This is a genomic window from Mycobacteriales bacterium (genome assembly GCA_035995165.1).
Taxonomy (GTDB): Bacteria; Actinomycetota; Actinomycetes; order Mycobacteriales; family CADCTP01; genus CADCTP01.
In genome coordinates this window covers 1-102,350 of the sequence record DASYKU010000027.1, presented here as the reverse complement: position 1 = coordinate 102,350, position 102,350 = coordinate 1, and the positions used below count along the sequence as shown (strand labels likewise).

Here is a 102,350-nt window from a genome sequence, read left to right as displayed (position 1 = left end):
GATCACCGGCGAGCACGGGGTCGGCCTGCTCAAGCGCGGCGGCATGCGCCTGGAACTCTCGCCGGAGGTGCTGGCCATGCAGCAGGCGGTGAAGCAGACCCTGGACCCGCTGAACCTGTTCAACCCCGGCAAGGTCGTCGGAATCCCCTGATCGTCGGCGGCCTGTTCCGTATCGGCAAGACTGGTATGTCGTGCCGTCGTCGAACGAGATCAGGTACCGCATCGTCCCAAGACCCCTTGCCGCACCGCCTGTCCGGACGAGTGGAATTCCCATCGTCAGGCAAGGACGGAGCATGTCACCATCGTCGCTGTCGCTCCGCTGGGGTCGGCGCACACGGGAGATGGGACGAGGCGCGGTGGAGGAATCAGGCGTCCAGCGAGCGGTGGCCGCGGCCGTGTCCACGGCCACCGCGCTCGACCTGAGGGTCGATGACGCGGTTGTCCTTCACAACTCGAATCGGATCGCCGTACGCCTGGTGCCCTGTGACGTTCTTGCGCGGGTCGCGCACGTCGCGCAACAGGAAGGGGCCGAGTTCGAAGTCGAGGTCGCTCAGCGACTCGCCGAGACCGACAGCCCGGTGGCCGAGCTGGAGCCTCGGGTCGAGCCCCGCGTGTACGCACGTGATGGCTTCGCGGTCACGCTGTGGAAGTACTACGAGCCGCTGCCAGCACCCGAGCTCGCGCCCGCTGAGTACGCGCGGGCGCTCGTGCGGCTGCATGCCGGCATGCGGCAGATCGACGTTCCCACGCCGCACTTCACCGATCGGGTCGCGCAGGCGCAGTCGCTGGTCGGCAACCGCGCGCGCACCCCGGAGCTCGGTGCGGCGGAGCGCGGACTGCTGCGCGACACGCTGACGGGCCTGAGCCGCGCGATCGGCGACCGCGGCGCCGATGAGCAGCTGCTGCACGGTGAGCCGCATCCGGGCAACGTGCTCACGACGAGGAAAGGGCGGCTGTTCATCGACCTGGAGACCTGCTGTCGCGGACCGGTCGAGTTCGACCTCGCCCATGCGCCGGAACAGGTCAGCGAGCACTATCCAGCGGCTGATCCGGACCTGCTCCGCCGGTGCCGGATCCTGACGCTCGCGATAGCCACGACGTGGCGCTGGGATCGAGACGACCAACTCCCCAACGGGCGCCAACTGCGCATCCAGTGGCTCGACCAGATCCAAGCAGCCCTCGGCCACAACGGCCCCGACATCCGGCGCTGATCACAGCCGAAGTCACGAGCTGCCCGCCACCGCGATGGCCGCCTGGACGCCATCGTCAGCCAAGGCGGGCGTGGATCCACAGCGTGCCACTACGCGACCCGGACGGTGCCCCCCGTCAGCTGGATGACGACTGTCCACGGCGGGTCCGGAGGGCGCGCAGTTGGGCCTCTATGGCGGAGGCGTGCGGGGAGCCCAGGCGCCGGTACTCCTCGGCGGCCCGGCGGAGGTAGTCCCGGGCCTGGCTGGTGCGTCCCTCCACCCGCGCCACCTGCCCCAGGCCGGCGTACGCCCGGGCCAGTTCGGGCATGTCCCGGGCGTCGGCGGCGGGGAGCAGAACCTGCTGGTGGGCCCGGGCGGCAGCGGCGAGGTCGTGCACGGTCAGCGCCCACTCGCCGCGCGCGTTCCACACCAGGTTGCGCAGGTGCGGGGTACCCGACTCCGCGCTGATCAGGGCCGCGGCGTCGAGGTACGCCTTCGCCGCCTCGACGTCCCCGCGCGCCCCGGCCACGTCCGCGAGCTTCGTGAGCACGACCGCCTCGCCCTCGAGGTTGCAGGCGCGCCGGGCGGCGTCCAGCGCTGCCCGCAGATGGGCGTGGGCGGCGGTCAGGTCGCCGCGCTCCCGTTCCAGGCTGCCGAGGTTGTTGTGGGCGGCACTCTCCACATCGGTGTCGGACGTGGCGACGGCCTCGTGCAGCGCCTCGTCCAGGACGGTGGAGGCGCGGTCGAGGTCGCCGATCTTGCGGTAGAGCATGCCCAGATTGTTGAGCAGGCTGGCCCGGCTGGCGGAGTCCGGAACCTGGTCGGTGAGCTCCAGGGTGCGGTGCAGCCAGGCGATCGCCGGGCCGTACTCGGCGAGGGCGGCGTGCATGGAGGCGAGCAGCCCGGTCGCCTCCGCCTCCTCCGCCGGCTCGCCGAGCTCGTGCGCCTCCCGCGCGGCCTCGTCGAACCGGTGCCGGGCGTCGTCGCCGCGCCCGGCGCGGGTGTCGAGCACACCCAGGTGCCGCAGCGCCCGGCACCGGGCGAGCCGGTCGCCCGCCGACTCCGCCGACACCAGCGCGATGCTGTGCAGGTCCCGCGCCTCGGCGTCGCGCATGTCCTTGTAGAGGTGGCGCCACCAGGCGTCGGACAGTCGCCGGACGGCGGCGTGCGCACCCCGGTCCTGGGCCTGCCGGGCGACCGCGGCGACGGACCCGCGGTGGTCGCGCAGCCAGCCCTGCACGTCCGGCGCGACCAGGCCGGTCAGCGCGTCCGGTACGGCGACGCGGTCCCGTTCGGCGAGGTCGGTCGCCATCCCCAGCCGGCGGGACGCCTCCAGCGCCGCGGCGAGGAACAGCGTCTCCACCCGGTCGCAGGCAGCTGCCCGCTCCGCGTCGAGGAGTCCGGCCGCGTCGGGGAGTCCGGCCGCGTCGGGGAGTCCGGCCGCGCGCTCCCGGGCGTACTCGCGGACGAGCTCGTGCATCCCGTACCGGCCGGGGCCGCGGTACTGGACCATGTTCACGTCGGCGAGCCGCTCGAAGACGTCGCGGGTGCGCGGGAGTTCCCAGCCGCACGCCGCGGCGGCCACGGTCACGTCCGGGTCGGCCACCGGAAGAAGCCCCAGCATGCACAGCAGCCGGTCCGCGTCCGGATCGAGGACCCGGGCCGACCACGACAGCAGCTCCCGTACGCCGGCGCGGGGGTCGTCGGCCGCGGTCAGCAGGTCGAGGGCGGGCCGGTGCCGCAGCGGCCGGGCCAGATGTACGGCGACCAGGCGCAGCGCCAGCGGCATCCCCCGCGCACAGCCGCAGCGCCAGCCGCCGGTCCGCGGAGTCGACCTCCGCCGTCCCGGTGAGCTCGTCGATCGGCGCGCCGGCGTTCCTCGCAGCCGCAGCCGCAGCCGCAGCCGCCGTCGCCGTCGCCGTCGCCGTACGCCGTCGGGTCGTCGCCGCCACCGTACGAGGATCGAGCATGACGCCGACCTTCGACGACGGCGACCGGGTGTACGCGGTCCGCCGCGCGCGCTACCGCGTCGGCGACGTCGTCGTGTTCGACGTCGGATCGCAGCGGCTCGCGGCCGACCCGGGCTGGCGCATCAAGCGCGTCACCGCCGTCGCCGGCGATCCGGCGCCGGACTGGGCGGCGACCGCCGGCCGCACGGTGCCGCCCGGCTCCCTCGTCGTCGAGGGCGACAACCCGGTCAGCCAGGGCTCCCGCCAACTCGGCTACGTCCCGACGGTACGGGTGCTGGGAGCCGTCCTGCGGCTGTCGCGTGTGGACGGTGCTCCGGCCGGACCAGCGGAAGCGCCGGCTACCGCTTCGACAGGCGGAGTTGCCGCCAGCTGCCGTCGGCGTGCCAGCCGCCGTCGACGCCGAGCTCCTGACCGTTGACGAACCCGCTCGCGGTGTCGTCGGCGAGGAACGCGACGGCCTGCGCGACGTCCTCGGGCCGGGCGAAGCGGCCCATCGGGACGTGCTCGACGATGTCGTCGTCGGTGTAGGCGCCGGCGCCCTGGTCGGCGACATCCATCTCGGTCTTGATCCAGCCCGGGCACACGGCGTTGACCCGGACGCCGCGGCCGCCCCATTCGACGGCGAGGGTCCGGGTGAGCCCGACCAGCCCGTGCTTGGAGGCGTTGTAGGCGGCCCGGTCGGCGATCCCGCGCAGGCCGGCGATCGAGGCGATGTTGACGATCGACCCGGTACGCCGGTCGAGCATGCCGCGGCCGAAGGCCTGGCAGAGCAGGAACGGCCCGGTCAGGTTGACCTCGAGCACCCGCCGCCACTGCTCGGCCGAGGTCGCCTCGGCCGGGGCGATGAGGCTGATCCCGGCGTTGTTCACCAGCACGTCGGCCGGGCCGAGGCGGTCGGTGACCCGGTCGGCGGCCGCCCGTACGCCGGCCTCGTCGGCCACGTCGACCTCGACCGAGAGAACGGGGACGCCCCGCACCGACTCCTCGGTCTCGGCCGGGGCGGCGATGTCGAGCAGGGCCAGCGCGTACCCCTGGCCGGCGAGGTGCTGCGCGACCACCCGGCCGAGGCCCTGCCGGGCGCCGGTCACGACCGCCACCCGGCCACGTCCTGATTCCATCGCCGTATCTCATCAGCCTCCCGGTGGGTCGGGTCAGCCGGTCTGGGTGGTGAGGGCGCGGCCGAGGATGCGGGCGGCGTCGGGGAAGCGGTCGGGGTTCGGGCCGCAGTAGTTGAGCCGGACGTACGGCCCGACCGGTTCGGCCGGGAACCATTCGGTCCCGGGCGCGATGAGCACGCCGTCGGCCTCGCAGTCGCGGGTGAGCCGGTCGACGTCGACGCCGTCGGGCAGCCGCGCCCACAGGTGCAGGCCGCCCGGTGGGACGTGCTCGAGGTGGGCCTGCGGGACGTGCTCGGCCAGGCTCCGGACGAGCAGGTCGCGCCGGGTCCGCAGGTGGTGCCGGAGGGTGCGCCGGTACGTGCGCCAGCCGGGCCGGGTGACGACGTCGAGGGCCGCGGCCTGGAGCACGCCGCTGACGTAGAGGGAGTCGGCCCCGTGGTCGGCGAGGATGCGGTCGCGGGCCGGCCCGCGCGCGACGACGGCGGCGACGCGCAGGGCCGGCGACACGCTCTTGGTCAGCGACCGCAGGTAGACGACGTGCCCGGCCTCGTCGCGGGCGGCGACGGGGCGGGCGGTGGAGTCGATGCCGAAGTCGTGGGCCCAGTCGTCCTCGACGAGGAAGGCGTCGTGGTCGCGGACGGTGCCGAGGATCCGCTCCGCCTGCGCCGGCGACCACTGGGCGCCGGTGGGGTTGGCGTAGGTGGGCTGGGCGTAGAAGGCGCGCGCCCCGGTCCGGGCGAACGCGTGCGCGAGGTCGTCCGGGTCCGGTCCGCCGGTTCCGCTGGGCACCGGGACGACCTGGACCCCGGCCTGGGCCGCGGCGAGGATGGCGCCCCAGTACGTCGGGGACTCCAGCAGCAGCGGCCGCCCGGCACCGACCAGGGCGCGGAAGATCGAGCTCAGGCCGCTCTGGCTGCCGGGCAGGACGATGACGTCCCGCGCCGCGGGCGGGTGGTCGCCGGCGAGCTCGTGCGCGAACCAGGCCCGCAGCTCGGGCAGCCCCGCGGCGGCGGACCGGGTTCCCACCGCGTCGGTCCGCGCGGCCCGGGCCAGTGCGGCCCGGACGAGCCCTTCCGGGAGGAGCTCGCGGTCCGGGTAACCCGAGTGCAGGCCGATCGTGTCGGGTGCGCCGTCGCGCAGCGGCGCCGACAGGGTCGGCAGCCGAGCCGGCGGCGAGCTCAGCGCGCCGGTCTGCCAGCTGTAGTCGACCGGGCCGGCGGTGCGGACGGCGCGAACGAACGTCCCCACCCCCGGCCGGCTCTCGATCAGGCCGGCCGACCCGAGTTCGCGCATGGCCTTCTGCACCGTGATCGGGCTGGCCCGGTACTCGGCCATGAGGGCGCGGTTCGACGGCACCCGGGCACCCGGCGCCGCCTGCGCGATCCAGGCGCGGAGGCCGGCGACGATGCGGCCGGTGCTATCGTCAGACATGTCAGGTGACAGTAGCGTTATCCACCGGACCGAGCCACTGCTATCGCCGTCCCGGGAGGGCCTGCAGTGGGGGTTGCTCGGGACGGCGGCGTTCTCGTTCACCGTCCCGCTGACCCGCGTCGCCGTCGGCGGCCTCTCGCCGCTGTTCATCGGCTCCGGTCGCGCGGTCGTCGCCGCCGTGCTGGCCGCCCTGGCGCTCGGGTTGACCGGTCAGCGCCGGCCGGCCGGCGCCCAGTGGGGACGGCTGGCCGTCATCGCCGGCGGTGTCGTCGCCGGGTTCCCGCTGCTGACCTCGTACGCGCTGAGCACCACCCCGGCCTCGCACGGCGCCGTCGTGATCGCGCTGCTGCCGGCCGCGACCGCGGCCATGGCCGTCCTGCGCGGCAGGGAACATCCGCCGCGGTCGTTCTGGGTGATGGCGGTGGTCGGCGCCGCCGTCGCCCTCGGGTTCGCGTCGTTGCAGGGTGGCGGGTTCGGGCGGCTGCACTGGGCCGACCTGCTGCTGTTCGGCGCGGTCGCCGCCGCGGCGGTCGGTTACGCCGAAGGAGGGCTGCTCTCCCGCGAGCTCGGCTCCTGGCAGACGGTGTCGTGGGCGCTGGTGCTCGCCGCACCGGTCATGATCACGCTGAGCGTCGTCTCGGCGATCCGGCAGCCGCCGGCCGCGACGCCGCCGGAGTGGGCGGCGTTCGCGTACCTGGCCGTGGTGAGCATGTTCCTGGGCTTCTTCGCCTGGTACCGCGGGCTGGCCATCGGGCCGATGGCCCAGGTCAGCCAGGTCCAGCTGATCCAGCCCGTGCTCAGCATCCTGTGGGCCGCGCTCCTCCTGCACGAGCGCGTCACCTGGCCCACCGTCCTCGGCGGCCTCGCCGTGATCCTCTGCGCCGCCACCGCCGTCCGCATCCGCCTCGACCGCGGTGCGGGCGGGTCGGGGCGCGACCGGGATCCGCGTGCTCGTGGGTGATGCTCGCGACTCCCACGCTGCGGCAGACTCTGGGCATGGCCACGTCGGGAGGACCTCGCGAGGTCGGGATCTCCGTCCGCGAGGCCGAGGTCCTGACCGCGCTGGGCGAGCACCTGACGAACGCCGAGATCGGCGCCCGGCTGTTCATCTCCGTCCGTACGGTCGAGAGCCACGTGTCCTCCTTGCTGCGCAAGCTCGAGGTGGCCGACCGGCGCGCGCTGGCCGCTGCCGCCGGAGCAGGAACCGGTCCGAGGACCGCCGCCGCCGTCCTGCCGTCGCCGCTGACCCCGTTCGTCGGGCGCGCGGCCGAGCGGGTGGCGCTGTCCGCGGCGCTGGGTGAGCACCGGCTGGTGACCGCAGTCGGGCCCGGCGGGGTCGGCAAGACCCGGCTCGCGCTCAGCGTCGCCGCGGATCTCGGCGACCGGTTCGCCGACGGGGTCTGGTATGTCGACCTCGTCCCGGTGACCGATCGGGCGATGATCGCTCCGGCACTCGCCGACGCGCTCGGTCTCGGCGAGCACGCGGGCAGCTCCCCGGCGGACGACGTCGCGAGCTGGCTGGCCGGCCGGGAGGCGCTGCTGGTGCTGGACAACTGCGAGCACCTGCTGGACGGCGTGGTCGTGCTGCTGGAGCGGCTGCTGGCCGCCGCGCCCCGGCTCGTCGTGCTCGCCACCAGCCGGGCCCGGCTGCTGGTCCCGTTCGAGCGGGTCTTCGCGGTGCCCGGGCTGTCGGTGGACGCGGCCGGCGGCGACGCGGTCGAGCTGTTCGCCGCCCGGGCCGCGGCCGGCGGCAGCCCGGTGCGGCCGGAGGACACCCGTCGCGTCGCCGCCATCTGCCGGGACCTGGACGGGATGGCGCTGGCGATCGAGCTGGCCGCCGCCCGGTGTCCGTCGCTCGGGCTGGACGGGCTGGAGAGCGGGCTGGCCGACCGGTTGCGGCTGCTGACCGGCGGGCGGCGCATCGACGACCGGCACCGGTCGCTGCGCTCGACGCTGGACTGGAGCCATGCCCTGCTGGCCGAGGCCGATCGGGCCGTGCTGCGCCGGGTCTCGGTGTTCGCGGACCCGTTCACGTCGACCGCGGCGGCGGCGGTGCTGGCCGACCTGCCGCCCGCCGGCCATCTCCCCACCGTCCTGGCCGGGCTCGCCGACCAGAGCCTGCTGGTCGCCACCGTCGGCGCCGGCGGCACCCGCTACCGGGCGCTGGAGACCATCCGCCAGTACGGCACGGATCGGCTCGACGAGGCCGGCGAGGCCGACGACGCCCGGTTCCGCCACCTGCGCTGGTGCCTGGACCGCAGCGGCGCCCTCGACCGGAGCGCGACGCTGGACCGGGCGACCTCGGCGGCCTGGCGGACCGCCTTCGACGACGTCGCCGGCGAGCTGCGGGCCGCGCTGGCCTGGGCGGCGGGGGAGCCGCGGCACCGCGCGGAGGCGTACGAGCTGGCGATCGGGCTGGCCGAGCTGACCTTCCTGCGCGGCCTGCCCGGCGAGTCGCAGCGCCGGTACGAGCAGGCGGCCGGGCTCGCCCCCGACGACCGGTCCGCGGCCGACGCCTGGCGCGGGGCCGCCGGCGCGGCCGAGTCGCGGCACGTCGGGATCGAGGCGCTGGCGCTGCGGCAACGTGCGGCCGACGCGGCGGTACGGGCCGGCGATCGCGCCGCGGCGGCCGGCGACCTGGCCCGCAACGCCGAGCTGATGAACCGCGGCCCCGGGCTGATGGCGACCCAGCCGCCGGCCGGGGCCGCGACCGCGCTGATCAAGCAGGGCTGGGCGCTGGCCGGCGGGGACCCGGTCGCGGAGGCGCGGCTGCTCGTCGCCGAGGCGTTCGACGCCGACGAGTCCGACCCGGACGCCCTGGAGATCATCGAGAGCGCGCTCACCCAGGTCCGCCGCGTCGGCGACCCCCTGATCGAGAGTGCGGCGCTCGACCAGCTGACCGCGGCCCAGCTGTCCCGCAGCGAGATCCGGGCCGCGGCGGCCAGCGCGCTGCGGCGTACGCAGCTGCTGGCGACGGTGCCGGTGACGGCCACGACCGCGCTCGAGCTCTTCGACGCGTTGCTCATGGCGTCGGACTGCGCGGTCGCCGCCGGCGACCTCCCGGTCGCCCGCAGCCTGGCCGAACGGCTGCGGGACCTGCCGTTCCACCGCGAGGAGGGCCACCTGGCCGTCGCCCGGCTGCTGGTCGTCACCGTGCTGGCCGGTGACTGGCCGGAGGCGGCCGGCCTGGCCGAGCGCTTCCGGGAGGGCTGGGAGCGGGCCGGCCGGCCCCGCGCGGGCAACCTGAGCCGGGCCGCGTACGCGGCGGCGACGATGCACGGGCTGCGCGGCGACGACGACGCCCGGGCCGACTGGCTGGCGGTCGTCGACGCGCTGCTCTCGCCCGGGCGCTCGCTGCCGGAGATGCACTTCGGCGAGATGTTCGACGCGATGCTGCTGCTGCACCGGGGCCGGCCCGAGCAGGCGTTCGAGCTGATGGTCACGCCGCCGGAGCAGTTCACGCACTGGTACGACGGCATGTGGCGGCAGTGGTACGCGGCACTGTGGGCCGAGGCCGCCGTGCTCAGCGGGGCCGCGGACGCGGCCGACCGGGTCCGGCGGGCGCGGGTGGCGACGGCCGGCAACCCGGTCGCCGCCCCCCTGGTCGACCGGGCGGCCGCGCTGCTGTCCACAAAGGACGGTGACCGGGCCGGGCTGACCGCCGCGGCCACCGCCCTGCAGGCCGCCGGCTGCCGCTACCAGTGGGCCCGGACGCTCGTCCGGCTCGGTGGCGCGGATCGGCAGCGGGGCGAGGCCGCACTGGCGGCGATGGGGGCCACGGCTACGGCCTGGCCTCCAGGATGAGGTTGAACGGGGTCTCGGTCGCCCGCCGTACGTGTGTGAAGCCGGCCTCCCGCAGCACGGCGGTCAGCCGCCGTTGCCCGGCCTGGGCGCCGAGTCCGAGCCCGACCTCCTGCGCCAGCGAGCCGGGCGTGCAGATGACGGTGGACAGGCCGTAGTACGCGCGGCCCACCGGGTTCGCGTTCTCCTCCAGGGTGTCCCCGGCGTACGGCTCGACCAGCAGCAGTGTGCCGTCGGGGGCCATCGCCTGCCGGATGCGGCGGGCGGCGCCGACCGGGTCACCCATGTCGTGCAGCGCGTCGAACAGGCAGACCAGGTCGTAGCCCTGGCCGGGAAGATCCTTCGCGGCGGCGACGTCGAACCTCGCCCGCTGCGCCACGCCCGCCTCCGCCGCGGCCGTCCGGGCGGCGTCGATCGACTCCTGGTGGACGTCGAAGCCCGCGAACGTCGACCGCTCGAAGGCCTGGGCCAGGATGATCGTGGAGGCGCCGAGCCCGCAGCCGACGTCGGCCACGCTCGCGCCCGCCCGCAGCTTCTCCACCACCCCGTCGAGGGCCGGCAGCCACTCCGGGACGAGGTGGGCGGCGTACCCGGGCCGGAACAGCCGCAGCACACCGGAGAACAGGCGGTGGTCGTGGTCGCGCCAGCTCACCCCGGCCCCGGTGCGGAACGCCTCCGCGAACACCTCGTGGTCGGAGTAGCAGGAGGCGATGGCCTCGAAGGCGCCGCCGAGGAAGACCGGGCTCTCCTCGTTCGCGACCACCATCGCCTGCTCGGCCGGCAGCTCGTACGTGTCCTCGGCCGGGTCGTGCACGACGTAGCCGCCGGCGGTCTGGTTGCCGAGCCACTCGCGGACGTACCGCTCGGTGGTGCCGGTGCGGGCCGCCAGGTCGGCGGAGGTGATCGGACCGGCGCCGGCCATCGCCTTGTACAGGCCGAGCCGGTCGCCGAGGTGCAGCAGCAGCCCGGAGATGGCGGCGCCCATGTCGACGACCGCCTGTCCGACGAACGCCTCCAGCTTCGCGTGGTCGATCGCCGGGATCTCGGTGGTGGTCACTCGTGTCTCCGCTCGTCGCTGCCGGTCCCCGTCGAACCGGCCCGGCCGAGCCTGCTGCGCGGCACCGGTCCCGGGCATCCGTGCCCAGCACGGAACCCCCACCTCCGTACCACCCACGGACCGCCCGATGCGGCCCACGCCGAACGGCCCACCGCGTCGTGCGGTGGGCCGTCCGGGACCGAGGTCAGGCGACGAGGACGGGCTCCCGGGACGCGGCGGCGACCGGCTTGAAGCCCTTCACGACCAGATAGATGCCGAGGGACAGCTCCCAGGCCGCGACCGGGAGGGCGAGCAGGCTGCCGACGGAGGAGAACTGGCCGACGTGCCCGAACAGCGTCCCGACGACGGAGGCCATCAGCAGGGGACCGCCGACGAGGCCCATCATCGGGATGATCCGCGGCACGAGCCGGGAGCGGTACATCAGCGAGCCCAGCAGCAGTGCGCTGAACGCCGGCATGAGGCCGGGGCCGAGCAGCAGCGTCCAGTCGCGGACGGCGACGAGCGAACGGCCGGTGGCCACCATCGTGTCCGGGTCCGCCCCGGCCCCGTTCTGCTTGAGCGTCACGATGCCGAGCAGGCTGACGACGCCGATCATGACGACCGCGGCCTCGATCGTCCGGGAGGTGACGAAGCCGAGCGCGGCGCTCTCGCCGTACTTCTTCATCACCGGGAACAGGGCGACCGCCGTGCCGATGCCGGCGAAGGCGTTGACCACGTCGAGCAGGCAGCCCCAGAGCACCCGGGTGTCGCTGCCGGCGCCGAGGATGTAGCCGGGGTCGTCGAGCACCGGCGTGAGGAGGTAGAGCGCGGCCGGGATCGAGCTGACGAAGGTGACGAGGTAGAGGGTGCCCGCCACGAAGGCGGTCGTCCGGGCGTGGTCAGTGCGCATGGTGATCTCCAGGGATGAGGGTGACCGACAGCAGCGGGACACCGATGTCGCGGACGGTCCGCAGCAGCCCGTGCAGCGCGGCCTGGTCGGCGACCGGCCCGTCGATACGGTGGTGCCGTCGGCGCGCCGGGTGAGGGTCATGCCGTCGAGGCGGGCGGCCCAGCGGGGGGCGAGGTGTCCCGCCACGCGGATCTCGTACCGGGCCGTGTCGCTCATGGGGCGGACGGTAGGAACGGATGTGGTGAGCGCACATCACCACGTGTGGTGATGTGCGGTCTGGTGCTCCGGCTGTCGCCCTCGTCGAGGGACAGCCAGGCCACCGGGCGACCGCTCACCCGCTCGGCCGGCAGCGTCGTCCGGCCGAAGCCGGCGGGTGCGGAGACCAGCGTCAGCCGCGACTCCGAACCCCGGCGGAGGTGCGTACCGAGGCGGGGCGGGCGACCAGACCGTGGCGGAGCGGGGGACGTAGAACGTCGTCTCGACCAGGGGGCTCGTCGTCGCGGCCCCCTCGTGCGCGCGGAGCGTTTCCGGGAGCCGGTGAAGTAGCCTCCGGCGAGTTCCCGACTCGGAGGGTCCGGCTGCCATGACGACGCACATCCTCGCGACCGACGAGGTCGATCTCGCCTACGACCTGCACGGACCGGCGGACGGGCGGCCGCTGTTGTTCATGGTCGGCCAGCCGATGGCGGCCGACGGGTTCAGCACGCTGGCCGGGCTCTTCCCGGACCGCACCGTGGTCACGTACGACCCCCGCGGGCTCGGGCGCAGCACCCGCAAGGACGGCCGGACCGACCACGACCCCGCGGTCCAGGCCGAGGACGTGCACGCGCTGATCGAGGCGCTGGACGCCGGCCCGGTCGAGATGTTCGCCAGCAGCGGCGGCGCGGTGACGGCGCTGGCGCTGGTGGCGGCGCACCCCGGCGACGTGACCACGCTGGTCGCGCACGAGCCGCCGCTGATCCCGGTGCTGCCGGACGCCGAGGCCGCGGCGCGGGCCCGGGCCGGCGTCCGCGACGTCTACGAGGCCAACGGGTCGCACGCCGGGATGGCCGCGTTCATCGTGATGTCCTCCTGGCCGGGGGAGTACACCGACGACTACTTCGCGCAGCCCGCGCCGGATCCGGCCGCCTTCGGGATGCCGTCGGACGATGACGGCTCCCGGGGCGACCCGCTGCTGTCGGACCGGTCGTGGGCGGTCAGCAGCTACCGGCCCGACTTCGACGCGCTCGCGGCGGCGCCGACGCGGGTCGTGATCGCGGTCGCCGAGGAGTCCGGGGACGCTTTCACCGGCCGTGCGACGGTGGCGACGGCGGAGCGGCTCGGGCAGACGGCGACGGTCTTCCCGAGCCACCACGGCGGCTTCGTGGGCGGCGGGTCCGGCTACGCCGGCAAGCCGGAGGAGTTCGCCCGGACCCTCCGCGCGGTCCTCGACGCCTAGTCGGTCGTGGCGGCGACCGCGGCGAGGATGGCGTCGATGGTGGTCTGGGGGTGGGACACCATCGAGACGTGCGAGCCGGCCACCTCGGTGATCGTGGCGCCCGCGCGCTCGGCCATCCGGCGCTGCAGGGCCGGCGGGATGACGCGGTCCTCGGTGCCGACGACTGCCCAGCTCGGCAGCGTCTTCCAGGCCGCGACCTTCGACGGGGTCGTGTTGGCACTCAGTGCGGGCGGCCGCTGCCCGGCCGCGATCAGCCAGCGGTCGGCCGCCGGCAGGTCCTGGGCGAAGGAGTTGTGCACCGTGTCGGGCTTGAGGAAGGCCTCGGCGTCGCCCTCGGCCGCCCCGGGGAAGCCCGCGATGTCGAAGACCGCCGTCGGGTCGGGGATGTCGAACGCGGACCCGGACCCGCCCAGCAGCTGGAAGACGGTCTCGCCCTCCTCCGGGATGAACGCGTCGACGTAGACGAGCGCCGTCACGTCGCCGCCGCCGGTGCCGGCGTTGGTGATGACGAACCCGCCGTACGAGTGGCCGACGAGCACGACCGGCCCGCTCGTCCGCTGGGCCAGGAACGAGGCGACGTACGCGGCGTCGCTCTCCACCCCGTGCAGCAGGTTCGTCGGCGCGAGGACGGTGAAGCCCCGGCCCTGCAGGTCGGACGCCACTGCGTTCCAGCTCGAGGCGTCGGCCCAGGCCCCGTGCACGAGAACGATCGTGGGCTGCGTCATGAGTCCTCCTGAAGGGGTGGATCAACGCGCCGAGCGTACGTGGGAGCGATCCCAACCGAGGAGGGCAGACCTGAACGCGGCGACGTCGACGGCCGCACGATCGCCGTCGCCGCCGGGATCCGGATCAGCGCAGCGGGACACCGGCGCGATGGTCCTGGGAGAGTCCGTGGAGGGAGCACGGGTGCCCGGGATCGCGCGGGCACAACACCCACAGCTCCGCCGCCGTCGCCCGGTACAGCCGGTACGGCGCCGCCCCGCTGACGTCCTCCCGGCTCACCCCGCTCGCGCCCCGGCCGTCGTCGCGCGGGTAGGCCGCCAGCCCGCGGTCGAGCTCGGCCCCGGACAGCTCCGTCGCCTCGCCCAGCGCGTACACGGCCCGCCCGTGGTACGGCGCCACGGTCGAGTCGAAGACGACCAGGCTCACCTGCGGCCGCGCGGCGAGCTGCCGGGAGTGCACGGCGTCGGTGGCCGAGACCCAGTAGAACTCGGTGATCCCGGCCGGGGCGAAGTAGACCGGCGCGGTCCACGGCCGCCCGTCCGCGTCGGCCGTACCCAGCGTCAGGTAGAGCGTCGCCGCCAGCAGGGACCGCGCATGAGCCGCAAGATCGGTCATGCCGGGATTCTCCCGGGTCCGCGCCGGGTCAGGCGCCCGCCTCGTTGAGCCGGGTCCATTCGGTCCGGGCCCGGACGGACCAGGAGGCGTGCCGGCGCCGGAACAGCGTCGCCGCGACCGTGCCGCTCCACTGCGCGGGCAGCAGCGCGTCCGGCAGCGACGGGTCCAGGGAGGGGAACCGGCGCCAGGCGTGCACCAGCTCGACCAGCCGGACGAGCGGGTCGGCCGCACCGGCCGCGGCGAAGTCGTCCAGGAACTGCCGGTAGCCGTCCTCGACCGCGCTCAGGTCCCAGGCCTGGGCGACCATCGCGGCGAGGTCGCCGTGGCCGGTGTGCTCGGCGACGAACACGTGCGCACCCTCCAGCACGCCGGCCTCGCCGAGCACCTTCTCCACCTCGCCGACCCGGTCGACCCGGGTGCTGACCCAGACGCCCGGCGCCGGGCTGCCGAGCCCGGCCCAGGTCAGCCGGGTCTTGAGCAGGTGCCGCAGCGGGCGGTCGGTCTCCGGGGCCCGGGCCAGCACCAGCAGCCAGCGGCCGTCCCAGTCGGCCAGCCCGGGGGTGAAGCCGTAGATGCGCTCGGTGCCCTCGGTGAGCAGCCGCTCGGCGGCCGGGGTGAGCCGCCAGCTGGTGCGCCGGCCGACGCGCTCGGAGGTGAGCCAGCCGGCGCCGGCGGTGCGCATGAGCGCCTGCCGGGTGGCCTTCTGCTCGACCCCGAGCCGGCCCAGCGCGTCGATGACCGCCGAGGTCCAGGCCGAGCCGCCGGACGGCAGGACGAACTCGCCCAGCAGCGTCAGCAGCAGGCCGCGGGCGCTCTCGGCCCCGGCCGCGTCCCGTCGCGACAGGATCGGGGCGGTCGACATGCTCCCAACGTACTACGAGCCCTTGACGATCTGGCGTTCACCTGTAGAACATGGTGGGGTCAGGACCCCGGGCAGGAGGACCACCTCATGACGACCGTGGCGACCGATCCCAGCACCGACGCTGCGCCGGGCGCCGGGCTCGTCGAGTTCCGGACGGAGCCGGCGGCCTACAGGCACTGGCGGCTGTCCTTCGACGGCCCGGTGGCGACGCTGACGATGGACGTGGACGAGGCCGGCGGCCTGGTCCCGGGCTACGAGCTCAAGCTCAACTCGTACGACCTGGGCGTCGACATCGAGCTCTACGACGCGGTCCAGCGGCTGCGCTTCGAGCACCCCGGGGTCCGGACCGTCGTGGTCACCAGCGCCAAGGACAAGATCTTCTGCGCCGGCGCCAACATCCGGATGCTGGCCGCCTCCTCGCACCCGTGGAAGGTGAACTTCTGCAAGTTCACCAACGAGACCCGCAACGGCATGGAGGACGCCACCGTCCACTCCGGACAGACGTACTTGGCCGCGCTGAACGGGACCGCCTCCGGCGGCGGCTACGAGCTGGCGCTGGCCTGCGACCACATCATGCTGATCGACGACCGGTCCTCGGCGGTGTCGCTGCCGGAGCTGCCGCTGCTCGGCGTGCTGCCCGGCACCGGCGGGCTGACCCGGGTGGTCGACAAGCGGCACGTCCGCCGCGACCTGGCCGACTGGTTCTCCACCCGGTCCGAGGGGCTCGGCGGCAAGAAGGCGGTGCAGTGGCGGCTGGTGGACGAGGCCGTGCCGCGGGCGAAGTGGGACGAGACCGTCGCGGCCCGGGCGGCCGAGCTGGCCGAGCGCTCCGACCGTCCACAGGGGACGGGGATCGAGCTGACCCCGCTGGCGAAGTCCCGCACGGACACCACGATCGAGTACGACCACGTCCGCGCCACCCTCGACCGGGACCGCTCGCTGGTCGAGATCACCGTCGCCGGGCCGGTCGAGGACCCGCCGGCGAGCCCGGCCGAGCAGGGCGCCGCCTTCTGGACGCTGGCGATGACCCGCGAGCTGGACGACCTGATCCTGGACCTGCGGACGAACGAGCTCGAGCTCGGCACCTGGGTGCTTCGCACCAGCGGCGACGCGAGCCGCGTGCTGGCGTACGACCAGCTGCTGGCGGACAACTCCGGGCCGTGGCCGGCCAACGAGATCACCCAGTACCTGAAGCGGACGCTGAAGCGGCTGGACGTGACCAGCCGCAGCCTGATCGCGCTGGCCGAGCCGGGCAGCTGCTTCGCCGGGTCGCTGCTGGAGCTGGCGCTGGCCGCGGACCGCTCGTTCCAGCTGTTCGGCGTGTTCGAGGACGTCGACCCGGACGCCGCGCCGGCCGCGATCACGGTCGGGCCGATGAACCTCGGCCCGCTGCCGATGGGCAACGGCCTGACCCGGCTGCAGACCCGGTTCCTCGGCGACGAGGCCGCGCTGGAGGCGGTGTCGAAGCGGGTCGGTGAGCCACTGGCCGCCGACGACGCGGCCGGGCTCGGGCTGGTCACCTTCGCCCCGGACGACATCGACTGGGACGAGGAGGTGCGGATAGCGCTGGAGGAGCGGACGGGCTTCAGCCCGGACGCGCTCACCGGCCTGGAGGCGAACTACCGCTTCGCCGGCCCGGAGACGCTGGAGACGAAGATCTTCGGCCGGCTCACGGCCTGGCAGAACTGGATCTTCAACCGACCCAACGCATCCGGCCCCGACGGGGCCCTCCGCAAGTTCGGCACCGGCCAGCGCGCCGACTTCGACCGGAAGCGAGTCTGAGCATGAGCGGTCCCGCCGACTACACCGAGAAGATCCCGAACAACGTCGACCTGCGCGACGACCGGCGGCTGCAGCGGGCGCTGGAGTCCTGGCAGCCGAACTTCCTGAACTGGTGGGAGTCGATGGGCCCGACGCTGCCCACCGAGGACGTCTACCTCCGTACGGCGATGCACGTCGGGCGCGACGGCTGGGCCCACTTCGGGCACGTGCCGATGCGGGACTACCGCTGGGGCATCTTCCTGGCCGAGCGGGACCGGGACCGGCAGGTCGGCTTCGGCCAGCACAAGGGCGACCCGGCCTGGCAGAAGGTGCCGGGGGAGTACCGCTCCGAGCTGCAGCGGCTGATCGTCATCCAGGGCGACACCGAGCCGGCGTCGGTCGAGCAGCAGCGCAACCTCGGCGCCACCGCCCCCTCCCTGTACGACCTGCGCAACCTCTTCCAGGTCAATGTGGAGGAGGGCCGGCACCTGTGGGCGATGGTCTACCTGCTGCACGCGTACTTCGGCCGGGAGGGCCGCGAGGAGGCCGAGGAGCTGCTGCACCGCAACTCCGGCAGCGAGGACGCGCCCCGCATCCTCGGCGCCTTCAACGAGGAGACGCCGGACTGGCTGTCGTTCTTCATGTTCACCTACTTCACCGACCGGGACGGCAAATATCAGCTCGGGACGCTGAAGGAGTCGGCCTTCGACCCGCTGTCGCGGACCTGTGAGTTCATGCTCAAGGAGGAGGCCCACCACATGATGGTCGGCACCACCGGGGTGGACCGGATCGTGGAGCGCACGGCCCAGGTGATGGTCGAGCAGGACACCGAGGACGTCGGCGGGGCCGGGGTGATCCCGCTGGACGTGATCCAGAAGTACCTGAACTTCCACTACTCGGTCTCGCTCGACCTCTTCGGCGGCGACACCTCGACCAACGTGGCGAACTACTACACCGCCGGGCTCAAGGGCCGCTGGATGGAGGACCGCCGCAAGGACGACCACAAGCTGGGCGACGACGCGATGACCGTCGACGCCCTGGTCGAGGGTGCTATCGGGCAGACCGAGGTGTCCGCGCTGGTCGGCCTCAACACCGACCTGCGGCGCGAGTACATCGCGGACTGCCAGGGCGGGGTCAAGCGGTGGAACCGGATCCTGGAGCAGGCCGGGCTGAAGCAGCGGCTGGCGCTGCCGGACGTCGCGTTCAACCGCAAGGTCGGCGCGTTCGCCGGGATCGAGGCGACCCCGGACGGCCGGATCCTGTCGGCCGACGAGTGGGCCCGCGAGCAGGGCCGCTTCCTGCCGACCGAGGTCGACAAGACGCACGTCCGCTCGCTCATGCACCCGGTGTACGAGCGCGGCCGGATCGCCTCCTGGATCGCGCCGCCGCGCAACGGGATCAACGGCCAGCCGTTCGACTACGACTACGTCCACCTGGTGTGATGAGGCATGTTCAACGCCAGCGAGTATCTCCTCGACCGGCGGATCGCCGCCGGTGACGGTGCCCGGCTCGCGCTGACCGGCGTCGCCGGCGACGTGACGTACGGGGAGCTGCACGAGCGCGTCCGCCGGACCGCGGCCGGGCTGCGGGCGATCGGCCTGCAGCCGGAGCAGCGGGTGCTGATGTTCATGGCCGACTCGCCGGAGTTCTTCGTGGTCTACCTGGCCGCGATGCGGATGGGCGCGGTGCCGGTGCCGGTCTCGACCATGTCGCATGTGGACGGTCTGGTCGAGCTGCTGCGGGACTCGCGGGCGCGGTTGCTGGCGACCTCGGCCGAGTTCGCCGAGCTGGCCGGGGCCGCGGCCGCGCAGGCGCCCGAGCTGGTCGGCATCCTCGCCGCCGCGCCGGTCCCGTCCGAGCTGCCCGTGCACCGGCTGGATTCGCTCTCCGGCGACGACGACTCGATCTACCCGACGGGCCCGGACTCGCCGGCGTTCTGGCTCTACACGTCCGGCACCACCGGCATGCCGAAGGCGGCCATGCACCGGCACGGCTCGATCCAGGTCGTCTGCGAGACGTACGGGTCGCAGGTCCTCGGGATCACCCGCGAGGACCGCTGCCTGTCCGCGGCCAAGGCCTTCTTCGCCTACGGCCTCGGCAACACCGTGCTGTTCCCGCTCTCGGTCGGCGCCGCCGCGGTGCTGGAGCCGGCGCCGTCCCGGCCCGACGTCATCACCGACCGGACCCAGAAGTACGGCGCGACGCTGTTCTTCGCCGGGCCGACGTTCTTCGCCAACATGCTGCGGGCCGAGCTGCCGGCGGATGGGCTGACCGGCGTCCGGACCGCGGTGAGCGCGGGCGAGGCGCTGCCGGCCGCGCTGCAGGAGCGCTGGAGCGCGTACTTCGGGGTCGACATCCTCGACGGCATCGGCATGACCGAGATGCTGCACATCTTCCTGTCCAACCGGCCCGGGCGGATCCGGCCGGGCACGACCGGCGAGGCCGTGCCGGGGTACGAGCTGCGGATCCTCGACCAGGACGGCCGGCCGGTCGAGACCGGGGTGCCGGGGACGCTGTTCGTCCGCGGCGACTCCACCGCCACCGGCTACTGGTCCCGGTACGGCGCCTCCCGCCAGGTCTTCCAGGGCGAGTGGCTGCGCACCGGGGACACGTACGTCCAGGACGCGGCGGGCTTCTACAGCTGCCTCGGCCGGACCGGGGACATGCTCAAGGCCAGCGGGATCTGGGTCTCGCCGGCCGAGGTCGAGACCCGGCTGCTGGCGCACGCGGCCGTGGGGCAGGCGATCGTGGTCGCCGCCCCGGACGTCGACGGGCTGGAGAAGCCGGTGGCGTACGTGGTCCTGCGGCCGGGGTCGGCGGCGACCGAGGCCGAGCTGGTCGCGTTCTGCCGGGAGGGACTGCCGTCGTTCAAGCGGCCGCGCAGGGTCGTGTTCGTCGACGCGTACCCGACCACGGCGACCGGCAAGATCCGCCGGGTCGACCTGCGGGCGATGGCCGCGACCGTGCTCGTCGAGCCGCTGCCGAAGGCCGAGGCCGCCGGCGCCGCGGACGTGTCCGGAGGGAGCTGATGCTCGACGGCCGGGCCCTGGTCGACGTGCACGTGCACGCGGCCCGGCTGCCGACGCTCACGCCGGCCTGGCGGACCTGGGCCCAGGACTTCGGCGACGGCGGCGTGCTCGGCGCCGTCTACGACGAGGCCGGGACGGTCGACCCGGCCCGGTTCGACGCGTACCTGGCCGCCGAGGGGGTCGACGTCGCCCTGCTGTTCTCCGAGTACAGCCCCAAGGTGACCGGGATCCAGCCGGTGGAGGACCTACTGCCGCTGACGTCGTACTCGCAGCGCACCCGGCTGGTCGCGAACGTCAACCCGCACCTGCACTTCCCGATCGAGGCGGAGCTGCGGCGGCAGCTCGACCTCGGCGCGGTCGCGCTGAAGATCCACCCGGTGCACGGGGGTTTCCCGGCCGACGACCGTGCCATGTACCCGGCGTACGCGGTGTGCCAGCAGGCCGGCATCCCGCTGGTCGTGCACTGCGGCACGTCGACCTTCCCGGGCTCGATGAACGCGTACGCGGACCCGATCCTGCTCGACGACGTGCTGCGGGACTTCCGGTCCCTGGACGTGGTGCTGGCCCACGGCGGCCGGGGCTGGTGGTACGACGCAGCCGCGTTCCTGGCCCTGTCGTACGAGCGGGTCTGGATCGAGCTGTCCGGACTGCCGCCGTCCCGGCTGCGCGACTACTACGCGCGCCACCACTGGGGCCGGCTGTCCCGCCGCATGATCTTCGGTACGGACTGGCCCGGCGTACCGGGTATCGCGAACAACGCCCGCGCGGTGGCGGAACTGTGCCCGGACGAGGAGACCGCGGGGCTCGTCCTGGCCGGCAACGCCGCCCGCGTCTACAACCTCACGCTGCCGGCCTGACCGGGTCCGCGCCGCTAGGGTCCTGGCGTCGGGACCGGCGGAAGGACGTTCATGGCGACGTGGTTCATCACGGGGTGCTCGACCGGCTTCGGCCGGGCGCTGGCGGACGCGGTGCTGGCCCGCGGCGACAACGCGGTCGTGACCGCGCGCGACGTCGCGGCGGTGGCCGAGTTCGGGTCGTCCCACCCGGACACGGCGCTGCCGCTCGCCCTCGACGTCACCGTGCCGGACCAGGTCGCCGACGCCGTCCGGCGGGCCGGGCGCCGCTTCGGCGGCGTGGACGTGCTCGTCAACAACGCCGGCTACGGCTACCGCGCGGCCGTCGAGGAGGGCGACGAGGACGACGTGCAGCGGCTGTTCGCGACGAACCTGTTCGGCCCGATCACGCTGACGAAGGCGGTCCTGCCGGGCATGCGCGCGCGGCGGCGCGGCACGATCGTCAACATCTCCTCGATCGGCGCCCGGATCTCGCCGGCCGGATCGGGCTACTACGCCGCGACCAAGGCCGCGCTGGAGGCCCTGTCCGCCTCGCTGCGCCAGGAGGTCGCCCCGCTCGGGATCGCGGTGATGGTGGTCGAGCCGGGGCAGTTCCGGACCGACTTCGCCGGGCGGTCGCTGGTGGGATCGAGCATCACGATCGACGACTACGACGGGACGGCCGGTCCGCGGCGCAAGCAGAACGACCGTGTGCACGGCACCCAGCCGGGCGACCCCGTCCGCGGCGCGGAGGCGATCCTCACGGCTGTCGACGCCGACGACCCGCCGTTCATGCTCGTACTCGGCCCGGACGCGCTGGCCGGCTTCCGCGGCGCCCTCGACCGCCTCCGCACCGACGTGGACACCTGGGAGCCCCTCACCCTCAGCACCGAATACCCCGCCTGACCCGCCCCGGCCGGTGTGGTGCGGCCGGCGGAGCAGACCGGGCCGGACGGGTGAGCGGTGGATGATCGCCCCTCCGATCGGGGCGGGCACCCTCAGATCCGCCGTGCCCGGTCGTCGAGATCGTGCTGCCCCGGCTCTGGGCCTCAGAGCAGGCCGCGGCGGGACTTCGTCCGGACCCGGACGTCGGCCTGGGGCTGGCTGCGGCCGCCGCGGGCCGCCCGGGCCCGGGCCGCCGCGACCGCCGCGGTCAGCCCGGCGGCGCTGAAGCTGCCGGTGTACCGCTGCCCGTTGATGAAGAACGTCGGCGTCCCCGACACCCCGCTCTCGTCGGCGGTCTCGACGTCCTGGGCGACCCGGGCCGCGTACACGTGCCGCATGATCTCGTCGTGGAACCGGGCCTCGTCCAGGCTCTGCTCGCGGGCGTACCGCATCAGGTCGATGCCGGCGAGCTTCTCCTGGTGGGTGAGCAGCACGTCGTGCATCGGCCAGAACACGCCCTGCGCGGCCGCGGCCTCGGCCGCCTCCGCCGCCAGCTGCGCCTGCGGGTGCACGTCGATCAGTGGCAGGTGCCGCCAGACGTACCGGACGTCGTGGTCGGTCTCGAACTCGGCCCGGATCGCGGTCTCGGCCTGCCCGCAGTACGGGCACTGGAAGTCGCCGTACTCGACCACGGTGACGGTCGCGTCGCCCGGCCCGCGGATGTGGTCGCGGTCCTCGTCGACCGGGTCGACCAGGTCCAGCAGCTGCTCGGCGTCGCCGAGCAGGGCCCGCTCCCGGCGGCCGGCCGGCAGCAGTGCGGTGGACCGGAACACCACCCAGGTCAGCCCCGTGGCCAGCACGGCCGCGCTCAGCACGCCCAGCTTGGCTTGGGCCAGCGCGGTGCCCTCCAGGGCCAGGTTGGCGATGAGGAAGGACACGGTGAAGCCGACCCCGCCGATGGTGCCGCTGCCGGCGACCGCGGCCCAGCCCACGGTCGGGCGCAGCCGGCCCTTCGACAGCCGGGTGACCAGCCAGGAGGAGCCGAGGATCGCGATCGGCTTGCCGGCGACGTACCCGAGGATGACGCCCCAGGTCACCGGCGACCGGTACGCGTCGGCCAGGAACCCGCCGTCCAGGGCGATGCCGGCGTTGGCCAGCCCGAACAGCGGCACGATCGCGTAGCTCGTCCAGGGGTGGTAGACCCGCTGCAGCCGGGCGTTCGGCGAGAGCGTCGAGGTGAGCCGGACGGCCGCGGTCCGGGCCAGCTCCGGCGTCGGCTGCTCCCGGAACAGCCGGAACAGGCCCGAGGCCTCCTCCAGGCTCTGCCGCGCGGGCGAGTACGCCGGGGCGGTCAGCCCGATCGCCAGCCCCGCCACCACCGGGTCGACCCCGCTGGTCAGCAGCGCCGACCACATCGCGATCCCGGCCAGCAGGTACGCCGGGGCCCAGTCGACGCCGATCGCCAGCATCCCGATCATCAGGCCCAGCAGCAGGACCGCCAGCAGGATCGGCATGATCTCGACCGACCCGCTGTACGCGACCCCGATCACCACCAGCGAGGCCAGGTCGTCGACCACGAACAGGGTGAGCAGGAAGACCCGGGTCCGGTCCGGCACCCGCTTGCCGAGCAGGGCCAGCCCGCCCAGCGCGAGCGCGGTGTCGGTGGACATCGCCACGCCCCAGCCGTGGGCGCTGCCGTGCCCGGCGTTGATCGCGAGGTAGATCAGCACCGGGACGGCCATCGCGAACAGGCCGCCGACGAACGGCAGCACCAGCCGGCGCCGGTCCCGCAGGTCGCCGAGGTCGATCTCGCGCCGGGCCTCCAGCCCGACCACGAGGAAGAAGAACGTCATCAGGCCGCTGTTGACCCAGGTCCGCAGGTCCCGGCTGACCCCGTGGTCGCCGACCCGCAGCGCGAACTGGGTCCGCCAGAAGCTCTCGTACGATCCGAGGTCGATGTTGGCCCAGACGAGCGCGGCCAGGATGGCCAGTACGAGCACGCCGGCGGAGCCGGACTCCGTGCTGAGGAAGGCGCGCAGGGGCGCGGCCACCTGCCGCCGCGTGTACGCGGCCGTCTGGCCGGGCTCGTCCGTCGCTGTCGTCACCACCGGAGCCAGCCTAGAGACCGGCCGGGTCATTCCCGGCCGCGCCGTGGATCGTACCAAACCGGGCAATAGTCGCCTACCGGGCATCCGTGTTATATCTTCTGGCTCGGCAGTGTCCATGATCGGCACAAACGGTCCGCAGATCGTGCAGGGGGTACGTCGATGACGACGCGGGAGTTTCCTGCGCTGGGGTTCGATCCGGCGCCGGGGGACGCGGCAGCGCTGAACTCCGCCGCCTCCGATGTGACCGGCGCGGGCAAGGTGTTCTCCAGCGCGTCCGCCAACGTCACCCGGCTGAACTCCTCGGGCTGGACCGGCGACGCGGCCGAGGCCTTCCGCGGCCAGCTCAAGGACCTGCCCCGCGACCTCGACCTGGCCGCGACCTCGCACCAGACCGCCGCCCAGGCGCTCACCGACTACCACTCCGGCCTGGCCGCCCGGCAGCGCCGCGCGAGCGAGCTGGAGTCCCGGGCGGCCGAGCTGCGCCGCCGGGAGCAGTCCGCGGTGGCCGAGGTCAACCGGCTCGCCGGGCAGACCGCGCCCTCCGGCAGCGCCCAGTACACCCAGCTGAAGAACCAGTACGACTCGGCCAGGTCCAGCGCGAACACGATCAGCTCCGACCTGCAGGACGTCATCGCCCAGGCCCGCCGGCTCCACTCCGAGCACCAGTCGGCCGCGTCCACCGCGGCCGGCACGATCAAGAACGTCGCGAACGCGCCGTACAAGGAGCCGGGCTGGCTGTCGCGGGCCTGGTCCTCGGTCAAGGGCTGGATCGCCGACCACGCCGACGTGCTGGCCAAGATCTCCAGCGTGCTCAAGGGCATCTCGGCCGTGCTGGGCGTGCTCTCGCTGGTGCCGGGGCTGCAGTTCCTGGCCCCGTTCGCGCTGATCACCGCGGGCGCCGCGCTGGCGATCGACGTCGCCATCAAGGTCGCCACCGGCAAGGGATCCTGGGCCGCGATCGGCATCGACGCCGCGTTGACGTTCCTGCCGGCGGGCAAGATCCTGTCCGGGCTCAAGGGGGTCAAGGCCGCGGTCGCCGGTGAGGAGGTCGTCGCGGCCGGGGAGAAGGCGCTGCTCGCCGGCGAGGACGCGAGCAAGCTGATCAAGGAGGGCGACGACCTCGGCAAGACCCTCGACGAGGTCTGGCCGCCGCCGAAGCTCGAGGGCGGCAACCCGCTGCCGACCAAGGACATGCAGACCGCCTTCGAGGGGGAGCACTTGCCGGGCAACTCGGTCTGGGGCACCGAGGTCAAGTACCTCGACGACGCGGGCCGGGAGTCGTACCGGGTGATCCCGAAGGACGGCAAGCTCGTCGACGTCAACGGCAACCCGTTCGACACCGCCGCCGGCGTCACGCACTGGAGCGGCGACGGGCGGGCGATCTACGTCATGGACGAGCAGGGCAACATCTACGCCTCGAACTACCAGGAGGTCGGGGCGTTCCACCACTCCAGCCTGCTCGGCGGTAAGCCGGTGTCCGCGGCGGGCGAGCTGGAGGTCAGCAACGGCCAGGTGGTCCGGCTCACCGACCAGAGCGGGCACTACCGTCCGACCCAGGCGATGACGCAGCAGATGGTCCAGCGGCTGCGCGACGCCGGCATCCCGATCAGGGATGATCAGGTCATGATGATCGCGCCCAACTGAGGTGCCGGACGGAAGGGCAGGCGTGGTGAACGAGCAGGAGTGGCGGCCGGCGGTCAACGCGGTGCTCTACCAGGCCCAGTTCGCACCGACGCTCGACGACGATCAGCTCGTCGCGCGCGGGGCGCGTGACCTGGTCGAGCGCCCGCTGCTGGGCCGGCCGCCGGAGGCCACGCTGGCCGCGCTGCGAGCGGCGCTGGCCAGCGGTGCGGCGCTGACCGGCGGCATCCCGCAGCCCCACGACGAGGCCTCGGTCCGGGCGTTCCTCGGCCGGCTGGCCGACGCGCTGGAGGCGTCCGCGCCGTGGACGCCGCCGCCGTTCCGGGTGCTGCGCTGGCAGGAGCGGCCGGACGTGCTGACCGCCCCGGCCGTGGCCCGGATCGGGTACGACTGGGGCCCGGCCGCGAACCGGCTGCGCACCAACGCCGAGCAGGCCGACGACCGGGCGGTCGTCGTGCTGGAGCTGGCCGCCACCGGCGACGTGCTGGCGGTCGTCGACGACTGGGACCTGCGGTCCGGCCTGCGGGACGGGCAGTCGATGCTGCTGTCGGCCAGCCCGCACCCGGCCGAGGTGGTCGAGGCGTTCCGTGCCGCCACCGGGTTCAGCCCCGACGAGGTCACCCCGGTCTGACGCCGGCGCCCGGACCGCGTCCGGGCCCCGCCGGCGGGTCAGTGGCCGCGGAAGGCCTCCTCGAGCCACCAGGAGCCGGTGTCGGCGGTGACCTTGGCGTCGATCACGATCGGCGCGGTCCGCGGCCCGGCCAGCCAGTCCGTCAGCGGCGCCAGGTCCGCCGGCCGCCGTACCGTCACCCCGGCGCAGCCGAAGCCGCGGGCGATCGACGCGATGTCGGCGTCCGGGAACCGTACGGTGCCGAGGTCGAAGCCGTCGGGCCCGAAGTGGTGCACCTCGGCGCCGTAGCCGCGGTCGTCGTAGACCACGATCACCAGCGGCAGGCCGATCCGGACCGCGGTCTCCAGCTCGGAGACGGCCATCAGGATGCCGCCGTCGCCGAGCGCGGCCACGGTCAGCCGGTCCGGCCGGGCCAGCGCGGCCCCGATCGCGGTGCCGAGCCCGAGCCCGATGGACTGGAACGCCTGGGTGAAGCAGAACCCGCCCTCGTCCGGTACGGACAGGTACATGCTCGGGTAGCCCATGAAGTTGCCGGAGTCGACGGCGACCAGCCGCTGCGCCGGCAGCAGGTCGTCCAGCGCGATCGTCAGCGTCCGCGGGTCGATCGTGTCCGCGCCGGAACCGTCCACGTAGGACACGTCCCGCCAGCGGCCCTCGGCCGCGATCCGGTCGGCCAGCGCGTCCGTGCGGTAGCCGGGGGAGGGGTTCAGGTCGAGCGCCGCCGCGGTCGCGCCGACGTCGCCGAGCACGGGCAGGTCGATCGTTCGGTGGGCGCCGAGCGCGTCCACGTCCAGGTCGACCTGCGCGACCGTCGCGTGTGGACCGATGAGCCGACCGTGCCGGGTCGTCCACATCGACATCGAGCAGCCCCAGGCGACCACGACGTCGGCCTCGCCGATCAGCTCGGCCGCCAGCGGGGTCGCGAAGCCGCCGGAGACGTCCAGCGCCCACGGGTGCCCGGCGAACAGTCCTTTCGCGACCGCCGAGGTGGCCAGCAGGGCGCCGCACCGCTCGGCCAGCGCGGCCAGCGCCGGGCCGGCGCCGCGAGCCCCGCGCCCGGCCAGGAACACCGGCCGGTGGGCTCCCGCGAGCAACGCCGCCAGCGCCTCGACCGACTCCGCCGCCGGCCGCGGTGCCGGCAGCGGGGTGACCGGGACCAGCCCGTCGAGCGCGTCGTCCGGCACCGTCCCGGCCTGCACGTCCAGCGGCAGGTTCAGCACCACGGTCCGGCGCTCCAGCACCGCGGTCCGGACCGCGCGGACGGTGTCGGCGACCGCGGAGCCGGGCGTGTGCACCCGCTCGGCCACCGCGCCGACCGCGGTCGCCAGCCCGCCCTGGTCGATCCGGAAGTTGGACCGGACCGCGGCGGCGCCGGTGTCGGCGGCCAGCACCACCAGCGGCGTCCGGCTCTTGGCCGCCTCGGTGATCCCGGTCGTCGCGTTGGTCAGGCCCGGTCCCTGGTGGACGGTCAGCACCCCGAGCCGGCCGCTGACCCGCGCGTACGCATCGGCCATGGTGGCCGCGCCGCCCTCGTGCCGGGCCGCCACGTAGTCGGCGCCGGCCGCGATCATGGCGTTGGTCGCGTGGAAGTTGCCGCTGCCGACCACGCCGAACACGCGGTCCGCGCCCAGCGCGACCAGGGCCCGGCCGACCGCCTGGGAGGCGAGCATCAGCGCTCGACCAGGGCCAGCACGCGGGTCGGGCTGCCCGAGCCGCCGACGATCGGCAGCGGCCCGGTCATCAGCACCGCGCCGGTCGGCGGCAGCTGCTGCAGGTTCCGCAGCTGGGTCAGGCCGTACTTGCCCGCCCCGAGCAGGTAGGTGTGGCAGGGGAACGGCGGGTCGAAGGAGTGCGCGGCCCCGGCGTCGGTGCCGACGGTCTCCACCCCGAGGCCCATGATCGGGGTCTCGGTGGCCAGCCACTTCGCGCACTCGACCGAGACGCCCGGCGTGTGCGGGCCGGTGTCGTCGGCGTTGAGGAACTCGGCCTGGGAGTGCGCCCGGATGTCCCAGCCGGTCCGGTAGAGCAGCCAGCCGCCCTCGGGCAGCGGCCCGTGCGCGTCCTCGAACGCCCGGACGTGCTCGATCTCCAGCAGGAAGTCGGGCTCGGCCCCGGACATGTCCAGCACCGCGGCCGGGGCGACCAGCCGCCCGGGCGCGAGCTCGGAGATGTCGCCGGCGTCCCTGCCGGTGATCCAGTGGATCGGGGCGTCGAGGTGGGTGCCGGTGTGCTCGCCGGTGTGGATGTCGTTCCAGTACCAGCCCGGGCCGCGCTCGTCGTACCGGCTCAGCTCCTCCAGCCGGAACGTGCTCGTGTTCGCGAACGGCTCCGGCAGCACCAGCACCGGCGTCGTCTCCACCAGCGGCGCGGTCAGGTCGATCACCTCGATCGAGCCGCTCCGCAACGCCGCCACCAGCTCGCCCAGCACCGCCATGGGTACCCCCTCGGTCCACACGTCGTCGTGATCGGGCCCAGGTTGCCGTACGGGCCGGGAGAGCACCATCACCCGCCCCTGACTTGCATGATGCAAGTCACCGGCCTAGCGTCGGTCCCGTGACGAGGACGATGCGGTACACGACGTTCGGGCGGCGGACCGGCCTGCGGGTCTCCGAGTACGTGCTGGGCGCGGCCAACTTCGGCACCGGCTGGGCCACCGGGGCCGACCGGGACACCGCCAAGGTGATCTTCGACCGGTTCGCCGAGGCCGGCGGGACCGCGATCGACACCTCGGACACGTACCAGTTCGGGGAGTCCGAGGAGCTGCTGGGCGAGTTCCTGGCCGCCGACCGGGACCACTTCGTGGTGGCCAGCAAGTTCACCCAGAGCGTGGGCCGGACCAAGGACATCTCGTCCACCGGCAACAGCCGCAAGGTGATCGTGCGCTCGCTGGAGGGGACGCTGCGGCGGCTCGGCACCGACCACCTCGACCTCTACTGGGCGCACTGGCCGGACCAGGTCACCCCGATCGAGGAGATCGTCGAGACCTTCGACGACCTGGTCCGGGCGGGCAAGATCCTGCACGGCGGGCTCTCGAACTTCCCGGCCTGGCGGGTCGCGACCGCGGCGGCGCTGTCGCGGTCGCTGGTCGGCGTGCAGTTCGAGTACAGCCTGGCCGAGCGGACCGCCGAGCGGGAGCTGGTGCCGATGGCCGAGGGCCTCGGGCTCGGCACGGTGCTCTGGTCGCCGCTCGGCGGCGGGCTGCTGACCGGGAAGTACCGGCGCAGCGACGAGGGCCGGCTGACCACGCTGAAGGCGGTGATCCAGCGCGAGGACACCGAGCAGAAGACCGCCGTGCTGGACGCGCTGCTCGCGGTCGCCGCGGAGGTCTCCGAGCCGCCGTCGCGGGTGGCGGTGTCCTGGCTGCGGCACCGGTTCGCCGGCTCGGCCACGGCCGTGCTGCCGATCATCGGCCCGCGGACGCCGGAGCAGCTGGAGGACTACCTGGCCGCGCTGTCGGTCTCGCTGACCCCGGACCAGTACGAGCGGCTGGACGCGGTCAGCGCGCCGGCCCTCGGGGTCCCGCACGACGCCGGGCGGGGCGTGCTCAACGGCGTGCTCGGCGGGCACTCGGAGTCCTTCGACCGGCTGACCCCGGTGGCCTGAGCGTGCGCCGGATCAGCTTCGCCGACAGCGAGTGCCCGGTCGCCCGCGGCGCCGACACGGTCGGGGACGTCTGGAGCCTGTTGATCCTGCGGGACCTCTTCGACGGCCTCACCCGCTTCGACGAGCTGCAGACCGACCTCGGCATCGCCCCGAACATGCTCACCCGGCGGCTCGGCACGCTCGGTGCGGCCGGGCTGGTCGAGCGGCGCCGCTACTCCGAGCGGCCGCCCCGGGACGAGTACGTGCTGACCGCGCGCGGGCGCGACTTCCACCCGGTCGTGCTGGCCCTGTACGCCGCGGAGCGGATCGCACCGGAACGGCGGACCATGGTCCTCACCGACCGGGCGACCGGCGCCGAGGTCGACCCGGTCCTGGTCGACCGGCGGACCGGCCGCCCGATCGACGAGCTCGACGTGCGGTTCCTCCCCGGCCCCGCCGCCGGCCCCCGCCTGCGCGGCCGCCTCACCGCCCTCGCCGGCCGCGCCGGCTAGGGGCGGGCGGGGGAGCCGCCGGGGACGGTGGGGAGGCCGGCGGCGACCCAGGCCCGGAAGCCGCCGGCCAGATCGGTGGCGCGCCGGACCCCGAGCCGGCGCAGCGAGTCGGCGGCGAGGCTGGACGCGTACCCCTCGTTGCAGACGACGACCACGACCGCGTCCGGGTCGGCCTCCGGCAGCCGCCAGGGGCTGTCCGGCGCGAACCGCCACTCCAGCACGTTCCGCTCGACCACGAGCGCGCCCGCGATCTCCCCCTCCGCCGCCCGGAACGCGTACGGCCGGGTATCCACGAGGACGGCGCCGTCGGCCTGGGCGCGGGCCGCCGCCACCGGGTCCAGCCGCGTCATCCCGACGCGGGCGTCGTTCAGCAGCGCGTCGACGCTCATCGGCCCGGCTCCGTGAGGACGCCCTCGCCCAGCGGCAGCAGCGGCGGCGAGTACGCGTGCACGCTGGTGGCGTCACGCAGCCCGCGGTTCGCGACCACGTGCACCCGTTCCGGCCCGAACGCCGACCCCGTCCCGTGTGGACGGACGGCCCGGTGGGACGGCCCGGAACCGTCCCGCCAGGTCTCGGTCAGCACCCCGTCCAGGACCGTGTACGAGCCGGCCGCACCGCCGTGGTCGTGCGGCCGGGTCCCCTGGCCCGGGGTCCAGGTCAGCAGCCAGACCTCGACGTACTGGGTGAGGGCGAGGCGCAGGTACCAGCGTTCGGCCGGGTCGTGCACGGCCTCGGACCGCAGCGCGCCGGCGAGATCGGCGGCCAGCAACCGGGTCAGCCGGGCCAGGTCGCCGACCGGCCAGTCCGGGCGGCCGGTCACGGCCGGGGCGAGCGGGAGCAGGGCAGGGTGGAGGTACAGCGTGGGTGTGGTCATGGGAACTCCGAGGGCCAGAGGTGGGCGGGGCGGGGTCAGGCCCCCGGACACGCGGCCGCCACGACCCGCAGGAGGTCGAGGGCGCGGTCCCGCCACAGTTCCGAACTCGGCACGCCAGAACTCTACCAAACCAGTAGGGATTAGCGACAGGGCTCATAACTGGTGCACAGGCGGCGGGCGGATCCTGGGTCCGCGGGCGCCCGTCCCACGAGCGTCCACGTGCCCGTCCGGGGGAGTTCCGTCATGCCCGCTGCCACCGCCACTCGTGCGTCCGCGCCGACCGTCGAGTCGCCGCCGCCGCGCCGGATCCTGCCCTGGGTCGGCACCGCGGCCCGGCTGCTGCTCGCGGCCGTCTGGGCCTACGCGGCGGTGTCGAAGACGGGTGACCCGGCGGCCTCCGTCCGGGCCGTGCGGGCGTACCAGATCCTGCCGGAGTGGCTGGCCCAGGGCGTCGGCTACGGCCTGCCGTTCCTGGAGATCGGGCTGGCCGTGCTGCTGCTGGCCGGGCTCGCGACCCGGGTGGCCGCGATCGTGTCCGCGGCGCTGTTCGTGGTGTTCCTGACCGGGATCATCTCCGCCGCCGTCCGCGGGCTGCAGATCGAGTGCGGCTGCTTCGGCGGCGGCGGGCAGCTCGGCGCGGGCCAGTCGACCGCGTACACCGGGGAGATCCTGCGGGACGCCGGCCTGCTGGTGGTCTCGGCGTTCCTGGTCTGGGCGTACCGGACCCGGTGGGCGGTCGACGGCGCGATCCGGACGGCCGGGCCGGAGCCGGCGATCACGGGTCCGCGGCGGACGGCCGAGGGCCGGCGCCGGCTGGCCGAGCTGGCCGAGAAGCGCCGCCGGGCCGGCGACCGCCGGGTCGCGCTGACCTCGGGGGTGGCCGGGATCGCGCTGGTCGCGCTCGTCGGGGCCGGCATCGGGGTCCAGGCCTCCCGGATCCCGCCGCCGACCGGGCCGACCCCGGCCGGCGCCTCGCTGGCCGACGGCGTGACCGTCGGACAGGCCACCGCCCCCGTCACCCTCGACCTGTACGAGGACCCGCAGTGCCCGGTCTGCGCCCAGTTCGAGTCCCAGGTCGGCTCGGCGATCTCGACCTGGATCGCGAACGGCACGGTCAAGGTCCACTACCACGTGATCTCGTTCCTGGACTCGTCCTCGACCACGAAGTACTCCAGCCGGGCCGCGAACGCGCTCTACGCCTCGGCCGGGGTCAGCGCCGACGTGTTCGCCAAGTACCACGCGCTGCTCTACCAGCAGCAGCCGGCGGAGGGCTCGGCCGGGCTGACCGAGGACACCCTGGTGCAGCTGGCCCAGCAGGCCGGGGCGGGCTCGGTCGAGGCCCAGATCCGCGCCGGGACGTACGCGGACTACGTGGCCAAGGCGACCGACCAGTCGTCCAAGGACGGCGTGACCGGCACCCCGACCGTCCTGGTGAACGGCAAGGCCGTCGCCCAGCCGACGCTGGCGAACGTCACCAGCGCGGTGAACGCAGCTCAGTAGCCGATGGGCAGCCCGGCGTAGTTCTCCGCCAGCCCGGTCGCGCCGGCCGCGCTGCCGGCGACCCAGCGCAGCTGGGACAGCTGCAGCTGCTGGTCGAACGGGTCCTCGCCGGTGTGCAGCATCGTCGTCATCCACCAGGAGAAGTGGGTGCAGCGCCAGACCCGGCGCAGTGCGGTGTCCGAATAGGACTCCGCCAGCCGGGGGTCCTTCTCCCGCAGCAGCGCGAGCAGGGCCGGGGCCAGCAGGGCCACGTCGGCGACGGCGAGGTTGAGGCCCTTGGCCCCGGTCGGCGGCACGATGTGGGCGGCGTCCCCGGCCAGGAACAGCTTCCCGTACGACATCGGCGCCTGCACCGCGCTGCGCATCGGCAGCACGCTCTTGTCGGTGATCGGGCCGGGCACCCGCTCCGGCCCGATCCGGGTGGCCAGCTCGGCCCAGATCCGGTCGTCGGACCAGTCGGCCACATCGGTGCCGTTGGGGACCTGGAGGTAGAGCCGGCTGACCGTGGCCGAGCGCATGGAGTGCAACGCGAAGCCGTTCGGGTGCCAGGCGTAGATCAGCTCGTCGGTGGAGGGGGCGGCGTCGGCCAGAATCCCCAGCCACGAGTACGGGTACGTCCGGGCCCAGCCCTGCACCTCGGCCGCCGGGATCGCGGCCCGGCTCGGACCGAACGACCCGTCGCAGCCGACCACCACCTCGGCGTCCAGCCGCTGCGGCCGTCCGTCCACGGTGAACGTCACGTGTGGACGGTCGGTGACATCGTGCACGGCGACATCCGCGGCCTCGTAGACGATCTGCTGGCCGGCCGCCTCCCGGGCCCGGCCGAGATCCTTCTGCACCTCGGTCTGCCCGTAGACCCAGACGCTGCGCCCGACCAGGTCGAGGAAGTCGAAGTGGTGCCGCTCGCCCGGCCACTGCAGGTAGATCCCGCGGTGCTGGACGCCCTCTGTTCTGAGCCGGTCGCCGAGGCCGGCCCGATCGAGCAACTGGACGGTCGAGTGCTCCAGGATGCCGGCCCGGATGCGGGCCTCGACGTACTCCCGGGAGCGGGCCTCGACCACGACCGACTCGACGCCGTCCTGGGCCAGCAGGTGGGACAGCAGCAGGCCGGCCGGCCCGGCTCCGACGATCGCGACCTCAGTCCGCATGCCCGCCATTGTCGGTCAACCCGGTGCTCCGCAGCGTGATGTTGATCCGTCCCGCCGGCAGTCCCGCGTCCGGGTCGGCCGTACCGGGCAGGATCCGCGGCACCCCGTGGTACGCGAACCGGCTCTCCCGGCCGAACACCACCGCGTCCCCGGACGCCAGCGTCACGTCCGTGTACGGCTTCCCGCGGGTCCCGGGATTCCCGAACCGGAAGACACAGCTCGCGCCGATCGACAGCGAGACCACCGGGGCGTCGGTGACCTCGTCCTTGTCCTGGTGCATGCCCATCCGCGCGCTCGGGTGGTACCAGTTGACCAGGGCGGTGTCCGGCCGGTACGCGGCCGCGGCGTCCTCGTCGTACGCGTCGGCGAGGACCCGGCGGCCGAGGTCGCCGAGCCAGTCGGGGAAGTCGAGCACGCGGGCGCCGTTCACGTCGTCGGCCGTGCGGGTGTACCGGTAGGGCGACCAGTGCCAGCCCAGGCACACCATCCGGACGGACATCGGGTGGCCACCGGGCAGCACGGCCGCGTGCGCCGGGACCGGGCCGGCCGTCCACTGCGCGTAGGCCTCGACCAGCCGGCGTCGCCCGGCGAGGTCCAGCCGGCCCGGCAGGTGCACGGCGCCCGGAGCGATCTCGGCCTTCGGCCGCTCGAACAACGTCATCCCTTCCACCTCCGGTACTCCGCCGGCAGGCAGTTCGCGCAGGGCCGGAAGCCGGTCGCGACCGCGGTGGCCTCGTCGGCGAAGAACACCCGGTGCTGCACGTAGTGCCCCTTGGCGATCCAGCGCAGCGCGCCGGGACAGTCGAGCCGACCGTAGAGCTTGTTGCGACGGTGCCCGCCGAGCGTGCCCGGCACGGCGCTCTCGTACGGCCCGGCCGGGCCGAGCAGGGTCCAGCTCATGCCGCGTCGTGGAAGACGAGGGCGAGGGTGAACCGCTGTCCGGACCGGATCACCGAGACGCCGTGCCGGACGGGGGCGGCCGACCAGCCCCGGGCGCCGCGGACCGGCCGGTCCCGGGTGGTGAAGACCAGCCCGTGCCCGTACGGGATGAGCGTCGCGGTGCCCCGCGACTGCGCCCGCGGCCGCTGCTCGTAGAGCAGGAACTCGCCGCCGGTGTGGTCGACGCCCGGGTCGTTGAGGTTGATCACCACCTGCAGCGGGAAGACGAGCTCGCCGTAGAGATCGCGGTGCAGCGCATTCCAGTCGCCCTGGCCGTAGCGCAGCAGGATCGGGGTGGACTTGGTCTGCCCGGCGGCGTGGCACCGCTCCAGCCACTCCTGGAGGCTGTCCGGCCAGGGCGTCTCCCGGCCGAGCCGGGTCCACCAGTCCCGGGCGATCGGCAGCAGCCGCGGGTAGAGCGCCTGCTTGAGCTCGACCACCGCGTCCGGGAACGGCTCGGCGAAGTAGCGGTACTGCCCGCGGCCGAACCGGTGCCGCTCCATGTCCACAGTGGACCGGAACCGGGACGGGTCGTCGTAGAGCGCGGCGATCTCCTTGGCCTGCGCCGGGTCCAGCAGCGGGCCGATCAGGCCGCTGCCGTGGTCGTCCAGCTCGGTGGCGACGCGGGACCAGTCCGCCGCGGCCACCCGGTCCGCGTAGCTCATGCCGCCTCCAGGTCGAGCAGGGTCCGCTTGGCCTCGGGGCCGCCGCGGTAGTTGCCCATGCCGCCGTCCGAGCGCACCACCCGGTGGCAGGGCACGACGACCGGGATCGGGTTGGTCGCGCAGGCGGTGCCGACCGCGCGGACCGCCTTCGGGTTGCCGGCCAGCGCGGCCAGCGCCTGGTACGACGCGGTCCGGCCGTAGCCGACGTCGGTCGCCAGGTGGTGCAGCACGGTGGCCCGGAAGCCGCTGGACAGCCGCCAGTCCAGCGGCAGGTCGAAGCCCTGCCGGCGGCCGGCGAAGTAGTCCTCCAGCTCCCGGGCGACCGGGTCGAGCCGGCCCGGGGCCCGCAGCAGCCGCGGGCTGATCCGGTCGGCCAGCGACTGCAGGACCGTGTCGTGGTCCTCGCCCGCGAACGCGACCCGGACCAGCCCCTGCTCGGTCGCCGCCAGCAGCAGCGACCCGACCGGGCTGTCCACGGTCCGGTACGCGACGTCGAGGACCCCGTCCGCCTGCGCGGCCGCGACCAGCCGGGCGTGCAGTCGGTCCACTTCGGACTCCCCGACCGGGAAGGCCGCTCCGATCTCGTTCATCGTGACTCTCCTACGGTGCGTCTCAGGGTCCGGATGCCGTCGGCGGCGGCGCGGCGGGCGGCGTCGGCGGTGCCGCCCAGCAGCCGCGCGATCTCCGCGTACGGCAGTCCGGTCAGGTAGTGGTACGCGACGGCCTGCCGCTGCTTGACCGGCAGGGCGGCCACCGCGGCGGCGAGGTCGAGATCAGCGGTCCCGTCCGGGGCCGGCGTCTCGGGCGGGTCCGGCACCGGGACGGCCCGCCGGGCGGTCGCCCGGGTCACGTCGATGGCCCTGCGGTGCGCGATCGTCACGAGCCAGGCCTCGACGTTCGCGTCCGCGGGCAGCTCCGGGTACGCCTTCAGCGCGGCCAGGAACGTCTCGGACCAGGCGTCGTCGGCGTCGGCCGGGCCGAGCACCGCGCGGCAGACCCGCAGGACCGTCGCGCCGTGCTCGGCGACCACGCGCTCGAAGGGGGGCTTCAGGACACCGCTCCCAGGACCTGCTGACCCGATTCGAGGTCGAGCAGGTGCCGCTTGCGGTCCAGCCCGCCGGCGTACCCGGTGAGCTTGCCGGTGCTGCCGACCACGCGGTGGCAGGGCACCAGGATCGACAGCGGGTTGCTGCCGACCGCGGCGCCGACCTCCTGCGCGGAACAGCCGAGCGTCCGGGCGAGGTGCCCGTACGTCACGGTCGAGCCGTACGGGATCGCGGCCAGCAGCGCCCAGACCTGGCGCTGGAGCGAGTCCCCGTCGGCGTGCAGGGGCAGGTCGAACGTGCGCCGGTCGCCGGCGAGGTACTCCGCCAGCTGGGTCGCGACGTCATCGAAGCCGGCGGTGACCGGCGGGCCGAACGCGGTCCGGTCCGGCCGGGTCCAGTGGTGCGGGAAGTAGAGCCCGGTCAGGCCGTCGTCGTCGCGCACGACCGTGAGGTCGCCGATCGGCGAGGCCAGGATCGTGTGCCGGGTGGACATCGGGTGCTCCTTCGTCTCGCGGGTCCGTCACCAGGTAGACGCCGCGGACGGCCGGAACGTGAGGTCTACTGCAGCGGAATGTCGACGCCGCGCTCGTCCTCCGGGCGCGGTCCGGTGATCCGGCGGTCCGACTCGGTGATCGCCAGGTCGTTGATGCTGGCCTCCCGCCGGCGCATCAGCCCGTTCGCCGCGAACTCCCACAGCTCGTTGCCGTAGCACCGCCACCACTGGCCGTTCGTGTCCCGGCACTCGTACTGGAAACGCACCGCGATCCGGTCGTCCGTGTACGCCCAGAGGGACTTGCGCAGCGCGTAGTCCAGCTCCCGCTCCCACTTGCCGGCGAGGAACTCGACGATCGCCGCCCGCCCGGTGACGAACTGGTCCCGGTTCCGCCAGACCGAGTCCTCGGTGTACGCCATGCTCACCCGCTGCGGATCGCGGGAGTTCCACGCGTCCTCGGCCGCCTGCACCTTCTGCGCGGCGGTCTGGGCGTCGAACGGCGGGAACGGCGGCCGGGACTCGGTCACGGGACTCTCCTCAGCTCAGGTCGAGCCCGAACGTAGCGCGCAGGCCGTCCCGCCCCCAGGGGTGATCCGGATCGCGCGCGTCGCGTCGGCGCGGGCGATCCAGCCGAGCTCCGGCAGCCGGTCGAGCAGGCCGCGGCCGAGCGCGCCGGAGAGGTGGTGGCGCTGCTGGCTCCAGTCCACGCCGCGGTCAGGTGGCTGCTCGCGGTCGCGGCGCTCACCCCGGCCTCGTCGGCCGGCCGCCCGGCCGGAAGCGCGCGACCGTAGCCGAGCGCGAGCAGGATCCGGCACCGCCGCTCGTCCGCGACCAGCGCACCCACCGCGGCGAGATCGACGTCTCCGCCGTCGTGGTCATCGTTTCGACGCTCCGCCTGGCACCCTTCGGCCCCGGTCGAAACGTCACCGGCCGCCGGCCCGGGAGGGGACGGCGGCCGGTGGGGGTCAGAACGCGGACGGCGGCGGCGGCGGCACCACCGGCGGCCGGTCGTCGCAGGTGATCGTGTTCGGCAGCTCGAACGGCGCCAGCCAGCCGCCGTCGTTCCCGCCGAGGTCGGTGACCGTGAATTCGGACCCGGCCGGGGTGAAGTGGAACGAGCCGCAGTTGTTGATGCCGACCGCGCCGACGTTGCGGGCGTCCACGTTCTCGAACGACGCCCCGCCGGCCACCCGGGCCGAAACCACCGACGTCCCGGTCCCGTCGACCTGCACGTCCCGGAAATGCACGTTCGTGATCGAGACGAGGTCCTTCACCGGGAAATCGCTCACCAGCATGATCGCGTTGTACGTGTTGTCGAGGAAATGGTCGCCGACGACCTCGATGTCGGCGTCGATGTTCTTCTCCAGCGCGAATATCCAGATCGCGCCCATGCCGATGTTCCAGTTCAGCTCGAACGGCCCGGCCCGGACGGTCGTGTTGTCGGTGACCCAGACGTGCCCGGTGAACGCCTCGGCACCGAACCGGGACCCGAGCTGGATGCCGCTGCCCTCCCGGATCGGGTCGGCGACGAGGTTGGCCGAGATCGTGTTGTCGGTGCCGCCGTAGAGCGCGATCGCGTTCGCCAGGACCGGCGTCTGCACGGTGTTGTGGTCGAACGTGTCCCGCGCGTCCTCGGTCCGGTCCGACCACATCGCCAGCCCGTCGTCGCCGGTGTTGCGGACGACATTGTTCGCGACGAGCGAGTCGGTCACGCCGGTGTGGAAGTTCAGCCCGTCCGCGATCTGGTCGGCGATGACGTTGTCCGTCACCCGCAGGTTCGTCATCGGCCCGTCCAGCCAGAGCCCGACCTTGGTGTGGTGCAGGTAGAGGCCGTCCACGGTGGAGTCGCTCAGCGCGCCGCCGACGCCGTTGACCTGGTCGGTGTCGATGCGCTCGCGGACGTCGCCCTCGATCGCGAAGCCGGACAGGTGTACGTCGGAGCTGCCGCCCTCGGCCGCGGACCGGCCGTAGAAGCCGACGCCGCTGTGCACCGAGCCGTCCGGGGCCGGCGTGCTCAGCGCGATCTCGTGGCCCTTGACGATCGTGTACCAGCTGCCGGCGCCCTCGACGGTCACGTGGTCGACGACGATGTGCCGGTTGACCTGGAACGTGCCCGGCGGGAGGTAGACGACCAGGTGGTGGGCCCGGGCGAACGCGATCGCCCGGTCGAACGCGGGCGCGGAGTCGCGCCGCCCGCTCGGGTCGGCGCCGAACAGCAGCACGTTGGCCGCGGCCAGCCGGACGTGCGGCAGCCCGACCAGCTGGGAGTCGAGCAGGTCGAGCACGGTCCAGGCGGCGCCGGCGCTCGCGGTCAGCCGGATCGTGTCCCCGGCCCGCAGCGTCCGCCCGAGCAGCAGCCGCTGCTCGTCGTAGAAGTGGTTGGGCCGGAACGGGACGCTGACCGTCGGGAACGGCACGGTGTCCTGCGGCACGCACTGGCACTCGGTGATGAACTGCTCCGGGTGCAGCAGCCCCGCGTTCGGGTCGTTGGAGAACGGGAACTGGTTGTAGAGCCAGGCGTACTGCGAGGTCAGCGTCATCGACGTCCGCAGGCCGTGGCTGCCGGTGACGGCCAGCGGGGCGGTGATCCCGCCGCCGGTGGGCGCGTCCGGGATGCTGTACCGGACCGTGATCGCGTTCGCGGCGCCGGGCAGCGTGAACTCGACGTACTGGCCCGGGGCGAGGCGGACGGCGGTCCGCCCGGAGGCCTCGGCCGGCAGCGTGTACGCGTCCCGCCCGGGGCCGATGCGGGTGCCGGTGGTGACCGCGTTCTCCGCCTCCTGCTCCGTGTACGGCACCGCAGCGCCGCGGCCGGCGACCAGGGCCGGGTCGAGCGCGGCCCTGGTCACCACCGGCGCGGGGGTCGTCTGGGCCGCCGCGGTGCCCGGCGCGAGCGCGAGCCCGCCGGCCGTCAGCGCGGCCGCGGCGCCCGCGACCCATCTCGTCCGTCGTCCGTCCGGTCCGGTGCTCCGTCGCATCGCGGGCTCGTTTCTCTCCACGGTCTCGGCAAAGTGACCATAGGGGTGGCGCAAGTCACTCCACAAGACATCGCGACGCCATATTCCGACGCACACACGGCAAGTTTCGTCGTGTCGTCCATTTCTTGCAGCCCGGACGCACGCCTCTCATCGGAGTCGCAGGGGCGGAGAAGGCAGGTCAGGCGGTGGTGCGGCCGTTCGGGCCGGCCGCGGTGCGCGGGATCGGCACGGCCAGCCTGACCGTGGTGCCGTGGCCGGGACGGGAGCGCAGGTCCAGCAGCCCGCCCACGCCCTCGGCGGCGTCGGTGAGCAGCGCCAGGCCGATGTGGCCGTCGACCGGGCCGAGCGCCGCGGTCGGGTCGAAGCCCGGGCCGTCGTCGGTGACCGTGACCACCGCGGACTCACCCTCGGTGCCGAGCTCCAGCGTCACGTTCGAGCCGGGGGCGTGCTTGGCCGCGTTGCGCAGGGCCTCGCGGCCGACCCGGATCAGCGCGGCCCGGTGCGCGGCCGGCAGGGTCGGCAGCTCGCCGACGATCATCTCGACCGGCGTGCCCTCCTCGCGGACGCCGTCGGCGATGACCCGAAGGGCGGCGGCGGGGTCGGCCGCGCCGCTGTCGGCCGCGTACTGCATGCCGGTCAGCTCGCGCAGCGCCAGGACGTCGTCGTGCACCAGCCGCTGGGCCGTGCGCAGGGTCGCCCGCAGCGCGCCGATCGGTGGGGGCGAGCCGCTCCCCGGCGTGGGCCCGCTGCCGAGTCCGGCGATCTGGGCGTCCAGCGCGGTCAGGGCATAGCCCACCCCCGCGAGGTCCTGGATCACCCCGTCGTGCAACTCCCCGGCGACCCGGCGCCGCTCGGCCGAGGACGCCTCGACCGCCAGCCGGATCATCGCCTGCCGCTCCCGCTCGTACCGGGCCACCCGGCGGGCCAGCGAGTACGCCAGCGGGACCAGGAGCAGCCCCAGCACCAGCAGCGCGGTCAGCACCACCGGGATGATCCGGCGGATCAGGGCGGCCTCGTCGGCGTGCAATCGGTCCGCGGTGAAGTACGTCTCGACCAGGATCGGCCGGCCCTCGGTGTCCCTCGTGCCGACGTAGACCTCGAGGCTCTCGCCGAAGCTCTGGTCCAGCACGTTCTCGGACTTGCTCAGGTCCGAGACGTCGGAGGCGACGCCGCCGGCGTCGAGGACCGCCTTGTCCTCGGGCTCCAGCGGGTAGCGCTGGCCGATCAACCGTGGGTCGTCGCAGTAGAGGATGACGCCCTCGGCCGACCAGACCTTGACCCGCTGGATCGTGCTGCCCGACTTGCGGATCCGGACCCGGTCGTCGAGCGCGGTCAGGTCGTCGGTGTCCCCGTCGTACACGCCCTGGTTGATCAGCGGCGCGACGACCCGGGTGGCCACGACCTCGCCGCCGCCCTCGGCCTGGCGCAGCGCCTGGCTCTGCACCACCCGGACGCAGATGATCGCCGCGGTCGCGCCGACCACCACCAGCGCCATGATGCTGACGACCGCGTGCTGCACGAGCGCGCGGGCGACGACGGACAGCCGGCGGTCGCGCGGCGACCAGAAAGTCAACGCCGCTCCACCGGTGGGGGCAGCAGCCCCAACCGGCCGGCCGCCACGACGGCCTCCAGCTGGGAGTGGCAGTCGAGCTTGGCCAGGACGCTCTTCACGTAGCCCCGGCAGGTGTGAAGGGAGATCGACAGCGTCCGCGCGATGGCCCGGGCGTCCATCCCGGCTCCGAGAAGGCCGAGCACCTCCTGCTCCCGTGGGGTGAGCAGCGGCGCGACCATCCGGTCGCTGTCATCCTCGGAGTTCCTGCGCTGGGACGGGACCAGCCGGGCGAGCACCGTGGGGTCGATGACCATGGACCCGGTCCGGGCCGTACGGATCGCGGACAGCACTTCTCCGAAGGCCCCCGTCTTCGCCACGAACCCGCACACGCCGGCCGCCGCGGCCCGGCTGATCAGCGACCCGTCATGGGTCGCCGTGAGCATCACGACACGGGTCGTCGGCTGCCGTACCAGCACCTCGGCCGCCGTGGTCACGCCGTCGGAATCGGGCAGCCCGAAGTCCATCAACACCAGGTCCGGCCTGGTGTCGTCGACAAGCCGCAACCCCTCCGACGCCGTGCCCGCGGTGCCGACGACGTCGATGTCGGTCTCCGCGCTCAACGCCAGTCGGAGCAGATCGACCAGCGTCTGATGATCATCGACGATGACGACCTTCGTAACCGGCTCCACGCTCTCCCCCCGACACCCCACTTGGGTGACCCGTCTTGCCACCGTTCACAGCCTTACATCCTGATGCGGATCTGTCGCGGTGGGATGGCGTTATTGGTCATGACTACGCGCTGGCCGTGCCGAACGGATCAGAAGGTACTACTCCACTGGCCCCCCTGGATTGGGGATCGTCAACCCCCACCCCTCGGCTTACCGGAACCGGCCGGTTTTTTCGAGTCTGATCAGGTCGTCGGCACTGGGCCGAAGGCATGCCTAGGGGGCATCACCGATGTCATTGAGAACCCGATCACGACTGCCGAGGCCCGTCGCGGCCTTGGCGGCGTTGGCGGTCGCACTGTCAGGAGCCGTGGGCCTCGCCTTCGCCGCTCCCGGCGTCGCCAGCGCGGCCGGCGCGGTCTCCAGCACCGTCGACCCGTCCACCGGATTTCCGAGCTGGTACCAGGACTCGGCAGGCAACCGCGTCGCGCCTTGTCTCGACCCCAACGATGCGAACTGCGTGCTGCCGGCAGCCGCGGACTTCGACCCCAATCTGCCGGTCAGCTTCCCGACCAACTTCCCGGACGAGTTCTTCTACGCCTCGGCCGACTCCGCGAACGTGCCCACCCCGGGTTGTGCCGGGACGGCTCCGGGCCGGGCGCTGGTGACCCTCGACTTGGAGGGCGCCTTCGTCAACGGCCCGGCGGTGGCCGGCGAGCAGATCACCTTCGGCCGGATCCGGGTCCGCGTGACCAGCGGCCTCTGCCCGGACACGACGTACCAGTTCCGGCACCCGTTCGGGACCGAGACGTTCACGACCGACGCGGCCGGCGCGGTGGTGCCGAACATCGGCACCCAGGACATCGGTTGCGTCTCGGTGGTCCCGCCGGCCCGGTGCGACTTCTCACTGGCCAACGCGAGCCGGATCATGGGCAACGCCCAGAACGGCTTCCTGCGCTGGGACACCGGCGCTCCGGCCGGCTACCTCGGTGACGGCGCCACGCCGCACGCGATCACCGGCGGCACCGTCGGCAACGACTTCGCCATCCTGGACAGCGCCGGCAACGACCTGGGCATGACCACCAACCAGTTCACCGTGTCCGGCAAGCTGGCCGGCTCGCTGGTCTCCAACCCCGCCTCCGTCGACTTCGGCGGCGTCGGTGTCGGCAGCACCAGCGCGACCAGGACCGTCACGGTCAGCAACCTGGACAAGAACGCGGTCACCGTCTCGCCGGCCGCGATCAGCGGCACCGACGCGGCCCAGTTCTCCGTCGTTCCCGGGGCCGACCTCTGCTCCGGCCAGGTCCTGACCCGGGACCAGACCTGTACGGTCGGCGTCCGGTTCAGTCCACTCGCACCAGCCGGGGCCCGAACAGCCTCGCTGGACCTGGCGTCCACGGGCGGGGTGCACTCGCCGCTGCGGGTCGCCCTCACCGGCACCGGCACGAACGTGGGTGCCGCGCCGATCCTGACCAAGACCACCGCGTCGGTCGCCTTCGGTGACGTGCGGGTCCGGACCCAGAGCCCGGAGAAGGTCGTCACGATCACCAACACCGGCACCGCCCCGCTGGGCGTCACCAGCGCGGTGCTGGACCCGAACACCACCGAGAGCTCCAACTACGTGATCCTGGCGAACACCTGCGCGACCGGGGCCACGGTGCCGGTCGGTGGCACCTGCACGTTGCGGGTGGTGTTCGTCCCGTTGACGACCGGTCAGCACCCGACGTCGATCATCCTGGCGTCGAACTCGGCCAGCTCGCCCGACTCGATCCCGGTGACCGGCAACGGCACCGGCGGCGTCGCGGCGGTCGGCCCGGTCGACGCGGCCGACGGCTTCCCGCAGTGGTATCGCGACGAGAACGGGGTCACCCTCGCGCAGTGCAATGACTTCAAGGACGCCAACTGCGCGATCGCGCCGGACGAGTTCTTCGACGGCGTGAACCCGGAGGTCTTCCCGACCAACTTCCCGGGTGAGTTCTTCTACCAGAGCGGCGTGTCGGACAACATCATCACGCCCGGCTGCAACGGCGGTCCGGCCGGCCGCGCCAAGATGATCCTCGGCCTGGAAGGCGCGTTCATCGCTGACGCGCCGACCCCGACCGAGCAGATCACCTTCGGCCGCGTCCGGATCAGTGTCCAAGGTGGACTGTGCCCGGACACGAGCTACGACTTCGTCGGCCCGTACGGCACCACCACGCTGGTCACGAACGACCAGGGCAGCATCGCCCGCAACCGCGGCACCGACGACGTCGGCTGCACCCCCGTGGTCCCGGACACCTGCGACTTCACGATCGCGCTGCAGAGCCGGATCGCGGCGAGCTTCCTGCGCTGGGACCCGGCGGTGGCCCCGGCCGCCCCGGCCGGCTACATCGGTGACGGCGTGACCTTGCACAAGGTCATCGGCGCTCCGTACTCGCCGGACGGCATCACGCCGGCGAACTACTTCCAGATCAACGACGCGTCCGGCACCCAGGTCGGCAAGACCAACGTGTTCAGCGTCATCGGCAAGCTGAAGGGCCCGCTCGAGGCCGACCCGGCCACGGGTGACCTCGGCGTCGTCGCGCTCGGCAACACCTCGCCGACCACGACGATGAACCTGAAGAACACGGGCATCGCGCCGCTCACGATCAACACGCTGGCCGTGACGGGCGTGGACGCGGCCGACTTCACCGCGACCACGACCGCCTGCGCCGGCACCACGCTGGCGCCGGGGGCGAGCTGTGCGATCCAGCTCAGCTTCACACCCACGGCGACCGGTGACCGAACAGCCAGCCTGGTCGTCAACCACACCGGCCTGAACAACCCGTTCTCGGTGCCGCTCGTGGGCACCGGCGGTGCGGCCGGTACCACCGCGGCGATCAGCTTCAACCCGCGGTCGGCCGCGTTCGTGCCGCAGCACCTGGGCACCACCAGCAAGATCTGGACGGTCAGCATCTCCAACGCCGGCGGCACCCTGCCGCTGGACGTGCAGGCGCTGTCGCTGACCGGGACCGGCGCCGCCCAGTTCGGAATCGTCGCCGACCGGTGCACCACGGCCAACGTGGCGCCCGGAGCGAGCTGCCAGGTCGACCTGGCGTTCAGCCCGACCTCGGCGGGGAACTTCTCCGCCGGACTCCAGGTGGTCGACAACGCACCGGGCGGCCGGCACACGCTGGCGCTGACCGGCATCGGGTCGAACGCGAACCCGGCCGTCTCGCCGACCGTCCGCGACAGCGACCACTTCCCGAAGTACTACCAGGACTCGACCGGCGCCCGGATCGAGCCCTGCCTGGACATCACCGACCCGAACTGCGTGGTGCTCGGTGACGAGTTCTACAACCCGGACGAGCCGCTCAGCTTCCCGGGCAACTACCCGGGCGAGTGGTTCTACCAGGTCGTCGACTCGCAGGCCGTGGGCACGCCGGGATGCGGCGGCACCGCGCCCGGCACGGCCGCCGTGCGGATGTCGCTCGAGGGCGCGTTCGCGAACGCCGGGCCGGTCGACGGGGACCAGATCACCTTCACCCGCATGCGGGTGTTCGTGACCAGCGGTCTCTGCCCGAACACGCCGTACACCTTCCAGACCCCGTACGGCACGCTCACCCGGACCACCAACGCCGCGGGTGCCATCACCCGCAACGCCGACGTGGTCTCGGGCGGCACCGTCGACACCGGCTGCGCCCCGGTCGCACCTGCCACGTGCGACTTCTCCCAGGCGCTGCTGCCGGACGCCACCACCAACGGCGTCAAGCCGAACGGTGACACCGACGCGCTGAGCTACCTGCGTTGGGATCCGGCGGAGAGCGCGGCGCCGGACAACTACCTGGGCGACGCCCGGGCGTTCCACAAGGTCGTCGGCGGCACGTACGTCGCCGCCGGCGAGAGCCAGCCGACCGACAAGTTCTCGGTGTTCGACACGGCCGGCAACCTCGTGGGTTCGACCGACACGTTCACTGTCTCCGGCAAGCTGGCCGGGCCGCTGCAGTCCGACGTCAGCTCCGTCGACTTCGGACACCAGCCGGCGGGTCAGACCAGCGGCAACCGGATCGTGACGTTCACCAACGTCGCGGCCGTGCCCACGACGATCGCCAGTGTTGCGCTGGCGGGCGTCAACAGTGGCGACTTCCGGGTCACCGGCGGCACCTGCGCCGGCGCCACGGTCGCCGTCGACGGCACCTGTACGGTGACCGTCGCCTTCGCCCCGGCAGCAGCCGGGACGAAGACCGCCTCGTTGCGGATCACCCCAACCGGTACCGGTCCCGCGACGTTGGTCGCGCTGACGGGTATCGCCGACCAGGCGGCGGCTCCGGCCGCCACCGTGACCCCGGGCGTGCTCGCGTACGGCAGCGTCGCGTCCGGACAGCCGGTGACGCTCTCGACGACGGTGAAGAACACCGGAACCGCTCCGCTGGTGGTCGGGAACCCGACCCTCACCGGGACGGGCGCGTCGGGTTACTCGATCACCGCCAACACCTGCACCGTCGCGATCGCACCGAACGCGACGTGCAGCATCTCGGTGAAGTACGCGCCGACGGCGCTGGGTTCCCAGACCGGGAGCCTGGTGATCCCGCACAACGCGGGCACCGGGAGCACGACCGTCTCGCTGACCGCGAACGGGCTGGGGTCGTCGTTCACGCTGACCCCGAGCCCGGTCGCCTTCAGCACGGTCAACCGGAACGCCACGAAGTCCCTGACCGTGTCGGTCAAGAACGTCGGCACGATCGTCGGACAGGTCTCCGCGGCCTCCATCACCGGGACGAACGCCGCGGCGTTCACCGTCACCGGTGCCGGGTGCCTCGGGACCTCGCTGGCGGCCAACCGCAGTTGCAACCTCACGGTCACGTTCCGGCCGACGCTGGTCCAGGCGTACTCCGCCAGCCTCGTCGTCACCGGTGACCTGACCACCGTCCCGACCACGGTGCAGGCCGCGTTGACCGGCACCGGGAAGTAGGTCCCCTCAGCAGTACCCCGCCCCCACAGGCCTTCCCGGGCCTGTGGGGGCGGGTTCCCACACTCGGGCTCCCCACGGGCCCGCCAACGGGATCCGGCCCTCACCCGGAACCCGCGTCCTGCCCACCTCCTACCCCACGCGGAGGAACACAGTGTTCGACACGACCCAGTACTCCCGGCGACGACTCCTCAAGATCGGAGCCGTCGGAGCCGTCGGGGTCGGGGCGCTCAGCGTCCCGCTCGGCCGCGCCGCGGCCGGCAAGCAGGCCAGCCGGCTGAAGTCGGCCAACTTCCCCAAGCCGTACCAGGCCACGTTCCAGCGGCCGCCGGTGCTGCAGCCGTCCTCGTCCACTGTGGACGGTGACGGCATCACCACGAACTTCTACACGGTGACCGAGAGCCAGAGCACCGCGCAGATCGTGCCGGGACTCACCACCCCGGTCTGGGGCTACAACGGCTCGGTGCCGGGCCCGACGATCAGCCTGGAGCAGGGCACCCGCGCGGTGCTCAAGGTGCGCAACCAGCTGCCGGCGCTGCACCCGGCGTTCGGGCACCCGTTCGACACCTCGACGCACCTGCACGGCTCGGCCTCGCTGCCCCAGTACGACGGGTACGCCAGCGACGTCACCGCGCCGGGATACGTCAAGGACTACCGGTACCCGAACTTCCAGCCGGCCCGGACGCTCTGGTACCACGACCACGGCGTGCACTTCACCGCGCAGAACGCGTACGGCGGCCTGGCCGCGCAGTACCACCTGCACGACCCGGTGGAGCGGGCGCTGCTGCCGCAGGGCGAGTTCGACGTGCCGATCACCATCACCGACGCGATGTTCGCCGAGAACGGCACGCTCTCCTACGACGACCACACCGAGTCCGGGCTCTGGGGCGACATCGTCCTGGTCAACGGCCGGCCGTGGCCGGTGATGCAGGTGAAGCGGCGGGTCTACCGGTTCCGCGTCCTCAACGCCTCGATCTCCCGGTCGTACAAGCCGCAGCTGGGCTCGGGCGACCCGATGACGGTGGTGGCCACCGACGGCGGCCTGATGCCGGTGGCGAAGACGGTCACCTCCTACCGGCACGGCAACGCCGAGCGGTACGAGATCCTCATCGACTTCTCCCGCTACCCCGTCGGCAAGCGGGTGGAGCTGAAGAACCTGTCGAACAAGAACAACATCGACTACGACGACACCGGCAAGATCATGGCGTTCGACGTCGTGGACGGCCCGTTCGACTCCACCAACAACACGATCCCGACCACGCTGGCCTCGTCGCCGGTCATGTCGCTGACGGCCGCGAACGCCGTGCGCACCCGCAAGATGGCGGTCGAGCGGACGTCGGCCGGGGAGTGGTCGATCAGCGGCAAGACCTGGCACGACGTCATCGACAGCGGCTTCGACCTGGTGGTGGCCAACCCCGCGGTGGACGACGTGGAGATCTGGGAGATCGAGAATCGCAGCGGTGGCTGGTTCCACCCGGTCCACATCCACCTGGTCGACTTCCAGATCCTCAGCCGGAAGCTCGGCAGCAACAACCCCATCGCCCCGTACGACTACGAGAAGGGGCCGAAGGACGTCGTCTACATCGGCGAGAACGAGACCGTGAAGGTGCTCATGCGCTTCGAGCACCAGCGCGGGAAGTACATGATGCACTGCCACAACCTGCCCCACGAGGACCACGACATGATGCAGCAGTTCTCGGTCGGGTTGCAGAGCCCCGACCCGAACGACCCGATCAACGCCGACCCGGCCCGACCGGACACCCCTTGACCGTCGCTCCGGCGCGGGGGCGCAGGGCGGTCCGGACCCGGGCCGCTCTGCTCGCCGTGGCCGTCCTCGTCCTCGTGCTGGTAAGGCTCTTCGTCGCCGAGCCGCTGCGGGTGGACGGCGACAGCATGGCGCCGACGCTGCGGTCCGGGGACGTCGTGCTGATACAGCGGCACGTCTCGCCCGCGGCCGGGCAGCTGCTGGTCCTGCACGACCCGCAGGACGACAGCCTGGTGGTGAAGCGGGTCGTCGCCACCGGCGGACAGAAGGTCGAGATCCGGGACGCCTACCTCTATGTGGACGGCGTCGAGGCGGACGAGCCGTACGTCGACCACACCCGGATCGACGGTGTCTACTTCGGACCGGTCACCGTGCCGGCCGGGGACGTCTTCGTGCTCGGCGACTCCCGGGACGGGTCGATCGACTCGCGGATCTTCGGCTCGGTGCCGGTGTCGGCGGTCAGCGGGCGGGTGATCCTGCGGCTCTGGCCGCTGGTGCGCTGAGGCGCGCCTCGCTCACGTCCGGCGGTGGGCCGTCCCCCGTGGCCCGCCGCCGGACCTCACCGTTCCGGCGGCGGGCCTCCCCTGGGGCCCGCCGCCGGAGCTCCACCGTTCCGGCGGCGGGTCTCCCCTGGGCCCGCCGCCGGGACCCCTTCCGGCGGCGGGCCACGTCTTGGGCTCGCCGCCGGAGGCGTGTCCTAGATCGCCTGGGTGACGGTGATGGTGACGTTCGTGCAGCCGGCGGCGAAGCCGGTGAGCGCGGACTTCTCGGCGCTGTCCACGGTGAGCCGCCAGCGGATCTTCACCGCGACCCACTCCGCGACGTACCGGCAGGTCGCCGACGTGGCCGACGGCATCCACTCGGCCGGGTCCCGGTCGCCCTTGGACTGGTTGACGTTGTCGGTCACCGCGACGAGGTCCCGGGCGTCGCCGAGGTCGTTCGCGTACGTCTCCCGCTGGGTCGCGGTCCAGTTGCGGGCACCGGAGTCCCAGGCCTCGGCCAGCGGTACGAGGTGGTCGATGTCCAGATCCGAGCTGAGCGTCCAGTCGACGTTGTCGTAGTAGGAGTGCCAGCGGCCGCCGGTGAGCTTGCAGCCGGCGCCGATCGCCGGCTGGGTCGTCGCCTCGGCGATGAGCACCTCGTTGCGGGTATCGCAGCCGTCGCCGTCGGCGTCGATCCAGAGGTGGAACATCGCCCGGGTGTAGCCGGTGCGGACCTCGGTCGCGACCGGCAGCCCGGAGGCCCCGGCCCGGAGCGTCGTGCTGACGGTGGCGGCTTGCGCCGACGGCGCCATCAGCACGGCCATTCCGAGCACGGCGGCGAGCAGAGCGAGAAGTGCACGGATTTTCGACATGGCCTTACTCCGTTCGTCGGTACGACCCGAAGCATTTGGGCCTGAGAATTCGGAGCGTACGGCGGAAACGGCCATCCGGACAGAGACGGCACGTAAACGTCCCGGGAACGAGACCGGATCGGCCACCGTCGAGACTGGAGCCCGTGTCCGACGTGCTCTGGCTGTACGCGGCGGGGGTCCTCGCGGGGGTCGTGAGCGTGGTCGCCAGCCTGGCCTCGCTCGTCTCGTACCCGGCCCTGCTGGCGCTCGGACTGGGTCCGCTGGCCGCGAACGTCACCAACACGACCGCGCTGGTGTTCGTCGGCTTCGGCGCCGCGGCCGGCTCCCGGCCGGAGCTGTCCGGACAGCGGGCCCGGCTGGTGCGGTTCGGGCTGCTCAACGCGGCCGGCGGCGCGATCGGCGCGGTGCTGCTGCTGCTCACGCCGGAGTCGGCGTTCGAGGCGGCCGTGCCCTGGCTGATCGCCGGCGCCTCGCTGGTGCTGCTGCGCCGGCCCCGGCCGCAGCCGGAGGCCGGCCGGGAGCACAGCCGGCTGCTGCGCTTCGGCCTCCTCGCGGTGGCCGTCTACACCGGCTACTTCGGCGCGGCCGGGGGAGTGCTGGTGCTGGCCGTGCTGACCGCGCTGCTGGACCAGCCGCTGGCCCGGTCGATCGCGATGAAGAACGTGATCTCCTCGGCCGCCAACGCGGTCGCGGCGCTGACGTTCGCGCTGTTCGGGCCGGTGCACTGGACCGCGGTGGTGCCGCTGGCGCTGGGCTTCTTCACCGGCGGCTGGATCGGCCCGGCCGTGGTCCGCCGGCTGCCGGACGGTCCGCTGCGGGTCTTCATCGCCGTCTGCGGGCTGGGCGTCGCGGTGAAGCTCGGGCTCGACGCCTACGGCTGAGCGGCCGGCCGGATCGTGCCGTCCCGGTCGGTCAGCCGGCCGGTGCGCAGGCCCAGCTCGACCGCGGTGTCCAGCCGCTCGGCCAGGCCCGGGGTGAGCCGGCGGCCGCCGAAGCCGGCCAGCGTCGCGCGGTGCAGCTCGGTCCGGGACATGCCGGCGGCCGCGGCGGTCTGCGCGGCCATCGCGTTGAGGATCTCGCGCAGCGGGACGTGGGCGAGCGGGCGCTCGACGCCGGCGGGCGTACGGCGGAAGCCGGTCCAGGCCGCGGGGTCCAGGTCCGCCGGCCAGACCACCGGCTCGAGGTCGTCGAACCGGGCGCTGGCCGGGAGACAACGCAGGATGGCGTCCCGGCGGGCCTCGTAGACCCGGTCGAGACCGAGGGCGTTCGCGGCGAGGCGGGCCAGCCGGTCGGCGTGCACGGGTCCTTCGGCGGTGACGATGTCGGCCAGCAGGCCGGCCACCCGGGCCGTGGCGCGGCGTTGCGGCAGCGCGTCGAGGACGTCGACCGTCCCGGCCGGACGGACGGTCCACGGGACGAACTCCGTGCCGTCCGTACGCCCGTTGCGCGGTTCCGCCGTCCCGCGCAGCTCGTCCTCCGCTGACGCGGAATCCGAAGCTGGGTCCGGAGCCGGGTCCGGAGCTGGATCCGGAGCTGGGTCCGGAGCCGCGTCCGGAGCTGGGTCCGGAGCTGGGTCCGGAGCCGCGTCCGGAGCTGGGTCCGGAGCCGCGTCCGGAACTGGGTCCGGAGCCGCGTCCGGAGCTGGGTCCGGGGCCGCGGTCTCCGTGCTCGGCCCGGGAGCCGCCGCGCGGGCCGGCACCGGCGCCGGGTCGGGCGCCCGTACGGTCCCGGCCGCCTGGACCGCCTGCAGGCGGTCCAGGACCGCGTCGGGGTCAGCGAGCCAGTCCGGGAGCCAGACGCGCTCGACCGCCCGCCAGCCGAGCACCTCACCGAGCACCTCGCGCGGCAGCGTGTCCCGGTCCCGCGCGGTCAGCCGCCGCATCCAGGCCCGGCCGTCCAGCAGCACCGCCACGTCGCCGAGGACCGCATCGAGGGCGAAGTCCGACAGCCCGACGTCGGTCCGGACGTCCAGCCCGCGGCCGCGCAGCCGGGCCGCGAGCTCGTCGCGGTGCCGGTCCGGCTCCCGCGGCCGGCGCAGGTTCGCCGGCAGCACCACCGCGCCGCGCGAGGCCATCTCCAGGTACGTCCGCAGGTGCCGCAGCCCGACCGACGCGGTCTGCTCGGTCCGCAGCTGCCCCGGGTCGAAGCTGGAGAAGACGATCACCTGCCGCCGGGCCCGGGTCACCGCGACGTTCAGCCGCCGCTCGCCGCCGGCCCGGTTGAGCGGGCCGAAGTTCAACGGCAGCACGCCGTTCCCGGCCGCGCTGAAGGCGGTGGAGAACAGCACCACGTCCCGCTCGTCGCCCTGGACGTTCTCGAGGTTCTTCACGAACAGGCCGTCGGTGTCCTCCAGCGCCTCGACCAGCCGCGGATCGCCGGCGTCCCGCAGCAGGCCCTCGATGTACGCCCGCTGCTGGGCGTTGAACGTCACCACCCCGATCGACGGCGACCGGTCCGGCGACGCGGCGAACCGGCGGGCGATCTCGGCGACCACCGCCGCCGCCTCCACCGGGTTGGTCCGCAACGTCGTCCGCGACCCCGTACGGAGGAAGTGCCCGTCGACCCGGACCAGCGACACCCCGGTGCCCGGCCGGTGCGGGGCCGGGAACGTGGACAGCGCCCCGTCGTAGTAGTGGACGTTGCTGAACGCGATCAGCGCCTCGTCCTGGCTGCGGTAGTGCCAGAGCAGCCGGTGCCGCTCGACCCGTGCCTGGACGCACTCGGTGAGGATCGACTCCTCGTCGTCCACGACGTGCTCGTCGGCGTCCTCGTCCGCGAGCCCGCTCTCCGCGACCGAGGTCGGCGGCAGCTGCTTGCTGTCGCCGACGACGACCACCGACCGGGCCCGGCCCATCGCGCCGATCGCGTCCGCGACCCGGATCTGGGACGCCTCGTCGAACACGACGATGTCGAAGAGCCGGGTCGTGGCCGGGAAGAACCGGGCCAGCGACTCCGGGCTCACCAGCACGCACGGCAGCGCGGCCGTGATCACGTCGCCGTACTCGGACATCAGCGCGCGGACCTTGAGCCCGCCGCGCTGGCGGGCCAGCTGCCGGGTCAGCTCCCCGACCCGGCCGCCGGTGGCGCGCGGGTCGAAGCCGCGACCGGCCAGCACCCGCTGCGGCAGCAGCGAGACGAGCAGCTCCCGGACGGCCCGGGAGGCGTCGGTGAACCGGGCGATCGACCGCTCCTGCGCGGTCCGGTCGAAGCCGCTCAGCCCGGTGCTGTGCAGTCGCTCGGCCACGGCGGAGCGGGCCAGCCCGGCCTCGTACGCGGTCCGGGCGTCGTCCGGGTCGAGCGTGCCGTCCAGGACGGCCGTGCGGGCCTCGTCGAGGTGGTCGGCCCGCAGCGGCTCCAGGTGCCGCAGCAGCTCCAGCCGGCGCCGCAGCGAGCCGAGCTGCGGGTCGGCCAGGGCGCGGTCGGCGCCGGTGGCCCGCCAGGTCGCGGACAGCCCGGCCGGGCCGGCCCAGCCGGCCAGCGTGGTGGTTCCGGTGGCGGCGACCAGCTCGGCCGCGGCGGTCGCGGCCTCCCGTACCGGGGCGGCGTCGAGGCCGGCGAGCGAGCGGAACGCGGCCGCCCGCGGCCCGGCGGCCGGATCCACGGCGGCGCCGAGCCCGCGTACGGAGGCGATCCGGGCGCCGAGCGCGGTGCCGGTGAACGGGCTCCAGCCGGCCGGCAGCGTCAGCCCGGGGATCACGGTCACCGAGTCGGCCAGCTCCCGGACCGCGGCCCGCAGCGCGACGAGCTGTCCGGTCAGGTCCGGGAGCCGCTTCGGCTTGACCGTCGCGTTCGGACGGAGGACCGGGGCGAGGCGGTCACGGACGGCGGTCAGCCGCCTGCGCCGGCCGACGAACCCGCTCGCGGCGGCGGTCCGGGCCGCGGCGTCGATCTCCTCGACCGGCAGGTCCAGCACCGCGGGCGTGACGACGTCCAGTCCGGGATGCGCGCGGCCCGCGAACTCGGCCGCCCGCCGGACGGCGTCGTCGGTCGCGGCCGCCCAGCGCGGGGTCCGTGACTCGTCCAGGACGGTGAGCGGGAGCCCGGCCGCCAGCAGGCCGGCCAGCGCGGCCAGGTCGCGGTGGTCGGCGAGCGCCGGGGCGAGGTCGGCCGGGAGCCCGCCCAGCGCGGCGTCGAGCCGGCGGGCCGCCCGGGCGGTGGCCTCGACGTCGACGCCCGCGGGCCGGTCGAGGAAACCCCACGGGTGCCGCGGTCCCGGCCGGGCCGGGTACGCGACCTCGGACAGCGTGCTGAACAGCTGCCGCACGCGGTCGACCGTCCCGGGCGCGGACGCCGTCAGCAAGGACTCCGGCACCGGCATCGCCCGGACCTCGTCGCCGTACGCCAGCTCGGCCTCGTGGGCCTCGTAGAGGGAGAGACCGGCGGAGTTCCGGTCGTGCAGCTGGTACTGGTAGCGGGTCAACGCCTGCCGGGCCGACCGCAGCCTGGCCGTCGCCACCTCGTGTCCCTGGACGTCGGCGGCGACCACGTGGTCGAGGCCGCGGGCGATCTGCTCCCGGACCGCGGTCGGCTTGCTGCCCTTGTCGTGCAGGTCGAGCGAGAGGGGGCCCATGCCGACCGCGTCCAGGCGGCGCTGCACGACGTCCAGCGCGGCCCGCTTCTCCGCGACGAACAGCACCCGCCGGCCCTCGGCGACCGCCCGGACGAGCAGGTTGGTGATCGTCTGGGACTTGCCGGTCCCGGGCGGCCCCTCCAGCACGAAGGTCCGGCCGGCGACCGCGTCGGCGATCGCCCGCAGCTGCGAGCCGTCGGCCGGGATCGGGCAGGCCTCGCCGAGCCCGTCGAGGTCCGGCACCGGGTCCGAGCGGACCGGGTCGGCGAACGCGTCCATCGGCGTCCGGATCAGGTGGTCGACCAGCGGGTTCGCCGCGAACGCCGGCCAGTGCTCGTCCAGGTCCTTCCAGAGCCGGAACTTCGCGAACTGCAGCACGGCCAGGTCGGCCGTCGTCTCGATCCGGTACGGGATCCCGCGCTCGGCCAGCGTCCGCCGGACCGCGTCGAACGCCGCGTCGACGTCGATCCCGGCGCCGTCCAGAGCCGGGTCGGCCAGCTCCGGCAGGGCGAGGTCGTGCACCTGGCGCAGCTTCTCCAGCAGGCAGTAGTTCGGCGTCGACGAGCCGGTGTCGTCCAGGCTCAGCCGGTAGTGGCCGCCGCGCCCGGCCGCCTTCAGCCGGACCGGGACCAGGACCAGCGGCGACCGCAGCGGCCGCCCGTCCAGCTCCCAGACCAGCGTGCCCAGCGCGAGGTAGAGGTTGTTGGCCCCGGTCTCCTCCACGATCGTGCGGGCCTTGTACGCCAGCGCCCGCAACCGGGTCTGGTACGCGGCCGCCGGCACGTCCACGTGCACGGTCTGCCGGCCGGTGAGCAGCTCGACCAGCCGGTCCGCGGGCAGCTCCCGCCCGTGCCGTACGCCCCGCTCCCGGTCCACCTCGGACAGCTCGTCCGACGGCCGCAGGACCAGCGACCGTCCACTGTGGAGGAGGTCCTCCAGCGCGGCGATCCCGCCGTCCGGGACCGTGACCGAGAGGGCCGAGCGGGCGGTGAAGTTCAGCAGCCGGTTGCGCAGGCTCAGGTCCAGCAGGGCGTTCTTCCAGCGGGCGACCCGGGCCGGCTCGGCCGGGCGCGCCGGGGCGCCGGCGGCCGGCGTCGGGGGCGGCGCGGTCACGACCGACGCGGGCGCGGTGTAGACGCTGACCCGGACGGTGCCGTCCGCGTCGCGGGTCCGGGCCGGCAGCGGCACGATCCCGTTCAGCCGGGCCTCGTGCACGTCCACGACCGCGACCGCAGTGGCGGCCACCGGCGGCCGGGTCGCCTCCGATCCGGTCAGCGTGGTCGTCTCGACCAGCCCGATCCGGCCCAGGTCGACCTGGTTGACGGCGGCCATCGGGTCCAGCTCGGCGATCGTGCCGAGCGAGGACTCCTCCCGCCACCAGCCGAGGAACGCGTGGCCCGCGGCGATCCAGAGCAGCGGCCGGATCCCGGCCTGCTCCAGCACGGCCGCCATCGTCACCACGGTGTCCAGGCAGGTGCCGACGCCGTCGTCCAGGACCTCGGCCGGGGTGCGCACCTTCTGGCCGTCGTCGGCCCAGCTCGCCGGCGGCTCGGCGTACCGGATCCGGCGGGCCCGCATCGCGGCGAAGACGGCCCCGACGATCTCGTCCACCCGCTCCGGGCCGGCCTGGTAGCCCTGGATCGACGCGCTGCCGGTGGTGCGGTGCAGCCGGTCCGCGACCTCGGCCATGAACCCGTGCACGGCCGGGTGGTTCGGCATGACGTACGCGGCCAGCAGCTCCAGGGCCAGCGCCGGGGGAGAGGCCAGCCACTGCTGCGCCGCCAGCACCCGGGTGGGCGCCGTCGCCTCCGCGACCACGACCCCGCCGACCTCCAGCGCGGCCCGGACGGCGCCCGGCCGCTGCTCCTCGACCTGCAGCATCGCCGCCGGGTCGAGGAGCAGCCGGAGGTCGGTGAGGACGGCCGGCTCGCCCGCGACCAGGTCGAGCAGCACCTCCTGCGGCGCGCCCAGCGGGCCCGTCGCGTCCCGCACCGACAGCAGCAGCCGCGCCGCCCGTACGTCGGCCTCGACCCCGTCGATCGCCAGCCGGGACACCGCCGGGATGCCGACGTGCGCCATCGCGTAGCTGAGCACCGGCGTGGCGTCGATCGTGATCCCCGGCACCGGCCGAGCCTACGCAGCCCGCGTGCTCCCGGGCCCGCGGCGCCCCGGCGCCTCCGGTGGAGGGCTGCCGGGGTGGGGGCCGGGTGGTGGAGTCGCGGTCCGTCGGTTGACGGAGCACGGTGCCGGGATCGGCGTTTAGAGTCGGCGGCATGACGAGGGTCGTGGTGGTCGGAGGTGGGTTCGCCGGGTTCAACGCGGCGAAGGTGCTGTGCAAGCGGCTGGCCGGGGAGGCCGAGGTCGTCCTCGTGAACCCGACCGACTACTTCCTGTACGTACCGCTCCTGCCGGAGGTCGCGGCCGGGATCCTGGACCCGCGGCGGGTCGCGGTCTCGCTGCCGGGCGCGCTGCCCGGGGTGCGGCTCGCGGTCGGGACGGTGCACACCGTCGACCTGGCCGGCCGGTCGGTCACCTACCGCGACACCGACGGCGACGACCAGACGCTGACCTACGACCAGCTGCTGCTGACCAGCGGCAGCGTGAACAAGCTGCTGCCGGTGCCCGGCGTCGGCGAGCACGCGCACGGGTTCCGCAACCTGGCCGAGGCCGTCTACCTGCGCGACCACCTGGTCCGCCAGGTCGAGCTCGCGGACCAGGCCGAGGACACCGACGAGCGCTCGGCCCGGCTGACGTTCGTGGTGGTCGGGGCCGGCTACACCGGGACCGAGGTCGCGGCCCAGGGCGTGCTGGCGACGCGGGCGCTGCTGGCCAAGCACCCGCGGCTGGCGGGTGCGCGGGCCCGGTGGTTGCTGCTCGACACCGCGGACCGGGTGCTGCCGGGGCTGTCCGAGCGGCTGTCCGCGGTGGCGGCGCGGACGCTGGGGGAGCGCGGGGTCGAGGTCCGGATGAGGACCTCGGTCAAGGAGGCCACCGGCGACGGCGTGACGCTCTCGGACGGCAGCAGCGTGCCGACCCGGTCGCTGATCTGGTGCGTGGGGGTCCGGCCCGACCACCTGGTGGAGACGCTGGGGCTGCCGACCGAGAAGGGCCGGCTGGTCGTCGACGCCGACCTGTCCGTACCGGGGCAGCCGGGGTTGTGGGCCTGCGGGGACGCCGCCGCCGTGCCGGACCTGACCCGGCCCGGCGAGGTCACCGCGATGACCGCGCAGCACGCGCAGCGGCAGGGCGCCCGGGCCGGCAAGAACATCGCGGCGACGCTCGGCCACGGCCGGCGCCAGCAGTACCGGCACCGCAACCTCGGCTTCGTCATCGACCTCGGCGGCTTCGACGGCGCGGCCGACCCGCTCGGCGTCCCGCTGGGCGGGTTCCCGGCCAAGGTCGTGACCCGCGGTTACCACCTCAGCGTGATGCCCGGGAACCGGATCCGGACCGCGGTGGACTGGGCCGAGCACTTCGCGCTCGGCGCCCAGACGCAGCGGCTGGACCTCGTCCGCGGGGACGACGTACCGCTGCAGGACCAGCCCCCGGCCTGAGCCGTCGTGGACGCCAGGGCCGCCGTGGAGGACCTGATCGGCCGCTGGTCGCTGGCCCGCCGGGTCGCCGACAGGCGGACCGGCCGGCAGGGCACCGTCCGGGGCGAGCTGGTGATCGCACCGGACGGCGCCGGCCTGCGCTGGGCCGAGCGGGGCACGCTGCGGTGGGCCGGCACCGACCACCCGGTCACCCGCACGTACCTGCTGCGCGAGCACGCGGACGGCTGGTGGGCCGAGTTCGACGACGGCCGCCCGTTCCACCCGTGGCGGCCGGGTACGCCGGTGACGCACCCGTGCCGCGCGGATGTCTACAGTGGACTGGTCACAGTGGACGGTGACCGGATCCGTACGGTCTGGGACGTCCGCGGCCCGGCCAAGCACCAGCGCCTGGTGACCCGGCTAACCCGCGTGCGCAGCCAGGTCTGACCCGATCTGCTGGGGGGTCTCGTACGACTCGTAGCGGCGCACGACCTTGCCGTCGCCGTCGACGAGGAACTTGGTGAAGTTCCACTTGACCTCGTCGGTGCCGATCGTCTCGGGCTTCCGCTCCTTGAGGATCTCGTAGAGCATCCCGGCGGACGGGCCGAAGTCTCCCGGCGCCTGCGCCCGCAGGTAGGCCCAGAGCGGGTCGGTGGACGGCCCGTTCACGTCGATCTTGGTCGACATCGGGAACGTCACGTCGTACGTGGCCTTGCAGAAGTCCGCGATCTCGGCGTCCGAGCCCGGCTCCTGGTCGCCGAACTGGTTGCAGGGGAAGCCGATCAGCTGCACGTCGCCGCCGCGCTGCAGTGCCTCCAGCCCCTCGTACTGCGGGGTGAAGCCGCACTTGCTGGCCACGTTGATCAACAGCAGCGGCTGTCCGGCCCAGTCCGACAGCGGCTTGGTCGAGCCGTCGGGGAAGGTGACCGAGTAGTCGTACACGCTCACGAGAAAGCCTCTCTGGAAAGGAAAAAGGTTAGCGCGGAGCCATCCGGATCGCGCCGTCGAGCCGGATGACCTCGCCGTTGAGCATCGGGTTGGCCACGATGTGCTCGACCAGCGCGCCGTACTCGTCGGGCTCGCCCAGCCGCGAAGGGTGCGGCACCTGCCCGCCGAGGGAGTTGCGCGCCTCCTCCGGCAGCCCGGCCAGCAGCGGCGTGTTGAACAGCCCCGGCGCGATCGTGACGACCCGGATCCGGCGCTGGGCCAGGTCCCGCGCGATCGGCAGCGTCATGCCGACGATGCCGCCCTTGGACGCCGAGTACGCCGCCTGCCCGATCTGGCCCTCGTACGCGGCCACCGAGGCGGTGTTGACGATGACGCCGCGCTCCTCGCCGACCGGCTCGGCCCGGGCGATGCGCTCGGCCGCCAGCCGGATCATGTTGAACGTGCCGATGAGGTTGACCTGCAGGACCTTGACGAACGGCTCCAGCGCGTACGCCGAGCCGTCCCGGCCCAGCACCCGGCCGGGGGTGCCGATGCCGGCGCAGTTCACCAGCACCCGCAGGGTGCCGAGCTCGTCGGCCGCGTCCAGCGCGGAGGCGACCGCGTCCGGGTCGGTGACGTCCGCGGCCGCGAACACCGCGGCGCCGCCGAGGCTCGCCGCGACCTCGTCGCCCTTGGAGCTGGGCAGGTCGACCAGCACCGCCTTGGCGCCGGCCTTGACCAGCCGCCGCGCGGTGGCCAGCCCCAGTCCGCTCGCGCCGCCGGTCACGACCGCCACGCTGCCGTCGATGTTCACCCAGGCCTCCTTTACCGGCTCAGCTCTGCGAGCCGCTCGATGTCCCGTACCCGTTGCTCGTGCGTCGACGCCAGCGGGCTCGCGTTCAGGGTGGTCGCGCCCGCCTCCCGGAACGCCGCGACACGCTCCGCGACCGCCCCCGGAGGGCCGATCAGGGTCACCCCGCGGACCAGCTCGTCCGGCAGCGCCGCGGCGGCCTCGTCCTTGCGCCCGGCCAGGTAGAGGCCCTGCACGGTCGCGGCCGCGTCGGCGAACCCGTACCGGACCGCGAGGTCGTTGTAGAAGTTGCGGCCGCGGGCACCCATCCCGCCGACGTAGAGGGCGAGCTGGTCGCGGACCCGGGCCAGCGCCGCGGCCTCCTCCTCGGCGGAGGAGGTGATCGCGACCTGGGTGTCGACCACGATCTGCAGCGGCCCGAGCGCCGGGTCCCGCCTGGCCTTGCCGGCCGCGAGCGACTCTCCGAACGTCTCCTGCGCCCGCTCCGGGTAGAAGAAGACCGGCTCCCAGCCCTCGGCGATCTCCGCGGCCAGCGCGACGTTCTTCGGCCCGAGCGCGGCCAGCGTGATCGGGATCCGGTCCCGGACCGGGTGGTTGATGAGCTTCAGCGGCTTGCCCAGGCCGGTGCCGCCGTGCTCGGCGTCCAGCGGGACGGTGAAGTGCTTCCCCGCGTACGACACCCGCTCCCGGCGCCAGACCTGCCGGCAGATCTCGACCACCTCGCGGGTCCGCCCCACCGGGGCCGTGTACGGCACCCCGTGGAAGCCCTCGACGACCTGCGGCCCGGACGCGCCCAGCCCGAGGGTGAACCGCCCGCCGGAGACGTAGTCCAGCCCGGCCGCGGTCATCGCCAGCAGCGCCGGGGTCCGCGAGTAGACGTTGAGGATGTCCGCGCCGAGCTCCAGCGTGGTCGTCTTCGCGGCCACGTAGCCGAGCTGGCTGACCGAGTCGAACGAGTACGCCTCGGGCAGGAACACGATGTCCAGCCCGGCCTTCTCGTAGTCGCCGAGCTGCTCGACCGTCTCGGTGAACCCGCCGGCGTAGGCGATCGGCATCCCGACGCGCATGCTGTGACTCCCTAGGAACGAGCGGGTTTCTCGTACAGGTCCAGGACGCCGGCGGCGGCCTCCGCGCCGAAGAGCACCTTGCCGGCCACCTGCAGGTGGGTCCGCCAGTGTTTCTCCGCGCCGTCGCCGTCGCGGGCCTCGACCAGGTCGACCAGCTTCCCGTACGACCGGACCGCCTTGGTCATCGACGCCGGCAGCCCCGGCCGCTCGTACGTGCGGACGAAGGCGACCGCGACGTGGGTCGCCGCGACCTCACGCAGCACCCCGGCCGCCACCGCCAGCGCCTTGTTGCCGGCCAGCTCGACGACGAGGTCGTGGAAGCCGGAGGTGGCCCGGGCCCAGTCCTGCACCGGCGCGCCGTCGGTGGCCATCGTCTGCAGCATCCCGACATAGTCCCGCAGCCGGGTCACGGCCTCCCGGCGCCGCCGCAGCGCGAGCATCCGGGCCGCGGCCGGCTCGATCGCCAGCCGGGCCTCGTACACCTCGCCGATCGTGGTGCCGCTGATCTGCAGCAGGGTGCCGACGTGCCGGGCCGCGATCGAGAGGTCGGGGACGACGACCTGGGCCCCGCCGCGGGCACCGCGCCGGACCGAGAGCAGCGACTCCGCCTCCAGGATCCGGAACGCCTCCCGCAGCGTCGGCCGGGACACCCCGAACGACTCCTGCAGCTCGGCCTCCGGCGGCAGCCGACTGCCCGCCCGCAGCTCGCCGCGGACGATCTGGCCGCGCAGCCGGGCCGCGATCAGCTCGGCGGTCTTGGGCGCGCGGATCCCGGGCAGCACGGGGCTGAACAGCTCCGTGTACGGCGGCACGCCTCAGAGCCGCTCGAAGATGGTGGCGTTGGCGAGGCCGCCGCCCTCGCACATCGTCTGCAGGCCGTAGCGGATGCCGTCGTCGGTCATGTGGTGCAGCAGCGTGGTGGCGAGCCGGGCCCCGGACGCGCCCAGCGGGTGGCCGATCGCGATGGCGCCGCCGTGCACGTTGAGCTTGGCCGGGTCGGCGCCGGTCTCGGCCAGCCAGGCCAGCGGCACCGGCGCGAACGCCTCGTTGACCTCGAACGCGCCGATGTCCGAAATGGACAGTCCACTGCGGGACAGCGCCCTGAACGTCGCCGGGATCGGCGCGCCCAGCATCATCACCGGGTCGTCGCCGGCCAGCACCGCGGTGTGCACCCGGGCGATCGGCGTCAGCCCGAGCTCGGCCGCCTTCTCCGAAGTGGTCATCAGCAGCGCGGCCGCGCCGTCGCTGATCTGGGAGGCGTTGCCGGCGTGCACGGAGCCGTCCGGCTTGAACGAGGGCTTGAGGGCCGCCAGCGTCTCGGCCGAGGTGCCGCGGCGCAGCCCCTCGTCCACCGCGAACTCGCCCACCGGCGCGAGCTGCCCGGTCAGCGTGCCGGCGTCGATCGCGGCGGCCAGCTTCGCGTGCGAGGCGGCGGCGAACTCGTCCAGCTGGGCCCGGGACAGGCCCCACTTGTCGACCATGATCTCGGCGCCGACGCCCTGGTTGAACTGGACGCCGTCGTAGCGCTGGGACACCAGCGGACCGCCGGGAAAGCCGTAGTCGCCGCCGGCGAAGGAGGCGCCGAGCGGGACCGCGCTCATGATCTCGACGCCGCCGGCGACGGCCACGTCGTACTGACCGGAGATCAGGCCGGCGGCAGCGAAGTGGATGGACTGCTGGGAGGAGCCGCACTGGCGGTCGATCGTCACGGCCGGCACGGACTCGGGCCAGCCGGCCGCGAGCACGCCCATCCGGCCGACGTTGTAGCTCTGCTGCCCGACCTGCTGGACGCAGCCCCAGATCACGTCGTCGATCACGGCCGGGTCGAGGCCGGTGCGGGTGGCCAGCGCCCGCAGCACGTGCGCGGACAGGTCCGCCGAGTGCCACTGGGACAGCGAGCCCTTCTTCTTCCCCACCGGGGTCCTGACAGCGTCGACGATGACGGCATCGCGAGCGGGCATCGGGGCCTCCCGGGCGGCAGCGGCGCGAATAGTTACCTGTTTCAGACTAGCCGTCAGGCGGGTGAACACCATGTGACGGCGGCCACCGGACCCCGGAACAACGAGACCCCCGGGGCGTTGCCGACAGACATGACCTCCTTGCGCGAACAGCTGGGCCGGTACGGCGTGTGGCAGAGCTCGCGGGTGGCGACGCCCGAGCTCGCGGCCGGGGTGGAGGCCGCCGGGTACGGCGCGTTCTGGCTCGGCGGCGCGGCCGCCGACCTGGCCCTGGCCGAGCAGCTGCTCGACGCGACCGGCACGCTCGTCGTCGCGACCGGCATCGTCAACGTCTGGCAGGCCGACGCGGCGTCGGTGGCCGCGGCGTACCAGCGGGTGGCGGCCCGGCACGCGGACCGGTTCGTGCTCGGCATCGGCACCGGCCACCGCGAGATGTGGCAGCAGTACGAGAAGCCGTACGACACGATCTCCCGGTTCGTGGACGGGCTGCTGGCGGCCGGGGTGCCGGCGCAGCGGATGGTGCTGGCCGCGCTCGGCCCGAAGGTGCTGCGGCTCGGGGCCGAGCGGACCGCGGGCGTCCACCCGTACCTGGTGCCGCCGGAGCACAGCCGGCTGGCCCGGGCCGAGATCGGCCCGCAGCCGCTGCTCGCGCCGGAGCACAAGGTCGTGCTCGACGCCGACCCGGAGCGGGCCCGCGCGGCCGGCCGGGAGATCGTCGAGCGCTACCTCGGCCTGGTGAACTACACCAACAACCTGCGGCGGCTCGGCTTCACCAACGACGACCTGGTCGGCACCGGCAGCGACCGGCTGGTCGACGCGGTCGTCGCGCACGGCACGCCCGAGCAGGTCGCGGCCCAGCTGAACGCGCACCTCGAGGCCGGCGCCGACCACGTGACCATCCAGGCCCTCGGCGCCGACCCCCTGGCCGACCTGCAGCGACTGGCGCCCGCGCTCAGCGCGCCAGCTGGCGGCTGATCACCAGGCGCTGGATCTGGTTGGTGCCCTCGAAGATCTGCATGACCTTGGCCTCGCGCATGAACCGCTCGACCGGGAAGTCGCGGGTGTAGCCGTAGCCGCCGAGGACCTGGACGGCGTCGGTGGTCACCGTCATGGCCGCGTCGGTGGCGACCAGCTTGGCGATGCTGGCCTCCTTCCCGTACGGCCGGCCGAGGTCCTTGCGCCGGGCCGCGTCCAGGTAGCAGGCCCGGCCCGCCTGGACGCCGGCCTGCATGTCGGCGAGCAGGAAGCCGAGGCCCTGGTGGTCGATGATCGCCTTGCCGAAGGTCCTGCGCTCCTTCGCGTACGCCACCGCGTGGTCGAGTGCGGCCTGGGCCAGGCCGGTCGCGACCGCGGCGATGCCGAGCCGGCCGGCGTCCAGCGCGGCCAGCGCGATCGCGAGGCCCTGGCCCTCGGCGCCGATCAGCCGGTCGGCGTCGATCCGGACGCCGTCGAAGTTCATCGTCGCGGTGGCCGAGGCGGTCAGGCCCATCTTCTCCTCGGGCCGGGCCGCGGTCAGGCCGGGCGTCGAGGCCGGGACCAGGAAGCAGCTGATGCCGCGGGACCCCTCGGCCGTCCGCGCCAGCACCGTGTAGAAGTCCGCGTGACCGCCGTGGGTGACCCAGGCCTTGGTGCCGTCCAGGACCCAGTGGTCGCCATCCCGCACGGCCCGCATCCGCATCGCCCCCGGGTCGCTGCCGGCCTCCGGCTCCGAGAGGCAGTACGCGCCGAGCAGGTCGCCGCCGATCAGCTCCGGCAGCCACCGGTCGCGCTGCTCCCGGGTGCCGTAGTTCAGCAGCGGGAAGCAGGTCAGCGCCTGCACCGAGACGCCGACCCCGACCGACGCCCAGCGGGCCCCGATCTCCTCCAGCACCTGCAGGTAGACCTCGTACGGCTGGGCCGCGCCGCCGTACTGCTCGGGGAAGGGGAGGCTGAGCAGGCCGGCCTTGCCCAGGGTCGCGAACACGTCGCGCGGGAACCGCTCGGCCCGCTCGTCCGCGGCCACCCGGGGCAGCAGCTCGTGGTCGCCGATCTCCCGGACCAGCGCGATGAGCTCAGCCGCCTCCTCGGTCGGCAGCAGCCGGTCGACGGCCATCACACCGGCCCGAGCCGGGGGGTCGAGCCGAGCTCGGCCCGGGCGATGCTGCGGAGGTGGACCTCGTCGGGGCCGTCGAACAGGTGCATGGCCCGATGCCAGGCGTACATGGCCGCCAGCGGGGTGTCGTCGGACATGCCGGCGCCGCCGTGGACCTGGATGGCGCGGTCGATGGTGTTGGTCGCGGCCCGCGGGCAGGCGACCTTGGCCATCGCGACGAGGTTGCGGGCGGCCTTGTTGCCCTCGGTGTCGATCACCGCGCAGGCGGCGTGGCAGAGCAGCCGGGCCTGGTCGATCTCCAGCCGGGACTCCGCGACCTGCTGCTGCAGCATGCCCTGGTCGGCCAGCGGCCGGCCGAACGCGATCCGCGAGTTGGCCCGGGCCACCATCAGCGCCAGCGCCCGCTCGGCCGCGCCCAGCGCCCGCATGCAGTGGTGGATCCGGCCGGGGCCGAGCCGGGCCTGCGCGGCGGCGAACCCACCGCCCTCCTCCCCGAGCACGTTGCCCACCGGGACGCGCACGCCGTCGAAGCGGACCTCGGCGTGCCCGTGCTGGTCGTGCCGGCCCATCACCGGCAGGTCGCGCACGATCGTCACCCCAGGGGTGTCGATCGGGACCAGCACCATCGACTGCTGCCGGTACGACGCCGCCCCGGGATCGGTCTTGCCCATCGTGACCAGCACCTTGCAGCGGGGGTCGAGCGCGCCGCTGGTCCACCACTTCCGGCCGGTGATGACGTACTCGTCGCCGTCGCGCTCGATCCGGGTGGTGATGTTCCGCGCATCCGAGGACGCCACATCCGGTTCGGTCATCGCGAACGCGGAGCGGATCGTCCCGTCGAGCAGCGGTTCCAGCCACTCCTGCTTCTGCTGCGGGGTGCCCAGCAGGTGCAGCAGCTCCATGTTGCCGGTGTCGGGGGCGGCGCAGTTGATCGCCTCCGGGGCGATCTCCAGGCTCCAGCCGGTCAGCTCGGCGATCGACGCGTACTCCAGCTGGGTCAGGCCGGACTCCGCGGGCAGGAACAGGTTCCACAGCTCCCGGCGGCGGGCCTCGGCCTTGAGCTCCTCGACCACCGGCGGCACCGAGTGGTCCTCCGGTCCGACCTTCTGCCGGTACGCGTGGTAGTCGGCCTCGGCCGGGAGGACCTTCTCCCGCATGAACCCGAGCATCCGCTCGGTGAGGTCGGCGGCTCGGGCGGACGGGGGCGGCAGCGCCTGGCTCATAGGGCCAACGTAACCGGTCCGGCGTTGCTCAGGACCCCGGGATCTTCCGGAAATCCCAGCTGACGATCTTGTCCGGGTCGACCCGGAGCCAGGCGTGCCGGCCGTCCGGGACGTACTCGTCGACGCCGGCGTACTTGCGGGCGAACAGGCGCTCGGGCTCGGCCAGCTCCGGATGGCCGGCCGCGCCGCGCGGGACGTCGCCGACCGCGGTCGCGGTGCCGGTGAGCTCGACCCCGCGCAGCTCGCCGTACTCCTCGCCGGTGTCGACGACGACCGCGACCCGCGGATCGCGGGCCAGGTCGGTCCAGCGCTGGCTGCGCACGATCGAGTTCAGCCAGAGCGCCCGGCCGTCCCAGCCGAACCAGAGCGGGGCGACGTGCGGGCGGCCGTCGGCGCCGGTGGTGGCGACCCGGCAGGTCCGTTCGGTGATGAGGAACACATCGCGTTCCGCGTCGGTCATCGCGATCCGCCGGCTGCGCCGCTGCTCCCTCATGCCCGTGGCTCCCGCACCCGGATCAGCCCCTCCTGCATGACGGTCGCGACCAGCACGCCGGCCCGGTCGAACAGGCGGCCCTGGCACAGCGCCCGGGCGCCGCCGGCCCACGGCCCCTCCTGCTCGTAGCAGAGCCAGTCGTCGGCCCGGAACGGCGCATGGAACCAGACCGCGTGGTCCAGGCTGGCCATCTGCAGCCGCGGGTCGCCGAACAGCAGCCGGTGCGGCAGCAGCGCGGTCGAGAGCAGCATCAGGTCCGAGGAGTACGTCGCGGCGCAGGCGTGCAGCACCGGGTCGTCCGGCAGCGGCTCGGACGCGCGCATCCAGATCGTCTGGCGCGGCGGCGAGGTCTCGCCCCGGGCGGTGGCCATCGCCGGCGGCTCCGCCGGGAACCGCAGCTCGATCGGGAACCGCCGGCTGAACTCGGCGAAGTACGCCAGTGCCCGGCCGCTCTCGCCCAGCGTCTGCGCGGCCGGCGGCAGCCCGTCCGGGTCCGGCGTGGTCAGGCTCGGGACCTGGTGGTGCAGGCCCGCCTCGGCGACGTGGAACGAGGCCGACAGCGTGAAGATCGTCTCGCCGTGCTGGATGCCGACCACCCGCCGGGTGGTGAACGAGCGCCCGTCCCGGGTCGGGTCGACCTGGTAGACGATCGGCCGCCCGGGATCGCCGGGCCGCAGGAAGTACGCGTGCAGCGAGTGCACGGTCCGGTCGGTGCCGACGGTCCGGGCCGCGGCGACCAGGGCCTGGCCGGCCACCTCGCCGCCGAACACCCGGGTCTCGGTCACCTTCCGCGACCGGCCGCGGAACATGAGGTCCTCGATCTGCTCGAGGTCCAGGATCTGCTGCAGTCCGGCGGGCACGGGGGAATGGTGCCATCCACACTGTGTCTCGTGCTTGCCATCGCGCACCGGACGCCCGGTACCGCCCAGGACTGCCAGCGGCTCGCCGATCTCGGCGTGTCCGCCTTCGAGGTCGACGTGCAGTTCCTGGCCGGGGCCCCGGTGGTCTCCCACTTCCTGCCGCTCTACCGCTCGCTGCCGGCGCTGCGGCACGACCGCTGGCGGTTCACGGTGAAGGCCCGGGTCAAGGCCGAGGAGGACCTGGCCGCGGTCGTCGCCCGGGTGCCGGCCGGCTCGGCCGTGGTGATCGACTTCAAGAGCGAGGACGTCCTCGAGGCCAAGACCATGGTGGAGGTCCTGGAGGCGTCCGGCCGCCCGCCCGCGGGCTGGTACGTCACCGGCAAGGACGCCGGCAGCCTGGCCGTCTTCCAGGCGGCCGGCTACCGGACCTGGCTCTCGGTCGGTGCCCGGGGCGAGTTCGTGGCCGCGCTGAACGGCCAGCTGCCGGACGGGCTGGACGCGCTGACCGTCCGGCACACCTACCTGGACCAGGCCACGGTCGGGCGGCTGCGTACGCACGTGTCCCGGCTGATCGCCTGGACGGTGGACAAGCCGTACCGGGCCGAGGAGCTGCTGGAGCTCGGCGTCGCGGGGATCACCTCCGACAACCCGGCCGTGCACAGAATGGTCGCCGAGCAGGGCTGAGCATGTCGAGAACGGCCGCGCGGCCTCGACACCCCGGCGACGCAACCGTCCGGAGGAGGAAACGATGGAGCTGCTGACCGACGACATCGTGATGGGGGAGTCGCCGCGCTGGCACGACGGCCGGCTCTGGGTCTCGGACTGGGGCCGCGGGCTGCTGCTGGTGGTCTCGGCCGACGGGAAGACCGAGGTCGCCGCGACCGGGAAGGGGGCGTTCTGCTTCGACTTCCTGCCCGACGGGCGGCTGCTCGTGGTGACCGAGGGCCGGCTGCTGGCGGGCGAGCCGTTCGGCCCGCTGGAGCCGTACGCGGACCTGTCCGGGCTGGGGGTGTCCTACTGGAACGACATCGTGGTCGACGGGCGCGGCAACGCGTACGTCGGGGCGCTCGGGTTCGACTTCGGCTCCGGGGCGTCGTTCGCGCCCGGGGCGGTCGCGCTGGTCCGGCCGTCCGGCGAGGCCGTCCGGGTCGCGGACGGGGTCGCGTTCCCGAACGGGATCGCGGTCAGCGCCGACAACGGCACGCTGATCCTGGCCGAGTCGTACGGGAAGTGCCTCACCGGCTGGGACATCGCCGCCGACGGCACCCTGTCCGGGCAGCGGGTCTGGGCCGCGCTCGGCGACGGCGTCCCGGACGGCATCTGCGTCGACGCCACCGGCGCGGTCTGGTACGCGGACGTGCCCAACAAGTGCTGCGTCCGGGTCGCCGAGGGCGGCGCCGTGCTGGACACCGTGACGCTGGACCGGGGCGCGTTCGCCTGCATGCTCGGCGGGTCGACGCTCTACGTCGTGGCCAACCAGTGGGGCGGGGTCGGCAACACCGGCGACGGGAGGGTGTTCATGACGCCCGCGCCGGCGCCGCTGGCGGGCTGGCCCGGCTCCTAGAGCGCCGCGATCACCTCGGTGGCGCGGTCGAGCTCGGCCTCCGTGTTGTAGTAGTGCGGCGACAGCCGGACCAGCGGGTGCACCCCGCGGACCTCGGTGTCCAGCGGGTTGTCGACCGGCACGGTGAGCGTGACGTTGACGTCCGCGGCGGCCAGCGCGGCCGCGACGTCCGCGGCCGGCACGCCGTCGACGGCGACCGTGACGATCGCGCCGGTCCGGGCGCCCTGGTCGTACGGGGTCACCTTCGGCAGCGCGGCCAGCTGGTCGCGCAGCCGGGTACCGAGGGCGATCGCCCGCTGGCCGATCGCGCCCATCCCGAGCTCCAGCGCCTGCTCGACCGCGGCGCCGAAGCCGACCAGGTTCACGCCGCTGCGCTCCCAGGTCTCGAACCGCTGGGCGCCGTCCTGCCAGCTGAAGCCGCGGTGGCCGTCCCAGGTGGCCGAGCCGATCTCGACCACGGCGGGCTCCAGCCGGTCCAGCGCGTCGGTCCGGACGTAGAGGAAGCCGGTGCCCCGGGGGCCGCGCAGGAACTTCCGGCCGGTGCCGCAGAGCAGGTCGCAGCCGAGGTCGGTCACGTCGACCGGGAACTGCCCGGCGGCCTGGGTCGCGTCGAGCAGGTAGAGCACCCCGGCCGCGCGGGCGGTCCGGCCGACCTCCGCGGCCGGGTTGACCAGCCCGCCGAACGTCGGCACGTACGTCAGCCCGATCAGCTTCGTCCGCTCGTCGACCGCGTTCTCCAGCGCGGTGAGGTCGATCTGGCCGGTCTCGTCGTTGTCGATCACCACCAGCTCGGCGCCGGTGCGGGCGGCGGCCTGCAGGTAGCCGAGCACGTTGCTGCCGTACTCGGCCCGGCCGGTGAGGATGCGGTCGCCCGGGCCGAGCGGGACCGCGGCGAAGCCCGCGAACCAGGCGTGGGTGGAGTTGTCGAACAGGGCGATCTCGTCCCGGCGGGCGCCGAGCAGCCGGGCCATCCCGGTGTACGTGGCCTCGATGGCGTCGGCGGACCTCGCGGCCGCCTCGTACCCGCCGATCGTGGCCTCCAGCTCCAGCTGGTCGGTCATCGCCCGCAGGGTGCGGCGGGACATCAGGGCGGCGCCGGCGTTGTTGAGGTGGGCCCGGTGGGCGGTGCCGGGGGTGTCCGCGCGCAGCTGCTCGATGTCCATCCGTGGCCCCTTCCCGGTCCCGGCCGCCAGCATGCGCGTGTCGCGCTGGCGCCGGGGGGCCGGTGCTGGTGGGGTACGGCGGCCGGTCGCTCGTGTCGGTCAGCCCTGGCTCACGCGGCCGCCCGGGATCCCGGGTGGTCCGGCACGGCCCTGCTCGACCGGCGCCTGCCGGAAGCCTCCTTCCTCGGCCTCCGGCGGGGCCGCCCGGTGTGACCTGGTTCGCGGGACTCTCGACGGACCGTTGTCCGGTCGTTCATTGTGTGAACGTGAGCGAACTCGAGGACGAGATCGCGGACCGGTTCCGTGCGGTCCTCGGCCGGCGGCACTTCGTCGACCGCGAGTCCGGCGTGCTGCTGGTCTGGGTGCCGGCCGACCGCCGGGAGCTGGCCGAGCTGGTCGGCCAGGTCGAGCGGCGGCACCCCGCGACGGCCTTCAGCGTGCAGGAGTCCGGGTCCGCCCTCGCTGTCCGGATGAGCGCCCGCGACCAGGACCTGGCCGAGATCGAGGCCCTGTACGTGAAGGACGCTCTCTAGGGCTCGTTCCCCGCCGCGGGTCGTGCGGGCCCGGTCCGCGTGGACCTGCGTCGTCAGCGGGCCGGGCCGGTCGTCGTACCGGGGCGGAGGTGGACCGGGAGGATCACGTCGGCGGGGGTGTCGCCGGCCAGCAGGGCGGCGACCGCGCGCCCCGCGGCCTGGCCCTTCTCGGTGGTCGGCTGCACGACCGTGGTGAGCCGGACCGGCTCCAGCCAGGGCAGGTCGGCCCCGTCGAAGCCGGCCACGCTCAGCTCGTCCGGTACGGACAGCCCCCGCGCGGCCGCCGCCCGCAGCACGCCGGCCGCGAGCATGTCGCTCTGGGCCATGATCGCGGTCGGGCGCGGGATCCGGTCCAGCAGCGCGAGACCGGCCCGCTCGCCCTCCTCGATGGAGTTCGCGGCGGTCTCGACCGCGGGCGCGGCCGGGAACACCGAGCGCAGCCCGAGCAGCCGCTCCCGGGTGTCGCGGTAGACGCCGGCCGCCAGCCGCTCGTCGTCGATCGGCCCGCGCCGGTCGTCCAGCCGCAGCGGCATCGCCACCATCGCGACCTCCTGGTGGCCGAGCCCGGCCAGGAACCGGGCCAGGTCCGCGGTGCCGGCCCGGTCCTCGATGCCGATCAGCGGCACCCCCGGCTGCACCGGGCCCTCGACCGCGACCAGCGGCACCTGCCGGGCCCGTAGCAGCCGGAACGCCGGGTCGTCCTCCAGCCCGCAGGTCGCGAACACCGCCGCGTCCAGCGGCAGCCGGGCCAGCTGGGCCGGTGACGGCCCGGACCGCAGCGCGTCCCCGGCCAGCAGCAGCAGCCCGACGCCGAGCGAGCCGAGCTCCTGGGTCAGCCCGTCCAGCAGCGCGACCGCGATCGGGTCGCGGAACGCGTACAGCAGGCGTTCGCCGACGATGGCGCCGACGACGCCGCTGCGGCCGCGGCGGAGGGAGGCGGCCAGCGGGTCGGGTCCGGCGTACCCGAGCTCGTCGGCGGCCCGGCGGATCCGCTCGGCCGTGGCCGGGGTGACCCGGGGCGAGCCGGCGAAGGCCAGCGAGGCGGTCGAGGGGGACACCCCGGCCCGCGCCGCGACCGTGCTCAACGTCGCCCGCTCCCGTGCCACCGCATCCTCCGCGTCGTGATCGAATCGATTTGACAGGATAGTCCGAGCCGAGGTGAAGTGGAGCCTCGAATCGTTTCGATGAGGAGTGTGCGGGGTGCGGGAGGCGGCGCAGCGGGCGAAGGCTTCGGTCGCGATCGTGTTCTTGATCAACGGCCTGGCGTTCGCATCCTGGGCGGCCCGGGTCCCGGCCATCCGCGACACCCTGGGCCTGACCCCGGGGCAGGTCGGCCTGCTGCTGCTCTCGGTCTCCAGCGGCACCCTGGTCGCGCTGCCGCTGTCCGGGCTGGTCGTCGGCCGGCTCGGCCCGGCCCGGACCGTCGGCGTCGCGGTGGTGGTCGGCGCGACCGGGCTGCTCGTGCTGGCCCTCGGCCTGGCCACGACCACGGTCGCCGCGGTGTCCGCCGGCATGTTCGCGTACGGGATGGGCAGCAGCACCTGGGACGTCGCGATGAACGTCGAGGGCGCCGACGTCGAGCGCCGGCTCGGCCGCACGATCATGCCGCGCTTCCACGCCGGCTTCAGCCTCGGCACCGTGCTCGGCGCGCTGGCCGGGGCCGGCTGCGCGAAGGCCGGGATCAGCCTGGAGCTGCAGTTGCTGGTGACCACCGGGGTGGTGCTGGTGGCCGGGCTGCTGCCGCTGCGGGCGTTCCTGCCGGTGCAGGCGGCGCCGGCCAGCGGCGTGCGCTCGTCGGTCTTCGCGGCCTGGCGGGAGCCCCGCACGCTCGCGATCGGCCTGCTGGTGCTGGCCTTCGCGCTCTGCGAGGGGATCGCCAACGACTGGCTGGCGCTCGCGCTGGTCGACGGCTACCACGCCGCCCAGGCCGTGGGCGCGTTCGGCTTCGGCACGTTCGTCACCGCGATGACCGTGGGCCGGCTGGTCGGCGGCTCCTTCGTCGAGCGGTACGGCCGGGTCGGCACGCTGCGGGTGACCGCGCTGCTCGTGGTGGCCGGCGTGCTCGCGGTGGTCACCTCACCCGGGGTGCCCGGCGCGCTGGTCGGCGCGGTCTGCTGGGGCTTCGGCGCCTCGCTCGGGTTCCCGCTCGGGATGAGCGCGGCCGGCGACGAGGAGAGCCGCTCGGCGGCCCGGGTCTCGGTGGTCAGCTCGATCGGCTACACCGCGTTCCTGGGCGGGCCGCCGTTGATCGGCCTGCTGGCCGACCACGTCACCGTCCGGCACGCGATCCTGGCCGCGCTCGGCGCCGCCGTCGTCGGCTTCCTCGCCGCGGCCGCCGCCCGCCCGGTCCGCGCCCGGCAGGAGACCGCTGCCGCCGGCTAGCCGCCCCAGGGGACGCGCCGCCGCCGCGCCCGGGAAGTTCCTCCGGCGGGGCCCCTTCGCGGGCCGGGAACCGTGCCACGCTGAGGCGGTGACCCGCCGGCCCGCCAGGGCGCACGGCCGGCCTCGGACGACCGTCCATGCCGGCGTGTCGGGAGGCGGCTTCCCGTGACCCGCCGTGACGTGATCGCCGTGGGGGCCAGCGCCGGTGGCGTGGCCGCCCTGCAGGCCCTCGTCGGCGCGCTGCCGGCCGGCCTGCCCGCGACCGTGCTGGTGGTCCTGCACATCCCGGCCGCCGACCCCGACAGCCTGGCCGCGATCCTGGAACGGGCCGGCCCGCTGCCGGTCCGGCCGGCCGAGCACGGCGAGCCGCTGCGCGCGGGCGAGGTGCTCGTCGCCCGGCCCGACCATCATCTGCTCGTGATCGAGGGCCGGGTCGCGCTCTCCCGCGGCCCGCGGGAGAACGGCCACCGCCCGTCCGTGGACGTGTTGTTCCGCTCGGCCGCCCGTGCGCTCGGCAGCCGGCTGACCGCGGTGGTGCTGTCCGGCTCGCTCGACGACGGCGCCGCCGGCGGGGCCACGGTGCTGGCCCGGGGCGGCCTGGTGCTCGCCCAGGACCCGGCCGAGGCCCAGCACGACGGCATGCCGCTGGCCTGCATCGCCGCCACCGGCGCGCCGGCGCTGCCGATCGCCGCGCTGGCCCGCCGGCTGGCCGCGGACGCCGGGGCCGTGCTCGCGCCGCCGGTCCCGGTCGTGGCCGCGCCCTCCCGGTACACCTGCCCGGACTGCCACGGCGTGCTGTTCGAGCTCGACGCCGGCCCGGGCCGGCGGTTCCGCTGCCCGGCCGGACACGCCTGGTCGGTGACCGGCCTGCTGGCCGAGCGCGGCCAGGCGCTGGAGAGCGCGCTCTGGATGGCGCTGCGCAGCCTGGAGGACAAGGCGGCGCTGACCGCGCAGCTGGCCGCGGGCGCCCGCGGCTCCGGCCACGAGCTGACCGCGACCCGGCTGGCCGGCGAGGCCGCGGAGTCCGGCGCGGCCGCCGGGCTGGTCCGCCGGTTGCTGGTGGACAGCCCCGACGTAGCGTTCACCGACGATCCCGCCGTGCTCGCCGACGAGCCCGGCACCTCCCGCGGAGAGGCCCCGTGACCGACTTCGACGAGCACTTCGAATCGCTGCTGGCGTATCTGAAGGACTCGCGTGGCTTCGACTTCACCGGCTACAAGCGGACCAGCGTGATCCGCCGGGTGCAGCGCCGGATGCTGGCGCTGCCGATCGGGACGTACGAGGCGTACCAGGACTACCTCGAGGTGCACCCGGAGGAGTTCACAGCGCTGTTCAACACGATCCTCATCAACGTCACGAGCTTCTTCCGGGACGCCGAGGCCTGGACGCACCTGGAGACGGAGCTGTTGCCGGAGCTGTTGCGGCGCCGCCCGGACGGGGCGCTGCGGATCTGGAGCGCGGGCTGCGCGTCCGGCGAGGAGGCGTACAGCCTGGCGATCGTGCTGGCCGAGCAGCTCGGCGTGGACGAGTTCCGCCGCCGGGTGAAGATCTACGCCACCGACGTCGACGAGGAGGCGCTGGCCCAGGCCCGGCAGGCCGTGTACGAGCCGGGCCAGCTGCGCGGGGTCTCGCCGGAGCGGCTGGCGGCCTGCTTCGAGCCGGCCGGCCAGCGGTACGCGTTCAACAAGGAGCTGCGCCGCTCGGTCATCTTCGGCCGCAACGACCTGGTCCAGGACGCCCCGATCTCGCACATCGACCTGCTGGTCTGCCGCAACGCGCTGATGTACTTCAACGCCGAGACCCAGGCCCGCATCCTGCGCCGCCTGCACTTCGCCCTGTACGACAGCGGCGTGCTGTTCCTGGGCAAGGCCGAGATGCTGCTCAGCCACGACGACCTCTTCACCCCGATCGACCTGAAGCGGCGGTTCTTCCGCAAGGTCGCGGGGGGCGGCTCCGGGACGCTGCGCCCGTCGGGCACGGACTTCCTCGCCGTCGACAGCGCGGACGAGGCGGCCGGCCGGGCCAACGGGGTGCTGCGGGACGAGGCGTTCGCGGCCGGGTCCGGGGCCCAGGTCGTCGTCGACGGGCAGGGCCGGCTGAGCATGTCCAACTCCTGGGCCGACGCGTTGTTCGGGCTGACCGTCCGCGACCGCGGCCGGCTGTTCCAGGACCTGGAGCTGTCCTACCGTCCGGCCGACCTGCGCAGCACGATGGAGCGGGCCCAGACCGAGCGCCGTCCACAGTGGATCCGCGAGGTGCAGTGGAGCCGGGGCGACCAGTACAGCTGGTACGACGTGCACGTCGTGCCGCTGTTCGAGCCCGATGGCGGCGCCCCGCTCGGGATCAGCGTGCAGTTCGCCGAGGTCACCCGGCACCGGCAGCTGCAGGGGGAGCTGGAGCACGCCAACCGGCAGATCGAGGCCGCGTACGAGGAGCTCCAGTCGACCAACGAGGAGCTCGAGACCACCAACGAGGAGCTCCAGTCCACTGTGGAGGAACTGGAGACGACCAACGAGGAGCTCCAGTCCACCAACGAGGAACTGGAGACGATGAACGAGGAGCTGCAGTCGATGAACGACGAGCTCCAGTCCAGCAACGACGAGCTGCGCGACCGGACGTCCGAGGTCGGCCGGCTCAACGCGTTCATGGAGGCCGTCTTCACCGGCCTGCACGCGGGCGTGACCGTCGTCGACCGGGAGCTGCGGGTGCAGGTCTGGAACAGCCGGGCCGAGGACCTCTGGGGCGTACGGCGGGACGAGGCGGTCGGGCGGCACCTGCTCAACCTCGACATCGGCCTGCCGGTGGACCGGCTCAAGCCCGGCGTCCGCCGGCTGCTGGCCGGCGGCCCGGACGCGCACGACCAGCTGGTGCTGGACGCGGTGAACCGGCGGGGCCGGCCGGTGCGGGTCCGGGTGACCACCACCCGGATGCGTGGCGTCGACGAGCAGCCGGTCGGCGTGATCATCGTGATGGACGAGCAGGACCTGACCGGGGCCGACGGTCAGGAGCGGGTCGACGGCGCCGCCGGCCTGGAGACGTCCTCGACGAGCTGACGGGCGATGTCCCGCAGCTTCACGTTCGCCCGCTGGCTGCGCTGCGCCAGTTCGGCGAAGGCGGTGTCGGCGTCCCAGCCGTTGCGGGCCATGAGGACGCCCTTGGCCTGGTCGATGACCGCCCGGGAGATCAGCGCGTCCCGCAGCTGCAGCTCCTGCTGCCGCAGGTCGGTCACCGCGGTGTGCTCCCGCAGCAGCGCCACCCCGGCCCCGGCGAAGACCTCGGCCCGGCGCCGCTCGACCGGCTCCACCAGCTCGGGCAACCCGTAGAGGGTCAGCACACCGAGCGGCTCCGCCGGGCCGCCGAGCAGCGGCACCGCGAGCGCGGCGGTGGTACGCCCGGTGAGGCCGCGCCAGCGTGGGTCGTCGCCGAGGTCGGTGGTCGTGACCGGCTCGCGGCCGGCGTACGCGTCCCAGCCCGGGCCGTGGCCGCCGCGGAACTGGGCCCCCTCGACGGCCTGGGCGAGCTGGTCGGTGCTGAGCAGCGCGGTCGGCTCGCCCGGCGGCCCGATCACGACCCCGGCGGCGGTGGCCGGCCCGACGCCCTGCACGGCCAGCTCGGCCAGCCGGCGCAGGGCCGCGGGCAGGTCGCCGTCCACCACGGACACGGTGGCCAGCGCGCCGAGCGCGGTGAGCAGGTCGGCGCCGGTGGCACCGTCCCCCCGGGGCGCCAGGACCCAGCGGACCGCGGTGCCGAACGCGACCGGGACACCGGCCGCGACCAGGGCCCCGGACAGGCTCGGCGCCGAGGCCGGCGGCCCGGACGCGGGCAGCACGACCGCGTCGACCAGGACCGGTCCGTCCCGGCGCCGGGTGAGCGTGATCGTGAGGTGCCCGATCTCGTCGTCGCCGACCGCCCGGGCCAGGGCGGTCCGCAGCGTGCGGCGGTCCTCGGCCCGGACCAGGGCGGCCAGCGGCTTGCCCGGCAGCCGCTCCGGGTCGACCTGCATCAGCGCCGCCGCGGCCGGGTTGGCCCGCAGCACCAGCCCGTCCCGGTCGGTCTCCAGCAGCGGCACCGGCAGCGCGGCGGCCAGCCGGAGGCCGGCCAGGTACTCGGCCGAGCGACCGCGCAGCAGCCCGTCGATGAGCTCCTGCTGGGCCTGCAGCTCCTCGTCCGCGACACGCAGTTCCTCGCCGACCGTGGCGAGGCGTTCCTGCATGTCGTCCATGTTGTCCACCCTCCACCGTCCGGGGGCTGCGGAGAAGCGCTGGGAGCCAATCGTGTCCGTGTGTTTCGCCCGGGGGTGCCGCCGCGCCGGCACCCCCGGGCCTTCACCGCCTCACTCGGCGATGAGGAAGCCGTAGGTCACGCCGAGCACGCCGTCGACCGTCAGCAGGCCGAGCGCGCCGAGGCCGAGCACGGGCTCGTCCCGGCGCAGCATCTCGACCACGAACCCGGTCGCCACCACGGCGACGACCAGTACGAGCACGAACAGGAACCGCATGCGTCTCTCCTTCGCGGGCGCACGCCGGACTCCGGCGTACGACGAGGACGCGGTGCGCGGGACTCCGCCACCGCCCGGACCGGGACGCGCGTGATCTCCGCCCCGGGTCGGGGGCGGCGGGCGCGTCGCTAGCGGGCGGTGGGTGGGGAGCGGCCGCCGGCGGCCGGGACCGCGGCGGGGGAGAGGGCGGCGGACCGGCCGGCCGCGGCGGCCGGGGCGGTCCCGGCCAGGCTCCGGGCCGGCGTCGGTGGCGGGGCGGCCAGAGGTTCGGAGGCGCGGGGTTCGGGCCGGGGCGCGATCGCGACCGGGCTGATCCCCGGCGGCAGGGCCGAGCCGGTCGCGGCCGGGCCGGCCGCCGCCCCCGCCGCCACCGACGAGTACGGCGTGGCCCAGGCGCAGCCGACGCCGACCAGGGCGGCGAGCAGCGCGGACAGCAGCCCGGCCCGCACCCTGGTCCTCACCGCGAGGACTTTACCGGCGGCGGCCCGGCCGCGGGCCCGCTCAGCCGACCCGGCGGCGGGCGCCCACCTCCCGCTCGTACGCGTCCCGCGCCTCGCACGCGGTGTCCCCGTTGTCGCTGAACAGCCCGTCCACCCCCAGCCGGAAGAACCGGGCGTACTCGCTGAACGCGTCCCCGTACGCGCCGGGCTCGCTCCCGCAGCGCAGCTCCAGCGGCAGGAACGCGTTCTCGTTCCGGAACGTGTACGGCATGACCGCCAGCCCGGCCGCGTGCGCCTGCCGGACCAGCCGGGTGGCCGGCAGCGACCCGCCGGCCGGGTCCCGGGGCACGATCTGGGTCTTGTCCGGCCCGAGCACCCCGGCGTACCGGGCGATCTGGCGCAGCCCGGCCGGCCGGACCAGGTCCGCGTACGTCCGCGGGTCACCCGCCGCGACCAGGTCGTACGGCGCCCCGGTGGCCGCGGTCAGCTGGATCAGCCCGACCTGCAGCTGGGAGCGCAGCTCGACCAGGTTGGAGACCTCGAAGGACTGCACGTGGATCCCGGCGCCGGGCCGGTCGAGCCCGGCACCGGTCAGCGCCTTGACCAGGGCCGGCTCCAGCGGCAGCCCGCGCTCCCGGAAGTACGTCGGGTGCTTGGTCTCCGGCGCGATCCCGATCCGCCGGCCCTGCTGCCGGGTGGCCCGCTCGGCCAGCTCGATGATCTCCTCGAAGGTGGGGACCTGGTGCCGGCCGTCGTAGAGCGCGTTGTGCGGGCGCAGCTGCGGGATCCGCTCGACCGCCCGCAGCGTCCGCAGCTCGGCCAGCGTGAGGTCGTCGACGAACCAGCCGGTGACCGGCACCCCGTCCACGGGCCGGGTGGTGCGCCGGTCCGCGAACTCGGGCCGCCGGGCCACGTCCGTGGTCCCGGAGATCTCCGGCTCGTGCCGGGCCACCAGCACGCCGTCCCTGGTGATCACCAGGTCGGGCTCGATCACGTCCACGCCGAGCCGGACCGCCAGCTCGTACGAGGCGAGCGTGTGCTCCGGGCGGTAGCCGGCGGCGCCGCGGTGCCCGATCACTGGAAGGCTCATCGCCGCTCATCACAGGTGAAGCAGCCGACCGTGGCCCCAACTGCGGCTGAGCGTCAGGCGAACGAGTGTCTACACCGGATAGACGTTCAGCTCGGTCGCCTTCGCCGAGACCCAGATCTCGGCGCCCGCGGTGAGGTCGAGCTCGGCCACCGCGTCGGTGGTCACGTCGGCCAGCACGTCCGGCTTTCCGGTGACCGCGACCCGGACCCGGTCGCCGACCGCCTCCACCCCGGAGACCCGCCCGGCCCAGACGTTGCGCGGGCTGGACCGTTCGGGGTACGTCCGGTGCAGCACGACCGCGGACGGCCGCAGCGCCACGTGCACCTCGCCGGTGGTCCGGTCGGCGAGCACCAGCTCGCCGCCGCCGCCGTCGAGCTCGACCCGGTCGCCCCGAGCCGTGCCGCGGTAGAGGTTGAGCCCGAGCAGCCGGGCCACGTAGTCGGTCCGCGGCCGCCGGGCCACCTCGGCCGGCCGTCCACTCTGGACGATCCGGCCGCCCTCCAGCACGATCAGGTGGTCGGTGAGCACCATCGCCTCGACCGCGTCGTGGGTGACGACCACGGCCGGCCCCCCGTACGAGGTGAGGTGCCGGCGCAGGTCGGTGCGCAGGGTCAGCCGGGTGCCCGCGTCCAGCGCGGCCAGCGGCTCGTCCAGCAGCAGCAGCCGGGGCCGGTACGCCAGCGCCCGGGCCAGCGCCACCCGCTGGGCCTGCCCGCCGGACAGCTGCCGGGGCCGGTGCCCGGCGTGGTCGGCCAGGCCCACCTGCTCCAGCCAGCCGGCCGCCTCCGTCCGGGCGGCGGCCCTGCGCATCCCGCCGGCGCGCAGCCCGTACGCGACGTTGTCCAGCGCGGTCAGGTGCGGGAAGAGCAGGTAGTCCTGGAACACCACGCCGACGTTGCGGTCCTCCGGCGCCCGGCGGCCCAGGTCCTCGCCGTCCAGGGTGACGTGGCCGTCGGTGAGCGGCTCCAGCCCGGCCAGCGCGCGCAGCGCGGTCGTCTTGCCGGCCCCGTTCGGCCCGAGCAGGCCGAGCACCTCGCCGTCGGCGACCGCGAACGCGACGTCCACGGTGAACGTCCCCCGCCGGACCACGAGGTGCGCGTCCAGGCTCACGTGCCGGTCCCCACCCGCAGCACCCGCTCCCGCAGCGAGACCAGGATGATCACCGAGACCACCAGCAGGACCAGGGACAGCGCGATGGCCGCGTCCGGGTCGGTCTCCAGCGCCAGGTAGACCGCGATCGGCATGGTCTGGGTCCGGCCCGGGAAGTTGCCCGCGAAGGTGATCGTCGCGCCGAACTCACCCAGCGCGCGGGCCCAGCACAGCACCGACCCGGCCAGCACGGACGGCCCGATCATCGGCAGCGTCACCCGCCGGAACGTGGTCCACCGGCTCGCGCCCAGCGTCGCCGAGGCCTCCTCGAACCGCGGGTCGGCCGCCCGCAGCGCACCCTCCACGGTGACGATGAGGAACGGCATCGCCACGAACGCCTCCGCGATCACCACCGCGTACGAGGTGAACGGGATCGTGATGCCGAACCAGCGGTCCAGGTACTGCCCGAGCAGCCCGCGCCGGCCCAGGGCCAGGAACAGCGCGACGCCGCCGACCACCGGCGGCAGCACCAGCGGCAGCGTGACCAGCGCCCGCAGCAGCGACCGCCCCGGGAACGTGACCCGGGCCAGCACCCAGGCCAGCGGCACCCCGATGACGATCGAGACCGCGGTCGCCGCCGTCGCGGTGATCAGCGACAGCTTCAGCGCCTCGCCGACCGTCGAGTCGGACAGCAGTGCGGGCATCGTCCTCCACGGCGCCCGGACCAGCAGCCCGACCAGCGGCAGGACCAGGAACAGGATCGCGACGACCGCCGGTACGGCGAGCGGCCACGGGGCGCCGGAGCGCCGCCGCGGCCGCAGCCGTTCGGTGGTGGAGACCGTCACGGACCGGCGAAGCCGGCGTCCGCCAGCACCTTCTCGCCGTCGGCGGACAGCACGTAGTCGACGAAGGCCGCGGCACCGGCCGAGTTCGGTGCGGCCTTCAGCGAGGCGATCGGGTACGAGGTCGAGGCGTTCTGCGCGTCCGGGATCTCGATGCCCTTGACCTTGGCGCCGGCGGCCTGCACGTCGGTCTTGTAGACCACGCCCGCGTCGACCTCACCCAGCTGCACCGCGGTCAGCACCGACTTGACGTCCGCGCCCTCGGTCACCGGCTTGACGGTCAGCTTCTGCTTGTCGAAGACCTGCTTGGCGGTCGCGCCGCAGGGCACCTGGGCCTGGCAGAGCGCGACCTTGAGGCCGGCCTTGGTCAGGTCCGAGACCTGGGTGACCTTGCCGGGGTTGTCCGGCGGGACCGCGATCTCCATGACGTTGTTGGCGAACGTCGTGGAGCCGGTCGCCTCGTCGCCGATCTGCGTCATGTTCTTGGCGCTGGCCGAGGCGAACACGTCCGCGGGGGCGCCCTGGATGATGCTCTGGGCCAGCGCGGAGCTGGCGCCGAAGTTGAACTTCACCGTGGTGCCCGGGTGGGCCGCCTCGAACTGCTTGCCCACCGTGCCGAACGACTCGGTCAGCGACGCCGCCGCGAAGACGGTGATCGTGCCGGTGACGACGCTGCCGGAGGACGAGGCGGACGGCGCGGCGGATCCGGATCCGGACGCGCTGTCACTGGCGTTGTCGCCGCAGCCGGCGACGAGTGCGAGGGCGGCGACTGCGGCCGCCGTCCCGAGTAGACGCTTCACCGCTGCGGAACCTCCACCACGACATTGGTCGACTTCACGGCCGCGATGGCCACGACTCCGGGCTCCAGGCCCAGGTCGTCGGCGGCCTCGCGGCTCATCAGGGACACCACCCGGAACGCACCGGCCTGCAGCTCCACCTGAGCCATGACCTTGTCCCGGGTCACCCGGGTCACGATGCCCCGGAAGCGGTTGCGGGCCGACTCGGCCACGACGAGGCTCTCGGCGACCGGCACCGGCGGCGGCTCGGCGCCCTTGCGGACCAGGAAGTCGGCCAGCACGGCGCCGTCCACGGCCAGCCGGGCGCCGGGCTCCTTGAGCGTCGGCAGCCGTCCTGAGTCGGCCCAGCGACGCACGGTGTCGTCACTGACGCCGAGCAGCGAGGCGACCTCGCTGATCCGGTACGTCGGCACGGGGTGACGTTAGCACCGCGTCCGCGGGCCGTTGCGCGGAAAACGACCGAATGTGCGGTACGGACGCTCAGTGGCCGGTGGAGGAGAAGTGCATGTAGTCCGTCGGCGAGGTCCAGGACCCGCCCCAGGTCCAGCCGACGGCCCGGAACGCCGCCACCACCGGCCCGGTCGCGGTGATCACCCCCGGCAGCACCCGCCCCCGGTCCAGGTACGCGGTGGCCAGCTCCGGGATCACCCGCGTCCCGCTCAGGTACGGGTTCTGGAACGGGTTCACGTCGATCGCCCGGCCGAACGCGTGCGCGGACCAGGTCGTCGTCCCGCGGGTGGCCCGGCAGACGAACGCGGCGGTGGTGTTGCCGTCCCCGGTGGGCTTCGCGGCCACCTCGGCCGGGCTGGTCACCACCATCCGCTCCATCGGGAAGCCGGCCGCGAACAGCCGGGAGAACACGGTGACCGCCGCGTCGGCGATGTCCCGGTGCAGGAGCAGCTCGCCGGTGTGCGGCCGGCCGTCGAAGCCGCGGAAGGTGACCGTGACGTACCGGAGCTCGGCCAGGGTGACCGGGCAGCCGGCCGTCCAGGTCGAGCGCCGGACCACGCTGTCGGGCACCGGGGTGACGGTCGAGTGGAAGGCCCCGTCCGCGGGCGGCGGCAGCACGTCGGTGGTGACGATCCGGCGGTCGAGCAGCTCGGGTGGGGTCGGCCGGGCCGCCGGGTAGCCGGCCGGGCCGACCGCCAGCACCCGGGTGCCGAGCCAGCCCGGCGCCGGGCTCGCCCCGGTGTCCACCGGCGCCGGGGTGGTGGTGACCGGTTGCCGGGTCGTGGACGGCGCCGCCGCGGTCGGCACCATGGTCGGGACGGCCTGCGTGGTCGGCGCCGCGACCGGTGTGGCGGCGGGCGAACCGCAGCCGGCCAGCGCCAGCGCGCCGCCGACCAGCAACCACGCCCTGCGCCCCCGGCTCATCCCCTGAGGGTAGGTTCCGCCGGCATGAGCCTGCCGCCGGACTACTTCGACCGGCTGTACGACGAGTTCGAGGACCCCTGGGGCTTCGCCACCCGCTGGTACGAGCGGCGCAAGCACGCGCTGACCCTGGCCGTGCTGCCCGAGGCCCGCTTCGGCGACGCGCTGGAGGTCGGCTGCTCGATCGGCGTGCTCACCGCCGGGCTGGCGGAGCGCTGCGACCGGCTGGTGGCGATCGACCCCAGCGCCAAGGCCCTGGCCGCGGCCCGGACCCGGGCCCCCGGCGTGGACTTCCGGCAGGGGACCGTCCCCGGCGACTGGCCCGCCGGGACGTACGACCTGGTGGTGCTGTCCGAGGTCGGCTACTACCTCGACACCGACGACCTGTCCGCGCTGCTGGACTACACGGCGGCCGACCTGGCCCCGGACGGGTTCGTGGTCGCCTGCCACTGGCGGCATCCGGTCGCGGACTACCCGCAGACCGGCGACGCGGTGCACGAGGCGATGGCGGAGCGCTGGCCGCGGCAGTCCCGGATCGAGGAGGCCGACTTCCTGCTCGACGTCTTGCACCCCAGCGGTCCGTACACCGTCGCCACCCGCGCCGGCCTGGTGCACCCGCAGGACTAGCGGGGTCCGCGGGCGAGCTCGTCGCGCAGGGCCTCCAGAGCCGGCAGGGCGGCGAGGACGGCCTTCTGCTGGGTGGCCGGCAGCCGGCTGACCGCGGCCGAGACGACCGCGGCCCGGCCGGCCTTGACCCGCTCGTCGCTGCGCCGCCCGGCCCCGGTCGGCGAGACGGTGGCGCTGCGCAGGTCGCTGGGATCCGGCACCCGGCTGATCAGGCCCATCGTGTCGAGGATGCCGACCACCCGCGAGGTCATGGTCGGGTTGAGCCCCTCCAGCTCGGTCAGCTCGGAGATGCTGACCGAGCCCCGCCCGACCACCAGCCCGAGCACGGAGGCCTGGGTCGGGGTAAGCCCCTCCCCGGTCGAGGACGCGTTGAGCTGCCGGGCCAGCTTCGAGATGACCCGGCGCAGCCGGATCGCGCCCTCCTCGTCCATACCGCCATCCTCCCCGAGCCCACAGCGACGCAGATCATTTAGTTGCTTGCCGGCAAGCAGAGTACTGTCACCGGAGTGGCCGTCGTCCAGGTAACCGAGCCGGACCGGGCCGCTCCGGCCGGGAACGACCCGCTGCCGCGCCGCTGGACGATCTTCGCGATCGTCTCACTGGGCCTGCTGATGGCCTCGCTCGACCAGACGATCGTCGCCACCGCGCTGCCGACCCTGCAGTCCGACCTGCACGCCGAGGTCAACTGGAGCAGCTGGACGATCACGATCTACGCGCTCGGCCAGATCCTGGTGATGCCGCTGGCCGGCCGGCTGGGCGACCAGTTCGGCCGGCGCCGGATCTTCATCGGCGCCGCCGTGCTGTTCACCGTCGCCTCGCTGGCCTGCGGGCTGGCCGACGACATCTACCTGCTGGTCGCGCTGCGGGCCGTGCAGGCCATCGGCGGCGGCGCGCTGATGCCCTCGGCGACCGGGATCGTGTCCGCGCAGTTCGGCCGGGACCGGGACCGCGCGCTCGGCCTGTTCGCCAGCGTCTTCCCGATCGGCGGCATCCTCGGGCCGGTGCTCGGCGGCGTCGTGCTGACGTACTGGTCCTGGCGGGGCATCTTCCTGGTCAACGTGCCGATCGGCGTGGTGCTCGTCGTGGCCGCGGCGCTGCTGATCCCGCGCGGCGAGCGGACCGAGCAGGGCCGGGTGGACCTGCTCGGCATCCTGCTGGTCGGTACGACGCTGCTGCCGGCGATGTTCGGCATCGCCTACCTCGGCGGCGGGTCGGGCTCGGTGCTCGCCCCCGCGTTCCTGCTCCCGGAGCTGGTCGCGGTCGCCTCGCTGGTGCTGTTCGTCCGGCACTCGCGGCGCTCGCCGGACCCGTTCATCCCGGCCCGGCTGCTCACCGGCCGCGGCTTCGGCGTCATGAACGGGCTGAACTTCCTCTACGGCTGCGCCGCCCTCGGCTTCGGTGCGCTCGTCCCGCTCTACGCCGAGCAGCGCTTCGGCATCGGCAGCCTCGCCGCCGGCACGCTGCTCTCGGCCCGGGCCGTCGGCATGATCGGCACCGCGGCGCTGGCCGTGCTGCTCATCCGGCGCACCGGCTACCGGCGGCCGATGCTGCTCGGGTTCGGGCTGGTCGTGCTCGGCATGCTGGCGCTGGCGGCCGAGCCCTGGCACCTCTCGCCGTACGTGTGGCTGGCGGTCGCGGCCGCGGTGACCGGCGTCGGCATGGGCACTGCCACCCCCGCGTCCAACAACGCCTCGATGTCGCTGGCCCCGCAGGACGCGGCGGCCATCGCGGGCCTGCGCGGGATGTTCCGGCAGACCGGCGGCATCACCGCGATCTCGGTGACCTCGGCGATCCTGGCCCGCAGCGCCGACCCGGGGCTGACCCAGGCCTGGGTGTTCGTCGCGTTCGCGGTCATCCTGCTGGCCTCGATGCTGCTGATCTCCCGGGTGCCGGACTCGCGCGGCAGCTGGTAGCGCTCAGCCGACCGGGGCCATCCGGATGGCGATCTCGTCGCTGCTGGCGGCCCACTCCAGGAACAGCCGGGCGTCGGCCTCCGGCAGCGGCCGGGAGACCAGGAAACCCTGCACCGCGTCGCAGCGGGCGTCGCGGACCAGGGCCAGCTGCTCGGGCGTCTCCACCCCCTCGGCGACGACGGTCAGCCCGAGCGAGCGGCCGAGCTTGGCCACCGCGTGTACCAGCGAGCCGGAACCGTCCCCGCGTTCAGTACCGACCGTGCACATGCTACGTACTGAGAGTAATCAGTGCCGCCGCCTTGACCGGACCGCGGCCCGGCGTGGGTGTCACCCGGGGCCCGCGGAACCCCGTACCGTATGCCGGTCCCGGTCGAACGAGGGGGTGGACGCGGCGGAGATCGACGATTCGGTGGGCCGCGTCGCCGGCACCGAGGACGCCACCCCGCTGGTGTTCCGGGTGGCGGTCCGGCCCGAGGCGTACCTGCAGCTCGACGACGTGGTCGTGACCTCGCGGGAGGTGCCGGGCGCGGGTTCGGTGACGGTGGCCGGTGTGGTCACCGAGGTGACCGCGCGGCACGAGGGGGCGCAGTTCGCCTCGGACGTGTTCCTCATCTCCGACGGCGTGCTGCCGGCCCAGGTGCAGGAGACCGCCGAGATCGCGACCACCCGGACCGAGCCCGAGGTCTGGGTGCCGCCGCGCCCGGGCGCCGCGGTCTACCGGGCCGTGGACGAGGCGCGGGACCGGGCGCTGTGCTTCGACCGGATGGAGCGCAAGGTCCCGGTCGGCCTCGGCCGCGACGGCCTGCCGGTCTACCTCGACCTCGACTTCCTCGACGGCTCCCGCGGCGCGCACGTCTCGATCAGCGGCATCTCCGGCGTCGCGACCAAGACCAGCTTCGCGCTGTTCCTGCTGCACTCGCTGTTCCGCTCGGGCGTGCTGGGCAACCGGGCCACCAACGCCAAGGCGCTGGTGTTCTCGGTCAAGGGCGAGGACCTGCTGTTCCTGGACGCGCCGAACACCCGGCTCGACGACGGCGTGGTCGGCAGCACGGCCCGCAAGCAGTACGAGCGGCTGGAGCTGCCGGCCGAGCCGTTCCGGTCGGTCGCGTTCTTCGCCCCGCCCCGGCCCGGCGACGTCACCGGCCGCCCGAACGTCACCGGGCGGACCGACGGGGTGGGCGCGTTCTGGTGGACGATCGCCGAGTTCTGCACCCAGGAGCTGCTGCAGTACGTCTTCGCCGACGTCGAGGACGAGCGCAACCAGTACACGATGGTCGTGCACCAGGTCGCCACCCGGCTGCGCATGCTCGGCGCGCCGGCCGGCAACGACGGCGCCTGGAGCGTCGACGGGACGCTGCTGCGCACGTACGACCAGCTGGTCGACTTCGTGATCGCCAAGGTCAGCGACGACGACAGCCGGTACGAGTGGGCCGGTCCCGCGGTCGGCACCGGCACCGTCAACGCGTTCGTCCGGCGGCTGCGGTCCTCGCTCAAGGCGATCCGGCCGCTGGTGCGGGCCGACCTGCCGATGACCTCCCAGCACTCGATCTCGACCGAGGGCCAGCAGGTCACGGTCGTGGACCTGCACGCGCTGCCGGACCGGGGCCAGCGGTTCGTGGTCGGCGTGGTGCTGCGGGCCGAGACCGAGCGCAAGGAGTCGGCCGGCCCGGGCGGGCTGCTGTTCACGATGATCGACGAGCTGAACAAGTACGCGCCGCGGGAGGGATCCAGCCCGATCAAGGAGCTGGTGCTGGACATCGCCGAGCGCGGCCGGTCGCTCGGCATCATCCTCATCGGGGCCCAGCAGACGGCGTCCGAGGTGGAGCGCCGCGTCATCGCCAACAGCGCGGTCAAGGTCGTCGGCCGGCTCGACCCGGCCGAGGCCGGCCGCCCCGAGTACGGCTTCCTGCCGGCCTCGCAGCGGGTCCGGGCCACGCTGGCCACGCCGGGCGCGATGTTCGTGTCGCAGCCGGGCATCCCGGTGCCGCTGGCGGTGGAGTTCCCGTTCCCGGCCTGGGCCACCCGGCAGAGCGAGCGCGGCGGCCCCCCGGTCGCCCTGCCGTCCACTGTGGACGATCCGTTCGACCTGCTGCCGCCCGACGACGACCCGCCGCCGTTCTGAGGGTCAGCCGGCGTCCTTCGCGGCGTCCCGACCGTTCCCGCGGTCGATCTCGATCCAGGCGTTGACCCGGCCGTTCGCGCGCAGCTCGGTGGGCAGCGGTGAGGTCGGCACGGGTGATCCGGTCCCGCGCCGGCCGCCCGCCCCACCGCGCCCGGCCCCGGCCGCCCGTGGGCGGATCTGGGGCCTACCGGCGTGGACGGTCCGGTCCGGGCCGTCCGCGGACGTACGGTGTCGCGGTCGGCCGGCCCGGGAGGAGGGGACAGTGCGCTTCCTGCACACCTCCGACTGGCACGTCGGCAAGACCCTCAAGGGGCACGACCGGCTGCCCGAGCAGCGTGAGGTGCTGGCCGAGATCGTCCGCATCGCCGCAGTTGAGCAGGTCGACGCGGTGCTGGTGGCCGGCGACCTGTACGAGACCGCGACCCCGGGCGCGGAGGCCCAGCAGCTGGTGATCCGGACGCTGCTGGCGCTGCGGGACACCGGCGCGCAGGTGATCGCGATCGCCGGCAACCACGACCACGCGCCGACCCTGGACGCGTACCGGCCGCTGGCCGGGGCGGCCGGCATCACCCTGGTCGGCCGGGTCCGGCGGCCCGCGGACGGCGGGGTGATCGCCTTCGACGCCCGCTCCGACGGCTCGCCGGTCCGGATCGCAGCGCTGCCCTTCCTCTCCCAGCGGTACGCGGTGCGCGCGGCCGAGCTGCTCCAGCACACCCCGGCCGAGAACTCGGCCGGCTACGACGCCTGGGTCCGCGGCATCATCGCCGCGCTGGCCACCGGCTTCGACCCGGCCGCGGTGAATGTCGTGCTCACCCACCTGACGGTCACCGGGGCCGCGATGGGCGGCGGCGAGCGGCAGGCGCAGTCGATCTTCGAGTACCACGTGCCGGCGGCGGCGTTCCCGGCCGAGGCGCACTACGTCGCGCTCGGGCACCTGCACCGCCGCCAGTCCGTCCCGGCGCCGTGCCCGGTGCACTACAGCGGATCGCCGCTGCGGGTGGACTTCGGCGAGGTCGACAGCTCGCCGGTGGTGCTGCTGGTGGAGGCCGCGCCGGGGGTGCCGGCCCGCGTGACGGACGTGCCGATCACCTCGGCCCGGCGGCTGCGCACGGTCCGCGGGACGCTGGCCGAGTTGGCCCGGCTGGAGGTCGATGCGGCTGATCTGCTGAAGGTCGTGGTGGCCGAGCCGGCCCGGGCGGGGCTGCGCGAGGAGGTCCAGGAGCTGCTGCCGGGCGCGCTGGAGGTGCACGTCGAGCGGGCCGAGCCGGCCGGGCACACCCCGGCCCGGCCCCGGACCGACCGGGCCCCGGGCGAGCTGCTGCACGACTACCTGCGCGACCGGGACGTCGCCGACCCCCGGGTCGAGGCCCTCTTCGCCCGGCTGCACGACGCCCTCGTCGCGGGAGAGACAGCGTGAGGCCGGTCCAGCTGGACCTCGACGGGTTCGGCTCGTTCCGGACACCGTCCACTGTGGACTTCCGCGACGCCGACTGGTTCGCGCTCGTCGGCCCGACCGGGGCCGGCAAGTCGACCGTGGTCGACGCGATCATCTTCGCCCTGTACGGCTCGGTGCCGCGCTGGGAGGACCGGCGGGCGGTCGGCTGGGCGCTGGCCCCGACCGCGACCCGCGGTGTGGTCAAGCTGGTCTTCGACGTCGGCTCCGAGCGCTACACCGCGGCCCGGGAGCTGCGCCGCTCGGCCCAGGGCAAGGTCACCGTGAAGAACGCCCGGCTGGAGCGGGGCGGCGAGGTGATCGCGGCCGACGGCGAGGTCAGCGCCGCGGTGGAACGGCTGCTCGGGCTCTCCTACGACCACTTCGTCCGCTGCGTGATCCTGCCCCAGGGGGACTTCGCCCGGTTCCTGCACTCCACCGCGAAGGAGCGCCAGGACACCCTGGTCGACCTGCTCGGCATCCGGATCTACCGGGAGATCGCGGAGCGGGCCCGGGCCGAGGCGGCGACCCGGCGCCAGCAGGCCGAGTTCGCCGCCGGCCACCTGGCCGGGTATGCGGACGCGACCGAGGCGGCCGAGACCGCCGCGGCCGGGCGGGCCGACGCGCTGCGGGCGCTGGCCGCGACCGTCGCGGCGACCGTGCCGGAGCTGGCCGAGGCCGCCCGGGCGCTGTCCGCCGCCGACACCGAGGTCCGCCGGCTGACCGGGGAGCGGACCCTGCTGGCGGCGCTGCGGGTGCCGCCCGGACTGGAGGAGCTGGCCGAGCGGGGCCGGACCGCGGCCGCCGCGCTGGCCCTGGCCGACGACGCGCTGGCCGGCGCGGAGAAGGTGGACACCGCCGCCCGCGACGCTCGCGACGACGCCGGCGACCGGGCCGCGCTGGAGCAGGCCCGGGACGCCTGGGCCGAGCTGGCCGAGGTGACCGCCGCGCTGCCGGCCGCGCTGTCCGAGCGGGCCGCGGCCGACGCGAGGGTGCAGGCGGTGGAGCGGGACGGCGCCGCCGCCCGGGAGGCCGTCACGGCGGCCGGAGAGCAGCGGGAGCGGCTGCGGACCGCCAACCTGGCCGCCGCGTTGCGTCCGCATCTGGTCGCGGGCGAGCCCTGCCCGGTCTGCGACCAGCCGCTGGCGATGCTGCCGATCGAGCACCCGGCCCCCGACCTGCCCGCGGCCGACCGGGCCGTCGCGGCCGCCGACGCCGAGGTGGCCCGCCTGCAGAAGGGCTGGCAGGCGGCCAGCCGGGCCGCCCACACTGCCGGCGGCCGGGCCGACCAGCTCGCCGCCCGGGCCGAGCAGCTGCGGTCGCGGCTGGCCGGCCGGCCGGACGCGGCCCGGGTCGGCGCGGCCCTGGCCGAGCTGGAGAAGGCCGAGCAGGAGGCCCGGGCCGCCGACCGCGCGGTCCGGGACGCCCGCCGGGCCCGGGAGGCCGCGGCCGCCGCCGACCGGGACGCCGGGGCCAGGCTGGCCGCCGCCCGGGCCGGGCTGGACGCCGCCCGCGACCCGCTCGTCGCCCTGGGCGCGCCACCGCCGGAGCGGGCCGACCTGGCCGCCGACTGGCTCGCGCTGGCCGACTGGGCGCTGGCCGCGGCCGAGCAGCGGGACGCCCAGGTCGTCGCGGCGGGTCAGGGCCGGGCGGCGATCGCGGCCACGCTGGCCGACCGGGAGGCGGCGCTGCGGGCGGAGCTGACGGGACACGGCGTCGAGATCGACCCGCGCCGGCCGCTGGCCGAGGCGGCGGAGCCGGCCGTGGTCGCGGCCGAGGGGCGGGCCCGGGGGACGGCGGCCCGGATCGCCGAGCGCCGGGCCGAGGCCGGCGCGCTGCGCGAGACCGTCCGGGCCGCCGAGGAGGACGCGGCCGTGGCCAAGCTCCTCGGGCAGCTGCTGCGGGCCGACGGCTTCGAGCGCTGGCTGCTGACCTCGGCCCTGGACGTGCTGGTCGCGGATGCCAGCGCGACCCTGCTGGAGCTGTCCGGCGGCCAGTTCGAGCTGACCCACGACGGCAAGGACTTCGAGGTCGTCGACCACGCCGACGCGGACAGCCGCCGGCCGGTACGGACCCTCTCCGGCGGGGAGACGTTCCAGGCCAGCCTGGCGCTCGCGCTGGCGCTCTCGGCCCAGCTGGCCGGGCTGGCCGTCGGCGGCACCGCGCGGCTGGACACGATCGTGCTGGACGAGGGCTTCGGCACCCTGGACGAGTCCACTCTGGACGTCGTCGCGTCCACTCTGGAGAGTCTCACCGCCGGCGGCGACCGGATGGTCGGCGTGGTCACCCACGTCGGCGCGCTGGCCGAGCGGGTCCCGGTCCGGTTCGCGGTCACCCGGACCGCGGCCGGCTCCAGCGTGGAACGGCAGGACGTATGAGGTTCTGGGTCGACGCGTGGGACCCGGCGTACGGGACGAGCCCGGACCAGGAGCCGCTCGGCAGCTCCGAGACCGGCACCGACCCCGCGCTGGAGGTGCCCCCGCCGCGGTGGCGTCCGATCCCGGCGCGCTCGCTCCAAGGCCCGGACGCGATCCACTTCGTCGACGGCGTCCGCCGGGTCGACGCGCACATGTGGTTCGAGTCCGACGGCGGTGCGGTCGCCGGCCTGGCCGCCTCGTACGCGGCCGGGGTGGTCAGCTGCCGGCGGGGCGAGGCCCGGGCCGACCTGATCCGGGTCAAGCGCGGGCTGTTCACCCCGGCCAAGGGCGTACCGGACCTGCGGATGAGGCTGGCCACGTACGAGGCCCAGAAGGCGGACGCGGACGACGACCTGCGGCTGTCCAACGCGCTGCAGGGGGCGATGGCCGACACCGAGGCCGAGTGCGCGCTGCTGGCCCGGACCGAGCCGGACGACCTGCTCGTGCTGGACGGGCCGCTGTCCCGGCGCGGCCAGCTGGCCCGGGTGCTGGGCATGGTCAAGACGCACCGGTCCCGCTACCTCGACCCGGGGCTGCACGCGCTGGTCGGCGAGCTCGGCCCGGCCGAGCGGACCCCGGTCTTCCGGCTCGGCTCGGACTGGCCGCGCTGCTCCTGGTACCTGCGGCTGCCCTGCCGGCCGGGTGCGCCCTGGGCCGGGGTGGTCCGGATCGAGTGCCCGGACCTGCCGCTGGAGGACGTGCTGGAGCTGGCCGCGCTGTCCCAGGCCGTGCTGCCGCGGTACGCCTCGGTCGAGCACAAGGACCCGCGGGCGCCGCAGAACCTCTACCCGATCGGCGGGCTGGAGCGGCTGCTGCGACGCCGGCTCGGCGACCGGCTGCTGCTGGAGCGGGCGCTCCGCACCGCCGCGGCCGGACCCGTGCTGGTACCCGCGTAGGGGCTTGTCCCGCCTGCACCCGTGCAGTCAGGTATGCCTTACCTGGACGGAGGTGGGATGGCGGGCGACCCGGCACGGCTGCGGTTCGGCATCGAGGCGGAGTTCGCGCTGGTGCACCGCGAGCGCGGGTTCTGCGACTTCAGCAGCCTGAGCTACGCCGAGGCGCAGCGGATCGTGGACCGGCTGCCCGACCACGGCGACCCCGACCTCACCCGCGGCGACCTCGCGGTCAAGCTCACCCGCTGGTACGTCGAGGGCGACGAGCGCTTCGACGAGGACGGCGCGTTCCTGGCCTGCGTACCCAAGGGACTGGAGACCCGGACCCCGGTCCGGCCCACGATCGCCGCGACCGTGGCCCAGCTGGCCGGGCAGACCGCCGAGCTGGCCCGGGCCGCGGCCGTGGACGGCTTCCGGCTGGCCAGCGTGGGCCGCAACCCCTGGCGGGACTACCGGCCGGACCCGCCGTACAACGGCTGGGAGACCGCGATGCACGCGCGGAAGCCGGAGTACGCGGCGCCCGAGGCGTACATGGTCGGGTACGGGCCGGACGTCAACCTCTCGCACCCGGACTGGGACCCGGACAAGGTCCTGGACGTCGGGCGCAAGCTCACCGCGCTGTCCCCGGCGCTGGTCCCGTTCTCCTTCTCCTCTCCTTTCGCCGCCGGCGAGGTGGTGGCGCTCTCGACCCGGACGCTGATCCGGGCGCCGGCGCGGCCGTCCGCGCGCGCGTTCCTGCCGGCCGCACGGCCGCCGGTCGGCGTCGCGGCCCGGATCCCGGCCGAGATCGGCCGGATCGAGTTCAAGGCCTTCGACGCCCCGCCCACCCCGGACCTGTACGGGCCGCTGCTCGCGCTGGTCGCCGGGCTCGCCCTGGACGACACGATCGGCGCCCGGGCCGACCGGCCCGACCCGGGCGCGCACGAGCGGGCGGCCCGGCACGGCTTCGACGATCCGGACACCCGGACGGCAGCCGGTCACGTTCTGGACGCGGCCGATCGGGCGCTTGCCGGTACCCTCGGCGGGGGAGTGCTGGAACCGCTGCGGCAGCTGCTGGATCGGCGCCGTACTCCCGCGCACGACCTGATCGACACCTTTCGCCGCACCGGTGAGATTCCCCTGCCGGAGCCGTACCGTCCCCCGGAGCGGGAGGCGCGTTGAGGAGCACGGTCGCCGTCGTCGGGTGCGGGCCGATCGGTGCGGCCACGGCGTACGGGCTGAGCCAGGCCGGCGTCGGCGGCGTCACGCTGGTGACCGGCGACGGCGGCACGGCCACGTACCGGAACTCCGGCGGCGCGGTCTGCTGGCACCGCAACGACGCCGAGAAGACCGCGATGATCAAGGCGACGGCGGACTTCGTCCGGCTCCGGGTCGCGGCCGGGGCCCGGATCCGCTACCGCGAGCAGCCTTACCTCTTCCTGGACGAGGGCGTGCTGGTGCCCGCGCTCAACCTGGCCGCCGGCGACCTGGTCGCCGACCTGGCCGGGCTGGCCGCGCAGGCCGGGGTGACCGGCGCCGACCTCGGCCGGGTCACCGGGATCGAGCCGGTCGACGGCGGTCACCGGGTGGTCGGGGACCGCGGCGTGCTGGAGGCCCGGGTCGTCGTGCTCGCGCTCGGCATCGGCAACGCGGACCTGGTCGACGTGCCGTACGGGCGGGAGAAGCGGCAGCTGTTCGTGCTCGACCTGCCGGTGGACGGGGACCGGGCCCGGCTGCCGCACCTGGTCGCGCCGATCGGCGACGGGTACGCGTACGTGTTCGTCAAGCCGATCGAGGACCGGCTGCGGCTGGTGCTGGGCCAGGAGGACCTGGTCGCCGACGAGGACCTGTCCGGCCCGGTCGACCACCTGGCCGCGCTGCTCGACGCCGGGGTCGCCGACCGGTTCCCGTTCCTGCGCCGGGCCGGCACCGAGCAGGTGCTCTGGGGCGTCGACTGGCGGGACAAGCTGCCCCGGATCACCGAGCACCGGCCCGGCTTGTTCTCGGTGGGCTGCGGCTCGGCCGTCCGGGCCTGCGTGCCGATCGGGGCCCGCGCGGCCGCCGCCGTGGCAGCTGTGCTCGCAGCCTGAGACCCGGTGCCGGCTGACCGGCGGGACGACCCTGAGACCCAGTGCCGGCTGACCGGCGGGACGACCAGGAACACGGGTAGGGCTGGTTCTTCCGCGCCCACTCCGTTAACTTAGGCTTGCCTTACCTAAGTGGAGGTGGACGAAGAGTGCCGAACCCGACCCCAGCCGAGCGGGCCCGGACGACCGTGCGGCTCTCGCCGTACCTGCGGGTGCGGACGCCCGGCGCCTGCGCCGAGGTGGACCTGCACGGCACCGACCCGGACGGGTCCGTGGTGCTCGTGCTCGCCGAGGACAACCCGGTGGTGACGGCCGTCCGCGGCGCCACCGGCGACCTGCCGGTCCTCGTCGACGCGGCCGACTTCTGCCCGGTGCCGGTCGCCGACCGGGTCCGCGGCCGGGTCCGGCTGATCGGCTGGGTGCACGAGCCGCTGCCGCAGCTGCGCCGCGAGCTCGCCCTGGCCGCCGCCGACCGGGACGGTGCCGGCGCGCTGCTGGACATCGGCCGGGGCCGGACCGTGCTCTACGTCGACGTGGTCGAGGTGCACGTCGCCGGGACGGGGACCGACCCCGACGACATCGGCGCGGTCGCGGTCCTCCGGCCGCCGGACTATGCCGCCGCCCGGCCCGATCCGCTGGCCGGTACGGAGGCCGCGCTGCTGGGCCACCTGGTCTCCGGCCATCCGGCCGAGCTGCGCCGGCTGGCCGCCCTGCTGCCGGCGGAGCTGCGGGACGGCGCGATCCCGGTCGCCCTGGACCGGCACGGTCTGGTGCTGCGGTCGCGGGGTCAGGACGTCCGGATCCCCTTCGGTGCGCCGGTGCACTGCGCCCGCGAGCTGCCCGCGCGGATGCGGGAGCTGCTGGCCCGGGCCGCGCCCGCCCCGGCCACCCGGCGCGCCTGACCGGCCGCGCGATCGGTCGCAGCGGCCGGACCCGGTGCCGTACCGTCCTGGGTGTTGGCTCGATTTGACACGGCGATATCTTCGAGCGGTCCCGGGCCGGTTCACGCCCACGAGCCCTGCCGGGACGCCGGACCGGACGGGAAAGACTGCCGTATGTCCTCGGATGTGACTCTGCCGCAGCCGGTCGACGACGCCGCCGACCGCGTCAACCTGCGGTCGGCCCGCCCGGCCGACGGCAGCGGGATCGACGGCCTGCAGCTGACCGCCCAGATCACCGCCATCGACGGCGTCAGCCTGGACGGGGTGGCGGTCCGCAGCCTCGATGCCGCCAACCCCCAGGACACCGCGCCCCGCCCGCTGGAGAGCCGCGCGCTGGCCGTCCAGTTCGCGGCCGTCGCCCGGGCCATGGCGTCCGCGCCGACCGTCGAGGCGACGCTGCAGCGGATGGTCGAGATCGCCAGGCTGATCGTGCCCGGCTGTCACCACGCCGGGATCACCGTGCTGCGCCGGGGCAAGCCCGAGACGCCGGCCGCCACCGACGAGGTCTCCGGCGAGGTCGACAAGGTCCAGTACGAGACCGGCGAGGGCCCCTGCCTGTCCGCGATCGTCGAGCGCGACACGTTCCGTACCGGTGACCTCGCCGAGGAGACCCGCTGGCCCAAGTTCTCCCGGCCGGCCGTGGAGCGGACCGGCGTGCGCAGCGTGCTGGCGTACCGGCTGTTCGCCGACGGGGACACCTTCGGCGCGCTCAACCTCTACTCGCGGGAGCGGGACGCCTTCGACGACGACGCCGTCGGGGTCGGCTCGATCCTGGCCGCGCACGCGGCGCTGGCCTTCGCCCGGGCCCGGGAGCGGGAGCAGATCTCCGGGCTGGAACAGGCCGTCGCGAGCAACCGGGCGATCGGCATGGCGATCGGCATCCTGATGGCGATCCGGCGGGTCGGGCAGGACGAGGCCTTCGATCTGCTCAGGACGGTCAGCCAGCGGACGAACCGCAAGCTGCGGGAGATCGCGGACGACGTCGTCCACACCGGACAGCTCCCGGAGCCCCCCGCCAGGTAGCCGTTCGGGGCCCGGCGGGACGGGCCGGGATTGTCCGCCTCGTCCCGGACCGGCTCCGATTGCCGCCCGCTGGCGAATCCGCTGGATCGGTTTTGACACCTCCGCCGGTGGATCACCGGACGGTGTTCGAAATGCCGACCGAAGATTGTTGCCGCCCTATGTCGGGCGCCCTACGGTCATGGTCAAGTCGGTGAGCAGGCTCACACCGACGCACCGAATCGTGGGAGGACGCATGCCGCAAGTGTCGAGGCTCGGCCCGGTCGGCGAGTTGGCCGCCGAGTTCGCCGGCACGATGATCCTGATCCTGTTCGGGACCGGGGTCGTCGCCCAGGTGGTCGCCGGTGGTATCGGTGACCACGACAGCATCTCCTGGGCCTGGGGCCTGGGCGTGACCCTCGGGGTGTATGTAGCGGGACGGATCAGCGGTGCGCACATCAACCCGGCGGTGACGATCGCGCTGGCGGTCTTCGCGGGGTTCTCCTGGCGCAAGGTCCTGCCCTACATCGGGGCCCAGACCCTCGGGGCGTTCATCGCCGCGCTGCTCGTCCGCTGGAACTACACCGAGGTCCTGGCGGCGGCCGACCCCGGCAACACGATCAAGACCCAGGGCGTGTTCTCGACCCTGCCCGGCAACGGCGTGCTGCCGGTGAGCGAGTGGGGCGCGCTGCGCGACCAGATCATCGGCACCGCGATCCTGCTGTTCCTCATCCTGGCGATCACCAACGTGCGGGCCACCCCGCCGCTGGCCAACATGGCGCCGCTGCTCATCGGCCTGCTCGTGGTCGCCATCGGCATGGCCTGGGGCACGGACGCCGGCTACGCGATCAACCCGGCCCGCGACTTCGGCCCGCGGCTGGCGTCCTGGCTGACCGGCTACGAGACAGCGTGGCGGGATCAGTACGGCAACTTCTACTTCTGGGTGCCGATCGTCGGCCCGATCATCGGCGGCCTCATCGGCGCCGGTCTCTACCAGTCCCTGGTCGGGCGGTTCATGCCGGCCGAGGGCTCCGACGCCGAGCCGGAGGCCGGCCGGATTCCCACCGACAACGAGACGCTGTGATCGAGCAGTCCGCACCACCGAGAGGAACCTCTGATGGCTGAGTTCGTGGGCGCCGTCGATCAGGGCACCACCAGCACCCGCTTCATGATCTTCGACCACTCGGGCAACGTGAAGGGCATCCACCAGCTCGAGCACGAGCAGATCCTGCCGCAGGCCGGCTGGGTCGAGCACAACCCGACCGAGATCTGGTCGCGTACCGAGACGGTCATCAAGACCGCGCTGAACAAGGCCAACCTGAGCGCGTCGGACCTGGCCGCGGTCGGCATCACCAACCAGCGCGAGACCGCGGTGGTGTGGGACCGCAAGACCGGCCGACCGTATTACAATGCGATCGTCTGGCAGGACACCCGCACGGACCGGATCGCCTCCGCGCTGGAGCGGGACGGCAAGGGCGACACGATCCGGCAGAAGGCCGGCCTGCCGCCGGCGACGTACTTCTCCGGCGGCAAGGTGCAGTGGATCCTGGAGAACGTCGACGGGGTCCGGGAGGCGGCCGAGCGCGGCGACGCGGTCTTCGGCAACACCGACGCCTGGCTGCTGTGGAACCTCACCGGCGGCACCGACGGCGGCGTGCACATCACCGACGTCACCAACGCCTCCCGCACGATGCTGATGAACCTCGAGACGCTCGACTGGGACGACGAGCTGCTCGGGTTCTTCACCATCCCGCGCTCGATGCTGCCGGAGATCCGCCCGTCCTCCGACCCCAACGGGTACGGCACGACCCGCGCCACCGGCCCGCTCGGCGGCGAGATCCTGCTCACCGGGGACCTCGGCGACCAGCAGGCGGCCACCGTGGGCCAGGTCTGCTTCGCCCCCGGCGAGGCCAAGAACACCTACGGCACCGGCAACTTCATGCTGCTGAACACCGGCACCGAGCTGGTCCGGTCCAAGAGCGGCCTGCTGTCGACGGTCTGCTACAAGTTCGGCGACGAGCCGGTCGTGTACGCGCTGGAGGGCTCCATCGCGGTCACCGGCTCGGCCGTGCAGTGGCTGCGCGACCAGCTCGGCATCATCCGCGGCGCGGAGGAGTCCGAGACGCTGGCCCGCGGGGTCGAGGACAACGGCGGGGTCTACTTCGTGCCGGCGTTCTCCGGCCTGTTCGCGCCGTACTGGCGCTCGGACGCGCGCGGCGCGATCGTCGGGCTGTCCCGGTTCAACACCAGCGCCCACATCGCCCGCGCCACCCTGGAAGCGATCTGCTACCAGAGCAAGGACGTCGTGGACGCGATGGCCAAGGACTCCGGGGTCACCCTGGACACGCTCAAGGTCGACGGCGGCATCACCGCCAACAACCTGTGCATGCAGATCCAGGCCGACGTCCTCGGCGTCACGGTGAGCAAGCCGGTGGTGGCCGAGACCACGGCGCTCGGCGCGGCGTACGCGGCCGGGCTCGCGGTGGGCTTCTGGAACAACACCGACGAGCTGCGCGAGAACTGGAACGAGGACAAGAACTGGCAGCCGGCGTGGTCGGATGAGCAGCGCCAGGCCGGGTACGCGGGATGGCAGAAGGCCGTGCAGCGCACACTGGACTGGGTGGAGGTCGACTGACCTGCCGTCCTGCTAGGAGGAACCACTGTGGGAACCGCCGTAGCGCTGTCACCCCGGGCCCGTGCCGAGGCACTGGACCGGATGGCGGAGACCGAACTGGACGTGCTGGTCATCGGGGGCGGCGTGGTGGGCGCCGGCTCCGCGCTGGACGCCGCCACCCGCGGCCTGCGGGTGGGCCTGGTCGACGGTCGTGACCTGGCCAGCGGTACGTCCAGCCGGTCCAGCAAGCTGCTGCACGGCGGTCTGCGCTACCTCGAGATGCTCGACTTCGGGCTGGTGCACGAGGCGTTGCGGGAGCGCGGGCTCATCATCGGTGAGCTCGCGCCCCACCTCGCCCGGGCCCTGCCGTTCCTCTACCCGCTGCAGCACCGGGTCTGGGAGCGGCCGTACGTGGGGTCCGGGATCCTGATCTACGACGCGATGGCGCTGGCGTCACCGGCCGGGGTGCGCGGCCGGCTGCCGCACCACAAGCACCTCACCCGGCGGGGCGCGCTGAAGATCGCGCCGTCGCTGCGCAAGGACGCGCTCATCGGCGCCGTGCAGTACTACGACGGCCAGGTCGACGACGCCCGGCACACGATGAACATCGCCCGGACCGCGGCCCACTTCGGCGCGCAGATCGCGACCCGCTCCCGCGTCGTCGGCTTCCTGCGCGAGGGCGAGCGGGTCACCGGCGCGCTGGTCCGGGACCTGGAGAGCGACCGCTCGATCCAGGTCAGGGCCCGCCAGGTCATCAACGCGACCGGCGTCTGGACCGACGAGACCCAGGCCCTGGTGGCCGCCCGCGGCCAGTTCCACGTCCGCGCGTCCAAGGGCGTGCACCTGGTCGTGCCCAAGGACCGGATCCACTCCGACGCGGCGCTGATCCTCCGTACGGAGAAGAGCGTCCTGTTCGTCATCCCGTGGGGCCGGCACTGGATCATCGGCACCACCGACACCGACTGGGACCTGGACAAGGCGCACCCGGCGGCGACCGCGGCCGACATCGACTACATCCTCCAGCACGTCAACTCGGTGCTGAACACCCCGCTGACCACCGAGGACGTCGAGGGTGTGTACGCGGGACTGCGGCCGCTGCTGTCCGGCGAGTCCGAGTCGACCTCGAAGCTGTCCCGCGAGCACATGGTCGGGCACGCGGCCCCGGGGCTGGTCGTGATCGCCGGCGGCAAGTACACGACGTACCGGGTGATGGCCAAGGACGCCGTCGACGCGGCCGCGAACGCTCTGGACGGGCGGGTGCCGAAGTCGGTCACCAAGAACACGCCACTGGTCGGCGCCGACGGGTACCACGCGCTGTGGAACCAGCGGCACCTCATCGCGCAGCGCTCGGGGCTGCACGTCGCGAGGATCGAGCACCTGCTCAACCGCTACGGCGCGTTGGTCGACGAGGTGCTTGAGCTGGTCGAGAAGGACCCGTCGCTCGGCGAGCAACTGCCCGGCACGCAGGACTACCTGAAGGCCGAGATCGTGTACGGCGCCACGAACGAAGGTGCTCGGCACCTGGACGACGTACTGGCCCGGCGTACCAGGATCTCGATCGAGGCCTGGGACCGTGGGGTCGAGGCAGCGGAAGCGGCCGCGCGGTTGATGGCACCGGTTCTCGGCTGGGACGAGGCGACGATCGAACGTGAGGTCTCCTTCTACCAGCAGCGGGTCCAGTCCGAACGCGACTCCCAGGACCAGCCCGACGACGAGTCCGCCGACAAGGTTCGCCTCGGCGCCCCGGACATCGTGTCACCGGCCTGAGGCTCGCCTTTACCCAGCTTGTTGCGTCCGAAGAACGGCGGGTTGTAGCCCTCGGTTCTTCGGACGTTGGCGTCTGTCAGCGGGGTGGTGGGTTGTTCCCGGCGATGATCTGGCCCATCGTGTCCAGCCCGGCGTTGCCGCCGGGCGGTTCACGGAGGTAGCTGTCGTGGGCGGCGACGGTGTAGTCGTACTGCGGCAGCTTGTTGCCGGGGGAGTAGGGCGAGTAGCCGCTCGTGGAAGGAATTGCCGAGCCCACGGGTGGGCCAGGCTCTGAGTTGTAGACGCGTGCGCCGAAGCCGTTCTCCGATGGATCGGCACCGAACACGCTGGTGTCGGCGATCGGGTCGTGGGGTGACTCGACCACCCAGACGTGCTCCTTGCCGACACTGAGCTGGTCCGCGGTGTCGACCCCGAAGCCGGGGCTCCCGGCGCCGATGATCTCGTCGGCCGCCAAGGTCCGGCCCTGGGACGCGGCGAAACCGGCGACCGTCGAGCCGTAGCTGTGGCCGACCACGGTGGTGTGCGCCGGCGGCCCGGGTGCGTGGGTCGTCCGCAAACCTTCCTGGAACGAGACGAGCCGCGCGGCACCGTCCTCGGCCTTGCCCGGCCAGATGGCGCCTGGGATCGAGTCGGGGGAGTCGTAGTCGAGCCAGGTGATCACGGAGGTGCTCGGTCCGTCGGCTATCTGTGGTGAGCCGGCCCGGACTGCCGCGCGGTGGAGGGCGTCGCCCTGGTTCAGCAGGCCGTCGGCCTGGCTGAGGTCGGTCAGTGAGCCGGGTACGAAGGTGGCGACGTTCTTCGCGGTATCCGGGTTGCCTCTGGCAACGATGAAGCGGCCTTCGCTGGACGGGTCGACGCCGAGCAGGAAGAATCCGTCCGCATCCCTGGAGACTGTCGGTTGCGAGTCGAGTCGGGCGTTGATGGCGTCGATCCCGCTGATCTTCCCGTTGATCCGGTCGATCTGGCTCCGGATCGCCGGGTTCAGGGATTGACCGCCAGGGCTGTGGTCGTCGAGGAGCTGGCCTTCCAGCCTGGTCCGTTCTGCCACCAGAGCCTCACGCTGGCGACCGATCAGGATCCGGTTGGCCTGGTCGCGGGCCGTCACCGGGATGCCGTCGCGGTTGCCGATCAGCTCCGGATGTTGCTGGATGAGCTGGGGCCGGAGCTCCGCGGGCACCTTGTTCCACCACGCTGCGACCTCCGCGGGACTCGCCCCCGGCGGCGGATACCCAGCCAAAGGATCAGCCCGTACTTCGGCCGCCGGGTCTGCGTTC

General features: G+C 73.9%; 91 protein-coding genes. 41 read left to right on the top strand and 50 right to left on the bottom strand.

Annotated elements, in window-relative coordinates; translation table 11 throughout:
* Together VGP36_05215 and VGP36_05210 are read left to right on the top strand one after the other, a co-directional pair.
* On the top strand, positions 1–151 hold a 151-nt coding region (locus tag VGP36_05215; GenBank protein ID HEV7654129.1), incomplete at its 5' end, for an FAD-linked oxidase C-terminal domain-containing protein.
* A gap of 244 nt (positions 152–395) precedes the next feature.
* Complete coding sequence (locus VGP36_05210) at positions 396–1,211, top strand: aminoglycoside phosphotransferase family protein (GenBank protein ID HEV7654128.1); 816 nt, start codon at positions 396–398, stop codon at positions 1,209–1,211.
* 115 nt (positions 1,212–1,326) lie between these two features.
* On the opposite strand, the gene VGP36_05205 is transcribed toward VGP36_05210, so the two are convergent.
* The 3 genes from VGP36_05205 to VGP36_05195 form a co-directional block, all read right to left on the bottom strand.
* Complete coding sequence (locus VGP36_05205) at positions 1,327–2,979, bottom strand: tetratricopeptide repeat protein (protein ID HEV7654127.1); 1,653 nt, start codon at positions 2,977–2,979, stop codon at positions 1,327–1,329.
* Positions 2,980–3,498: 519 nt separating this feature from the next.
* Positions 3,499–4,278, bottom strand: coding sequence for an SDR family NAD(P)-dependent oxidoreductase (locus VGP36_05200; protein HEV7654126.1), 780 nt, complete (start codon positions 4,276–4,278; stop codon positions 3,499–3,501).
* A 33-nt stretch (positions 4,279–4,311) separates the two neighbouring features.
* The gene (locus VGP36_05195) at positions 4,312–5,709 is read right to left on the bottom strand and encodes a PLP-dependent aminotransferase family protein (protein ID HEV7654125.1); all 1,398 of its coding nucleotides are present in this window, start codon (positions 5,707–5,709) and stop codon (positions 4,312–4,314) included.
* Between VGP36_05195 and VGP36_05190 the strand changes: the two genes are divergently transcribed.
* A complete protein-coding gene (locus VGP36_05190) occupies positions 5,708–6,670 on the top strand; it encodes a DMT family transporter (GenBank protein ID HEV7654124.1) in 963 nt (320 codons plus the stop codon). The two genes, VGP36_05195 and VGP36_05190, sit on opposite strands and share 2 nt — an antisense overlap.
* Positions 6,671–6,705: 35 nt before the next feature.
* Positions 6,706–9,513 (top strand): LuxR C-terminal-related transcriptional regulator, encoded by a 2,808-nt coding sequence (locus VGP36_05185; GenBank protein HEV7654123.1) that lies wholly within the window; start codon positions 6,706–6,708, stop codon positions 9,511–9,513.
* Here VGP36_05185 and VGP36_05180 read toward each other — a convergent pair.
* Positions 9,491–10,567, bottom strand: coding sequence for a class I SAM-dependent methyltransferase (locus tag VGP36_05180; protein ID HEV7654122.1), 1,077 nt, complete (start codon positions 10,565–10,567; stop codon positions 9,491–9,493). The two genes, VGP36_05185 and VGP36_05180, sit on opposite strands and share 23 nt — an antisense overlap.
* A gap of 184 nt (positions 10,568–10,751) precedes the next feature.
* The gene (locus tag VGP36_05175; GenBank protein ID HEV7654121.1) at positions 10,752–11,456 is read right to left on the bottom strand and encodes a DUF4386 domain-containing protein; all 705 of its coding nucleotides are present in this window, start codon (positions 11,454–11,456) and stop codon (positions 10,752–10,754) included.
* Positions 11,457–12,039: 583 nt separating this feature from the next.
* Between VGP36_05175 and VGP36_05170 the strand changes: the two genes are divergently transcribed.
* A complete protein-coding gene (locus VGP36_05170) occupies positions 12,040–12,894 on the top strand; it encodes an alpha/beta hydrolase (protein ID HEV7654120.1) in 855 nt (284 codons plus the stop codon).
* Here VGP36_05170 and VGP36_05165 read toward each other — a convergent pair.
* The 3 genes from VGP36_05165 to VGP36_05155 form a co-directional block, all read right to left on the bottom strand.
* Positions 12,891–13,619, bottom strand: coding sequence for an alpha/beta hydrolase (locus VGP36_05165; protein HEV7654119.1), 729 nt, complete (start codon positions 13,617–13,619; stop codon positions 12,891–12,893). The genes VGP36_05170 and VGP36_05165 overlap by 4 nt on opposite strands.
* A gap of 124 nt (positions 13,620–13,743) precedes the next feature.
* Positions 13,744–14,232, bottom strand: coding sequence for a pyridoxamine 5'-phosphate oxidase family protein (locus tag VGP36_05160; GenBank protein HEV7654118.1), 489 nt, complete (start codon positions 14,230–14,232; stop codon positions 13,744–13,746).
* Positions 14,233–14,260: 28 nt separating this feature from the next.
* Positions 14,261–15,094 carry a PaaX family transcriptional regulator C-terminal domain-containing protein gene (locus VGP36_05155; protein ID HEV7654117.1) on the bottom strand — a complete coding sequence of 278 codons (834 nt, stop codon included), beginning with the start codon at positions 15,092–15,094 and terminating at the stop codon, positions 14,261–14,263.
* 87 nt (positions 15,095–15,181) lie between these two features.
* Here VGP36_05155 and boxC point away from each other — a divergent pair, with 87 nt between their 5' ends.
* Genes boxC through VGP36_05130 form a run of 5 tightly spaced genes read left to right on the top strand, consistent with a single transcriptional unit; the run spans position 15,182 to position 21,623 of the window.
* Positions 15,182–16,876, top strand: a complete 1,695-nt coding sequence (boxC, locus tag VGP36_05150) for a 2,3-epoxybenzoyl-CoA dihydrolase (GenBank protein ID HEV7654116.1) — start codon at positions 15,182–15,184, stop codon at positions 16,874–16,876.
* A 2-nt stretch (positions 16,877–16,878) separates the two neighbouring features.
* Entirely contained in the window at positions 16,879–18,297 is a 1,419-nt protein-coding gene (gene boxB, locus VGP36_05145) for a benzoyl-CoA 2,3-epoxidase subunit BoxB (protein HEV7654115.1), read from the top strand.
* 6 nt (positions 18,298–18,303) lie between these two features.
* A complete protein-coding gene (locus VGP36_05140; protein ID HEV7654114.1) occupies positions 18,304–19,884 on the top strand; it encodes a benzoate-CoA ligase family protein in 1,581 nt (526 codons plus the stop codon).
* Positions 19,884–20,741, top strand: a complete 858-nt coding sequence (locus tag VGP36_05135) for an amidohydrolase family protein (GenBank protein ID HEV7654113.1) — start codon at positions 19,884–19,886, stop codon at positions 20,739–20,741. Before VGP36_05140 ends, VGP36_05135 begins: the two co-directional genes overlap by 1 nt.
* Before the next feature lie 51 nt (positions 20,742–20,792).
* On the top strand, positions 20,793–21,623 hold the full coding sequence (locus tag VGP36_05130) for an oxidoreductase (GenBank protein HEV7654112.1): 831 nt from the start codon (positions 20,793–20,795) through the stop codon (positions 21,621–21,623).
* A gap of 143 nt (positions 21,624–21,766) precedes the next feature.
* Here the strand turns inward: VGP36_05130 and nhaA are convergent, their stop codons facing one another.
* Complete coding sequence (gene nhaA / locus VGP36_05125; GenBank protein HEV7654111.1) at positions 21,767–23,710, bottom strand: Na+/H+ antiporter NhaA; 1,944 nt, start codon at positions 23,708–23,710, stop codon at positions 21,767–21,769.
* A 159-nt stretch (positions 23,711–23,869) separates the two neighbouring features.
* Between nhaA and VGP36_05120 the strand changes: the two genes are divergently transcribed.
* Positions 23,870–25,354, top strand: a complete 1,485-nt coding sequence (locus tag VGP36_05120; GenBank protein ID HEV7654110.1) for a hypothetical protein — start codon at positions 23,870–23,872, stop codon at positions 25,352–25,354.
* Between the two features lie 25 nt (positions 25,355–25,379).
* A complete protein-coding gene (locus tag VGP36_05115) occupies positions 25,380–25,982 on the top strand; it encodes a hypothetical protein (protein HEV7654109.1) in 603 nt (200 codons plus the stop codon).
* 38 nt (positions 25,983–26,020) lie between these two features.
* Here VGP36_05115 and VGP36_05110 read toward each other — a convergent pair whose 3' ends face one another.
* Positions 26,021–27,652 (bottom strand): thiamine pyrophosphate-binding protein, encoded by a 1,632-nt coding sequence (locus VGP36_05110; GenBank protein HEV7654108.1) that lies wholly within the window; start codon positions 27,650–27,652, stop codon positions 26,021–26,023.
* Entirely contained in the window at positions 27,652–28,416 is a 765-nt protein-coding gene (locus tag VGP36_05105; protein ID HEV7654107.1) for a cyclase family protein, read from the bottom strand. Before VGP36_05105 ends, VGP36_05110 begins: the two co-directional genes overlap by 1 nt.
* A gap of 119 nt (positions 28,417–28,535) precedes the next feature.
* Between VGP36_05105 and VGP36_05100 the strand changes: the two genes are divergently transcribed.
* Both VGP36_05100 and VGP36_05095 read left to right on the top strand, forming a co-directional pair.
* Complete coding sequence (locus VGP36_05100; protein ID HEV7654106.1) at positions 28,536–29,585, top strand: aldo/keto reductase; 1,050 nt, start codon at positions 28,536–28,538, stop codon at positions 29,583–29,585.
* A gap of 2 nt (positions 29,586–29,587) precedes the next feature.
* Positions 29,588–30,076 carry a helix-turn-helix domain-containing protein gene (locus tag VGP36_05095; protein HEV7654105.1) on the top strand — a complete coding sequence of 163 codons (489 nt, stop codon included), beginning with the start codon at positions 29,588–29,590 and terminating at the stop codon, positions 30,074–30,076.
* Here the strand turns inward: VGP36_05095 and VGP36_05090 are convergent.
* Positions 30,073–30,465: a rhodanese-like domain-containing protein gene (locus VGP36_05090; protein ID HEV7654104.1), complete on the bottom strand. Its 393-nt coding sequence runs from the start codon at positions 30,463–30,465 to the stop codon at positions 30,073–30,075. The two genes, VGP36_05095 and VGP36_05090, sit on opposite strands and share 4 nt — an antisense overlap.
* Entirely contained in the window at positions 30,462–30,950 is a 489-nt protein-coding gene (locus tag VGP36_05085; GenBank protein HEV7654103.1) for a cysteine dioxygenase family protein, read from the bottom strand. The genes VGP36_05090 and VGP36_05085 overlap by 4 nt, the downstream gene beginning before the upstream one ends.
* 243 nt (positions 30,951–31,193) lie before the next feature.
* Here VGP36_05085 and VGP36_05080 point away from each other — a divergent pair, with 243 nt between their 5' ends.
* Positions 31,194–32,450, top strand: coding sequence for a MauE/DoxX family redox-associated membrane protein (locus VGP36_05080; GenBank protein ID HEV7654102.1), 1,257 nt, complete (start codon positions 31,194–31,196; stop codon positions 32,448–32,450).
* Here VGP36_05080 and VGP36_05075 read toward each other — a convergent pair.
* From VGP36_05075 to VGP36_05020, 12 genes are all read right to left on the bottom strand, one after another.
* Entirely contained in the window at positions 32,444–33,598 is a 1,155-nt protein-coding gene (locus VGP36_05075; GenBank protein HEV7654101.1) for a 4-hydroxybenzoate 3-monooxygenase, read from the bottom strand. The two genes, VGP36_05080 and VGP36_05075, sit on opposite strands and share 7 nt — an antisense overlap.
* The gene (locus tag VGP36_05070; protein HEV7654100.1) at positions 33,588–34,259 is read right to left on the bottom strand and encodes an alpha-ketoglutarate-dependent dioxygenase AlkB; all 672 of its coding nucleotides are present in this window, start codon (positions 34,257–34,259) and stop codon (positions 33,588–33,590) included. Before VGP36_05070 ends, VGP36_05075 begins: the two co-directional genes overlap by 11 nt.
* Positions 34,256–34,498, bottom strand: a complete 243-nt coding sequence (locus tag VGP36_05065; protein HEV7654099.1) for an Ada metal-binding domain-containing protein — start codon at positions 34,496–34,498, stop codon at positions 34,256–34,258. The genes VGP36_05070 and VGP36_05065 overlap by 4 nt, the downstream gene beginning before the upstream one ends.
* A complete protein-coding gene (locus VGP36_05060; GenBank protein ID HEV7654098.1) occupies positions 34,495–35,202 on the bottom strand; it encodes a 2OG-Fe(II) oxygenase in 708 nt (235 codons plus the stop codon). Before VGP36_05060 ends, VGP36_05065 begins: the two co-directional genes overlap by 4 nt.
* Positions 35,199–35,792 carry a methylated-DNA--[protein]-cysteine S-methyltransferase gene (locus tag VGP36_05055; GenBank protein ID HEV7654097.1) on the bottom strand — a complete coding sequence of 198 codons (594 nt, stop codon included), beginning with the start codon at positions 35,790–35,792 and terminating at the stop codon, positions 35,199–35,201. The genes VGP36_05060 and VGP36_05055 overlap by 4 nt, the downstream gene beginning before the upstream one ends.
* A complete protein-coding gene (locus VGP36_05050; GenBank protein ID HEV7654096.1) occupies positions 35,789–36,232 on the bottom strand; it encodes an RNA polymerase sigma factor in 444 nt (147 codons plus the stop codon). Before VGP36_05050 ends, VGP36_05055 begins: the two co-directional genes overlap by 4 nt.
* Before the next feature lie 17 nt (positions 36,233–36,249).
* Complete coding sequence (locus tag VGP36_05045; protein ID HEV7654095.1) at positions 36,250–36,741, bottom strand: methylated-DNA--[protein]-cysteine S-methyltransferase; 492 nt, start codon at positions 36,739–36,741, stop codon at positions 36,250–36,252.
* A gap of 65 nt (positions 36,742–36,806) precedes the next feature.
* Positions 36,807–37,268 carry a nuclear transport factor 2 family protein gene (locus VGP36_05040; GenBank protein ID HEV7654094.1) on the bottom strand — a complete coding sequence of 154 codons (462 nt, stop codon included), beginning with the start codon at positions 37,266–37,268 and terminating at the stop codon, positions 36,807–36,809.
* Positions 37,269–37,283: 15 nt separating this feature from the next.
* Positions 37,284–37,448 carry a hypothetical protein gene (locus VGP36_05035; protein ID HEV7654093.1) on the bottom strand — a complete coding sequence of 55 codons (165 nt, stop codon included), beginning with the start codon at positions 37,446–37,448 and terminating at the stop codon, positions 37,284–37,286.
* 258 nt (positions 37,449–37,706) lie between these two features.
* Positions 37,707–39,719: a glycosyl hydrolase family 28-related protein gene (locus VGP36_05030; protein HEV7654092.1), complete on the bottom strand. Its 2,013-nt coding sequence runs from the start codon at positions 39,717–39,719 to the stop codon at positions 37,707–37,709.
* Between the two features lie 178 nt (positions 39,720–39,897).
* The gene (locus tag VGP36_05025; protein ID HEV7654091.1) at positions 39,898–41,292 is read right to left on the bottom strand and encodes an ATP-binding protein; all 1,395 of its coding nucleotides are present in this window, start codon (positions 41,290–41,292) and stop codon (positions 39,898–39,900) included.
* Positions 41,289–41,960, bottom strand: coding sequence for a response regulator transcription factor (locus tag VGP36_05020; GenBank protein HEV7654090.1), 672 nt, complete (start codon positions 41,958–41,960; stop codon positions 41,289–41,291). The genes VGP36_05025 and VGP36_05020 overlap by 4 nt, the downstream gene beginning before the upstream one ends.
* A 346-nt stretch (positions 41,961–42,306) precedes the next feature.
* Between VGP36_05020 and VGP36_05015 the strand changes: the two genes are divergently transcribed.
* From VGP36_05015 to lepB, 3 genes are all read left to right on the top strand, one after another.
* Positions 42,307–46,866, top strand: coding sequence for a choice-of-anchor D domain-containing protein (locus tag VGP36_05015; protein ID HEV7654089.1), 4,560 nt, complete (start codon positions 42,307–42,309; stop codon positions 46,864–46,866).
* A gap of 151 nt (positions 46,867–47,017) precedes the next feature.
* On the top strand, positions 47,018–48,631 hold the full coding sequence (locus tag VGP36_05010; protein HEV7654088.1) for a multicopper oxidase domain-containing protein: 1,614 nt from the start codon (positions 47,018–47,020) through the stop codon (positions 48,629–48,631).
* Positions 48,628–49,131, top strand: a complete 504-nt coding sequence (lepB, locus tag VGP36_05005) for a signal peptidase I (GenBank protein HEV7654087.1) — start codon at positions 48,628–48,630, stop codon at positions 49,129–49,131. The genes VGP36_05010 and lepB overlap by 4 nt, the downstream gene beginning before the upstream one ends.
* A gap of 194 nt (positions 49,132–49,325) precedes the next feature.
* Here lepB and VGP36_05000 read toward each other — a convergent pair whose 3' ends face one another.
* Positions 49,326–49,982, bottom strand: a complete 657-nt coding sequence (locus VGP36_05000) for an HNH endonuclease family protein (protein HEV7654086.1) — start codon at positions 49,980–49,982, stop codon at positions 49,326–49,328.
* A gap of 143 nt (positions 49,983–50,125) precedes the next feature.
* Here VGP36_05000 and VGP36_04995 point away from each other — a divergent pair, with 143 nt between their 5' ends.
* The gene (locus VGP36_04995) at positions 50,126–50,863 is read left to right on the top strand and encodes a sulfite exporter TauE/SafE family protein (protein HEV7654085.1); all 738 of its coding nucleotides are present in this window, start codon (positions 50,126–50,128) and stop codon (positions 50,861–50,863) included.
* On the opposite strand, the gene VGP36_04990 is transcribed toward VGP36_04995, so the two are convergent.
* A complete protein-coding gene (locus VGP36_04990; GenBank protein ID HEV7654084.1) occupies positions 50,854–56,676 on the bottom strand; it encodes a DUF3320 domain-containing protein in 5,823 nt (1,940 codons plus the stop codon). The genes VGP36_04995 and VGP36_04990 overlap by 10 nt on opposite strands.
* Before the next feature lie 149 nt (positions 56,677–56,825).
* On the opposite strand from VGP36_04990, the gene VGP36_04985 reads away from it, so the two are divergent.
* Together VGP36_04985 and VGP36_04980 are read left to right on the top strand one after the other, a co-directional pair.
* Positions 56,826–58,106: an FAD-dependent oxidoreductase gene (locus tag VGP36_04985; protein HEV7654083.1), complete on the top strand. Its 1,281-nt coding sequence runs from the start codon at positions 56,826–56,828 to the stop codon at positions 58,104–58,106.
* Between the two features lie 6 nt (positions 58,107–58,112).
* Positions 58,113–58,532, top strand: a complete 420-nt coding sequence (locus tag VGP36_04980) for a DUF6314 family protein (protein HEV7654082.1) — start codon at positions 58,113–58,115, stop codon at positions 58,530–58,532.
* On the opposite strand, the gene VGP36_04975 is transcribed toward VGP36_04980, so the two are convergent.
* Genes VGP36_04975 through VGP36_04955 form a run of 5 tightly spaced genes read right to left on the bottom strand, consistent with a single transcriptional unit; the run spans position 58,506 to position 62,851 of the window.
* On the bottom strand, positions 58,506–59,033 hold the full coding sequence (locus tag VGP36_04975; protein HEV7654081.1) for a glutathione peroxidase: 528 nt from the start codon (positions 59,031–59,033) through the stop codon (positions 58,506–58,508). The genes VGP36_04980 and VGP36_04975 overlap by 27 nt on opposite strands.
* A gap of 28 nt (positions 59,034–59,061) precedes the next feature.
* Positions 59,062–59,826, bottom strand: a complete 765-nt coding sequence (locus VGP36_04970; GenBank protein ID HEV7654080.1) for a 3-hydroxyacyl-CoA dehydrogenase — start codon at positions 59,824–59,826, stop codon at positions 59,062–59,064.
* Between the two features lie 11 nt (positions 59,827–59,837).
* Positions 59,838–60,890: an LLM class F420-dependent oxidoreductase gene (locus VGP36_04965; GenBank protein ID HEV7654079.1), complete on the bottom strand. Its 1,053-nt coding sequence runs from the start codon at positions 60,888–60,890 to the stop codon at positions 59,838–59,840.
* Positions 60,891–60,901: 11 nt separating this feature from the next.
* On the bottom strand, positions 60,902–61,702 hold the full coding sequence (locus VGP36_04960; GenBank protein HEV7654078.1) for an FCD domain-containing protein: 801 nt from the start codon (positions 61,700–61,702) through the stop codon (positions 60,902–60,904).
* Between the two features lie 3 nt (positions 61,703–61,705).
* On the bottom strand, positions 61,706–62,851 hold the full coding sequence (locus VGP36_04955) for an acetyl-CoA C-acyltransferase (protein ID HEV7654077.1): 1,146 nt from the start codon (positions 62,849–62,851) through the stop codon (positions 61,706–61,708).
* Between the two features lie 129 nt (positions 62,852–62,980).
* Here VGP36_04955 and VGP36_04950 point away from each other — a divergent pair, with 129 nt between their 5' ends.
* Positions 62,981–63,823: a TIGR03620 family F420-dependent LLM class oxidoreductase gene (locus tag VGP36_04950; protein ID HEV7654076.1), complete on the top strand. Its 843-nt coding sequence runs from the start codon at positions 62,981–62,983 to the stop codon at positions 63,821–63,823.
* On the opposite strand, the gene VGP36_04945 is transcribed toward VGP36_04950, so the two are convergent.
* Genes VGP36_04945 through VGP36_04930 form a run of 4 tightly spaced genes read right to left on the bottom strand, consistent with a single transcriptional unit; the run spans position 63,801 to position 67,465 of the window.
* Entirely contained in the window at positions 63,801–64,940 is a 1,140-nt protein-coding gene (locus VGP36_04945) for an acyl-CoA dehydrogenase family protein (GenBank protein HEV7654075.1), read from the bottom strand. The genes VGP36_04950 and VGP36_04945 overlap by 23 nt on opposite strands.
* Positions 64,940–66,163, bottom strand: a complete 1,224-nt coding sequence (locus tag VGP36_04940; GenBank protein HEV7654074.1) for an acyl-CoA dehydrogenase family protein — start codon at positions 66,161–66,163, stop codon at positions 64,940–64,942. Before VGP36_04940 ends, VGP36_04945 begins: the two co-directional genes overlap by 1 nt.
* A gap of 28 nt (positions 66,164–66,191) precedes the next feature.
* Complete coding sequence (locus tag VGP36_04935; protein HEV7654073.1) at positions 66,192–66,656, bottom strand: pyridoxamine 5'-phosphate oxidase family protein; 465 nt, start codon at positions 66,654–66,656, stop codon at positions 66,192–66,194.
* Positions 66,653–67,465, bottom strand: coding sequence for an acyl-CoA thioesterase II (locus VGP36_04930; GenBank protein HEV7654072.1), 813 nt, complete (start codon positions 67,463–67,465; stop codon positions 66,653–66,655). Before VGP36_04930 ends, VGP36_04935 begins: the two co-directional genes overlap by 4 nt.
* Positions 67,466–67,546: 81 nt before the next feature.
* On the opposite strand from VGP36_04930, the gene VGP36_04925 reads away from it, so the two are divergent.
* A complete protein-coding gene (locus VGP36_04925; GenBank protein ID HEV7654071.1) occupies positions 67,547–68,200 on the top strand; it encodes a hypothetical protein in 654 nt (217 codons plus the stop codon).
* 64 nt (positions 68,201–68,264) lie between these two features.
* Positions 68,265–69,080 carry an SMP-30/gluconolactonase/LRE family protein gene (locus tag VGP36_04920; protein HEV7654070.1) on the top strand — a complete coding sequence of 272 codons (816 nt, stop codon included), beginning with the start codon at positions 68,265–68,267 and terminating at the stop codon, positions 69,078–69,080.
* On the opposite strand, the gene VGP36_04915 is transcribed toward VGP36_04920, so the two are convergent.
* The gene (locus VGP36_04915; protein ID HEV7654069.1) at positions 69,077–70,243 is read right to left on the bottom strand and encodes an aminotransferase class V-fold PLP-dependent enzyme; all 1,167 of its coding nucleotides are present in this window, start codon (positions 70,241–70,243) and stop codon (positions 69,077–69,079) included. The two genes, VGP36_04920 and VGP36_04915, sit on opposite strands and share 4 nt — an antisense overlap.
* A 266-nt stretch (positions 70,244–70,509) precedes the next feature.
* Here VGP36_04915 and VGP36_04910 point away from each other — a divergent pair, with 266 nt between their 5' ends.
* Positions 70,510–70,776: a hypothetical protein gene (locus VGP36_04910; protein HEV7654068.1), complete on the top strand. Its 267-nt coding sequence runs from the start codon at positions 70,510–70,512 to the stop codon at positions 70,774–70,776.
* A 53-nt stretch (positions 70,777–70,829) separates the two neighbouring features.
* On the opposite strand, the gene VGP36_04905 is transcribed toward VGP36_04910, so the two are convergent.
* Positions 70,830–71,882 (bottom strand): LacI family DNA-binding transcriptional regulator, encoded by a 1,053-nt coding sequence (locus VGP36_04905; protein HEV7654067.1) that lies wholly within the window; start codon positions 71,880–71,882, stop codon positions 70,830–70,832.
* A 94-nt stretch (positions 71,883–71,976) separates the two neighbouring features.
* Between VGP36_04905 and VGP36_04900 the strand changes: the two genes are divergently transcribed.
* The 3 genes from VGP36_04900 to VGP36_04890 all read left to right on the top strand — a co-directional run bounded on the left by VGP36_04900 (position 71,977) and on the right by VGP36_04890 (position 76,211).
* Entirely contained in the window at positions 71,977–73,158 is a 1,182-nt protein-coding gene (locus tag VGP36_04900; protein ID HEV7654066.1) for an MFS transporter, read from the top strand.
* A gap of 165 nt (positions 73,159–73,323) precedes the next feature.
* A complete protein-coding gene (locus VGP36_04895; protein ID HEV7654065.1) occupies positions 73,324–74,301 on the top strand; it encodes a chemotaxis protein CheB in 978 nt (325 codons plus the stop codon).
* A complete protein-coding gene (locus VGP36_04890) occupies positions 74,298–76,211 on the top strand; it encodes a CheR family methyltransferase (GenBank protein HEV7654064.1) in 1,914 nt (637 codons plus the stop codon). The genes VGP36_04895 and VGP36_04890 overlap by 4 nt, the downstream gene beginning before the upstream one ends.
* On the opposite strand, the gene VGP36_04885 is transcribed toward VGP36_04890, so the two are convergent.
* The 9 genes from VGP36_04885 to VGP36_04845 all read right to left on the bottom strand — a co-directional run bounded on the left by VGP36_04885 (position 76,160) and on the right by VGP36_04845 (position 83,288).
* Entirely contained in the window at positions 76,160–77,380 is a 1,221-nt protein-coding gene (locus VGP36_04885; GenBank protein ID HEV7654063.1) for an ANTAR domain-containing protein, read from the bottom strand. The genes VGP36_04890 and VGP36_04885 overlap by 52 nt on opposite strands.
* A 111-nt stretch (positions 77,381–77,491) precedes the next feature.
* Positions 77,492–77,656, bottom strand: coding sequence for a hypothetical protein (locus VGP36_04880; GenBank protein ID HEV7654062.1), 165 nt, complete (start codon positions 77,654–77,656; stop codon positions 77,492–77,494).
* 128 nt (positions 77,657–77,784) lie between these two features.
* The gene (locus tag VGP36_04875) at positions 77,785–78,117 is read right to left on the bottom strand and encodes a hypothetical protein (protein ID HEV7654061.1); all 333 of its coding nucleotides are present in this window, start codon (positions 78,115–78,117) and stop codon (positions 77,785–77,787) included.
* Positions 78,118–78,157: 40 nt separating this feature from the next.
* A complete protein-coding gene (locus tag VGP36_04870) occupies positions 78,158–79,186 on the bottom strand; it encodes a glycerophosphodiester phosphodiesterase (GenBank protein HEV7654060.1) in 1,029 nt (342 codons plus the stop codon).
* A gap of 69 nt (positions 79,187–79,255) precedes the next feature.
* The gene (locus VGP36_04865; GenBank protein HEV7654059.1) at positions 79,256–80,296 is read right to left on the bottom strand and encodes an ABC transporter ATP-binding protein; all 1,041 of its coding nucleotides are present in this window, start codon (positions 80,294–80,296) and stop codon (positions 79,256–79,258) included.
* The gene (locus tag VGP36_04860; GenBank protein HEV7654058.1) at positions 80,293–81,120 is read right to left on the bottom strand and encodes an ABC transporter permease; all 828 of its coding nucleotides are present in this window, start codon (positions 81,118–81,120) and stop codon (positions 80,293–80,295) included. Before VGP36_04860 ends, VGP36_04865 begins: the two co-directional genes overlap by 4 nt.
* On the bottom strand, positions 81,117–81,917 hold the full coding sequence (modA, locus tag VGP36_04855; GenBank protein HEV7654057.1) for a molybdate ABC transporter substrate-binding protein: 801 nt from the start codon (positions 81,915–81,917) through the stop codon (positions 81,117–81,119). The genes VGP36_04860 and modA overlap by 4 nt, the downstream gene beginning before the upstream one ends.
* Complete coding sequence (locus VGP36_04850; GenBank protein ID HEV7654056.1) at positions 81,914–82,327, bottom strand: TOBE domain-containing protein; 414 nt, start codon at positions 82,325–82,327, stop codon at positions 81,914–81,916. The genes modA and VGP36_04850 overlap by 4 nt, the downstream gene beginning before the upstream one ends.
* Positions 82,328–82,394: 67 nt before the next feature.
* Entirely contained in the window at positions 82,395–83,288 is an 894-nt protein-coding gene (locus tag VGP36_04845; GenBank protein ID HEV7654055.1) for a M15 family metallopeptidase, read from the bottom strand.
* A gap of 24 nt (positions 83,289–83,312) precedes the next feature.
* Between VGP36_04845 and VGP36_04840 the strand changes: the two genes are divergently transcribed.
* The gene (locus VGP36_04840) at positions 83,313–83,912 is read left to right on the top strand and encodes a class I SAM-dependent methyltransferase (protein ID HEV7654054.1); all 600 of its coding nucleotides are present in this window, start codon (positions 83,313–83,315) and stop codon (positions 83,910–83,912) included.
* On the opposite strand, the gene VGP36_04835 is transcribed toward VGP36_04840, so the two are convergent.
* Positions 83,909–84,343: a MarR family winged helix-turn-helix transcriptional regulator gene (locus tag VGP36_04835; protein HEV7654053.1), complete on the bottom strand. Its 435-nt coding sequence runs from the start codon at positions 84,341–84,343 to the stop codon at positions 83,909–83,911. The genes VGP36_04840 and VGP36_04835 overlap by 4 nt on opposite strands.
* Positions 84,344–84,418: 75 nt before the next feature.
* Here VGP36_04835 and VGP36_04830 point away from each other — a divergent pair, with 75 nt between their 5' ends.
* Positions 84,419–85,825, top strand: coding sequence for an MFS transporter (locus tag VGP36_04830; protein HEV7654052.1), 1,407 nt, complete (start codon positions 84,419–84,421; stop codon positions 85,823–85,825).
* A 3-nt stretch (positions 85,826–85,828) separates the two neighbouring features.
* Here the strand turns inward: VGP36_04830 and VGP36_04825 are convergent, their stop codons facing one another.
* Positions 85,829–86,092 (bottom strand): EAL domain-containing protein, encoded by a 264-nt coding sequence (locus VGP36_04825; GenBank protein HEV7654051.1) that lies wholly within the window; start codon positions 86,090–86,092, stop codon positions 85,829–85,831.
* Between the two features lie 115 nt (positions 86,093–86,207).
* Between VGP36_04825 and VGP36_04820 the strand changes: the two genes are divergently transcribed.
* The 11 genes from VGP36_04820 (at position 86,208) to VGP36_04770 (ending at position 101,076) form a co-directional block, all read left to right on the top strand.
* On the top strand, positions 86,208–87,947 hold the full coding sequence (locus tag VGP36_04820) for an ATP-binding protein (protein HEV7654050.1): 1,740 nt from the start codon (positions 86,208–86,210) through the stop codon (positions 87,945–87,947).
* A gap of 262 nt (positions 87,948–88,209) precedes the next feature.
* A complete protein-coding gene (gene sbcD / locus VGP36_04815; GenBank protein HEV7654049.1) occupies positions 88,210–89,364 on the top strand; it encodes an exonuclease subunit SbcD in 1,155 nt (384 codons plus the stop codon).
* Complete coding sequence (locus VGP36_04810; protein HEV7654048.1) at positions 89,361–91,757, top strand: SMC family ATPase; 2,397 nt, start codon at positions 89,361–89,363, stop codon at positions 91,755–91,757. Before sbcD ends, VGP36_04810 begins: the two co-directional genes overlap by 4 nt.
* Positions 91,754–92,692, top strand: a complete 939-nt coding sequence (locus VGP36_04805) for a DNA double-strand break repair nuclease NurA (GenBank protein HEV7654047.1) — start codon at positions 91,754–91,756, stop codon at positions 92,690–92,692. Before VGP36_04810 ends, VGP36_04805 begins: the two co-directional genes overlap by 4 nt.
* A gap of 57 nt (positions 92,693–92,749) precedes the next feature.
* On the top strand, positions 92,750–93,850 hold the full coding sequence (locus tag VGP36_04800) for a glutamate-cysteine ligase family protein (GenBank protein ID HEV7654046.1): 1,101 nt from the start codon (positions 92,750–92,752) through the stop codon (positions 93,848–93,850).
* Complete coding sequence (locus VGP36_04795) at positions 93,847–94,758, top strand: FAD-binding oxidoreductase (protein ID HEV7654045.1); 912 nt, start codon at positions 93,847–93,849, stop codon at positions 94,756–94,758. The genes VGP36_04800 and VGP36_04795 overlap by 4 nt, the downstream gene beginning before the upstream one ends.
* A 146-nt stretch (positions 94,759–94,904) precedes the next feature.
* Positions 94,905–95,657 carry a DUF2470 domain-containing protein gene (locus VGP36_04790; protein ID HEV7654044.1) on the top strand — a complete coding sequence of 251 codons (753 nt, stop codon included), beginning with the start codon at positions 94,905–94,907 and terminating at the stop codon, positions 95,655–95,657.
* 165 nt (positions 95,658–95,822) lie between these two features.
* A complete protein-coding gene (locus tag VGP36_04785) occupies positions 95,823–96,719 on the top strand; it encodes a GAF and ANTAR domain-containing protein (protein HEV7654043.1) in 897 nt (298 codons plus the stop codon).
* 232 nt (positions 96,720–96,951) lie between these two features.
* Positions 96,952–97,779, top strand: a complete 828-nt coding sequence (locus VGP36_04780) for an MIP/aquaporin family protein (GenBank protein ID HEV7654042.1) — start codon at positions 96,952–96,954, stop codon at positions 97,777–97,779.
* A 33-nt stretch (positions 97,780–97,812) separates the two neighbouring features.
* Positions 97,813–99,330: a glycerol kinase GlpK gene (glpK, locus tag VGP36_04775; GenBank protein HEV7654041.1), complete on the top strand. Its 1,518-nt coding sequence runs from the start codon at positions 97,813–97,815 to the stop codon at positions 99,328–99,330.
* 81 nt (positions 99,331–99,411) lie between these two features.
* A complete protein-coding gene (locus tag VGP36_04770) occupies positions 99,412–101,076 on the top strand; it encodes a glycerol-3-phosphate dehydrogenase/oxidase (protein ID HEV7654040.1) in 1,665 nt (554 codons plus the stop codon).
* A gap of 76 nt (positions 101,077–101,152) precedes the next feature.
* Here the strand turns inward: VGP36_04770 and VGP36_04765 are convergent.
* The coding region (locus tag VGP36_04765) for an alpha/beta hydrolase (GenBank protein HEV7654039.1) at positions 101,153–102,350 on the bottom strand (1,198 nt) is incomplete at its 5' end.

What these genes read in the sequence shown, in the direction of transcription:
- VGP36_04985 (HEV7654083.1), top strand. Translation starts at nt 56,826, where the DNA reads ATGACGAGGGTCGTGGTGGTCGGAGGTGGGTTCGCCGGGTTCAACGCG.
- VGP36_05120 (HEV7654110.1), top strand. Translation starts at nt 23,870, where the DNA reads ATGACGACGCGGGAGTTTCCTGCGCTGGGGTTCGATCCGGCGCCGGGG.
- VGP36_05090 (HEV7654104.1), bottom strand. Translation starts at nt 30,465, where the DNA reads ATGAGCGTCGACGCGCTGCTGAACGACGCCCGCGTCGGGATGACGCGG.
- VGP36_04965 (HEV7654079.1), bottom strand. Translation starts at nt 60,890, where the DNA reads ATGCGCGTCGGGATGCCGATCGCCTACGCCGGCGGGTTCACCGAGACG.
- VGP36_04825 (HEV7654051.1), bottom strand. Translation starts at nt 86,092, where the DNA reads ATGTGCACGGTCGGTACTGAACGCGGGGACGGTTCCGGCTCGCTGGTA.
- VGP36_04840 (HEV7654054.1), top strand. Translation starts at nt 83,313, where the DNA reads ATGAGCCTGCCGCCGGACTACTTCGACCGGCTGTACGACGAGTTCGAG.
- VGP36_05155 (HEV7654117.1), bottom strand. Translation starts at nt 15,094, where the DNA reads ATGTCGACCGCCCCGATCCTGTCGCGACGGGACGCGGCCGGGGCCGAG.
- VGP36_04780 (HEV7654042.1), top strand. Translation starts at nt 96,952, where the DNA reads ATGCCGCAAGTGTCGAGGCTCGGCCCGGTCGGCGAGTTGGCCGCCGAG.
- VGP36_04940 (HEV7654074.1), bottom strand. Translation starts at nt 66,163, where the DNA reads ATGAGCCAGGCGCTGCCGCCCCCGTCCGCCCGAGCCGCCGACCTCACC.
- VGP36_05060 (HEV7654098.1), bottom strand. Translation starts at nt 35,202, where the DNA reads ATGAGCTACGCGGACCGGGTGGCCGCGGCGGACTGGTCCCGCGTCGCC.
- VGP36_04805 (HEV7654047.1), top strand. Translation starts at nt 91,754, where the DNA reads ATGAGGTTCTGGGTCGACGCGTGGGACCCGGCGTACGGGACGAGCCCG.
- VGP36_04885 (HEV7654063.1), bottom strand. Translation starts at nt 77,380, where the DNA reads ATGGACGACATGCAGGAACGCCTCGCCACGGTCGGCGAGGAACTGCGT.
- VGP36_05130 (HEV7654112.1), top strand. Translation starts at nt 20,793, where the DNA reads ATGGCGACGTGGTTCATCACGGGGTGCTCGACCGGCTTCGGCCGGGCG.
- VGP36_04920 (HEV7654070.1), top strand. Translation starts at nt 68,265, where the DNA reads ATGGAGCTGCTGACCGACGACATCGTGATGGGGGAGTCGCCGCGCTGG.
- VGP36_05105 (HEV7654107.1), bottom strand. Translation starts at nt 28,416, where the DNA reads ATGGCGGTGCTGGGCGAGCTGGTGGCGGCGTTGCGGAGCGGCTCGATC.
- VGP36_04770 (HEV7654040.1), top strand. Translation starts at nt 99,412, where the DNA reads ATGGCGGAGACCGAACTGGACGTGCTGGTCATCGGGGGCGGCGTGGTG.
- VGP36_05030 (HEV7654092.1), bottom strand. Translation starts at nt 39,719, where the DNA reads ATGCGACGGAGCACCGGACCGGACGGACGACGGACGAGATGGGTCGCG.
- VGP36_04930 (HEV7654072.1), bottom strand. Translation starts at nt 67,465, where the DNA reads ATGTTCCGCGGCCGGTCGCGGAAGGTGACCGAGACCCGGGTGTTCGGC.
- VGP36_04845 (HEV7654055.1), bottom strand. Translation starts at nt 83,288, where the DNA reads ATGAGCCGGGGGCGCAGGGCGTGGTTGCTGGTCGGCGGCGCGCTGGCG.
- VGP36_05175 (HEV7654121.1), bottom strand. Translation starts at nt 11,456, where the DNA reads ATGCGCACTGACCACGCCCGGACGACCGCCTTCGTGGCGGGCACCCTC.
- VGP36_05070 (HEV7654100.1), bottom strand. Translation starts at nt 34,259, where the DNA reads ATGACGTTGTTCGAGCGGCCGAAGGCCGAGATCGCTCCGGGCGCCGTG.
- VGP36_05045 (HEV7654095.1), bottom strand. Translation starts at nt 36,741, where the DNA reads ATGTCCACCCGGCACACGATCCTGGCCTCGCCGATCGGCGACCTCACG.
- VGP36_04915 (HEV7654069.1), bottom strand. Translation starts at nt 70,243, where the DNA reads ATGGACATCGAGCAGCTGCGCGCGGACACCCCCGGCACCGCCCACCGG.
- boxB (HEV7654115.1), top strand. Translation starts at nt 16,879, where the DNA reads ATGAGCGGTCCCGCCGACTACACCGAGAAGATCCCGAACAACGTCGAC.
- VGP36_05000 (HEV7654086.1), bottom strand. Translation starts at nt 49,982, where the DNA reads ATGTCGAAAATCCGTGCACTTCTCGCTCTGCTCGCCGCCGTGCTCGGA.
- VGP36_05195 (HEV7654125.1), bottom strand. Translation starts at nt 5,709, where the DNA reads ATGTCTGACGATAGCACCGGCCGCATCGTCGCCGGCCTCCGCGCCTGG.
- VGP36_05110 (HEV7654108.1), bottom strand. Translation starts at nt 27,652, where the DNA reads ATGCTCGCCTCCCAGGCGGTCGGCCGGGCCCTGGTCGCGCTGGGCGCG.
- VGP36_05200 (HEV7654126.1), bottom strand. Translation starts at nt 4,278, where the DNA reads ATGGAATCAGGACGTGGCCGGGTGGCGGTCGTGACCGGCGCCCGGCAG.
- VGP36_05165 (HEV7654119.1), bottom strand. Translation starts at nt 13,619, where the DNA reads ATGACGCAGCCCACGATCGTTCTCGTGCACGGGGCCTGGGCCGACGCC.
- glpK (HEV7654041.1), top strand. Translation starts at nt 97,813, where the DNA reads ATGGCTGAGTTCGTGGGCGCCGTCGATCAGGGCACCACCAGCACCCGC.
- VGP36_04935 (HEV7654073.1), bottom strand. Translation starts at nt 66,656, where the DNA reads ATGAGGGAGCAGCGGCGCAGCCGGCGGATCGCGATGACCGACGCGGAA.
- VGP36_04955 (HEV7654077.1), bottom strand. Translation starts at nt 62,851, where the DNA reads ATGCCCGCTCGCGATGCCGTCATCGTCGACGCTGTCAGGACCCCGGTG.
- VGP36_05205 (HEV7654127.1), bottom strand. Translation starts at nt 2,979, where the DNA reads ATGCCGCTGGCGCTGCGCCTGGTCGCCGTACATCTGGCCCGGCCGCTG.
- VGP36_05160 (HEV7654118.1), bottom strand. Translation starts at nt 14,232, where the DNA reads ATGACCGATCTTGCGGCTCATGCGCGGTCCCTGCTGGCGGCGACGCTC.
- VGP36_05185 (HEV7654123.1), top strand. Translation starts at nt 6,706, where the DNA reads ATGGCCACGTCGGGAGGACCTCGCGAGGTCGGGATCTCCGTCCGCGAG.
- VGP36_05190 (HEV7654124.1), top strand. Translation starts at nt 5,708, where the DNA reads ATGTCAGGTGACAGTAGCGTTATCCACCGGACCGAGCCACTGCTATCG.
- boxC (HEV7654116.1), top strand. Translation starts at nt 15,182, where the DNA reads ATGACGACCGTGGCGACCGATCCCAGCACCGACGCTGCGCCGGGCGCC.
- VGP36_05140 (HEV7654114.1), top strand. Translation starts at nt 18,304, where the DNA reads ATGTTCAACGCCAGCGAGTATCTCCTCGACCGGCGGATCGCCGCCGGT.
- VGP36_05055 (HEV7654097.1), bottom strand. Translation starts at nt 35,792, where the DNA reads ATGAACGAGATCGGAGCGGCCTTCCCGGTCGGGGAGTCCGAAGTGGAC.
- VGP36_04945 (HEV7654075.1), bottom strand. Translation starts at nt 64,940, where the DNA reads ATGGCCGTCGACCGGCTGCTGCCGACCGAGGAGGCGGCTGAGCTCATC.
- VGP36_05170 (HEV7654120.1), top strand. Translation starts at nt 12,040, where the DNA reads ATGACGACGCACATCCTCGCGACCGACGAGGTCGATCTCGCCTACGAC.
- VGP36_04950 (HEV7654076.1), top strand. Translation starts at nt 62,981, where the DNA reads ATGACCTCCTTGCGCGAACAGCTGGGCCGGTACGGCGTGTGGCAGAGC.
- VGP36_05085 (HEV7654103.1), bottom strand. Translation starts at nt 30,950, where the DNA reads ATGACCACACCCACGCTGTACCTCCACCCTGCCCTGCTCCCGCTCGCC.
- VGP36_04835 (HEV7654053.1), bottom strand. Translation starts at nt 84,343, where the DNA reads ATGGACGAGGAGGGCGCGATCCGGCTGCGCCGGGTCATCTCGAAGCTG.
- VGP36_04870 (HEV7654060.1), bottom strand. Translation starts at nt 79,186, where the DNA reads ATGAGCCTTCCAGTGATCGGGCACCGCGGCGCCGCCGGCTACCGCCCG.
- VGP36_04800 (HEV7654046.1), top strand. Translation starts at nt 92,750, where the DNA reads ATGGCGGGCGACCCGGCACGGCTGCGGTTCGGCATCGAGGCGGAGTTC.
- VGP36_05135 (HEV7654113.1), top strand. Translation starts at nt 19,884, where the DNA reads ATGCTCGACGGCCGGGCCCTGGTCGACGTGCACGTGCACGCGGCCCGG.
- VGP36_05065 (HEV7654099.1), bottom strand. Translation starts at nt 34,498, where the DNA reads ATGAGCTGGACCCTGCTCGGCCCGGCCGGGCCGTACGAGAGCGCCGTG.
- VGP36_05075 (HEV7654101.1), bottom strand. Translation starts at nt 33,598, where the DNA reads ATGCGGACTGAGGTCGCGATCGTCGGAGCCGGGCCGGCCGGCCTGCTG.
- VGP36_05080 (HEV7654102.1), top strand. Translation starts at nt 31,194, where the DNA reads ATGCCCGCTGCCACCGCCACTCGTGCGTCCGCGCCGACCGTCGAGTCG.
- VGP36_04880 (HEV7654062.1), bottom strand. Translation starts at nt 77,656, where the DNA reads ATGCGGTTCCTGTTCGTGCTCGTACTGGTCGTCGCCGTGGTGGCGACC.